Raw genomic sequence first — 112,783 nt, 5'->3', positions numbered from 1 at the left:
ATGAACAGTTCAACTCCTGGATCCTGGGGAGAACCCCCGCGCACCGCTGGGGCACCGTCCGCGACCTCGCCGGACCCGCAGTCTGGCTGGCCTCCAGCGGTTCGGACTTCGTGAACGGACAGACAATCTTCATTGATGGCGGAATGACGGTGGTGGTCTGATGCACGCCGTTCCTGATGCTCCTACAGCCGGCCGGCGCTACCCGTCCGGACTTCCCGCGGCCAGTCCCGCCGTCGTCGCCCACGCGGCAGGCGACCTTCGCATTGACAACATTCCGCTCCCTTCACCCGCTCCGGACCAGGCCGTCGTCGAGATTGCCTACGGCGGCATCTGCGGCTCAGACCTGCACTACTGGCTGCACGGCGCCGCCGGAGAATCCGTCCTGAAGGCACCGATGGTGCTGGGACACGAGATTGTTGGCGTGGTGGTACGCGCGGCAGCGGACGGTTCAGGTCCACCCGAGGGGGCATCTGTGGCCGTGCATCCGGCCACACCTGGCCCGGGAACCGGTCCGGACCCTGCCAGGTATCCCCACGACAGGCCGAACCTGTCCCCCGGCTGCACCTACCTGGGCAGCGCCGCAAGGTACCCGCATACGGACGGTGCCTTCAGCCGCTACGCCACCTTGCCATCGCGGATGCTGCGGGCCCTGCCCCCTGGCCTGGATCTGAAGACAGCGGCGTTGATTGAACCGGCCAGCGTTGCCTGGCACGCCGTGGCCCGCGCCGGTGACGTTAGGGGCAAGACCGCCTTGGTGGTGGGGTGCGGTCCCATCGGAGCGCTGGCCGTCGCCGTGCTTAAGCGCGCTGGTGCAGCCCGCATTGTTGCCACCGACCTGCACCGCAAACCCCTGGAGATAGCACAGGCAGTTGGCGCTGACGAAGTCCTGGAAGCAACAGACAGCGAAGCACTGGCAGAGGTCCAGGCCGATGTGGTGATCGAGTCCTCCGGCTCCCACCATGGACTGGCTACGGCCATCAAGGGAACGGTTCGTGGTGGCAAAGTGGTGATGGTGGGGCTGTTGCCGTCCGGTCCCCAGCCTGTACTTATTTCACTGGCCATCACACGGGAACTCGAACTTCTGGGATCATTCAGGTTCAACGACGAGATCGATGGCGTCATTTCCGCGCTGGGCGATGGGTCACTTTTCGTGGACCCGGTCATCACGCACGTGTTCCCGCTGGAACGCGGGCTCGAGGCCTTTGAGACCGCCAGGAACTCGGCAGGCTCCGGCAAGGTCCTGCTGGACTTCGCTCCGGGCCGCCGCTCCTGACGGGGGGCAGGGGCGAGGAGCTGACGCCGGCTCCAGGCTGTTCCCTCCACGTCAAGGGCCCTGCGCCCAAACACAAGAGGCCCGGACCGGGCGTCCAGCACACTGGAAAGCAACCCGCCAGGCCAACCGGCCGGCGTCCTTGCCTACTCGAAGTGGAGTACACCATGGAAACCTACGATGCGCTTCTGGCGTCCGTTTCAGCCGAACCCGGTACCGGCCGGACCATCCTGGACCCCGCCACGGGAGAGCCCGTAGGCGAAGCCCCCGTCCACAGCCTCGAGTACCTCGAGGCGGCAGTCTCCGCCGCACAGGAAGCGCAGCCGGCCTGGGCGGCGCTGGGCCACAGCGCGAGGTCGGCCGCGCTCCTCAAAGCAGCCGACGCCGTCGAACGTTCCGCCGAGGAACTCGCCCAGCTGCTCTCCCGCGAGCAGGGCAAACCCCTGAACGGCCCCAACGCCCGGTTCGAAGTGGGTGCCTGCGTGGCCTGGCTGCGCGCCACAGCCAACCTGCCGCTTGAGCCCGAAACGATCGTGGACGACGGCCAGATCCGCGCCGAACTCCACTACAAGCCCATCGGGGTCGTCGCGGCCATCGGCCCGTGGAACTGGCCCATGATGATCGCCATCTGGCAGATCGCCCCCGCCCTGCGCATGGGCAACGCCGTGGTGGTCAAGCCCTCCGGCAACACCCCGCTCTCCGTCCTGGCGCTGGCCACCGTCCTGAACGAGGAACTCCCGGAAGGCATCCTCTCAGTGGTCTCCTGCGGCCGGGAAGTAGGAGCCCGGCTCACGGACCACCCCGCCATCGGCAAGATCATGTTCACCGGCTCCACCGCTGCCGGCCGCGCCATCATCAAATCCTCCGCCGACACCGTCAAGCGCCTCACCCTGGAACTTGGCGGGAACGACGCCGGCATCGTCCTGCCCGACGCCGACCCCAAGGCCATCGCCGAAGATGTTTTCTGGGGCGCCTTCCTGAACACCGGCCAGACCTGTGCGGCCCTCAAGCGCCTCTACGTCCACGACGACATCTACGATGCCGTCTGCGAAGAACTCACCGCCGTCGCCGCCGCGATGCCCATGGGCAACGGCCTCGACGAGGACAACGTCCTGGGTCCCCTGCAGAACAAGGCACAGTACGACGTCGTTGCAGGCCTCGTGGAGGCAGCAAAGGCTTCCGGCGCACGCGTCCTGCTGGGCGGAAATCCGGAGCCGGACCAGCCCGGCTACTTCTACCCCACCACCTTGGTCGCGGACATCGACAACGACAACCCGCTCGTAGCGGAGGAACAGTTCGGCCCCGCACTGCCCATCATCCGCTACAGCACCATCGACGAAGCGGTGGAAAAGGCCAACGCCCTGGAGGTCGGACTCGGCGCCTCAGTCTGGTCCTCGGATGTTTCAGCAGCCCGCGGCGTCGCAAGCCGGATCCAGGCCGGCACCGTCTGGATCAACAGGCACGGCGCCGTGGACCCGCGGATCCCCTTTGGCGGCGCGAAGCAGTCCGGGTACGGACTGGAGTTCGGCGTCGAGGGCCTCAAAGCCCTCGGTGTACCGCAGGTCATCAACGGCTGAAACCTGACACGGCAAGAGGGGCACTGCACGCCGACGCGTGCAGTGCCCCTCTTGCGTTTGCCCGCGGTGGCGGGGATCAGCCAGCCTAAAGGCCCGGGCCGGGGCCAGTGTGGTTACGCCAGGGAAAGGAAGAGCTTCTCCAGCTCTTTCCTGTCCATGGTGCTGTCCTCGCGGACAATGCACTGCTCCAGGCCGCTGGCGATGATCGCGAAGCCAGCCCTGTCCAGCGCCTTGGATACGGCGGCGAGCTGCGTGACGATGTCCTTGCAGTCCCTGCCCTCCTCCAGCATCCGCGTCACAGCGGCGAGCTGGCCCTGGGCGCGCTTGAGGCGGTTGACCACTGGGGCCAGTTCAGTCGAGTCGAGTTCCATGAGGTCTCCGTAGGTGGGGTTCGTGCCTCCAACTATATACCCCTCGGGGTGTTTTGACTACCCCCGGGGGTATCTGTAATACTCGGTGGGGTATTCACCTTCCCCCAACGAGAGGCCAGCAATGACTTCCCCTTCCACCGCACCTGCCGTTACCGCACTCGCCCCTGAAACCCTCCAGTCCTGGTTCAAAGAGCACCAGGACCTCGTGGTGATCGACGTGCGTTCGGCTGCGGAGTTCGAGTCCATGCATATCCGCGGCTCTTACAACGTGCCGCTGCCGTTGCTGTCCGAGCACACGGATGAGCTCGCCGCCCGGCTGGGCTCCCGCGTGGTCCTGGTCTGCCAGTCCGGCGTGCGCGCCGAGCAGGCCCGCCAGCGCCTTGCCAAGGCCGGAATCGACACCGCCTACGTCCTGACCGGCGGCGCACCCGGCTTCGCCGCTGCCGGCGGTGACGTGGTCAAGGGCAAGGACCGCTGGGACCTGGAGCGGCAGGTCCGCCTTGTGGCCGGCTCCCTGGTGGTCCTGGGCCTGGCCGGCGGCAAGTTCGTTTCCCCGAAGATCCGGACGCTTGCCGGGGTCATCGGCACGGGCCTGACCTTCTCCGCAGCCACCAACACCTGCGCCATGGGCCAGGCCATCTCGGCCATGCCGTGGAATAAGGCCGCCAAGGAGCCCACCCGCGAAAGCGCCATCCTTGCCCTGCCCGTCAACACCGAGGTGAATGCCGAGGCCAAGGCATCATGACCCTCACCCTCATCCTGGTCCTGGCCCTCTCGGTGGTCATCGGACTCTCGCTCGGTGTCCTGGGCGGCGGCGGATCGATACTGACAGTCCCGATCCTGGTGTACGTAGCCGGGTTCGAGGCCAAGGAAGCCATCGCAGCCTCGCTGTTCGTCGTCGGCGTCACCTCCGCGGTGAGCGTGTTCAGCCACGCCCGCGGCGGCAGGGTGACGTGGCGGACCGGACTGATCTTCGGCGCGGCCGGCATGGCCGGCGCGTTCGTGGGCGGCCTCCTGGGCGGGCACATCCCCGGCCAGATCCTGCTCATCGCCTTCGCGGTGATGATGGTGGCCACCTCCGTGGCCATGCTCCGCGGCCGGAAGAAGAAGTCCGACGACGGCGCGCCGCCGGTCAAGCACGAACTGCCCCTGGGCAGGGTGCTGCTGGACGGCGCCGTGGTCGGGCTCGTCACCGGCCTGGTGGGCGCGGGCGGCGGATTCCTGGTGGTCCCGGCCCTCGCACTCCTGGGCGGCCTGCCGATGTCCGTTGCCGTGGGCACCTCCCTGGTGGTCATCGCCATGAAGTCCTTCGCCGGGCTCGCCGGATACCTCACCACGGTCCAGCTCGATTGGGGCATCACCCTCGGCGTGACCGCGGCTGCCATCGTTGGCACCCTGGCCGGCTCCAAACTTGCCGGCCGCATCCCCGAAGCCGCCCTGCGCAAGGCGTTCGGCTGGTTCGTCCTGGCCATGGGAACCTTCGTCCTCATCCAGCAGGCCCCTGCCGACCTGCGGTGGTTCATCGCCGCCGGAGTCGCAGCCCTGACGGCAGCAACCGCGGGCGTCTGCTGGTTCTTCATCAGCTCGTGCCCCCTGCGCAACCGCACCGGCCGGCGCAGCAACGTCCCCTCACCCGCCTGACCCCGCCAAAGGAGAAACACCATGGCTGAAATCACCATCACCGAAGCAGAACAGCGTCGCTCCACCGCCCGCATCCTCGATGTCCGCGAGGACTTCGAGGTCGAGGAAGGCATGATCCCCGGCGCCCTGCACATCCCCATGGGCCAGCTGCAGGCACGCCTGTCCGAACTGGACCCCTCCGTCCCCGTCATTGCGGTCTGCCGCAGCGGCAACCGTTCAGCCCGCGTGGCCGACGCCCTCAACGGAGCCGGCTTCACCGCGGACACCATGGCCGGCGGAATGATCGCCTGGACCCGCGCCGGCCTCCCCACCGCCTGACCCCTGCAATTTTCTGCAACCTCCCGCCACCACAACGCCCGAAAGGACACGAAAGACGATGGCAACCATCGACGTCACCGAACAGAGCTTCGCCGAGACCCTGGAGAGCAGCGAGATCGTCTTCGTTGACTTCTGGGCAGCCTGGTGCGGCCCCTGCCGCATGTTCGCCCCCACCTACGGGAAGGCCGCCGAACGGCACCCGGACATCACCTTCGCCAAGGTGAACACCGAAGCCGAACAGGCGCTTGCCGCAGCAGCGAAGATCACCTCCATCCCCACGCTGATGGCCTTCAAGGACAAGACACTGGTCTTCTCCCAGCCTGGAGCCCTCAACGCCACCGGCCTGGAAGAAGTCATCCAGGGCGTCAAGAACCTGGACATGGACAAACTCCGGGCTGATGCAGCCCGGCAGCCCGCCTGACCCAGGCACGGATTGCCCGCGCATATCCCTCGTTGCGGTATACCCCCAGGGGTATTACACTTAAATCAACACCTCCCCCAAACACCTACTCCACGAAGGAGAGCACCAGATGCTTATCGAGCGTATTTACGATGAAGACCTCGCCCAGGCCAGCTACCTGATTGGCTGCCAGGCCAAGGGTGAAGCCATTGTGGTGGACGGCCGCCGCGACATCGCGGTGTACCAGGATCTTGCCGCAAAGAACGGCATGAAGATCGTGGCCGTCACCGAAACCCACATCCACGCCGACTACCTTTCCGGCACCCGTGAACTGGCCGCCGCCACCGGCGCGAAGATCTACGTCTCCGGCGAGGGCGGGCCGGACTGGCAGTACGAATTCGACGGCGAACGCCTCTACGACGGCGACGCCATCACCCTGGGCAATATCACCATCAAGGCCCTCCACACCCCCGGCCACACCCCCGAGCACCTGTCCTTCCTGGTGACCGACGGCGCCTTCAGCGACCAGCCTGGCTACCTGCTCTCGGGCGACTTCGTCTTCTCCGGCGACCTGGGCCGGCCGGACCTGCTGGACGAGGCAGCCGGCGGCATCGACACCCGCTTCGAAGGGGCCAAGCAGCTCTTCGCCAGCCTGCGGGACAAGTTCCTCACCCTCCCCGACTACGTCCAGGTCCACCCCGCCCACGGCGCCGGCAGCGCCTGCGGCAAGGCCCTGGGCGCCATCCCCTCCTCCACCGTGGGCTACGAGCGCCTCTACGCCTGGTGGGGCCCATACCTCGCCGCCAACGACGAACAGGGCTTCATCAACGAACTCCTCGACGGCCAGCCCGACGCCCACGCCTACTTCGGCCGGATGAAGCGCGAGAACCGTGAAGGCCCGGCCATCATGGGCGAACGCACCCCGCTGCCCGAGCTCGCGCCCGGCATCGTCGCTGCAGGCCTGGCGGAGGACACCCTGACCTTCATCGACACCCGCTCCAACAGCGAGGTCCACGAAGGCACGGTAGCCCGCTCCCTGAACGTGCCGGCAGGCAAATCCGTGGCCAGCTACGGCGCCTGGGTGGTCAACCCCGAGGCGGACAAGAACCCGCTGGTACTGCTGGCACCGGACCAGGAAGCCGCCATGGACATGTGGGACCACCTGGTCCGCGTCGGCATCGACAACGTGGCCGGCTACCTCACCAGCATCGACGGGCTCCCCACGGCAACCCCCAAGCTCATCCAGCCCGAGGAACTCGACGGCTTTGACGCCGCCATGGTCCTGGACGTCCGCAACAAAACCGAGCACACCGCCGGGCACATCCCCGGCTCCCACCAGCTCAGCGGCGGCCGCGTCATGTGGCACCTGGACGAACTGCCGGCCAACGGCACCATCGTCACCTACTGCCAGTCCGGCGTCCGGAACTCCGTGGCAGCCAGCGCCCTGCGCCGGGCCGGGTACGACGTCGTCGAACTCGACGGCAGCTACGCCGCCTGGAACGCCTGGCAGCAGGCGCGACAGAACGCCGTCTCAGCTAAGTAACCCCTAAGACCGCCCGGGCTGGTCCCCCCTCCGGCCCGGGCAGCCCGGGTGCGCGCCCCCGCGCGCACCCGGGCAACCTTATGTCCCCCCCGAATTCTGTCCCCACGACGAACGGAGCACTCCGCATGGAGGGCAGCATCCTCCCGCGCCATGGCCGGGGATCAGCCGGTACCGTGCTGGGCCTTCGGCAAAACCTGGCCCAGTTCATGCTCCTGGTGGCAGTCAACGCCCTGGTGGGCGGCACGCTGGGCCAAGAGCGCACTGTGCTGCCGCTGCTTGCAGACCAGGTCTTTGGCCTGGGCCAGTACACGGCAGCCCTGACGTACATCGTTGCGTTCGGTGTGGCCAAAGCTGCCACCAACTACTTCGCCGGAACACTCTCGGACCGCTACGGCCGGAAACCTGTGCTTGTGGCGGGCTGGCTCATTGCACTCCCGGTCCCGCTCCTGCTGATCTTTGGTGATTCCTGGGGCCTGATCGTCGCGGCCAACGTGGTGCTGGGCATCAGCCAGGGCCTCACGTGGTCCACCACGGTGATGATGAAGATGGACCTTGTGGGCCCCGAACGCCGGGGACTGGCCATGGGACTCAACGAAGCCGCCGGCTACCTCGGCGTTGCCGGCACTGCGCTGGCCACCGGCTACATCGCCTCAAGCTTCGGCCTGCGGCCCTGGCCGTTCCTGCTTGGCGCAGCCTTCATCGCCATAGGGTTGGGGCTGTCCGTACTGACAGTGCGCGAGACACACCACCACGCCAAGGCCGAGGCCGCGGGCCATGTCTCCATCCATGCGGAAGCAGGGGCCGGCCTGGGCACCCGGGAAGTCTTTACGCTCACCAGCTTCCGGGACAGGTCCTTGTCCTCCATCAGCCAGGCCGGCCTGGTGAACAACCTCAACGACGGCCTGGCCTGGGGGCTGTTTCCTGTCCTTTTCGCCGCGGCGGGACTCGGTATTGAACACATCGGCATCCTCGCCGCGGCCTACCCGGCCGTGTGGGGTGCGGGGCAAATGGTCACGGGCCCCCTCTCGGACCGCATCGGCCGCAAACCGCTCATCGCCGGAGGCATGCTGGTCCAAGCCGCGGCACTGGCCATGGTCGCCGTCGGACAGGATTTCGGAACCTGGCTGGCCGCGCTGGTCCTGCTCGGCGCGGGCACGGCCATGGTCTATCCCACGCTCCTCGCGGCGATTGGCGACGTCGCCCATCCACTCTGGCGGGCACGTTCCGTGGGAATCTACCGGCTGTGGCGCGACGGCGGCTTCGCTGTGGGGGCCCTGCTTTCCGGGGTGCTTGCCGATGCTTACGGCATCCCGGCGGCTGTGCTTGCGGTTGCTGCCATCACCGCAGCATCCGGCCTGCTGGTGGCCGTGCGAATGCGCCGGACGGACCACCACCGGCGCGGCTGAGTTCAGCGCAGTTCATCCGGAGGCGCCGTTACAGCGCTGAAAGAATGCCGGCGATGTCGTCCATCACGCCGGGCACCAGTGAGTAGTAGGCCCAGGTGCCGCGCTTTTCCCGGTGCAGGATCCCGGCTTCCACCAGGATCTTCAGGTGGTGGGAAACGGTGGGCTGCCCCAGGTCCAGGGGCTCCGTCAGATCGCAGACGCAGGACTCCCCCGATTCCTCCGCCCTAACGATGGACAGCAAACGCAGGCGGTTGGGATCGGCCAGGGCCTTGAAGACCAGGGCTTTCCGCTGGGCCTCTTCGCTGCCCAGCACCGGCTTGTCCGAGGGAACGCAGCATGAAGCGTCGACGGCGGGAGCAGCAGTGTGGAGGAGGTTCATGACACCCATTATGCACATAGATTGACATTCATCGATATAGCTGGCAATACTTCCTATATCGACTTTCATCAATCTATTACCGAGCAGCGCAGGAGACCCGTGAGCACCCGGACCGAGATACCGCCCACCCAAGGGGAAGAGGCCGTCGTCGGCAAACTCTCCACCCTCGATCGCTTCCTCCCCGTATGGATCATCGCCGCCATGGCCCTCGGCCTCCTGCTCGGTAACCTGGTCCCCGGCCTCAACACAGCCCTGGAAGCCGTCAAGGTGGGCGAAGTGTCGCTGCCCATCGCCGCAGGCCTGCTGGTCATGATGTACCCGGTCCTGGCGAAGGTCCGCTACGACCAGACCCGCCGCGTGATCGGTGACAGGAAGCTCATGATCTCCTCCCTGGTAATCAACTGGCTCCTGGCACCGGCGTTTATGTTCGTCCTGGCCTGGGTCTTCCTCGCGGACCTTCCCGAGTACCGGACGGGCCTGATCATCGTGGGCCTGGCCCGCTGCATCGCCATGGTGATGATCTGGAACGACCTCGCCTGCGGGGACAGGGAATCCGCCGCGGTCCTGGTGGCCATCAACTCCGTTTTCCAGGTGGTGTCCTTCGGTGCACTCGGCTGGTTCTACCTGCAGCTCCTGCCATCCTGGCTTGGCCTGCCCACCACCAGCGCGGACTTCTCCTTCTGGGCCATCACCCTCTCGGTGCTGATCTTCCTGGGCATCCCGCTGCTCGCCGGGTTCCTCACCCGCACCCTCGGCGAAAAAGCCAAGGGCCGCGACTGGTACGAGGGCACCTTCCTTCCCAAGCTCGGCCCGTGGGCGCTCTACGGACTGCTGTTCACCATCACCCTCCTCTTCGCCCTGCAGGGCGAAACCATCACCGCCCGCCCGCTGGACGTCGCCCGGATCGCCCTTCCGCTGCTGGTCTACTTCGTGGTGGTGTTCGGTGCCGGCATGCTGATCGGCAAATGGCTGGACCTCGGCTACGCCAAAACCACCACGCTCGCCTTCACTGCCGCGGGAAACAACTTCGAGCTGGCCATCGCCGTGGCGATTGGCACCTTCGGCGTGACGTCTGGGCAAGCCCTGGCCGGCGTCGTCGGCCCCTTGATTGAAGTGCCGGCACTTGTTGCACTTGTATACGCCGCACTGTGGGCGCGAAAGCGTTTCTTCACCCCCGCCACCGCTTCCCTCTGACCACCGCCACACCCCGGGAGAACACCATGACCACCGAAACCGCCAAGAAGCCCTCCGTCCTGTTCGTTTGCGTCCACAACGCCGGCCGCTCCCAGATGGCCGCCGCCTTCCTCACCAGCCTCTCCAAGGGCGCCATCGAGGTGCGCTCCGCAGGCTCCCAGCCTGCGGAGCAGATCAACCCCTCCGCCGTCGAGGCGATGGCGGAGGTGGGCATCGACATGTCCGCGGAGGTCCCCAAGGTCCTGACCGCCGAGGCCGTGAAGGAATCCGACGTCGTCATCACCATGGGCTGCGGCGACGAATGCCCGTACTTCCCGGGCAAGCGCTACGAGGACTGGGTCTTGGAGGACCCGGCCGGCAAGGGCGTGGAGTCCGTCCGCCCCATCCGCGACGAGATCAGGGGCCGGATCGAGGACCTGATCGCGTCCCTGACCCCAGCCGCCAAGTAGATCCCCAAGATTCCGGACCCCAGGAGATTCCCGTGAGCGAGACCGCGAACGCAGAGAGCGTCAAGGCAGAGACCGTGACCACAGAACAGCTGATCATCATCGGTTCCGGCCCTGCCGGCTACACCGCCGCCATCTACGCCGCCCGCGCCGGGCTGGAGCCCCTGGTCCTGGCCGGCTCGGTCACCGCCGGCGGGGCACTGATGAACACCACGGAAGTAGAGAACTTCCCCGGCTTCCCGGGCGGTATCCAGGGCCCCGAACTGATGGACGGGCTGCAGCAGCAGGCGGAAAAGTTCGGCGCAAAGGTAGTGTTCGACGACGTCACGGAGGTTGCGCTGTCAGGCCACCTCAAGCGCGTGGTCACCGGCGGCGGCGACGTGCACGAGGCGCCCGCCGTCATCCTCGCCACGGGTTCCGCCTACAAGGAGCTCGGACTGCCGGAGGAGAAGAAGCTCAGCGGCCACGGTGTGTCCTGGTGCGCCACCTGCGACGGGTTCTTCTTCCGCGAGCAGGACATCATTGTGGTGGGCGGCGGGGATTCGGCCATGGAGGAGGCGATGTTCCTGACCCGGTTCGGCAAGTCCGTCACCGTCGTCGTCCGCAAGGGTGAACTGCGCGCCTCCCGCATCATGGCGCAGCGGGCCAAGGACAACCCCAAGATCAGCTTCGCGTGGAACTCGGCCATCACCGCCATCCACGGTGACAGCAAGGTCACCGGCGTCACGCTCACTGACACCCGCACCGGGGAAACGCGGGAACAGGCCGCCACGGGCATTTTCGTCGCGATCGGCCACGTGCCCCGCACCGAACTGGTGGCCGGGCAGGTGGACCTGGACGAGGAGGGGTACATCAAGGTGGACTCCCCCACCACGGTCACCAACCTCTCAGGCGTCTTTGCCTGCGGGGATGCCGTGGACCACCGCTACCGGCAGGCCATCACCGCCGCCGGCACCGGCTGCGCCGCTGCCCTCGACGCGGAACGCTACCTCGCAGCGCTCGAGGATGCGGACAGCATCGCCACCGCCCTGGTGGAAGAACCAACCCACGCCTAGAAGCACTCTCAAGGGAGGGGGTGAGCTGAATGCGTACAGGATGCTGCGGCGACTCCGGTTGCTGCGACAACGATTCCTGCACTGACCAGGACTGCTGCTAAACCCAGCACGCCCCCTCCCCCAACTAGGTAGCAGCAGGTGTCGTTATGAGCCCTCAAAACGACACCTACTGCTACCTAGTTGGGCCGCCCACCGCGCAAACCTACGGATGAAACAGAGGACACCATGGACGCAGCACAGAACCTTCCCGTTACCGTGATCGGCGCCGGACCCGTGGGCCTGGCCGCGGCGGCCCACCTGCTGGAGCGCGGCCTTGAGCCGCTCATCCTTGAGGCAGGCACGACGGCGGGAGCGGCCATTGACCAGTGGCGGCACATCCGCCTGTTCTCGCCTTGGCGGTTCAACCTCGATGCCGCCGCGGTGCGCCTGCTGGAATCCGCCGGATGGGAAGCCCCCCGCCCCACCGCGCTGCCGTACGGCGGGGAACTCGTGGACAACTACCTGGCACCGCTGGCTGGGCTGCCGGAGATTGCATCCCGGCTGCAGACCGGAGCCCGCGTGGTCGCCGTGACCCGGGCGGGGATGGACAAGACCCACACCCGCACCCGGGACACCACACCCTTCACCGTCCGGGTGGAGCACGCGGACGGTGAAACACGTGACCACACCGTTGCCGCCGTCATCGACGCGTCCGGAACCTGGTCCCGCCGCAACCCGTTGGGCACCTCCGGCCTTCCCGCCATCGGCGAAAACACTGCAGCGGACCGGATCTCCGCTCCGCTGCCGGACGTTACAGGCCGGGACCGGGCGGCGTTCGCCGGACGCCGCGTCCTGGTGGTGGGCGCTGGCCACTCCGCCGCCAACACGCTGACCAGCCTCGCCGACCTCACCAGGGAAGAGCCGGAGACCCGGATCCTCTGGACCGTCCGTGGCGCCTCGGCGGCGAAAGTCTACGGCGGCGGCGACGCCGACGGCCTTCCCGCCCGTGGGCAGCTCGGCGGCCGCGTCCGGCGCCTGGTGGAGGCAGGAAAAATCGAACTCCACACCGGCTTCGGCATCAGCTCATTGAAGTCCCTCGACTCCCATGTGACGGTGGAAGCCGCAGATGGCCGGACCCTTGAAGCCGACGTCGTGGTCCCCTGCACCGGTTTCCGCCCCGACCTGGACATCCTCCGCGAAATCCGGCTGGAACTCGATCCCGCGGTCGAGGCTCCCCGTGAGCTCGGCCCCCTGATCGACCCCGAATTCCACTCCTGCGGCACCGTCCCTCCACACGGTGCCAGGCTCCTCGCCCACCCGGACAAGGACTTCTATATCGTGGGCATGAAGTCCTACGGCCGGGCACCCACCTTCCTCCTCGCCACCGGGTACGAGCAGGTCCGCTCGGTGGTGGCCGCGCTGGCCGGGGACCGCGAGGCCGCCGACACCGTCCAGCTGGAGCTTCCCGAGACCGGCGTCTGCTCCACGGACGCGGGTAGCAGCTGCGACGTCCCGGCCGCAGCAACGGCAGCCGGGCCAGATGCCGGCTGCTGCTCAGCCCCCGAGCCCGTCCTGGTGGGCTTTCCCACCGGACTTTCCCACGGCCGCTCCGGCGGCAACTAGATCCCTGACCATCGACCTCCGGAGCAGCGCCATGTCCAACCCGAGCCACCAGGCACCCACGTCCAACAAACCCGCCGTCCTTTTTGTCTGCAGCAAGAACGGCGGCAAATCCCAGCTCGCCGCCGGCCTGATGAACCAGGTGGCCAACGGGAGCGTCACCGTGTACTCGGCCGGCACCACACCGGGAAAGTCCCTGAACCCCCAGGCCGTGGAGTCACTCACCGAGCTGGGCATCGACATCAGCGGCGAACACCCCAAGCCTGTTACCGGGGACGTCCTGGACGCCGTGGACGCGGTGATCGTGCTGGGGACGGAAGCGAAACTGGAGCCCCGCGAGGGTACCCGTTTCGATGTGTGGGAGACCGACGAGCCGTCGGAGCGCGGCATCGAGGGGATGGAGCGCATGCGCCTGGTGCGCGACGACATCAGGACCCGCGTCCTGAAGCTCTATGAAGAGCTGACTGCCGGCTAGCAGCAGAGCCTTCCGGCAGCCAGGGCCCGAGCGGCTGCAGCCTCCCGCGCTACCCCATCGCGGGTGCGGCGGCGGTCCGTCCGGCAAACTGGCGGCGTGCCCAGCGGGCCAGCTTCTTGCCCTTTCCCTTCCACCAGTTGTCCTCGTCCTTGTCGTGGTGCAGGCGGAAGATGATGGCCACCAGCACGAACATGCCCATGACCACGTCGATCCAGGACCACAGCACCAGGGCGATGAGTACCGTCAGGCCGTTGACGATGATGGACGGAATCGCGAGGGTGCGGAAGACAGTGCTGGCCAGGTAGCGCCGGTGGGACCTGGGGACGGACAATGCGCGCACCATGTCGAAGCAGACACACACCACAACTACCATCTGTCCGATGGCCAGCAGCATCTGGCCGGGAATCGAGCCGCTGAACGCTGCCACCGACTCCATCCCCGGGCTCACCGGCGCCCCTCAACGGCAGGGCGGCAAAAAATGAAACCACACATGGAAAAACCCCCAGAAACTTGGACCACTGCTGATGATCCAGCAGTGGTTCCATTGAAGTTTCCGGGGGCTCCGGTGGTCACGAGTAGTGGGTACTCTATTTCCGGCCGGCCCACAGTGTCCGGTACTCAAATAAGCATCGCCTTCCGGACGTCAGCCGCCGATCCGGCACCGCCAGCCCCTGAAGAGGAGACCCTTCCGGCTGAGAGGACGTAGTAGCAGTCCGCGGCCTGCAAGGCAAAGCCGATGTGCTGCTCCACCAGGAGGATACTCATTCCGTTGCGTTGGGACAGCTGGATAATGGTCGCTTCGATCTCGGCCACGATGTTGGGCTGGATGCCCTCGGTGGGTTCGTCAAGGATCAGCAGGCGCGGGTCTGTGATGAGTGCCCGGGCGATGGCAAGTTGCTGCCGCTGACCGCCCGAGAGCAGCCCCGCCCGCCGGGCCAGCAATGGCCGGAGCGCCGGAAACATGTCCAGGGCCTCAGCAACACGCTCGGCGCCGTTCCTGCGCCCGTCTGCTACGAGCTGCAGGTTTTCAATGACGGACAGCTGCCCGAACGACTGCTGGCCCTGCGGCACATAGGCCATTCCACGGTCCACCCGCCGGTGCGGGGGGAGCGCCGAGATGTCCTCGCCGTCAAGGCAGATGCGCCCCGCCATAGGTTTGAGAAGCCCGACGACGGCGCGCAGAAGCGTTGTCTTGCCGGCGCCGTTGTGCCCCAGGACAGAGACAACGGCACCGTCCGGGACGGTCAGGCTGACCCCGGAGATCACCTGGGTGCGGCCGTACCCGGTCTGCAGATTCTCAATCTCAAGCATCGGAGGCCTCCACTCCAGAGGACCCCAGATAGACATCCTGAACCTTCTTGTCAGCCTGCACCTGCGCCACGCTTCCTTCACTGAGAACCTTGCCCGCTGCGAGGACGGTGACCGACGTTGCGTACTCCCTGACGAAGTCCATGTCGTGTTCAACCACTACGGTGATTCGGCTGGCGGCGATCCGGCGCAGCAGCTCCCCGGTTTCCCCGCGCTCATCCTGGCTCATCCCCGCGATCGGCTCGTCCAGCAGGAGGACGTCCGAATTCTGGACCAGAAGCATCCCGATCTCCAGCCATTGCTTTTGTCCGTGGGCGAGGATACCCGCCATTTTCCCGGCCGCACCTTCGAGTCCAATGATCTCCAGCGCTTCTTCCACGGCCGCGTCCACGGTCTTGCGGCGCCGGAGCATTCGAAGCGGCCCGCGGCCGGAACCGGCAGCGATGTCCAGGTTTTGGAGGACGGAAAGGTTCTCGAACACGCTGGCGGTCTGAAACGTGCGCCCTACGCCCAGCCGGGCGACTTGATGCACCTTGCGTCCGAGAATCTCCGTGCCCGTGTGGTTCACTGATCCCGTGGCGGGGACCAGCCCTGTGATCGCATCGATCACGGTGGTCTTCCCGGCGCCGTTCGGACCGATCAGGAACCGCAGGTCGCCCTGGGTTACGTCCAGGCTGACCTTGTCCACGGCGAGGAATCCGTCAAAGTAAACGGACAGATCGCGGACTTCCAGGTACTTCGGCCGGCCATGGCGAAGCCCTCCGGCGCGCGGCTCACCGTCAGGGAGCAGGGTGGGCATGGTCATCTGCGGGCCTCCTCAGGCATGGCGGCTTCCTCTTCGGGTTTAGGTGGTGTTGCCAGGGACGCCGGCACCGGGGCAGCCGGCAGCGCCGGCGTTGATGCTGCCGTGCTGAGCTTGCCCCGCCTGCCGATCAGCGACGGCAACGAGGCCAGCCCGCCCGGCATGAAGCCGATGACCAGGATGAACAGCAGGCCCTGGAAGTACACCCAGAAGGAGGGAAAGGTAGAGGACAGGGCGGACTGGGCGGCGGCGACGCTCACGGCACCAAGCACCGGTCCGAGGAGCGTGGCCCTGCCGCCGATTGCCACGCCGATGAGGAATGCGATGGAAGGAATCACGCCTACATCTGCCGGGGAGATGATGCCGACGAGCGGTACGAACAACGCGCCCGCAATGCCCGCCAGGACAGCGGCAACCACGTAGGTGACCGTTTTGATGGTGGCCGGGTCATAGCCCAAGAAGCGGACACGTTCCTCCTGGTCCCGGACTGCAACGAGCAACTCCCCGAACCTGCTGTGCATAAGTTGCCGTGCAAGGGCAATGGACAGCAGAAGGACAATTGCCGCGATCAGGTACAGCATTACCTTGTTGTTCGGGTCCTTCAGGTCAAAGCCGAAAAACGACCGGAACCCGCTGAGCCCGTTTGAACCACCGGTGGTGGCTTGCTGGCCGATCAGGAACACCGCGAAAGCGGCCGCCAGGGCCTGGCTGAGGATTGCGAAATAGGCGCCTTTGACGCGGCGCTTGAAGACTGCCAGGCCCAGGACGAGGGCTACGAGCCCCGGTACCAGCACCACCGCCATCAGCGTCACAACGGGACTCCGGAACGGTTCCCACCAGCCCGGCACCTCGCCGCTGCCGTACAGGGACATGAAGTCCGGCACTCCGGACCCGCCGAAGAGCGAAGCGTCTGCGAGCTTCATGTGCATGGCCATGATGTAGGCGCCAAGCCCGAAAAACACCCCCTGGCCCAGGGTCAGCATGCCGCCCCGTCCCCACGCCAGGCCTATCCCCACTGCCACGATCGCGAAGCAGAGGAACTTCCCCAGCAGGCCCAGGCTGAACACCGGAAGCACCGCGGGGGCAACTCCCAGCAGCAGGAGCGCGCCGAAAGTGAATCCGGCCGTGGTACCCAACCGTCCGCGCAGCAGGCCCATCATGCCAGGCTCCTCGTCTTGAGGCTGAAGATGCCCTGCGGCCGAAGCTGGAGGAACACCACGATCACTATCAGGATGAGGACCTTGCCAATGCTTGCTGTCGTCGAATACTCGAAGACGGACTGCAGCACTCCCAGGGCGAACGCCGCGATGACAGCCCCCTTGACCTGGCCTATGCCGCCGGCCACTACCACCAGGAAGGCATCCACAATGTAGCTGGTGCCGAGGTAGGGGCTGGTTGAACCTATGAGGGTAACGGCCACGCCGGCTACTCCGGCCAGGCCGGAGCCGATGAAGAACGTCAGCTGGTCGCTTCGCCGGGTTGAGATGCCGCTGGTTTCTGCCAGGTCCCTGTTCAGAACCACAGCCCGGATGCGGCGGCCCAGCGGCGTGCCCCTGAGGAGGAGGACCAGTCCGGCCAGGCACAACAGTGAGAGCGCCAGGATAAAGAGCCGGGTCAGCGGGATCGGCGCGCCCAGCACCTCGATATTTCCCTGCAGCCAGGCTGGTGCGCGCACATCAACGCTGGGTGCGCCGAAGATGTCCCGTGCAGCCTGCTGCAGGACGAGCGCCACCCCGAAGGTGACCAGGAGCGTGTCCAGGGGCCGGTGATACATGCGGCGCAACAGCACCGCTTCCAGAACCAGCCCCAGGACACCGCCCACCAGGAAACCCGCGGGAATGGAAACCAGCAGTGATACGCCGGCATCGGCGATGGCCTGCTGGACCACGAAGGCCGTGTAGGCCCCGGCCATCATGAACTCGCCGTGGGCCATGTTGATGACCCCCATCTGGCCGAACGTCAGCGACAGTCCCAGTGCCGCGAGGAGCAACACGGAACCGAGGCTGAGCCCGGCGAACATCTGCCCTATCAGGAGTTCCATTCCAGCAGGCCTTTCTTCGCTATGTCCCCAGTTGCTACTTGGCCAGGTCCTTGGCCCAGTCGTAGGTGGCCAGGAACGGATCCGGTTCAACGGCCTCGGGCGAGGACCAGACCGTGTCGATGAGGCCCTCAGAATTGATCTTTCCGATCCGGGGGGTCTTGGTGATGTGGTTGTTCTCCCCGTTTACCGTCACAAGGCCTTCGGGTGCTTCGAAGGTGACGCCGTCCGCCGCAGCCTGCACCTGGTCCACCTCAAATGACCCGGCCTTCTCCACCATGGCTTTCCAGAGGTACAGCGAGGTGTAAGCAGCCTCCATGGGGTCACTCGTCACCCGCTCAGCGCCGAACTTCGCTTTGAAGGCGGCGACGAATTTTTTGTTGGCCGGGGTGTCCAGGGTCTGGTAGTAGTCCCAGGCGGTCAGCTGCCCTTCCACATTGTCCAGGCCGACGCCGGGGACTTCCTCCTCGGCAATGGAAACCGAGACGACCGGCATGGTGTCGGCTGTCAGGCCAACGCTCTTGTACTGGCGGAAGAACGCCACATTGCTGTCGCCATTGAGGGTATTGAAGACTGCATCGGCCTTCGAATCCCGGACTTTGTTGACAATGGTGGAAAATTCCGTGGAGCCAAGCGGGGTGTACTCTTCCCCAAGGATTTCGATGCCCTTGGCGGCGGCATAGGCCTGGATGATCTTGTTGGCCGTCCGCGGGAAGACGTAATCGCTGCCTACGAGGAAAAGCGACGTTGTTCCCTGCTCGGCCAGGTAGTCAAGGGCCGGAATGATCTGCTGGTTGGTGGTGGCCCCGGTGTAGAAGATGTTCTTCGATGACTCCAGGCCTTCATACTGCACCGGATAGAACAGCAGTGCGTCGTTGGCTTCGAAGACGGGAAGCATGGCCTTGCGGCTTGACGAGGTCCAGCCGCCGAATACGGCCGCGGTGCAATCCTGCTGGATCAGTTTTCCGGCGCGCTCGGCAAACTTCGTCGGTTCGCTGGCGCCATCCTCACTGACCACTTGGAGCTGTTTGCCCAGGACGCCGCCGGACGCGTTTATTTCCTCGGCAGCCAGGGTCAGGGAGTCGAACACTGTGCTCTCGCTGATGGCCATGGTGCCGGACAAGGAATTGATGAAGCCCACTTTGATGCTGTCGCCCGACGTGTCCACACAGGACGTGCCGGTGCTGGCTGTGGAGCCCGCGGATGCCGGATCCGCAATTTGACTGCCGCAGCCCGCCAAAGCTGTGGCCACGGCGGCCGCCGCAAGGGGAAGGAAAACGCGCTTGTGAACCGAAACCTTCATGTGTACCTGCTTCTCACTCCGCCGCTGCCTGGGGCAGCGGCTCGCCTCCGAGGTCCCGGGAAGAGACCCCTTGCGATGAATGTAGGAGCGGATTGTTTCGGTTTCGCGGCGGTTAGTTTCTGAACCGTTTCGTCCCGGCTCATGGTGGCCGCCAGATGCAGGGTGTCTGCGGGAAAAGCGGCCTGATTGCAGGGAAGGGATGGAATGAAAGTTAACGTGGGGGAAACGTTCCGGGCCGTAATCTTGGCCCGCTGGGCGGACATAAACCAGCGGACCGTTGATGGCCAGGGTCCACCGGCGGTTCCTTCAGGCGCAGTACCTACCTGCCGATGGCACGCGGCCGCCACAGCACCACGGCCTGGGACCGCGGGCGCGGGCGCTGGCCTCGCGCCAGGCTCACCACGTCGCCGGCAGCGCCCGCCGCGAAGATCCGGGCGTCCAGCGGCTGCCGCCGCCGGCCAAGTTCCTCGGTCAGTTCCGAGACCCTGCTCTGCAGGGCGGCCACCTGGTTCTCCAGTTCCAGGATCCGCTTGATTCCTTCCAGCGAGACGCCTTCCTGCGACAACCGCTGCACTTCACGGAGCATGTTGATATCCCGCTGCGAGTAGCGGCGGGACTTGCCGGGCGCACGGCTGGGCGAGACGATGCCCAGCCGGTCGTACTGCCGGAGCGTCTGGGGGTGCATGTCCGCGAGTTCAGCCGCGACCGAAATCACGAAGATAGGCTGGTCAGCACTGACGTCCACAGCACACCTCCCCTGCTACAACCGGGCCTTGGCGGCCAGGCCCTCACGGACATCGGCTCCGGCCGTGGCCTCGGCAAACGCCTTGACCGCGGCTTCGGCTTCCTTGTTCAGGTTCTTGGGAACGGCGACGTCGATGGTCACCAGCAGGTCGCCGGTTCCCTTGGACGTCTTCACGCCTTTGCCCTTGACCCGCAGGGTGCGGCCCGACGGCGTACCGGCCGGCACACGGACCCGCACCTTTTCTCCGTCGATGGTGGGCACCTCGATGTCCGCTCCCAAAGCAGCCTCGGGGAAGGTGACGGGGACGTGGATGCGGAGGTTGTCGCCGTCGCGCGTGTAGAACGCATGCGGCTGGACGGCGACGGACACCACCAGGTCTCCGTAACCGGCGGCGCCAGGCTGGCCTTTCCCCCGGACGCGGACCTTCTGGCCGTCCTTGATGCCGGCGGGCACCCGGACGTCGATCACTTCGCCGCTGGGTTCCCGCAAGCCGATGGTGGTGCCGCGGATGGCTCCGGCGAAGGAAATGCTCGTGGAGGCCGTGCGGTCCGCGCCCTTCTGCGGGGTCCGCTGGAATCCGGTCTGGCCGAAGCCGCCGCCGAAGAGGTCAGCGAACTCCGGCGGGATGCCGCCCGCGGAGGGGTTGAACCCGCCCGCGTGCCGGCCGGTGTTGCCCGTGAACAGGCCACCGAACATGTCCTCGAACCCGGCGCTGCCCGCCCCGGCTCCGCCCGGCGCGAACCGGGCGCCGCCGCCCATGGCCCGGATGGCGTCATACTGCTGGCGCTCATCGGGATCCGAGAGCACGGAATAGGCCTCGGAGATGTCCTTGAACTTCTTCTCCGAAGCAGCGTTCCCCGCATTCGTGTCCGGGTGGTGCTGCCTGGCGAGCTTCCGGTATGCCTTCTTGATGTCGGCGTCGGAAGCGTCCTTGGCGATACCAAGGATCGCGTAAAAGTCCTTGTCCACCCAATCCTGGCTAGCCAATGGCGTTTCCTTTCAAAAGTTATGGGTCGGTGGTTGAGCCAACCGGAAACTGGCCGGCTCAACCACCGAAAGTAATGCTACGCAGGTACTGCGACGATGACCTGTGCTGCCCGGAGGACGCGTTCGCCTGACTTGTAGCCTGAGCGGAGCACCTGGCTGACGGTGTCAACCTCGATGTCCTCGCCGGGCTGCTGGATCAGGGCCTCGTGGATCGTGGGATCGAACTCCACGCCGGTCTCGTCGATGCGGACCAGGCCGTACGTCTTCAGTGCGTTCTCCAGCTTGGTGGCGATCGCGGCAAACGGTCCGTCGGTCAGGTCGCCGTGCTGGCGGGCTGCGTCGACGTCGTCCAGTACCGGAAGCAGGGAGTTCAGGACGCCGATGACGGCCATTTCCCCTGCCACGGCGCGGTCGCGTTCAACGCGCTTGCGGTAGTTGACGTACTCGGCCTGCAGCCGGAGGAGGTCGTTCCGCAGCTCGGCCGCCTCAGCGTTGGCCGAACCCGTTCCAGCGGCACCCTGCGCCACGGATTCTTCCGCCGGCACCTCGACGCCGTTGAGGATCTCCTCAGCCTGGGCCAGGGCGTCGCCGTCGGAATCCGTGCCGGAAGCCGCACCTGCACCGTGGGAGCTGCTGCCCCCTTCAGGGTGCCGGGCCTGCCCGGTCACCGGGTCAACCTTGCGGTTGTCCCGGATGACCGGCTCATGGCTGTCACCCTTCTGGCCCGCGCGGTCGTGGTCGGTGGAAGTGTTGTGTTCTTCCTCGTTACCGTGATGGGGCATGGCTACTTCTTCGCTTCGTCTTCGTCGATGATCTCGGCGTCAACGATGTCCTCGTCGCCAGCTTTGTCACCGGCAGCTGATCCCGCAGCGCCTTCAGCACCTGCAGCGCCGGTGGCACCGTCCGGTGAACCGGCCTGGGCGTAGATGGCCTCGCCCAGCTTGCCCTGGGAAGCCTGGAGCTTCTCGAAGGCGGCCTTCACGGCGGCGTCGTCGGTGCCTTCGAGTGCCTTCTTGAGGTCGTCGACGTCGGCCTGGACCTCGGTCTTGACCTCTTCAGGCAGCTTGTCGGCGTTGTCCGCGATCAGCTTGTCCACGGAATAGGCGAGCTGCTCGGCGGTGTTGCGGGTGTCGGTTGCCTCGCGGCGGGCCTTGTCCTCGGCTGCGTGCTCCTCGGCATCCTTGACCATGCGGTCGATGTCTTCCTTGGAGAGGCTGGAACCGCCGGTGATGGTCATGGACTGTTCCTTGCCCGTGCCCTTGTCCTTCGCGGAGACATGGACGATGCCGTTGGCGTCGATGTCGAAGGTGACCTCAACCTGCGGGACGCCGCGCGGAGCCGGAGCGATACCGGTCAGCTCGAATGTGCCCAGCGGCTTGTTGTCGCGGGTGAATTCGCGCTCGCCCTGGAAGACCTGGATGGCCACGGACGGCTGGTTGTCGTCAGCCGTGGTGAAGGTCTCGGACCGCTTGGTGGGGATGGCCGTGTTGCGCTCGATCAGGTGCGTCATCACACCGCCCTTGGTTTCGATGCCGAGGGACAGCGGGGTGACGTCGATCAGGAGGACGTCCTTGCGCTCGCCCTTCAGGACACCGGCCTGCAGGGCTGCGCCAACAGCCACAACCTCGTCCGGGTTCACGCCCTTGTTCGGCTCCTTGCCGCCTGCCAGTTCCTTGACCAGCTCGGAGACAGCGGGCATGCGGGTGGAACCGCCCACCAGCACGATGTGGTCGATGTCGGAGAGCTTGATGCCGGCTTCCTTGATGACGTCGTGGAACGGCTTCTTGGTGCGCTCCAGCAGGTCCTTGGTGAGGTCCTGGAACTTGGCGCGGGTCAGCTGCTCGTCCAGGTGAACCGGGCCGTCGGGGGTGACGGACAGGTACTGGAGGGAGACGTTGGTGCTGGTGGAGGAAGAGAGTTCCTTCTTGGCCTGCTCGGCGGCTTCGCGGAGGCGCTGGAGGGCGATCTTGTCCTTGGACAGGTCCATGCCCTTGACCCTGAGCTGGTTGAGCAGGTAGTCAACGACGCGCTGGTCCCAGTCGTCGCCGCCCAGGCGGTTGTCACCGGCGGTGGCGCGGACCTGGATGGTGGAGAAGTTGTCTTCGTCCTTGCCGACTTCCAGCAGGGAGACGTCGAAGGTGCCGCCGCCGAGGTCGAAGACCAGGATGAGTTCGTCTTCCTTGCCCTTGTCCAGGCCGTAGGCCAGCGCTGCCGCGGTGGGCTCGTTGACGATGCGCAGGACGTTCAGGCCTGCAATCTCGCCGGCTTCCTTGGTTGCCTGGCGCTCGGCGTCGTTGAAGTACGCCGGAACGGTGATCACAGCGTCGGTGACCTTTTCACCCAGGTAGGACTCGGCGTCGTTCTTCAGCTTCATGAGGATACGCGCGGAGATTTCCTGCGGGGTGTACTTCTTCTCGTCAATGTTGACGGTCCAGTCCGTACCCATGTGGCGCTTGACCGAAGCGATGGTGCGATCGATGTTGTTGACGGCCTGGCGCTTGGCGATTTCACCCACCAGGACTTCGCCGGACTTGGAGAACGCAACGACGGACGGCGTGGTGCGGCCACCCTCGGCGTTGGCAATAACGGTGGGCTCGCCACCTTCGAGAACGGAGACGACGGAGTTGGTGGTTCCGAGGTCGATACCTACTGCACGTGACATGTGTTGCTTCCTTCTTTCCTTGGAAACTGGTTGGCGCCCGCTATTGAGCGTTCTGCACTCAACTTTACTCAGGGCGCCTTTGATGTCAACACGGAGTTGAGCGAGGTACGCTCAACTTTGCGTCCGGGCGGCTCCATGGATCCGCCCGGCTGTCAGCATTGGCGCGGTTAACAGCGCTTAAACGCGGACGACGGCGGCTCTCCGTTTTCGCTGTTGGAGAACCCGCCGCCGTCCTGCTTCGCGTTGCGGTGCTGCTCTTGCCGCCGCGCTACCTGTCGCTGTCCCGGCCGCCGTGCAGGGGACCGCCCTCCTCCGAGGTGGTGTTCACCTGGCCGTCCGTGAGCCCGTCCTGGAGGGCATCGGTTTCGCGGGCTGTACCGGAGGTGCCGGCGTCACCGTAGTCCCCGTCCGGGTACTCGCCGTCCTCAGGGTTCCCGGCGGGCTCTCCCACCGTCCCGGCATCACCGTAGTCACCGTCCACGTACTGCCCGCCCTCGCCTTCCAGCCCGGGGGATGTGCTTCCCTTGCGGGGCTGCTCGGCCGGGGATTCCTGGTTCTCGGTCATGGTGCATCTCTCCTTTGAGTTCCGCGTCCAGGCGGGCGCAAGTGCAGTCTATCCAGCAGGTGTTTTGGCCAACAGGGCTTCATCCCGGTCCGGCCGTTCCTCAACCTCCTGCCGCCCGAGCTTGCTGGGCCACCAGATACGGGGGCCGATGTCGTACGCCAGGGCGGGCACCAGCAGGGACCTCACCAGCACGGTGTCCAGCAATACCCCGAAGGCCACAATGAACGCCAGCTGCACCAGGAACATGATGGGGATGACACCCAGGGCGGCGAAGGTGGCAGCCAGGACCACGCCGGCGGAGGTGATGACGCCGCCGGTGACGCCCAAGCCGCGAAGGATGCCGGGACGGGTGCCGTGCTTCAGCGATTCCTCACGGACCCGGCTCATCAGGAAGATGTTGTAGTCCACCCCGAGGGCCACCAGGAACACGAAACCGAACAGCGGAACGGTGGCATCAGCGCCCGGGAAACCCAGGATGTTGTTGAACACGAAGGCCGAGACCCCCATGGCTGCCGCGTAGGAGAGCACCACCGAGAGCACCAGCAGCACCGGCGCCAGGACGGAGCGCAGCAGCAGCATCAGGATGAAGAGGATGACCACCAGGACCACGGGGATGATGATCACCAGGTCACGCTGGGCGGTGGTGTTGGTATCCAGGGCGGTCGCGGTCACGCCGCCCACCAGGGCGTCCGGGTCCACGGCCTTCACGTCCTCGCGCAGGGCTTTCACCGCTTCCTCGGCCTCCAGGGAGTCCGCTGCGGAGTTCAGGGTGGCGTTGATGAGCACCTTGCCGTCGCGGACGTCGGGGGCGCTGGGAGCGCCGGGGGCTCCGGTGATGGGCACGCTGCCCTGAGCCAGCAGATAGGCGTCCCCTACGCCGTCGGCCGCCTTGACTGTGTCAAGCACCTCCTGCGCCTTGCTCTGGTCCGCAACCACGACGGCGGGGCTGCCGCTGCCGGCGTCGAAGTGGCGCGCCAGGGCGTCCTGGCCGTCTACGGCGTTGGAGGCGGTGAGGATGACGTCTGTCTGCGGAACGCCGTTGGCCTTGAGCTGCAGGACTCCGGCCGAGGCCACCAGCAACAGCAGGACCGAGGCGATCCACACGGCACGCGGACGCCGGGAGACCAGGGATCCGGTGGCGCGCCACAGACCCTTCTGGCCCTCCAGCCCGGTCACCAGTTCGGGTTCGCGGTCTTCCGCCGGGACCAGCTTGGGGCGGAACGGCCAGAAAGCCGCCCGGCCCAGGAGCGCCATCAGGGCCGGCAGCAGTGTGAGGGCCGCGAACAGGGAGCAAAGAATGCCGGCAGCAGCCACAGGGCCAAGGGCCTTGTTGGAGTTCAGGTCGGAGAAAAGCAGGCACAGCAGGGCGATGATCACGGTGGCGCCGGAGGCCAGGATCGGCTCGAAGGATGCCTTCCAGGCGGTGAGCACGGCCGCGGTGCGGTTGGTGGTGTGGGTCAGGGCCTCGCGGAACCGTGCCACGTAGAGGAGTGCATAGTCCGTTGCGGCGCCAATGACCAGGATGGACAGGATGCCCTGGCTTTGGCCGTTCAGCTGGATCCATCCGGCCTTGGCCATGCCGAACACCAGCAGGATGGCCGCGCACAGCGCAAAGACGGAAGTCAGGAGCACCATGATGGGCAGCAGGAGGGAACGGTAGACGATCAGGAGGATCACAAACACGGCGGCCAGGGCCACCAGGAGGAGGATTCCGTCAATCCCGGCGAAGGCGGCCGTGAGGTCCGCCGCTAGCCCGGCCGGGCCGGTCACAAAGGTCTGCATTCCTGCCGGCACGGACTCGGCCACGGTGTCCCGCAGCTCCTGGACGGCCTCCTTGACTTCCGCGGACGAATCGATCGGCACGATGAACTGGACCGCCTTGCCGTCCTCGGAAGGAATCGGGCCCACAACGGCGCTGCCAAGCTGCAGCCCTTCCAGCTCCGTCTTGAGGCCCGCCACTTCGCCGAACTGGGCCGGGGTGAAGGCTTCATTGCTCTCGATCACGATCACGCCGGGCACCTCGTCCGAGTCCCGGAACTTCGCCTGCCAGTCCTGGGCGGCAGTGGCCTCGGCGCTGGCGGGAAGGAAGGAGGCCTGGTCGTTGGACGATACCTCTTCAAGGCGGCCGAAAGTGGGGCCTCCTACGCCGGCGAGCGCCAGCCACGTGAGGACCAGGATGACGGGGAGCAGCCAGCGCAGCCAGAACGGGACGCGTTCCGTTCCTGCGGATTTGTGTTTCATGATGCCTTCCGGACGACGGGCGGGGAGTAACATTGGTTCCATATTAGAGTATCTCCATAATGGAGATAAGCGGCTGGCTAGCTTTTTCTTAATTCCGCCGATACTGAGGGGCCTCAGCCGCTGAAGTAATATCCGTCAGTACGCATTAGGCGGTTGCACTGCAAGCGGCCAAGCATCGGGACGACCAGGAGGTGGACATGGCAGACGGCACCAGCCCGGCACCGCAGGGCGGCCCTCCCGGGCCTGCCGGAGGGCCCCATCCCCTGGTCCGCCTCCTGCAGGAATTCACGCTCGAGGCCAACCGCTACGTGGACACAGCAGGCGGCCGCAAGGACATGCACCGGACAGACCTCAACGCGCTGGCCGTGATCATGCGCCACACGGCCAAGGGAAATGTGGTCACTCCGGGGCTCCTGCGGAAGGAACTGCACCTCAGCTCCCCCGCCACCACCGCCCTGATCGACCGGCTGGACCATTCCGGACACGTGACCCGTGAGCGGCACAGCTCGGACCGCCGGCAGGTCCAGCTCAGGATGACGCCCAAGGCGTTCCAGGAGGGCGGCGCCATTTTCGCTCCGCTCGCCCGCCAGATGGGCAGCGCCATGGCCGGGTTCTCGGCTGACGAGCTCGATACTGTCACCCGGTTCATGACCGCCATGGTGGAGGCCACGGTTGCTGCGCGCGAAGAGTCTTCCGCTGGCCTGCCGGACACACCCGCCCCGGGGTAGCGTTTGGTTATGAGTGCGCAGCAGCCTGAAGACGACGTTTACACGCACGGCCACCACGAATCCGTGGTCCGCGCCCATGCCGCCAGGACCGCCGAGAATTCGGCAGCATTCGTCCTGCCGCACCTCGCACCCGAAGCCAGCGTGCTCGACGTCGGCTGCGGCCCGGGCACCATCACGTGCGACTTCGCCGTCCTGGTGGCGCCGGGGAAGGTGACAGGCCTGGACCGGTCACCGGACATCATCGCCCAGGCCAAGGCGCTCGCCATGGAACGCGAGGTGTCCAACGTGGAGTTCGTGGCCGGGAATATCTACGACCTGGACTTCGAGGATGAGACGTTCGACGTCGTCCACGCCCACCAGGTGCTCCAGCACCTTACGGATCCGGTGGAGGCGCTGCGTGAGATGCGGCGCGTTGCCAAGCCCGGCGGCATCGTTGCCGTGCGCGACGCCGATTTCCACGGCATGAGCTGGTACCCCGCCATTCCGGAACTGGACGAGTGGATGGAGCTTTACCAGCGCATCGCGCGACGCAACGGGGCGGAACCCGACGCCGGCCGGCGGCTGGTCAGCTGGGCGCAGGCGGCCGGATTTACCGATGTGGCACCCTCCAGCAGCAACTGGCTTTATGCCACAAGCCAGCAGCGCCGGTGGCAGGCGCGCGTGTGGGGGGAACGCGTGCTTCATTCCGCCTTCGCGGAGCAGGCGCTGGAATACGGCTTCGCCAATCCCGCGGACCTGGCCCGGATCTCGGCCGGGTGGCACCGCTGGGGCTCCACCGACGACGGGTGGTTCCTGATCCCCAACGGTGAGGTCATTGCCCGGGCGTGAGCCCGCACATGCCCAGGGGCCGCACTCGCAGTACGGCAGTTGTGGCCCGCAAGCAGGCCAAACAGGTGATTAAGTAGCGTCAACGGCCACTAAACTTGGATGGTGCAATTCTCCCTTTGGCTCGCCCTGGTGGGCGCCGGAACCCTCATCAGCTTTACGCCCGGCGCCGGAGCCATCAACACCATGAGCAATTCCCTGAACGCCGGGTTCCGCCGGTCCATCTGGGGCATCCTGGGACAACAGGCAGCACTGGTGATCCACGTGGTGATCGTGGCGCTCGGTGTGGGCGTGCTGGTGGCAAGCTCTCCTGTCGCCTTCAACGTCATCCGCTTTGCCGGCGCCGCCTACCTCGTATACCTGGGCATCAGGCAATTCCTGAGCAAACCGAATCTCGAAGAGCAACAAACCGCTTCCCTCCGGAACGAACCTGCCTGGTCCATCTTCCGCCGGGGACTGTGGGTAAACCTGCTCAACCCCAAGGCCATCATCTTCTTCCTGGCGTTCATGCCCCAGTTCATCAGGCCTGAACATCCGCTCCTCGCCCAGTACGCCGTACTGACGGCCACGATTATTGCCATCGACATCCTGGTGATGTGGTTCTTCTTCGCGGCAGCCGCCCGGTCCTTCCAGCGGTTTACGCATTCAGCTCGTGGACAGATGGTCCTCAGCAAGGTCTTTGGCGTGCTCTTCGTGGGAGTCGGCATCCTCCTGGCCGTCATGCACTAGGCGGCCCACAAACCCACCATCCGTGACTAACGGGAAAACTTCTTTACAAGCCTGTCACGCAATATGAATCACTTCTCTGGCCAATCGGGACGATAGCGCGCATGCTTAGTTTCATGAACTCAGCGTCGAGCCCATACCGCGTCATCGCCGTCTGCACCGGCAACATCTGCCGGTCCCCCATGGCTGAGCTCATGCTCGCTGCGGCCTTGGAACGCGAGGGGCTGGACGACCTCGTGGCGGTGGACTCGGCAGGAACCACGGGCTACGAGGCCGGCCGCCCCATCGATCCCCGGGCCGCCCGCAGGCTCGCCGCCACCCAGCTTCTATCGGAGCAGCACATCGCCCGCGAATGGGAGCCGGACTGGTTTCACTCCAGGGACCTGATCCTTGCGCTGGACATCGACCACTATGCCTGGCTCAGCGAAGCCGCCCCGAATCAGGAGTCACTGGAAAAGATCCGCATGTTCCGCAGCTTCGATCCCTCAGTGGCGGGCCTGGACCTCCTGGACCAGGGCATCGAGGACCCCTGGTACGGCGGACACGCGGACTTTGACGCCGTCTGGCATCAAATCCACGCAGCGCTCCCCGGCATCGTGGACCACATCAAGTCAGCCGTGCTTCGCAGCGCGGAGCTGCAGCGGCAGGACCGCTGACCCGAGGTTCGGCGCACTTAGGTTTGTAGTTGAGAATGATTCTCAACTAGGCTGGGCATATGGAGCTCATCGTTGTCACTTCCCTGGATGCCCTTTGCCGCCAGCAGGCCTGCGAGGACCTGGCCGCCGCCCGCCCCGGAAGCCTCGTGGTCCTTCACGATCTGCTGGAAAACGGGGTGGTGGTCCGGCGGACTTTCACCGGGGCCGGCGAGATTGAACGCGGGGAGTCCTTCCTGGAGCACGGGTGCCTGAGCTGCGCCGTGCGCCTGGACCTGGTGCCCGGTATTGAGCGGCTGATCCAGGACAGCCGGGGAAAGCGAATCCCCGGTCCCATCATCATCGGACTGGCACCGGCCACCCCTGCGCACGCGGCCGTTACCGCGCTGAACGGAAAACTGGCGGACCGCGCCACCGTCTCTTCCGTGATCCTGGCGCTGGCTCCGGATGCGCTGGAGGACCATATCTGGGACTCCCACACACTGTTCGAATCCGGCTTCACTCCGATGGTGGAGGATGAGCGGACGCCCGGCGAATGCCTCATCGGCGAGCTGGCCTTTGCCGACACCGTCCTGGTGACGGAACCGGACATCGTGCCACCGGACCCGGCGGCCCGGGAGCGGGGTCTGCACCTGGCCCGGCAGCTTGCACCCCACGCGGACCTGGCGTCCAGCGCAGGTGAGGTCCGCCCGGGACGCCACCATTACCTGGGGTCGCTGGCCCGGACGGCACCAGGAACAGTGCCCTCCGATAAAGTTCCCTCCGAAACGGTGCATCGGACGGACGCTGAACGGACCGGGGGCGCAGGAACGAGCGATGCTTCACCGTTCATGACTGTGGTCCAGCGCGTTGAACGGCCGCTGCACCCCGGACGTTTCCGCCAAGCCCTGGCAACTTTGGCGGAAGGCTGCTGCGTGGTGCGCGGCCACCTCTGGATTGCCTCGGCGCCCGAATGGCGCATTGCCATCCAGGGCGTCGGACCCCGGATCTGGCTTGAGAATACCGGGGCGTGGGACGACGTTCCTCCAACGGAGGTCCCTGCCGGCCGCGGAATGCCGGCGCCTGCCGCCACGGTTATCACCGCCACCGGCGAGTACCTCGACGCGGCGGAATTCGAGCACCTCCTCACTTCCTGCCAGCTCACCGACGAGGAACTGGCGTCCGGCAAGGGCCTGCACGACCCCTTCGGCCTCGAACAGGCCAGCTGAGCTTCAATCCCGCAACCGGTACCAACCAAACAATCAACCCACAAGGAGCACACCATGAAGGTCCGCAACTCACTTCGCGCATTGAAGAAGATCCCGGGAGCCCAGATTGTCCGGCGCCGCGGCCGGACGTTCGTGATCAACAAGAAGAACCCGCGGATGAAAGCCCGGCAGGGATAAAGGTACGCTCTACTCCATGAGCCCAGCCCCCGTCATCATCGCCATTGACGGACGTTCCGGCGCTGGGAAGACGACGCTCGCCGTCGAACTGGCCGCCAGGCTGCGCGCCCACCACAAGGTGTCGCTGTTCCACCTTGAGGACATATACCCCGGATGGAATGGATTGGCGGCGGGCATCGAGAGGTATGTTTCCACGGTGCTCACCCCCCTGGGCCGCGGGGAGGCTGCCTCCTGGGTCTGCTGGGACTGGGAGAAACATTACGACGGCGAACCCCGGGTGACGCTTCCGGCAGAGATCGTCATCGTGGAAGGCGTGGGGGCGGCGGCAGCAGCGGCCCGCCCCCTGCTGAGCGCGGTGATCTGGGCCGAGGCCCCGGACGACGTGCGCCGGACCCGGGCGCTGGACCGGGACGGCGAGACCTATGAGCCGTTCTGGGACCAGTGGGCGGCGCAGGAAGAGGAGTGGCTCGCGGCGGACAACGTCCCCCTCGATGCCGACATCCGCGTGCGTAACCCCGCCGACGGCTCGGCACCGGCCGACGTGCTGCAGGCCCTCCCCTACCTTCCGGCGCTGGCCCCCGCCTTGGCACCTGAGTTGTCAGCACGCCGGGGACTGCGCCTCCGCGCGGAACGCCTGGACGTCCGTCCGGACGCCGCGGGACTCTTCGGCGCCCTCTACGGACGCTCGCCCAACGCCGTCTGGCTGGACTCCTCGAACGCAGGAGCTGCCCCGGACACGGATGCCGGGGAAGCTGCGGAGCGCAGCCGCTTCAGCATCATGGCGGACGACGGCGGCACGTTCGGCCAGTCGGTAACGCACCGTTCAGGCCACAGCCTGCTCAGCGCGGGGTGCGCCACCGCCACCGTTCAAGGCCCCTTCTTCCGTTGGCTGGACACCGTGTGGGGGCTTTCCGCCGTCGAGATTCCCGATGCGTACCCCGGCGGCTTCGCGCTCGGCTGGCTAGGCTGCCTGGGTTACGAACTCAAGCGCGAGACCGGCGGGACCGATCTCCCCTCCCCCACTCCAGATGCCGCGCTCATCTTCGCCGGAAGGGCCGTGGTCCTGGACCACGCGGAAGGAGCCGCCTGGCTCCTGGCACTCGACGCCCCCGATGCCGATGACTGGCTGGTCCAGGCGCGGGCCGCCGTGGAAACCGCCGGTCCGGCAGCGCAAGCCGGCGGCAGCACCGGCGTCGTCCTCCCGGCAGCGCCGGCCTTCCGCAGCCGGGACACCCGCGCGGAGTACCTGGCCAAAATCTCTGCGGCACAGCACCAGATCGGCGAGGGGAACTCCTACGAGGTCTGCCTGACCACCGCCCTGTCCGCGGACATACCGGCTGATGCCCTGGATCCATGGACCACGTACCTGGCGCTGCGCCGCAGGAATCCCGCGCCCTTTGCCAGTTACCTGCGCCTGGGCAGCCTCACGGTGGCCAGCACCTCGCCCGAGCGGTTCCTGAAGATCGCGGCCGACGGCGGGATGCGCGCCGAGCCCATCAAGGGAACCCGCCGCCGGGCTGCAGACCCCGCAGAGGACGCCCGGCTGCGCACGGACCTTGCCACGGCGCTGAAGGACCGCGCCGAAAACATCATGATCGTGGACCTGCTCCGCAATGACCTCAGCCACTTCGCCGTCCCCGGATCGGTGACCGTCAGCAGGCTCTGCGCCATTGAAAGCTACTCAACCGTCCACCAGATGGTGAGCACCATTGACGCGCAGCTGAAGCCGGGTTCCTCCCGGGCCGAGGCCGTGGCCGCCTGCTTCCCCGCCGGATCCATGACCGGCGCACCCAAGATCAGCACCATGGCCATCCTGGATGATCTGGAAGGGGGCGCCCGCGGGGTCTACTCGGGAGCGATCGGCTACTTTTCGTTGAACGGGGCCACGGACCTTGCCGTCGCGATCCGGACCCTGGTGGTCAACGCCCGGGGCGACGGAACGGCAGAACTGACGCTCGGCGTCGGCGGTGCCATCACCGCGGACTCAGATCCAGAGGACGAATACGAGGAAATCCGCACCAAGGCGTTCGGCGTCCTCTCCACGCTGGGAGCGGACTTCCCGGACGCCTGAACCCCGAAACTCCCAGGTTCTACTGGACGGTGGCGGTCAGCCTCGCCACGTTGTCCACGTAGCGGGCCGCCAGGGGCCGGTTGATCCAGTCCGTCAGCTTGAGCTCGTGGGAAATGTCCCGGTACGTGTCCTCCACGGCCCGCATCTTGGTGACGATGTCCTCGCCCAGCAGCATCACGGACACTTCCATGTTCAGGGAGAAGGAGCGCATGTCCATGTTGCTGGAGCCGAGGACCGCCACCTCGTCGTCGATGGTGAAGTGCTTGGCATGGAGCACAAACGGGGCCTTGTAGAGGTAGATCCGGACGCCAGCCTCCAGCAGGGCCTCGTAGTAGGACCGCTGGGCGTGGTGCACCAGGAACTGGTCGCCCTTCTCGGACACGAACAGCTCCACCTCCACGCCGCGCTGGGCAGCCGTGGTGATGGCATAGAGCAGGGAGTCGTCCGGCACAAAGTAGGGGCTGCAGATGGAAATCCGGTGCTGGGCCGAGTAGATCAGGGTGTTGAACAGGCGCAGGTTGTTCTCGGTGATGAACCCCGGGCCGCTGGGAACCACCTGGGCGGTGACGTTCCCCGGCTCCGTGTTGGCCGGGAGCTGCAGCTGGTGCTCCAGCGATTCGTCGGTCTCACTGAGCCAGTCGGTGGCAAAAACAACGTTCAGCGTGGTGACGATGGGCCCGCGCAGGCAAGCCATCAGCTCCACCCATTCCCGGCCTGCCTTGCGGTGGCGGGGGTTGTTGTAGGAGGGCTCAATCAGGTTTTGTGACCCCGTGAAGGCGATTTCGCCGTCGATCACCATGATCTTCCGGTGGTTGCGGAGGTCCGGCCGGCGCCACTGGCCGTGGATGGGCAGCAGCGGCAGCATCCGCTTCCACTGGATCTTGCCCGCGCGCAGCCGCTTCAGCAGCTTCCGGTAGCCCTGAACCCGGAGCGTGCCGATGTGGTCGAACAGCACGCGGACTTCCACGCCCCGTTCCGCGGCTTCCTCCATGGCTTCCAGGAGCTCGTCGGTGATGTGGTCCGTGCTCATGATGTAGAACTCGGCGTTGACGAACTTCTTCGCCTTGCGGACGGCCTTCGTCATTTCAAGCAGGGAATCCGGGTAGCCGGGGATGAGGTCCACCGAGTTGCCGTCCACCATGGGCAGTGACCCCAGCCTGCGGTTCAATTCCCCGGCAGACTTGACCCACTCCGGTCCCGGGTAGTCGCTTTCGACGTCGGCAAGGGACGAGATCCCGGCCCGCACCCTTTCGTTGACCTGCTGCTGCTGCTCCCGCCGGCGGCTGGACAGTTTGAAGTTGCCGAACAGGAGGAACAGGATGATGCCCACGAACGGGACGAAGAAGATGCCCAGCAGCCAGGCCATGGCCGTGGTGGGCCGCCTGTTGCCCGGAATGATGCCCACAGCCAGCACCCTGATCACCAGGTCGGCGATACCCAGCACCACAACCACCCACCCTGGAGCGGTGCCGGCAAGCGAAAATGGCCACAACACGTGCAATAACCCCCGGAAAAATGAGCTCCGGCGGACGGTTTCCAGCCGGGGCACTCCGCCCAGCTTATCGGTGGGGTGCCGCACTAAGCTGGACCCATGACCTCTCCTGCGCCCGTGGTTCTCGTTTTCCTCGACCCCACCCTCCCTGGCGGCCGGCTGGCCGACGCCTCGCAGCCGCAGCTGATGGTGACGGACCAGGGCGCCACCCGGGGCGACGGCGTCTTCGAGACCATGCTGGCGGTGGGCGGAAACGTCCGCAAGGTCCAGGCCCACCTGGACCGCCTTGCCGGCTCCGCAGACGCGCTTGACCTCGTTATTCCGGGCCAGGACGAGTGGCGCCGCGCCATTGCCACCGCGCTGTCCGAGCACCGGGTCCAGAACCCTCCCGAGGCCGGGGCCGGGGCCGGGGACCGGGACGAACTGGTGGTGAAACTCGTGGTGACCCGCGGCGTCGAGGGCGCAACTGCCCCCAACTGCTGGGTCCAGGTCTCGCCCGTAGGCGTCGGCGCCCGGCGCCAGCGCGAAACCGGGATCGACGTGATCCTCCTGGACCGCGGCTATGACAGCGACGCCGCCGAGCGCGCACCCTGGCTGCTGCTCGGCGCCAAAACACTCTCCTACGCCGTCAACATGGCCGCCCTGCGCCACGCGCACAAACAGGGCGCGGACGACGTCATCTTCATCTCCTCGGACGGCAGGGTCCTGGAGGGTCCCACGTCCACCGTGCTGCTGGCCCACGTGGAAAAGGCCGACGACGGCACGTCCGTGAAGCGCCTGATCACACCGCAGCTGGACAGCGGCATCCTGCCCGGAACATCGCAGGGGGCGCTGTTCACCGCAGCCAAGGCAGCAGGCTGGGAACTGGGCTACGGCCCGCTGGAGCCCCAGGATTTGCTGGACGCCGATGCTGTGTGGCTGATCTCCAGCGTCCGCCTGCTGGCACCGGTCAACCACATCGACGGCAAGCAGGTCGGGACGCCGTCGGTGCAGAAGGAGCTCACGGCGGAACTGAACGAGCTGTTCGCGGGCATCCAGTAGGCCGGCCTGTGATTCGGGCCGTTGCACTCTAGGTTCCGCAGGGACAGTGGCCGTAAGGTGTGGTTCATGGACTCGCAGACGCAGCCGGATGGCACCCTGACCTTTGACGAATGCTGGGAACTCCTGGCCAGTGACACCGTCGGCCGCCTTGCCGTGGTGGTTGATGGCCATCCGGAGATCTTCCCGATCAACTACGTGGTGCACCGCAGGAGCATCGCCTTCAGGACGGCCGGCGTCACCAAGCTGTGGAGCGCCCTGTCCGAACGGCCCGCCGCCCTGGAAATCGACGGCTACGATCCCCACACCGAAGAGGCGTGGAGCGTGGTGCTGCGCGGAGACACCCAGGTCATCGAGGACCAGGCGGACAAAGATGCCGTGGACAGCCTGGGTCTTGAGCCGTGGCAGCCGGGCGAAAAGGCGAACTACATCCGGCTCTCAGCCCGCGCGCTGACGGGCCGCCGCTTCAAGGTGAACCGCCCGGACGTCTGGGCCACCCGGGCGCAGGACAGGCGCCGCGCTTCCTTCGAATAGTGGCCTCCAAGGCTCCCCGGCGGCAGGAAATTTCCGACGCCGGATGGGCAGTTCGGCGGCCGCGGGAATGGATAATCCAGACGCTTGCCTGATTGGTTGTCTACGGGTAAAGTCTACATTGTAGATGCGGCAGTGACACCTTCATCCACACTCCATTGCCCTGTGCACGGCATTGAGGTTAGCTGCTGTAGCCGAACGGCAGTACCACCGCACTTAGCGAAGGGAAGCCGTCTTGGCACATTCGCAGTTCGACCTCTTTCTCAAAGAAGCCACCTATCTCGACCAGGCCTCGGAATCCACGCTGGACCGCGACCGCCTGTACGGCCTGTACACCAGCTGGTGCTTTATCAACCAGCAGAAGCCCGGACCGGAATCCGAGTTCTGGGCCGCCATGAGCCACCGCAGGATTGCTTCCGGCCACAACGGGCTGCGCATGAAGGGCCCCGCTGCCGCCGATTACATCCTGGCAAGCTACCCAGGACTCGTATAGCAAGCCACAGTAGACGGGTAACGGCGTGGACCACGTGCTTTCGGCACGGGGTCCACGCCGTTCCTGCATCCGCGGACTCCTACCTGCCGCCGGAAGCCGGGTAGGCCGCGTCCACCTCCACTTCCACCAGCCAGCCGTTGACCGGCAGGTTCTCGATTTCCAGGGCGAAGCGTGAAGGCCTTGCAGGGTTCACCACAAAGGGTTCTGCGGGTGCCGCGGAGCCCAGCGGAACCTTCACTGCAGAACCGTCGGCGAGGCTGGTGTTCGCAAAGTACTGCCGGTACGCCCGGTTCCAGCCGTCAAAGTCGGCCTTTTCCGTACCCGCAGGGTTCTGGAGGAAAACGCGCATGGTGATGACGTCGTCGTAATCCAATCCGGCCTGGGCCAGGTTCTCGCCGATCCGGCGGAGGGCGTTGATGCCCTGCGCTTCGGTGATGGTGACGCCGGGCGGAAGGACGCCTCCCGGGAAGACGCCCGGGTCCACGTAGCGCTGCTCGCTTCCGGCGGGCGCGGCTGTATCCAAGGCGGACGGCCCCAGTCCACTGCTCTTGTAGATGGCGGTGTTCGCACCGATGGTCACTCCGCTGGCGATCATTGGGTTGTCCTGGCCGGCTGGGAGGTTGGACACTGTGGTTCCGGGTTTTGGTGCGGTGAGGTCCTGGAACACTGCCGGCGCGGCGAAGGCGGCGGTTGCGGTGAGGCTTATGCCGGCGATACCGGCACCGATCAGGGCGAGTCTGCGGCGGAGCATGGGTTTCTTTTCTGTCGAGGTGCGGGGGCTGGCGGGGGTTGCGGCGCTCATCCGGCCACCATCGCCGCTGCCCGGGTGTGCAGGGAGGTGACGGCGGCGCGGGCGGAGGTCATGGCACCGTGCTGCCAGGCGATGGCGTGGCTGAGGTGGTCGCCGGCGAAGTAGATGTTGCCGGACGGCTCCAGCAGCTTGGCGTATCTGGCATCGGTCTGTGAGGGCCAGCCCACCCAGGCGCCCTCGGAGAAGGCGGTGCTGCCCCAGTCCACCGAGAACGACGCCGCAACGTCCTTCCGGTACACGTCACCATGGATCCGTGCACCCTGGTCGAGGGCGCGGCCCAGGCGCTTCTCCGGGCTGAGTTCCTTGTAGACGCGCGCGCTGGCACCTGTGTTGTAGTAGCCCACCATGGTGCCGCGCTGCCCATGGAACCCGGTGGACGGGTACCACATGTTGCCGAGGTCGATGTTGGTGTTGGTGATGCCGCCGTAGATCCGGTGGTCCTCTTCCCACCAGCGGCGGGAGTACTCGATGCCGATCTTGCCGGCGTCGCTGGGGCTGGCGAACTTCAGGGCATCGATGACGTCCGCGGGGAGGTTGCCCGGGACCTTGGCTGCGATATGCGGCGGAAGGGTGCAGACGGCAAAGTCTGCTTCGATCATCTTGGCCTGGCCGCCCGGGTTGGTGTACTCCACCGAAACGCCGGCGGCGGTGTTGTTCATGGAGAGGACCTGGGCGCCGTACACGAATTTGTCTTTGCCGATGGCGGCCTCGAACGCATACGGGATGCGGTCCATGCCGCCCACGGGCTGGAACATCATCATGGCCTGGTCCCAGCCGAATTCGAAGGAGAAGTAGTTGCCCACACCGCTGGCGAAAACATCGGACAGGGCATCCGGTGCCAGGGGCGTGCCGACTTCCAGGCCGGCCCCCGGGGCGACGGAGTACCCCTTACGGCCCGTGCCGGTGTACTTGAAGCTCGCCGCGGCATCTCCGGGCACCTTATTGCCAATGGCGCCGAAGCTCTTCAGGAAGGAAATCAGGTTCTCCTTGTCCGCTGCGCTCATGTAGCTGTCCAGGGCACCCTGGTCAGTGGCTTTGGCCAGCAGCTCGGAGACGTAGCCGTAGACGTCAGCTTTGGCAGCGCGGTGCCGGACGGGCGTGTTGGAGAGCTTGCTGCTGCCTTCGCGGAAAAGGTAGCCGTCCGCGTTCTGGTTGGTGAAGGGCTCGATGGCCACCCCGAGTTCCTTGCAGTAGTCCAGGGTGATGTGGTGCTGCGGGATGCGGCCCGGCCCCGCGTTCATGTACTGGTCCTTCGAGAACGTGGCCCGCTGGGTGATCCCGCGCATGTCCGTCTCTTCGGTCCCGCCGCGCACGGTCCAGTTCCGCCCGCCCGGACGCATCCGTGCCTCGAGGATCGTGACCTTGTAGCCGGCTTTGCCCAGTTCGTACGCCGTCGTCAGGCCTGCGATTCCCCCGCCCAGGATTACCACGCTCTTGCCCTTGCCCTGCAGGTCGTCGGCACGGGGAGCGGCAAACGCAGGAGCTGCTGTATCAGGGGCAAGGCCCATGGCTGCCATCGTCTGGTACATCACCCCGGCTCCCCCCACCATTCCCACATAGCGGAGGAAGTTCCTGCGAGTAGCATCTGTCATGTTGTTCCCTTTCACCGGAGTGTTACATGGTGAGCGTAGGGATGAAATGTTTCGTCAAATGCTGTGACGGTATCGGTGTTGCGGCGTTTGCGTTTCGGTCACGTAAACCCTGCTCCCGCCCATGGAGCGCCCCCCTGAAAGGTGCCTGGTACATGACTGGCAGCAGTGCCTACCTGCGCGAACGGCTCCTCATCCGGTTGCTCGAGGACTCGGATGCGGCCGCCCTTGCCGGGGCCTATCAGCGCAATCGAGAGCACCTGGCTCCTTGGGAGCCGAAACGCACTGACAGGTTCTTCACCAGCGGGCACCAGGCGGACATCATCCGCGCCAAGCTCGCCCAGCACGCGTTGGGCACCGAAGTCCCTTGGGTCCTGGTCGAAGAGGAGGACGACGGCGGAGGCACAGTGTGCGCCGGCCACCGAGCCGGGCGCGTGGTTGGGGCGGTCACGCTGACGGGAATCGTGCACGGCCCCTTCCTCAGCGCCAACCTGGGCTATTGGGTGGATCACGAACTCACCGGGCAGGGGATCGGCACAGCCGCGGTTCGCCACGCAGCCAACTACGCCCGGACGTCGCTTGGGCTGCACCGTATCCAGGCGGCAACCCTGCTCCACAACACAGCATCGCGGCGGATCCTGCAGCGGGCGGGGTTCCGGGAGATCGGGGTTGCGCCGGAATACCTGAAGATCGCAGGGCAGTGGCAGGACCACCTGCTCCACCAGCTGATCCTGCCGCACCCCTGAGCCCCGCGCGTCGGGCTCCAGGCAAGAGCGCATGGGCTCCGCCGGGGCGCGTCCTCAGGTGGGGATGATCTTGAAGAGGAACCGCGTCCGCACCATGAGCCAGAGGAGCCCCAGCACCACGGCGTAGGCCAGGGTGTTAATGAGGATGTTCTCTTGCTGGAGGGCCGGGATGTTGGCGATGACGGCGATGAGGACCACATGCATGATGAACACGTAGAGGGTGGCGCGCCCCAACGGGACCAGGAACCAGCCCAGGGCTCGCTGTACCGGTTTCCAGTAGGCGGTGAGGAAGGCATAGGCCGCCACCACCAGGACCAGGACGTTAAGCAGCCGGCCCGGGGCAAGGTAGGTGCGCCCGAAGAAGAGGTCGTACATAGCCCGGTAGGCGGTGTCCGGAATGATCTCCAGGCGGACGTCAAACCCGTTGGCGAGGTACGGGTTGCCCCAGGATACGAAGGCGAACGCGAAGGCCAGGGCAGTGCAGGCCACCACCACCCCGGTGTGCGATGAAAGCCAGGCCACGATGCTCCGCCGGTGGAACCCGGCCGCCAGGCCGATGACGAACAGCACCTGCCACACCAGCAAGGGGAATGAATCCTCGAACTGCGACGGCAGGATCCTGAAGCGCGTCACCGATCCCACCGCGTACACGGCCAGCGATGCCGCCAGCACCCAGACAGCCTTGCCGCGGTTCAGGGCGGCCAGGATTAGCGGGCTCGCTAGCAGCAGCACCACATAGAGGCCCATCACGTTGAACTGCCAGGGCCCGAACTGGAGCAGCAGGATGGCGGGAAGCACCTGCGCCGGCACAGGGAACTGGAACAGTGTTTCCATGCCCGCGTAAAGATCGTAAGTGCGTCCAGCTCCTTCGTGCCCTGCCCCGCCGGTGCCCTGGTCCACGAAAGTTGTAAGCGCCTCGGACCGGAAGAAAGGCAGCAGAGACAGGAGGAAAACGCCCACCAGCACCACCAGTGCCGTTACGTAGAGTTTGCCTGCCCGGCGCGAGGTGAGGTCCACCACCGTTCCAAAATCGTCCTTCGCCCTGGGCCCGTACACCATGCCCACCACCAGGCCGGAGAACAGAACGAACAGCTCGGCACCCGAAACGAAGCCCACCGCTTCCTGGGTCAGGAGCTGGAACAGCGACACCATGCCCAGGTGGTTCACCACCACGAACACGATGGCCAGGCCACGGAGCAGGTCCACGCGTGAGTCCCTGCTGGCCAGGTCGCTGTAGCCCCACGCCGTGACCGCACTCAACCTGGCGGGGAGCTGCCACAGCGCCGCCAGGAGGATGATGAGCGCGGCCCCAACGGTCCAGGCGGCAGCCCCCGAAAGCGTGTTGGACCTGACGAACCCGGGACCCGAGCTGACATCGGTAACGGGCCCCGTCTGCACAGTCGACTCCTCAAGCCGGGTGTGGGCAGCGTCCGCAATACCGGCGTTTCCGGTGAGCCGCCAGTCGATGCTGGCCACCCCCGTGTCCCGTGTGCTGGTGCGTTCGTCCCAGAGCAATGCCCCGGTCAGTGCGAAGTCGGGTGATGCGGCGACGCCCAGGACCTGGTCCCACCAGCCGTTCTTGATCTCCGCTTCCGCGGCGCCTCCGGAGGACGGGCTGTAGAAGGCTGACGTCTGCAGCATGAAGGGCTTGTCCCGCCCCGCGGCATATGTCCCGTAGAAGTTCTCCCCGCCGGAAGCCGTCAGCATCTCCTGCAGCTCACCGGCTCGGGGCACGGTATTGACGGCGGCGCCCCCTGCGGTGTCATCGTGGTAGGCCGTCAGGCCCACCCAGTCCACGGCGTCGTCTCCCGGGTAGTAGGGTTCGTAGGCTTTGTCGGAGCCATTCCAGGTGCCGTCGCCATTGGTATCCAACGGGGTAAAGCCTTCGCTGCCGGGTCCGGGCGCATTCCGGTTCCGGTCAAAGGGGTAGTCCTTGCCCAGGTACGGTTCCCATACCATGGCATGGCTGCCACTGGCGCCGGCATCCCGAAACGCGGCCGTCACCGCCCGGAATGCCTGCCGGTAGTCGCCCGGCTGCTGGCCCCATTCCACCCAGCTGGCATTCATGTCCGGCGCAAAGCGGATGAGCAGCTGGCCCTTGAAATTCCCCTGCATCCGGCGCACTTCCCCGGCAAAGGCTGCGGCAGCTCCAGCGGTGACCTGGTCCAGCGGGACAGCAGGCCTCACCGTCAGCATCGCATGGGCGCCCTGCCCGGCGGACTGCTCCAGGAACTCCCGGATATCGTTCTCCTCCGAGGCACGGAACGGGAAGGCGATGTCGTGTCCGAAGATTGCGGGGGATGCCCCGAGCCTTTCGGAGAAGCCGCCGGCGGTGTCCTCTCCCCATTCGAGGACTGCGCCCAGCAGCGGTTTGCCTTCCTCCGGGAAGTTTCGGGCGGCCTGCGCTGAGCCGGCGGGTACCACCACCGCCAGGACGGCCATCATCACGGCGGCGAGGAGCGCAGCCACCCTGTGGAGGGGCCGCAGCTGGCGGCTCCGGGCGGGATGTGTGGGCGCGGCGGCGGATGGCGTGCTGATGAAGACCCCCCAGGGACTGATTTCTCCAGTATCGGGGCGGCGGCCCCTGCAGAAACTTTATCGGCCTGACCCGGGCGGCAGGCACCTGGCGCCCGCGCACCCAAGGTGGTGTCGCCGTCGTACGTTAAAGAGCGGTGACGGACGCCTCTTTTGCGCCGCGGCTCCGCCCTGCATCCTTCAGTTACGCAACATGACGACGACGGCGGTGCGGCGCCGGGCGGCAAGTGTTACGTTTTTGGGGAGTAATGAGTACCGGCGCCAAGCCCTGACTGGCCGGTCGGCAACCCTCCTTCCACGGCGGGGTGCCTCAGGTGAATACTCGGCATATCGACCATTCGAGCTGCAAGCGTGAGAGAAGGAGATCCGTCGTGTCTGACGCACCTGCCCCTGAAGAAAAGCTGTCCTACCGCCTCATCAGCGGCCCGGACAACCGTGAATTCTGCGAGCGGATCTCAGCCGCCCTGGCAGAGGGCTATGTGCTGCATGGCAGCCCGGCAGCGACCTTCAACGGCAGCAGCGTCATCGTGGCCCAGGCGGTGGTCCTTCCGGAGGCGATCGCTTCCGCGGATGCCGCAGTGGCGGACGCCGTGGACAGCCTTGAGTCCACGGGCGACGACCTTGAGTTCGACGGCGAGGGCCACGCATGAGCTACGCAGGGGACCTGACGCCGCAGGAGGCCTGGGACAAGCTGGAACAGGGCGCCATCCTGGTGGATGTACGCACCGAGGGCGAGTGGGCCCACATTGGTATTCCCGACACCAAGGCAACCGAGAACGATCCGCTGTTCATCCAGTGGACCTTCCCCGGCGGCATCCCCAACCCTGACTTCATCAACGACCTCAACCAGCAGGCGCCCGAGGACCGTTCAACCGAACTGGTGTTCCTGTGCCGCTCGGGCCAGCGGTCCATCGCGGCAGCCAGAGCGGCCACCCAGGCCGGCTTCACCTCCTACAACGTGCTGGAGGGCTTTGAAGGCGACCCGGACCGCTTCGGCGAACGCACCGTCAACGGCTGGAAGAACCGCGGCCTGCCAACCAACCTGGGAAAGATCTAAGTGACCTTCAACGAGGATGCCGCCGGCTGGAGCCCCGACACCCAGGCCGTGCGTGGCGGGCTGGACCGCACCAACTTCCAGGAAACCAGCGAAGCAATTTTCCTGAACTCGGGCTTTGTCTACGAATCCGCGGCTGCCGCCGAGCGCGCCTTCACGGGCGAGGACGAGCGCTTTGTCTACTCCCGCTACGGCAACCCCTCCGTGGCCACGTTCCAGGAGCGGCTCCGCCTGCTGGAAGGAACCGAGGCGTGCTTTGCGACGGCGTCCGGGATGTCCGCCGTGTTCACCGCCTTGGGTGCCCTGCTGGCAGCCGGCGACCGCGTGGTTGCCGCCCGCTCACTGTTCGGATCCTGCTTTGTGATCCTCAACGAGATCCTGCCGAGGTGGGGCGTGGAAACCGTCTTCGTGGACGGGCCTGACCTGGAGCAGTGGCGCGAGGCCCTGTCCAAGCCCACCACCGCCGTCTTCTTTGAATCGCCGTCCAACCCGATGCAGGAGATCGTGGACATCGCCGCGGTCAGCGAACTGGCGCACGCGGCCGGGGCGACCGTCGTCGTCGACAATGTCTTTGCCACTCCCCTGCTGCAACGCTGCGGGCAGCTTGGCGCGGACGTCATTGTGTACTCCGGCACCAAGCACATCGACGGCCAGGGCAGGGTGCTCGGCGGCGCCATCCTGGGCACCAAGGAGTTCATCGACGGACCGGTGAAGCAGCTGATGCGCCACACCGGACCGGCGTTGTCCGCGTTCAATGCCTGGGTCCTGACCAAGGGCCTTGAGACCATGTCGCTCAGGGTCAACCATTCCTCGGCCACCGCCCTGCGGCTCGCGGAATGGCTGGAGGAGCAGCCCGCCGTCAGCTGGGTGAAGTACCCGCTCCTGAAGTCGCACCCGCAATACGAGCTGGCCGCGAAGCAGATGGGCGCCGGAGGCACCGTCCTCACCCTCGAGCTTGCGCCATCCGGGGGCCGTTCCGGGAAGGAAGCAGCGTTCGCGCTGCTGGACGGGCTGCGGATCATCGACATCTCCAACAACCTGGGCGACGCCAAGTCCCTCATCACCCACCCGGCCACCACCACGCACCGCGCCATGGGGCCGGAGGGCAGGGCGGCGATCGGCCTGAGCGACGGCGTGGTGCGGCTTTCCGTCGGCCTGGAAGACGTGGACGACCTGATCGGCGACCTGGAGCAGGCGCTCAAGCAGATCTAGCACTCCGGACGGTGGTGGGCATGCCTGGAACGGTCGCTGCTCCCGGCTGGCAGCTGCTGCTGTCCAACATCCCCCTGCCTGAGCAGAACCTGCTGGGCATCGCCGCCGGCGCGGCCCTTCAGCGCCTGGTTCCTATCCGGCTTTCGCGGGTAACCGGCCGCCGGCAGAGGCTTCTGCGGATAACGGGCGGCGCATCGCTCGCCGCCGGTGGCATCCTCGTCGCCTGGTCATGGTGGGCAGCCCGCCGCACTTTCCTCGCCCGACCGGCTGAGCTGGTGACGTCCGGCCCGTACTCATTCTCGCGCAACCCTATGTATGTGGGCTGGACGCTGCTGCATCTGGGCACTGGGCTGGTGCGGCACAACGCGTGGACCCTGGCCGCACTTCCGGTGGCGGCCGCTGCCGTCCATCGCCAGGTTTTGCGGGAGGAGGCCAGCCTCGCCGCTTCCTTCGGTGGGGCGTTCGCTGAGTACCGGCGGGTGGTGCCGCGCTATGTGGGAAGAGGCTGTGTGGGCAGGCATTCTGTGGGAAGGGGCTGTGTGGGCAGGAATTCTGTGGGCTTCAGGCGCTGATAACGGAGAGGCGGACTTCCACGGCGTCGCCTTCACTGATCCGGGACTTGGCCCTGACGGCCTTCTTGACCGGCAGGAGGTACGTCCCCTTGTGGGCATCCGGGAACAGTGAAGTCTGCCAGGTGTGACCGGAAATTTCCGCTGTCACCCGGATTGAGCCGAATGCTTTGTTGTGCCCCGCGTTTCGTGCTTGGATATCGTCCGCCACGTCCGGCGGCAGGGTAAGGAAATGCCAGCCGGCCTCGCCCGGGTACAGCCACAGTTCGGCTGTGAAGGAGTACGACGACGTCACGCGCCGAGTATGGCACGCCCGCGGTGGTGCCGCCAGGGATGTGGATATTTAGCAGTCCACTAGTTATCCACAGCCCCTGCTGCACGGCTCTTTTTGTCAGACCCCCGCAGGATGATGTCTGTATGGAAAGCAATCCGGTGGTGGTGGAGGCGGAGGCAGCGGTTGACGCTTCTGTGGCTGCTTTTACGGCCGTGCTCGCGGGCGGCGGTGCGGCTGTTTCCGGCCCGTCCGGTTCTGGCGCTGCTGTTGCCGGTTCGCCTGTTTCTGGAACTGCTGTTCCCGGGTCGCCTGCTTCCGGTCTTGCTGGCGGGGTTGATGATGATCCGTTGCAGCGGGTTGCTGACGGGGCTTTGGATGTCCTTGCCGGGGTGGCCCGGTCGGAGGCGAAGCTGGCGGCGGTGAAGGCGCAGGCGGTTCAGGTGTTGGCTGCCGCCACGAGTGTGCTGAACGGTCCGCCGTCCTCCCCGCAGGAGGCCACGGCCCAGGACCGGAGCCTGGTGGCCGAGGTCAGCTGTGCACTGGCCATCGGTGACCGCGCCGCCGGCGCCTTGTTGGCCGAGTCCCACGCCCTGACCACGGCCCTGCCCCGGACCCTTGCCGCGTTGGGGTCCGGGACGATTTCCTGGGCCCATGCCCGAGAAATGGTGAACCAGACCGTGGGCCTTGACCGGGCCGGGGCCGCCGCTTTGGAGGAGTATTTCCTCGATCCGGATACACCGAGACCTGACGGTGCGGCGACGATCGGGGAGATGCCGGCGTACCGGTTCAAGGCCAAGTCCCGGACCTGGCGGGAACGCCACCATCCCGAATCGCTGGAGAAACGCCACGCCAAGGGGGTGGCGGACCGGCGGGTCGAATACGCACCTGACCAGGACGGGATGGCCTGGCTCTCGGCCTACCTCCCCGCCCACCAGGCCATAGCAGGCTGGAACCGGCTCAACGCCCTCGCCCGCGCCGCACAAGGACCCCACGAGGCCCGCACCCTCACCCAGATCCGGGCCGATACCTTCGCCGAAGCCATCCTCACCAGCGGCACCGGACACACAGATTCCACCCACGGGAGAGCCGACAGTCCCAGCGTTCCTGCAGACACCAGCGCCGGTGCAGGTGCCGGAACGGATCCCGCCGGGCTGTCGCCGCGGATCCGGGCGCAGGTTCTCGTCACCGTGCCGGTCCTCACCCTCATGGGCCAGACCGACGAGCCAGCAATGCTCGACGGGTACGGACCCATCCCGCCCTCCATGGCGAGGGACCTGGTCGCGAACGGGGCGGAAGCGTTCCACCGCGTCCTGGTCGATCCGAGGGACGGGGCCCCGCTGGAGATCGGCCGGACCAGCTACCGGGTCACCAAAGCCATGCGGAACTGGCTGCGGATGCGGGACGGCAAATGCCCCTTCCCCGGCTGCAACAACCCGTCGTTGGATAACGAGGCAGACCACCTCCTCGCCTGGCACCACGGCGGAACCACCGGCATCAGCAACCTCGGACAACCCTGCCCGAAACACCACAAACTCCGGCACACCACCGGCTGGAAACCAACACCAGCCACCAAAAACCAACCACCCGGCTGGACCTCACCCACCGGCCGCCACTACAAAAGCGAACACCAAGACTGGCAACCACCCCACTGGCCAGGCTGGGTTACTGAAACGTGGAGTGCGGCAACGAAACCGGAAGGACAACCGATTTTGGTGCTCGGAGGCATGCCTCTCCAGGGCTTTGTTGAGCACTTTGGGATGCCCCAGGACCTGGACCTGCCCGATGACTTCGATCCGCCAGACGTGGACGTGCCGGAAGACCCCGGACCCACCGAGGATGAACTCCCCAAGGACCCGTTCCCTGAGTGGCACCTACTGCTGGAAGCGTCCCTTTCTGTCCTTTAGGAGAGAGCAAACATCGCCTCTTTAGGACAGAGCAGGATCGCCGGATACCGCGGTCTGCCCAGCGCCACCGAACACCAAAATTGACGAGGTTCCCGAAGCGTATGACTTGCCGTACGCGCAGGATCCTCGTCTACCCAGGACTGCCTATGACTGCCGGACGCGCAGCAGGTCCGGGGCCGCTTCCACTTCCGAGAGGTCCATGGCACCACGCATGGTGATATTCACCGCGTGGTTAACCACGGCGCCCAGGCCGAGGTCCTCGGGCGGGGAACCTTCCATGGCCTTGTCGCGGACCCGGCGCTGCTCAGCTGCCCCGGTGCCGCGGGCGATGATGTCCTCCACCCCCTGCCGCACGATGGCGAGCTCCCCCTGTTCGTCCAAAACCGGCGCCAGGTAGTCCACCAGCGAACGCACCACATCCGCGGCCCGGGCCGGCCGGAAGGTGCCGAAATCCAACAGCTCCCCACTAAGCCCGCTGCTGCTCGCCTGCCATGCAGCCATGCGCAACAGCACAGTGGGCACCGGCGCAGGGTCCACCCCGTCCCGCCACTCCCGGCTGGCCGACTCCACCAGTGCACGCACCAGGAGTGCGATGAGCGCGGCATCCTCGGCACGGAGGCAGACATCGGCCACCCGAACTTCCACAGTAGGATGGTTCCGCGAAAGCCTGGCGTCGAAGTAGAGCATCCCCTCGTCCAGCATCACTCCGCTGTCCAGCAGCCGGGTGACCACCCGCCGGTACGCGGGGTAGGTCCCGTAGATCCCCGCGGGTCCTGAGGTGGGCCAGCGGTTCCAGGCTTGGGTCCGGTAACTCTCAAAGCCGGTCGGCACACCGTTCCAGAACGGGGAGTTCGCGCTCAACGCGGTAAGCACGGCAAGCTTGTCCCGGATCCGGTCCAGGACCGCCACGCCTTCCTCCGGCGATTCGATATAGGTGTGCACATGGAAGCCGCACGTGAGCTGCTCCTGCGCCGTGAGGCCGAAGCGTTCCAGCATCCGGGCATACCGGGGGTCCGGCGTCGTATGGCTGGTGGAGGCCAAGGGCGACGTGGCCAGCGCCGCCACCCTGGCCCCGTTCTTTTGGGCAGCCCGGTCAGCAAGCGTCCGGCCAGCACGGATCTGGTCCAGGAGGACGCTGTACTCCAGGCAGGGCCGCGTCTGGGTCTCGATCTGCTCAAGCTTAAGCTCGGCACTCAAGCCCATCTCGTCGTCGTCGTAAACGGTCTTGTCTTCGGTTTCCAGCGAGCGGGCATCGGGTGCATCATCGGCCGCCATCCTGTGCCCGGACAACAGGGCATCGGCCAGCGCAAGCGGCTCCCCCGTTGTGGGGTCAACAATCAGGAGCTCTTCCTCGACGCCGAATGTACGCATACTGTCATTCTGCGGCAGGCAGGAAGATTTTGGAGGGGCTCCGCCATTCATGACGAACCGTGAATGGTCAGTCCTGGAAGTACTCCACCTTCGCGCCGATGGCGTTCAACCGCTCCGCCAGGTCCTCGTAGCCGCGCTCAATGACGTAGATGTTCCGCAGCTCTGACACTCCCCGTGCGGCAAGCATCGCCAGCAGCAGGCAGGCCGCAGGGCGCAGTGCAGGCGGGCAACCCACCTCCGCGGCACGCCATTTCGTGGGCCCGTTGACATAGATCCGGTGCGGATCCAGCAGTTGCACCTGGGCGCCCAGCCGGTTGAGTTCCGTCAGGTAGATCGCCCGGTTTTCGTAGACCCAGTCGTGGATCATGGTCTGGCCCTGGGCATTCGCGGCAATGACGGCGAAGAAGGGCAGGTTGTCTATATTGAGCCCCGGAAACGGCATGGGATGGATCTTGTCCTCCGGAGCATGCAGCTCCGAAGGCTTGGTGGTGACGTCCACCAGGCGCGTCCGGCCGTTCCGGGCCATGTACTCGCCCGAGATCTCCAGCTGCTGGCCCATCTGGCCCAGCGTTGCCAGCTCAATTTCCATAAACTCGATGGGCACGCGCCGGATGGTCACCTCGGAGTTGGTGACAATGCCCGCGGTGATCAGGCTCATCGCCTCGATGGGGTCCTCCGACGGGAAGTACTCGATGTCGGCGTCGATGGACAGGCGCCCCGTGATCTTCAGGGTGGTGGTGCCTACGCCCTCGATCTCCACGCCCAGCATCTGCAGGTAGAAGCAAAGATCCTGCACCATGTAGTTGGGACTGGCGTTCCGGATCACGGTTGTGCCCTTGCGGTGGGCGGCTGCCATGATGGCGTTCTCGGTGACAGTATCGCCGCGTTCGGTGAGGACGAACGAGCGGTCCCGGGTGTCCGCGGGCGGGGCCTGGACGCTGTAGAAACCTGCGGTGGCCTCCACCGAGAGTCCGAATTGGCGGAGTGCCTGCATATGCGGTTCAACCGTGCGGGTCCCGAGGTCGCAGCCGCCGGCATAGGGGAGCCGGTATTGTGCGGATTCGTCCAGCAGGGGTCCCAGAAGCATGATGACGCTCCGCGTGCGGCGTGCGGCGTCAACGTCCATGGCGTCCAGGTCCAGCACAGCCGGACGCCGAAGCTGCAGATCGGTGTCGTTAAGCCAGATGCACTGCACGCCGATGCTGGTCAGGACCTCAACAATCCGGTTTACCTCTTCGATGCGCGCCAGGCGGCGAAGGATAGTAGTCCCCCGGTTGATCAGGCTGGCACAGAGCAGTGCCACTCCGGCGTTCTTGCTGCTGTTGACGTCCACAGAACCCGAAAGGGTGTGTCCGCCCTCAACCCGCAGGTGCGTCATCTGCGGCTTGCCCACGTTCACGATGCTCCTGCCAAAGATCGCTTCAAGGCGCTGGATCATTCTGAGGCTCAGGTTTTGCTTGCCCTGCTCCATCCGGGCAACGGCGCTTTGGCTCGTACCCAGCTCGGAAGCCAGCTGGCCCTGGGTCCAGCCCTTCTCACTGCGGGCGTCCCTCAACATGGCGGCAACGTGTTCGGCGGTTTCCTGCGTCATAGTCAAATTTATATCACAGATGAGCTATTCGACAGTGGCCGACCTCCCTGGCGGGCCGATATAACGATTCGTTACCCATCCCATGCGATATAGCCGGTAATCGAGGCACCTTGACCTCTTCGTGCCAACGGCGGGACACTGGATGAGGACCTCTTCGTCCAGCGGCAACGGAGGCAGCATGCGCCGCACACCAGCCAGCGAGGCGCCGCCAAGCACCACAAAGCGGGGCAGGGCGCAGTCACACCGGGTACTGCCCGCCGGAAACCCACGGGCCGCGCCGGGAATGTTCGGCCTGCTTCTTGCCGCGCTGCTCCTGGTCACCGGCGCCCCCGCCTACGCCGTTCCCTCACCCGGGGAGGGGCAGCAGTCATTTCTGGGTAACGACATCTCGTGGCCGCAGTGCAACGGAGAATTTCCCTCGGAACAGGCGTTTGCCATTGTGGGCGTCAACAATGGCCTGGCCAACACCACGAATCCCTGCCTGTCCGAGCAGCTCAGGTGGGCGGAAGATTCCGCCGGCCATCCCGGCCAGCCCACAGTCTCCCTGTACGTCAACACCGCCAATCCTGGCGCCGCGGGCTCCTGGTGGCCGGAAAACGACGAGTACCCGCCCGGCAGGGAAGTCCACAACCCTTACGGCCCCTGCAGGGCCGGGGACTACGGCAAGGCCTGCGCTTATATGTACGGCTTCGCCAAGGCGTACGACGACGCGTACTTCCGCGGGATCAGCAACCCCTCCTCGTACTTCTGGTGGCTGGACGTTGAGACGGAGAACAGCTGGTCCCGCACCGACAAGGATGCCAACCGGACCGTCCTCGAAGGCATGACTGATTTCTTCCACAGCATCGGAGCCGAGGTGGGGATCTACTCTACCGGCCAGCAGTGGGACCGGATTGTCGGAAGAGTCAGCAGCTCGAGCAACCTTTATTCGCTTCCCAGCTGGCTGGCCGGGTCCCTCAACGCCTCCGGGGCGGCGAGCTCCTGTTCACAGGAGCCGCTGACGGGCGGCGGCAGGGTGGTGCTGGCCCAGTTCGTGTCCAAGGGTTTCGACTACAACTATGCCTGCCCCTAGGCCGGCCCAGGTATCAGCTTCCCAGCCACACCATGTTCCATGTCCCCAGGGACACTGCTGCAACCACCGCTGTTCCCGCCATCACGACGCCCCCGGCAAGCACCCAGGCATCGAGCGTGCTGAAGGTGGATTCGCGCGCCCACGTCCGGCGTCCGCCGCCGAAACCGCGCGCTTCCATGGTCACTGCCAGCCGTGACGCCCGGCGGATTGCCTGCACCAGGAGCCCGAAGCTCTGCCCCAGCGTCGCTTTCAACCGCTGCACGGCGTTGCCGCGCGAACCCACGCCCCGGGCCCTGCGCGCCATGCCGATGGTCTGCCACTCTTCCGCCATCAGGCCCACCAGCCTCATGGCGGCAAGGGTCCCCAGCACAAAGCGGTGCGGCAGGCGGGCCTTCTGTGCCAGGGCATCGGCCAGGTCCGTGGGGTCGGTGCAGCTCATGAGCAGCACCGCCGGAAGGGCGATGGCCAGCCCGCGCAGCATGAAGCCGATCCCCAGTTCCAGCGAGCCTTCGCTCATGGTCCAGATGCCGACGTCGATCAGCGTCCTTCCGCTGTCCGGAGCCAGGATTGAGGTACTCCACCCCCCCACGGCCGCTGCGAGGATCAGCGGCCAGCCGCGTTGCCACAGCAGCGTCAGCGTCAGGCCTGCGAGCGGGAACAGCAGGAATTCGAAGGCCAGCGCCACCGACGCGGAAACCCAGTCGATCGAAAGCGCCAGCACTGCCGTGATGAGGAAGACGGCGGCGAACTTGCTCAGGGGATTGGCGCGGGTCAGCAGGGCCTGGTTGTCCCGCAGGTTCAGTTCCTGCCTCATGGCGCCACCGGTTCCCCGGCAGCCATCCGCAGCTCGGTTCCACCCAGCGCGGCGGTGAACTCGGCGTCGTGCGTCACGGACACCACGGCGGTGCCGCCATCCAGGAGCTCGGACAGGAACGAGGCCAGCTCCGCCCAGGTGTTGGCGTCCTGGCCGAACGTCGGCTCGTCCAGCACGAGCACGCGGGGATGTGCCGCCAGGACCGTGGCCACGGAGAGGCGCCGCTTCTCGCCGCCGGACAGCGTAAAGGGGTTCGCGTCCACGAGGTGGGTCAGCCGCAACCGCTCCAGCAGCTCGTCCACGCGTTCCTCACCGTGCCCCAGGTGCCGCGGACCGAACAGGAGTTCGTCCAGCACCTTCCCGGTGACGAACTGGTGCTCTGGCTCCTGGAACACGGTGCCAATCCGCTCGATGAGCTGCTCGGCTTTCCACTTATAAGGGTCTATCCCGGCGCCACGGCTGAGGTCCAGGGTGGCGGACACCTTTCCAGCCACGGGCTCCAGGAGTCCTGCAAGGGTCAGCGCAAACGTTGACTTGCCCGCGCCGTTGGGGCCTGTGATGGCCAGCGCCTGCCCTGCCCGGACCTGCGCGGAAATATCGTGCTGGACGGGCGCTGGGGGCACCTTCCGAAAGCCGCTGCGGCGCGGACGTTCCCGGGAAACCGCAAGGTGTTCGGCCGCCAGCAGGAGGCCGCCGGAGCCGGCAGCCGGGTTGCCCGACCTTGCACGCGTCTCAGGAACATACCCGGGCACCCACACACCGGCCGCCGCCAGCATGGTCCGCGCGTCCGCGAGCACCCGGTCCGGAGGACCGTCAAGCAGCACGGCATCATCAGTGGCGCTGCCCGGCTGCAGCACCACGATTCGGTCCACCAGGTCCTTCCACACGGACACCCGGTGCTCCACCACAACCAGCGTGGCACCGGTTTTGTCCAGGCAGCGGCCCACGGCGTCGCGGACTTCCAGCACACCGGCAGGGTCCAGGTTCGCCGTGGGCTCGTCGAGCAGAATCAGGCCAGGCCGCATGGCGAGGATTCCTGCCAGCGCCAAGCGCTGTTTTTGCCCGCCGGACAGGGCCGACGTCGGGTGGTCCAGCGGCAGGTGGGAAAGTCCGACGTCGTCCAGCGCCTCGTGCACGCGGGCCCAGATGGCTTCGCGGGGCACGGCGAGGTTCTCGGCGCCGAAGGCGACGTCGTCGCCAACGCGGGAGAGGACAACCTGCGTCTCCGGGTCCTGCTGCATCAGTCCGGCCCGGCCGCGCTGCTCGCGGGGCACGGCACCGTCAACCAGCAGCGAACCCGTCTCGTCGGACTCGCTGGCGTCGCCGCCGTCGTCTATGTCCCCCAGTACCCCTGCCAGGGCATGCAGGAGCGTGGACTTGCCCGCGCCGGATGGCCCCAGGAGGAGCACGCGCTCCCCCGGGCGGATCTCCAGGTCGAGGCCACGGACGGCCGGCTTGGCGCGCCCCGCATGGCGCCAGCCCCAGCCGCGGGCTGTGACGGCAGCCGGACGCACCGCGACGGATGCCTCGTGCCGCGAAGGGGCGCCCATCAGGAGAAGACGGGCTCCGTTGCCGCCTTGCGTGATGCAAAGGAGCTCAGGACCCCTGTCCTGGCCAGGCCGCGGGTGGCCATCCAGGACAGGGCTCCGGCGATGATGGCGCCGGAGATGGCGGTGAAGATGATGTAGGCCAGCTTGTCGCCGGCGGCGTAGGCGATGTTCCAGCCCCACGGCGCGAAGGAGTCGTTCAGGCCGCAGAAAAGGCCGGCGGCGGCGCCGGCAAGCAGTGCCACGGGCAGGTTGAACTTCCGGTACACGAAGATGGCGAAGATGATCTCGGCACCCAGGCCCTGGACGAATCCTGAGAACAGAACGGACGCCCCGTACTGGGAGCCCATGAACAGTTCACCTGTGGCGGCCACCGTCTCGCAGAAGAGCGCGGCGCCTGGCTTGCGGATGATGAGCATGCCCAGGACGGCCGGGATCATCCAGCCGCCGGCGATGAGGCCGGTCAGGGGCGGGTAGACGGCGTTCATGGGTCCCGAGACTGCGGCCGCCCCCTGGGACCAGGCCCAGAAAATGACGCCGCCGGCAACGGCAATAAGGGCCGCCACCACGATGTCCACGACGCGCCAGGACTTGCCGGCGGGCTTCTTGACTGCTGTTGTTGCCATGTGATCCTCCTGAGGAACAGGAGGGGAAAGTGGACGCGGCTACCGGCACTGCTGCCGCTGCGCGCACTTCGAGAACTCGACTCCCTTGCGCCGGTACTAACCGGATCAGGTTCGAGGGTCTGCGGCTGTCCGCACTCTCAGCGCCCACCTGCGGTCCCTGGCATGGCCAGTGATGCCGACGGCGGCGCTCCCCTGTCGTTGAATGATTCTGTTTGGTGAAATATCCGCCCTGTTGGGCGTGGTCCAGTTTACCGCAGGGAGGGGTAGATTGTGGGCCATGACTGCGAATCCACCAGATGTGACCGAGTACGATCCGGATTCCCGCGATGCCCAGCCGGAGGGATCCCTTGAAGCCTTGATCGCCCGGATCGAGGCGGAGATCCGGGAGCTCCAATTTCCCGGCTTCTCCCTGGACGACTCCCTGAACCTGGGACTGCTCCTGGTGGAGCTGGGCAAGGAGCGCGGGCTCCCCATCGCCATCGACATCACCAAGGGTGAGCAGGTCCTCTTCCACGTGGCCCTGCCGGGGGCAACGCCGGACAACGGGCACTGGATCCGGGCCAAGAAGCGGACCGCCGCCCGGTACGAGGTTCCTTCCCTGCTGGTGGGGCTGCGCGCCCGGCGCGGCGGCGGACGTATTGAAGACAACGCCTGGTTCGACCAGGCCCTCTACGCCGCGCACGGCGGCTCCTTCCCCGTGTACGTCACCGGGGTGGGCGCCGTAGCAACCGTCACCGTGTCCGGATTGCCGCAGGTGCAGGACCATGACCTGGTGGTCGAGGCACTCCGCGACATCCTCCGGTCGGCTGGCGCGGAGTGACGCCCTGAAAGCCTGCACCGCGCGGCGCCCTGCCGGCCAGGGATGACAGGTTTTTCCTGGCATGGACACCCCTGCAAGGCCGGGAGTACATTCGAGCGCAGTGGCGGGTGATCAATCCAGGAGGGCGTCGTGACCGGTCCAGCAACCGAGAACCAGGTCCGGGCGGCGCTGGACAAAGCCTGGGACGAGATGATTTTCATCGGCCCGGACCACCCCTACTATTCCCTGCTGGCGGAACTGGTGTCCGCCGTCGGGAAGTCCTGGCAGCAAGGCTACGACCACGGCCGCCGCGGAGGTCCATACACAAACCCCTACTCATGGGCCGGCCCGGAAGGCTAGTGACCGGCGCCCAAACACCGGCGGAATACAAAGCCTGCTTAGCAATTATTTAGTAATCATGCTTACTATGTTGTCTCCAGGGTTTGAGGAGTACAGCACATGGCAGCCAGCATCCGCCGGGCAGGCGCCCGAACAGGCCTGCAGAAGGCTGCGCTCGCAACGGGCGCCGTGTTCTGCCTGGCCGGCATCCTGGGATTCATTCCCGGCGTCACCTCACACTATGACGCGCTCCACCTGGCCGGGCACGGCTCAGGAGCGCTGCTGCTCGGGATCTTCCAGGTGTCCGTTCTCCACAACGCCGTGCACCTGCTCTTTGGACTTACCGGCGTCCTCATGTCGCGCTCGCACCCGCAGGCACGGAACTTCCTCATCTACGGCGGTGTCATCTACCTGGTCCTCTGGCTGTACGGCCTCCTGGTCGGTGACACCACCCCGGCGAACTTCCTCCCCGCAAACGATGCCGACAACTGGCTCCACCTGGTTCTTGGCCTGGCCATGATTGCCCTGGCCATCATGCTCGCCCGTGGACCAGACCCGGCCGCTGCCGGAGACGGCTCCGGCGCCGGCAGCTCCAGCACCGCCTCGTCTCCAGCGCCCGGCACCCGCGGCCGCTGACCACCATCTTCCGGCCCCCAGTGCAGGGGGCACGGAACCCGGCACACGCCAGACCTGAAGGAGCACCATGAAAATCCCAGCAGCACGGGGTCCCGTCAGCACCGCATTATTCAGCGTCCTCGCGGAGCTGCCGGGCACGGACGGGGGCGCCCTTGAGGCCCTGCACCGGACGGTGGCCGGCAATCTTCCCGAGACCCTGGACATCATAGGCGACGACGACCTCCAGCTGACGCTCTTCTGCCTCTACGAGCTCCACTACTCGGGCCTTGAGGGCGTAGGTGACGAGTGGGAGTGGGCCCCGGAACTGATCCGGGTGCGCCAGCTGCTGGAAAAACCGTTCGAAGCCGCGCTCCGGGAGGCTGCCGCGGCCGCCGCCGGTGACCTGGACCTTCCCGCCGGACCCGGTGTCACCAGCGACGCAGTGGCAGACATCCTGTTCGGCCTGGCTGCACGCGACACCGGCCCCAGCCTCTCCCGGTATGTGGCCCGGAAGGCCAGCCTGGGCCAGCTCAAGGAATTCCTGATCCACAAGTCCATCTACCAGCTGAAGGAAGCCGACCCGCACACCTTCGCCATCCCGCGGCTCTCCGGCAGGCCGAAAGCGGCACTGGTGGAAATCCAGGCGGACGAGTACGGCGGTGGACGGCCCGAGCGGATGCACAGCGCCCTTTTTGCCCGCACCATGCGGGGCCTGGGAATGGAGGACCGGTACGGGGCATACGTGGACGCCGTCCCCGCGGTCTCCCTCGCTGCTGTGAACCTGATGTCCCTGTTCGGCCTGAACCGCCGGTTGCGGGGAGCCATCACGGGGCATCTGGCCATCTATGAGATGACGTCCTCCCAGCCCAACCGCCTGTACGGCAGGGGCTTCCGACGGCATGGATTCGATACGGACGTCACCCACTACTTCGACGAGCACGTGGAGGCCGACGCCGTCCACGAGCAGATTGCCGGCCGGGACCTTGCGGGCGGGCTGGTTGAGGCCGAACCCCACCTGCTGGCGGACGTCCTGTTCGGAGCCACCGCGGTCATGGCCGTGGATGGCAGGCTGTCCGCGCACATCCTGCAGTCCTGGGAAAACGGCGGGACCTCGCTGAGGCAGGCATTGCCTGCTGCGGCCTGAGCATCAGGCCATGAACCCCACTGAAGGCCCTACGCAGGCAGCAACAAAGACTTCCACCAAATTTCCCAGCAATCCGCAGCAGGAGCAAAGATGAACCAGGAACCCACCGAGAGCTCCATTGTGGTTTGCCCCGACGGGCCCCTTATTGTGCGCGGCGACTTTGAGCTCGTCACGCCCTCCGGCGAACCGGTTCCCCGTGACCGCAAAACCGTGGCGCTGTGCCGGTGCAGCGCCTCAGCCATCAAGCCCTATTGCGACGGCACCCACAAGATGATCAAGTTCCGCACCGAACCCCCGTCTGACTGAACAAGTGACGCGGCACGCTGGGCAAGGGACCCGGCAAACGCCAGATAGGCTAGGAACAGCCCGTTTTCCGCCCGCAAGGAGTACTAAGGAATGAACCTTTTCATCAAGCTGCTCGGCACCGGCGTGAGCCTCGGCGCCGGCTTCGTCGGCACCAAGCTGGTCAACACCATCTGGGAAAAGTCCACCGGGCGCAAGCCGCCTACCGGCAAGGACGAGGACGTCCCCACGAGCCTGCAGTCCGCGCTGACGTTCGCGCTGATCTCGGCCTCTGTCAGCACCATCATCCAGGTCCTGGCCAACCGCGGCACCCAGCGGGCCATCACCAGGTTCGCCAAGAGCCAGGACATCGTCTAGCACGCAGTCCAGCCCCAATAGCCCCGGCCAACCGGGCTGTTTCTACCGCTCCCGCTCGCGGGGCCACCCTCACCAGCACTCAGCCGTCGCCGGAACCGTCCTCACGGGCGGCTTTGGCGGCGGCTTTTTGCACCACGGCCTCCAGCTCGTCGGAGGTGAGGAGTTCGCGGTGCAGGTGCTTGGTACGGTAACCCGCACGGCCCACCATGTGCGCAGAGACCGGCACGGTGAGCAGCTGGAAGATCCAGGCCACCAGCAGCACGGGCCACACCCACCAGGTGCGCATCTGCAGTCCGATGGATGCCAGGAGCAGGAACAGCCCCAGTACCTGGGGCTTGGTGGCGGCATGCATGCGGCTCAGGAGGTCGGGGAACCGCAGCAGGCCGATGGCCGCCCCCAGTGACATGGTGGCCCCAACAATCATGAACACCGCGGACAGCACGTCCACCCAGGCATCCAGGCCAGTGGAATCAGGACTCATTGGGCTGCTCCCTCCGGTCTGCCACAAACCTGGCCACCGTCACGGACCCGATGAAGCCGATGATCGAGATGGCCACCACCAGCATCAGGTTGTTCAGGTGCCGGTTGACGGCCATGTCCACGCACAGGGCCCCACCCAGGATGGCCAGCAGGACATCCGTGGCCAGCACCCGGTCCAGCAGCGACGGGCCGCGGGAGATCCTGATGATGGCGCCGACGGCTGCGAGCGAGAAGATCACGGCGGTCACTGCCAGGACTACCTGCATCATGCGGCCGCCTCCGTTCGCAAAATCTCAAGCTCATCCCTGGTACCCATGATCCTGATCAGTCCCGCTTCGATGGACAGCACCTCGTTCTTCAGGTTTTCGACTTCCTGCGGGGAGCTGATGTTCAGCGCGTGCAGGTAGAGGGTGGATGTTGACCGGTCCACCTCAACCACCAGTGATCCGGGTATCAGTGAAATCACGTGGCCCGTGGCTGTGACCAGGAGGTCCTGGTGGCTGCGCAGGGTCACCGCCACAACAGCATTCTTCACCCTGGGACCCCGCCGCACGGCAAGGTACAGGAGCTGCATGCTGGCCATCACCACCTTGGCCAGGAACATCAGCGCAAAGGGAATGGCATACAGGATGTTGAAGCGTCCGCTGAGCTCCACCGGGGGAAGGTAGAACAGCCGTGCCACGGCAACTGACAACAGTGCCCCGAAGAGGAGGTTGCCCGGGCTGAAGTCCTGCCACAGGGCCCCCCAGACAATGACCAGCCACACCAGGAGCGGAAGCTCCTGGCGCAGTGAAATGCGCCGGCGGCTCATTTCCCTCCCCCTGCGGTAAGGACCAGTGGGACGTCGGTGTCCTCGCCCAGGACTGCCTGGATGTAGGAGGACCTGTCCAGCATGTCGTGCGCGGCCTGGTCAGAGACCATGAACAGCGGCCCCGCGAACACAGTCAGTCCGACGCCCAGGACCACCAGCCCGATGGTGGAGCCCACCATGGTGCGCGGCAGCAGGGTGACGGTGTTCGGTTTGGCTCCCGGCCCGGTAACGCGGGCGGCAGGCGTGGCCAGCAGCACAGGATCCGGGTGTTCGGCGTCGGAAGGCCTGCGCCAGAACGCACGGTTCCACACCCTTGCTACGGCCAGCAGGGTCAGCAGGCTGGTCAGCACCCCGCCGATCACCAGCACGTATGCCAGCGGTGTTCCCAGTTCAACGCCGGCCTGCATGAGCCCCACCTTCCCCAGGAATCCGGAGAATGGCGGGATCCCGGCAAGGTTCATGGCGGGCACGAAGAAGAGCAGTGCCAGCAGCGGGGACAGCTTGGCGAGCCCGCCCAGCCGGTCCACGGAGGAGCTGCCGCCCCGGCGTTCGATCAGCCCTGTGACCAGGAAGAGGGAAGTCTGGATGGTGATGTGGTGCACCACGTAGAAGACGGCCGCGCCAAGCCCCGCCACGGAGGACATGGCCAGGCCGAAAACCATGTAGCCGATGTGGCTCACCAGGGTGAACGAGAGCAGACGTTTGATGTCGCTCTGCGCCAGGGCGCCCAAAATTCCCACCACCATGGTCAGTAATGCGGCAACCATCAGCGGGGTGTTCAGTGAGTCCCCGGGGAACAGGAGCGTCTCGGTGCGCACCATGGCGTAGACACCCACTTTGGTGAGCAGGCCCGCGAACACGGCAGTGACCGGCGCCGGCGCCGTGGGGTAGGAGTCCGGCAGCCAGAAGGACAGCGGAAAAACGGCGGCCTTGATGCCGAACGCCACCAGCAGCATCACGTGCAGCAGCGTCCTGGTGCCCTGGTCCAGCTCACCGAGCTTGATGGCCAGGTCCGCCATGGTGATGGTTCCGGTGGCGCCGTAGACCATGGCGATCGAGATGAGGAACAGCACCGAGGACACCACGGACACCACCACATAGGTGACGCCTGCCCGGATGCGGGGTCCGGTGCCGCCCAGCGTCATCAGCACGTAGCTTGCCGTCAGCAGGATCTCGAACCCGACGTAAAGGTTGAAGAGGTCCCCGGAAAGGAACGCATTGGAGACGCCCGCCACCAGGATCAGGTAGGTGGGGTGGAAGATCGAGACGGGCGCATCCTGGTCGCCGTCGGCCATGCCCTGCCCGGTGGCGTACACCAGCACGGCAAGGCTCACCGCCGAGGAGACCACCAGCATCAGCGACGAGAACTGGTCCACCACCAGCACGATGCCCCACGGCGGCAGCCAGCCGCCCAGCGTTACGGCAAACGTGCCGCCGTCCCAGACGGAGGCCAGCAGGAGGCATTCCAGCAGAAGCGTGAGGGAGAGCAGGGCGATGCTCACCGCGCGCTGGGCCCGTGAATGGCGGATCAGCATGAAGGTCAGGGCGGCGCCCAGGATGGGAAGTACGACGGCGAGCGGGGCAAGGCTTGCGAGGTTCACTTTCCGCCTCCTTCCGGGCCAGGGGCCACATTGGTGGAGCCGGGTTTTTCTTCGGAGGCTGCCTGCTCGGCCGCCATCTCGCGGCCGCCGGCCAGCAGCGTTGTCCCGGCAGCGCCGTCGTTGGACGTGGCATGCCCGGCAGCGCCGTCCTGCGAGGTGCCGCCGCTCGAGGAACCCTGGCCGGAGGCGCCGTCGTCGGAGACGCTGTGGTTGGAGACGCTGTGGCCGTCGGTGCCCAGCATGGTGAGCGGGAACTCTGAGGTCTCGGCAGGGACCTCGGCGTCGTCCTCTGCATCGAAGCTCGGAGTCTCGGCAACGCGGAGGTCTTCCACGTCGTCCTGGATCTCGTCACGGCGTGCCAGCACCCACGTGCGGTAAATGATGCCCAGCATAAAAGAGGTGACGGCAAAGGAAATGACGATGGACGTCAGGATCAGGGCCTGCGGAAGGGGATCGTTGTAATCCCCGGCGGCAGTGTCCTTTGAGTACAAGGGCGCGAGCCCTGAGTATCCGCCGGTGGCCAGAATCAGCAGGTTGGTGGAATTGGCCAGGAGCATCAGCCCCAGCAGGACACGCGTGAGGCTGCGTTCAAGCACCAGGTAGATCCCGCAGGCGTACAGGGCCCCCATCACGATCAGGAGGGTCAGGTTTACGCTCATGGTTGGCCCTTTGCGGTGGTCTCGGAGGCGACGCCGTCAGGCCCCTGCTCCCGTGCGGACGGTGAGGCGGAGTCGTCGCCCGCGAATTCCTGCTCCTCGCCGGGAGTTCGGCCACCCACAGCGGAACGCTGTTCAAAGTGTTCATCGATTTCGGCGCCCAGGCTCCGCAGGACGTCCAGCACCAGGCCCACCACCACGATGTATACGCCGATATCGAAAATGGTGGAGGTGACGAATTTGATGTCGCCGAACACCGGAAGCCACAGCTCGATGATGGCGGTCTGGAACACCTGGCCGCCCAGCAGCAGCGGCACTGCGCCGGAGGCTGCAGCCACGGCCAGCCCGATTCCCAGCAGGGCACCGGCGCTCACCGGGGTGGCCTCGCGGAGCTCAAACCGCCCTCCGGCCAGGTACCGGATGGTCAGGGCCAGGCCGGCTGTCAGCCCGCCTGCGAAGCCGCCGCCGGGAAGGTTGTGGCCGGCCAGCAGGAGGTACAGCGAGAACATGATCATGGAGTGGAAGATCAGCCGGGTGACCACCTCGAAAATGATGGACCGGCGTTCGGGGGCCAGGGTCCGGCCGGCCACGATCCACGCATCCCGGGCAGACGCCGCGAACTTCCGGCTGACGGCCAGCGCCGCCGCGTCCCGGCTTCCCGGGTCAACCCCCCGATGGCGGCCCACGGTTCCTTCCGCAACGGTGGCGGAGTTGAGGATCCTGTCGCCGCGGCCGCGGACGAAGATGAGGCTCGCTACGCCGGTGGCTGCCAGCGCCAGAACGGTGATTTCACCGAAGGTGTCCCAGGCGCGGATGTCCACGAGCGTCACGTTGACGATGTTCAATCCGCCGCCGCCCTCGTACGCGAGCCGCGGAAATTCCAGGGACACGGGTGTTGCTATCCGTGCTCCCATGGCGTAAATCGCGGCGAACACCATGGTGACGCCGAAGCCCAGGCCGATGATCACGCGCACCACCCGGTACTTGCCGCCGGTCCGGTCGCGGAGCTCGGGGGGCAGGCTTCGCATCGCCAGCACGAAAGCCACCAGGATGATGGTTTCCACCAGCATCTGCGTCAGTGCCAGGTCCGGGGCACCCTGGAGCGCGAACATCAGGGCGATGCCGTAACCCGTGACGGAAACCATCAGGACAGCCAGGAACCGCTTGTTGGCCTTGACGGCTGCCAGGGCGCCGATCACGATGCCCGCACCCACCACGAGCTGGAGTGGGGAGCCGGGGTCAACCAGGTAGATGCCGTCCGGAAGCGGCTTTCCGGTCACCAGGATCACTGACAGGGGCAGGACGAAGGCGACGCTGAGGATGACGGCCAGGTAGTAGTACAGCGAACCGCGCTGCGTGCGTCCGGTGATCCACACCGCTGCGTCATCCAGCCCGCCGATGGTGTATTGGTACGCCTTGTCCCCGTCCACCCACGGCGGGACCAGGGACTGTGCCCGCGAGACTGCGTCGCGGCCAAAGTACATCGCCAGGCCCAGCGCGAACGTGAGGGCCGTCAGGCCGAGGGCCGGCGTGAAGCCGTGCCACAGCGCAAGGTACCCGGCCTGTTCAGCGGCCGTTCCGGCGTCGGGAGCGGTGGAGGCAAACAGGGCGGCGTACGGCTGGATCCAGGAGTCAACAGGTGCCGGCCACAGCCCGTAGACGATGGTCAAAAGGCTGAGGATGGCCGGCGCGGCGAGGAAAGCGGGCCTGATGGCCTTGAAGGGCGTGGGCTCCACGCCGGGTTTGACGGCAAATGCGCCCCACATGAAGCGAGCGCTGTAGGCGAAGGTAAGGATGGATCCCAGGACCAGGCCGGCCAGGACCACCGTGCCCCAAGGCCCGGCTGCTTCGTCTCCGGCGTGGTGGACGAAGGACTCCAGCACCGATTCCTTGGCCACGAACCCGGCCAGCGGGGGAACTCCGGCCATGGAAGCAGCGCCAATGGCGGCCACCACTCCGAGCGCGCGGGAGGAGCGGAACACGCCGGACAGCTTCCGGACGTCGCGCGTTCCTGACTGGTGGTCGATGATGCCCACCACCAGGAACAGGGTGGCCTTGAACAGCCCGTGGGCCAGGAGCATTGCGAGCCCTGCGAGCGCCGCGTCCGGCGTGCCCAGGCCCACCACCATGGTGAGGAAGCCCAGCTGGCTGACGGTGCCGTAGGCGAGGATGAGCTTGATGTCGGTCTGGCGCAGCGCCCGGTAGCCGCCCACCAGCGTGGTGGCCAGGCCCAGGCCCAGCACCACCGGCTGCCAGTACGCCGTTTCGGAGAACCCGGGCGCAAGCCTGGCAACCAGGTAGATTCCCGCCTTCACCATCGCAGCGGCGTGCAGGTAGGCGCTGACCGGCGTGGGCGCGGCCATGGCGCCGGGGAGCCAGAAGTGGAACGGGACCAGGGCGGACTTGGTAATGGCGCCCACCAGGATCAGTACGACGGCGGCGCTCACCATGGCGCCGGAGGCTCCGCTTGTGAGGGCGGGCGCCTGCTCCAGGATGCTTGAAATGCGGTAGGTGCCGGCCGTGTGGCCCAGCATGATGAGTCCCACCAGCATGGCCAGCCCGCCGGCAGTGGTGACCATGAGTGCCTGCAGGGCGGACCGCCGCGCAGCCAGCCTGGTGCGGGCGAATCCGATCAGGAGGTAGGACAGGATGGTGGTCAGTTCCCAGAAAATGAACAGCAGCAGCAGGTCATCCGCGGCAACCAGGCCGAACATGGCGCCGGCAAAGGCCAGCAGCTGCGCACCGAAGGCACCGAGGTCCTGGTCTTTTTTCTTGAAGTACCTGGCGCAATAAACCAGCACCAGCGACCCGACGCCCAGCACCAGCAGGGACATGACCCAGGCCAGCGCGTCCATGCGGAAGGCGAGTTCGAGTTGGAGCCCGGGAATCCAGGGGACCGTTTCGCTGATGGACCCCGTTCCGGCGTAGACCGGACCGTGCTGCAGCAGCAGCCATATGAAGGCCGCGGCAGGAACAGCTGCCAGTGCATAGAACGCGTTGCGGCCCCAGGCCCTGAAGAGGAACGGAGCCAGCACAGCCACCGAAAAGTGCACGGCAAGGACTGTTATCACTGGTATCTCCGCAACGTCAGGGATTCGATTGTCAAAGTTGGAGCAGGCGGTTCATTCGTTGGGTCCGGGAGGGTCCAGTTTATCAAGGCCCCGGCACCCGCCCCGCCCCGCAAGATGCCCCGCCCGGCGCGGAGCCCGGTATCCCCGGGGGTTCGCTCCGCCTCCTGTTCGCCACGGGCGGATACGATGCATCCTATGAACAGCGCCAGCGCTCCAGGGGCAACGCAGCCGTCCTCGGAACTTGAGTCCGGGAACCAGCGCACCAGCACAGGCCGCATCCTGGCGTGGGCTTCATGGGACTGGGGATCCGCAGCCTTCAACGCCGTGATGACAACGTTCGTCTTCACCGTCTACCTCACCTCCAACGCCTTCGGCGGGGAAGACCAGGCCTCGGCGGTCCTGGGAGGTGCGCTGGCAGTTGCCGGCCTGGCGATTGCCCTGCTTGCTCCTGTCACCGGCCAGCGCTCCGACGCAGGCGGCCGGCGCAAGCTGTGGCTGGGAGTCAACACGGCCGCCGTCGCCATCCTCACTGCCCTGTGCTTCTTCGTCTTCCCGCGGCCGGAATTCCTGCTGCTCGGAGTATCCCTGATAGCCCTGGGCAACGTGTTCTTCGAGTTCGCGGGTGTCAATTACAACGCCATGCTCGCCCAGATCTCCACGCCGCGGAACATCGGCAAGGTCAGCGGATTCGGCTGGGGCGCGGGCTACCTGGGCGGGATCGTTGCCCTGCTGATCGTCCTCCAACTGTTTGTCCAGCCCAGCTTCGACTGGTTCGGCGCGTCCACCGAGGACAGCCTGAACATCCGGCTGGTGGCTGTTTTCTCGGCCCTCTGGTTCTTCGTTTTCGCCCTTCCCGTGCTGTTCGCCGTTCCGGAGCTTCCCCGCGCCGCCCAGGCGAAGCGGCTGGGCCTGCCAGCCAGCTACGGGCTGCTTTTCCGCCGGATCAAGGCCATCTACGCCACCAGCCCCCACACCATCTACTTCCTGCTGGCCAGCGCAGTCTTCCGGGACGGACTGGCCGCCGTCTTTACCTTCGGCGGAATCATCGCTGCGGGAACCTTTGGCTTTGAGCTGTCCGAGGTCATTTTCTTCGCCATCTTCGGCAACGTCGTGGCCGCAGTGGGTGCAGTGCTTGGCGGCCTGCTGGACGACCGGATCGGCCCCAAGCGGGTGATCATCGGCTCGCTGGTGGGCCTCCTGGTTGCGGGCAGCGTCATCCTGGTGCTCGGTAACGGCGACTACACCTTCCTGGGCATGGCCTGGGCCGGCAGCACCACCTTCTGGGTGTTCGGGCTATTCCTGTGCCTGTTCGTGGGGCCCGCCCAGGCGTCATCACGCGCCTACCTGGCCAGGCTGGCCCCGCACGGCGAGTCCGGCGAACTCTTCGGCCTCTATGCCACCACCGGCCGCGCCGTCAGTTTCCTGGCACCAGCGCTCTTCACCCTCAGCATCACCCTGGCGGCTCCGCTGGTGGCGCCGGGCGAGGCGCAGCGCTGGGGCATCCTGGGCATCATGGTGGTGCTGCTCGCCGGACTGCTCGTTCTGCTGCCCGTCAAGTCGCCGGACCAGGCGCCCATCGCCGTCGTGCCTGCCGCCTGACATCCCGCAGGCTCTGCGTGGGGCTCCCCGCTGACCTCTTGACGCCTGATGTTATAGATCACATAATTGTGATCGATAACATGAATCCTTTCAATGACGAGGAGCACCATGACACAGGCCCAACATCGCCCCCGCGTGGGAATCATCGGCACGGGCGGCATTGCCCATGCCCATGCGGAGGCCCTGAAGCTGGCGGGCGCGGAGCTCGTGGTGGCGGTGGATATCGACCCCCATCGGGCAACAGAATTTGCGGAAAAGGTGGGTGTCGGCCAAACCGCCCCCACCCTGGCCGCCGCAGCGGAAACCGGACTGGACCTGGTCGCTGTCTGCACGCCGCCGTCGTCGCACGCCCCCGTGGCCCTGGAAGCCATGGCGCTGGGCATGGACGTGGTGTTGGAGAAGCCGCCCGCCCTGTCGCTCCGGCAGCTGCGGGAGCTCCAGGAAGCGGAACGCGCCACGGGCAGGCGGGTGAGCTGCATCTTCCAGCACCGCTTTGGTACGGGTGCCCGCAAGCTGGCGGACCTGCAGGAGTCCGGATCCCTGGGCAGCCCGCTCACCGGGTTCTGCAACACCCTCTGGTTCCGGGACCAGGCGTACTTTGACGTTCCGTGGCGCGGCCAGTGGGACGTTGAGGGCGGCGGACCCACCATGGGGCACGGCATCCACCAGTTCGATCTCCTTCTCCATCTGTGGGGACCCTGGCAGGAAGTGACGGCATTCGCCGGAAAGCTGGCCCGCCGGACGGAGACAGAGGACGTCTCCACCGCCATCGTGCGGTTCGAATCAGGCGCGCTGACCACCGTCATCAACTCCGTGATCTCGCCCCGGGAAACCTCCCAGCTGCGGTTCGACTACGAGCATGCCACCGTGGAACTCGAACACCTCTATGGCTACGACGACTCGAACTGGCGCTTCACCCCGGCACCCGGCCAGGAGCACCTCACCGCTGCGTGGGCGGACGGCCCGGCCAGCGCACCCAGCGGCCACTCCGCGCAATATGCCCGGATCATCGAAGCCGTCAGCACCGGGACCGTTCCGCCGGTCACGCTCGCTGATGCCTACCCCACCTTGGAGCTCGCCGCCGCAATCTACGCATCCGCGATCACCGGCAAAACCGTCCGCCGCGGCGACATCACTGAAGGAAACCCGTTCTTCGACCGTGCCGACGGCCGGCTGGAACCCTGGAAACTGGAAAAGAGCCACGCATGAGCACCGCCCCCGGAATAACTGCCGCCCCAGCCCCCGCCCACCAGCTCGGCTGGACGGACAATGGCGCCGCCGTCGAAATCTCGCTGGACGGTGTGCCCGTCCTTACCTACACCTACGCCGCCGACGATCCCCAGGCGGAATCGCCCCGGCCGTACTTCCATCCGGTCCGCACCAGGGGAGGCGACCTGGTGAGCGCCTACCGCCCGCACGACCATGTGTGGCACAAAGGCATCGCCTGGTCCCTGCCGCACCTTGGCCCGGACAACTTCTGGGGCGGCCCCAGCTACCGGCGCGGCCAGGACTACCAGTGGCTGCCCAACAACGGCGCCATGCGGCACCTGGAAACCACCAAGGCAGCGGACGACGACGGCACGTTCAGTTTTGCGCACAGGCTTCAGTGGATGACCCAGCAGGACTCGCTCGTGGTCGAGGAGGAGCGTTCCTTCCGGGTAGTGCCGGGGACGGACGCCAGCTACACCCTCATCTTCGACACCGCCATGACCAACGTGTCCGGCGAGGACATCCACATCGGTTCCCCCACCACGGAGGGCCGTGAGAACGCAGGATACGGCGGGCTGTTCTGGCGCGGCCCCCGCTCCTTCGCGGGCGGGACCATCATGGGACCCGGCGGCGCCACCGGCGAGGAGCTCCGCGGCGAGCAGGCCCCCTGGCTTTCCTTCGTGGGGCGGCACGATGAAACCTGCCGCTATTCAACGCTGGTGATGGTTGACGATCCCGGCAGCGTGCATCCGGAGCCTGAGTGGTTCGCCCGGTCAGAGCCGTTTGCCTGCATGGGCCCTGCCCCGTTCTTCAGCAAGGAAGTCCTGTTCCAGGCAGGAGCCACACTGCGTTTCCGGTACGGCGTTGTGGTTGCGGACGGCGCATCGGACCAGGACAGGGCGGAAGCACTGGCAACGGCCGCCCGCGGCATCCTGGTGGCTGCCCCGGCGTCCCCGGCAGGGACATGAACGGCCGGCCGGTGGACAGCCGGATGGACCAGCTCCCCCCGGCGCCGGGCTTTCCCGGCGGCACTGCAGTCACCGGGCTTCGGGTGTACGACTGGGAATCCGCCGACGGCTTGTGCGGCGGCTCCCCGCACCTCCACACGGTGTCTTCCGAGGCGTACGTGGTCACGGCCGGCAGGGGAGAGGTGCACACCATTTCAATGGGAGGCGTCCAGGAACACGGGCTGGCGGCAGGATCGCTGGTGTGGTTCAGCCCCGGCACCATCCACCGGCTGGTGAACAGGGGCGGCCTCACGCTCAACGTGATCATGTCCAACGCGGGCCTGCCTGAGGCCGGAGACGCCGTCCTGACGTTTCCACGCCGCATCCTCCAGGACCCGGACCTGTACGCGGCGCACGCCCTGCTGCCCCGGGATGCGGAGGAAAGCGACGTTGCAGCGGCAGTGCGGAAGCGGCGCGACCTCGCCCTTGAAGGATACGCCGAACTGCATACATCCGTGCTCCGGGAGGGCACTCCGGCGCTCCAGGAGTTCCACCGTGCGGCCGCCCGCCTGGTCCGTCCGCGCGTCGGGCAGTGGAAGGAACTCTGGGCAGCGAACGTCCAAAGCCAGGTCCTGGCAACGGAGCAGGCACTCCGCGAACTGGCAGACGGCTCGGCCGCGTCCCTGGCCGGGGCAGCGGTAGCCAGTTCCGAACAGCGCGCGGGTGAGGGGTTCGGTATGTGCGGGCGCCTCAGCACGTGGGAGGATTCCAGGCTGTGACGCCGTCCCCCGCCGAAACCCGGCCGCCGGCCCGTGCAGCAACGATCTACGAAGTGGCGCGGCTGGCCGGCGTCTCGCACCAGACTGTCTCCCGGTACATGGCTGACCGCTCCAAGCTGAAGGCCTCCACGTCGGAGAAGGTGGAACGGGCCATGGCGGAACTGAACTACTCGCCCAACCTCACCGCCCGATCGCTGCGGACCAAGGCTGCCTACCGGCTCCTGGCACTGGTGGCCGGATCCTCGCCCTACTTTCCGTCCCGGATGCTCAACGGCGCGGCCGCAACCGCCCGGGAAGCCGGATACCACCTGGACGTCGTCGCCCTGGAAGGGGCCGGTCCGGAGCGGACGGAGCGGCTCCGCCGCATCCTGGACGGCGGGCCTTTCGCTGGGGCGCTGTCCTTCGTGCCCATTTCCGGGACGGACCTCCTGCAGGCGCAGGAACGCATTCCCGTGGTGGTGGCCGGCGAGTATGACGACAAGATGCGCGGCCAGGGCCGCATTTCGGACGGCTCTGCGGCGCAGGCCATTGTGGAGCACCTTGCCGGCCTCGGCCACCGGCGGATCGCCCATATCGCGGGCCCGCAGGAATGGCCCGCAGCCCGCAACCGCCTGGCCGTTTACCGCAAGGCGGTGCACGACGCCGGGCTTGAAGACGGCGGGGTGGCCGAAGCGGAGTGGAGCGCCGCCTCCGGATACGCCGCCGCGCAAATCCTCCTGGCCAAACCCGCCTTCACTGCCATCTTCGCCGCGAACGACCACCTGGCCATCGGGGCCATCCGTGCCCTGCACGATCATGGCCTCAGGGTTCCCGCCGATATCAGCGTCGTCGGCTGGGACGACCATCCCGAATCCGCTTTCCTGGTCCCGTCCCTGACCACCGTCCACATGGACCTGGAGGCCCAGGGCAGCCGGGCCATGGAACAGCTGCTCGCAGCGTTGAGCCCGGGAAGCGCGCCCGCTCCGGAGCCCGGTCCTCCGGGCATGCGGCTGGTCCTGCGGGAATCCTCGGGGCCCGCCCCCAACCATGGCCAGGCAGACTAGTCTGGAACCATGAACGTGGACGAAACCAACCTTCCCGGTCTGGGCCGGCGCAAGGATTTCATGACCGCCTCAGGCCGCCGGATCGGCGTGGTGGAGCGGCGCGAGGGCCAGACCGAACTCATTGTTTCGGCCTGGGATGATCCAGACACCTGCCAGGCATCCATACCCCTCACCACCGAGGAAGCAGCCACCCTCGGCAATCTCCTGGGCGGGCAGCACCTGGCCATGAAACTTACAGAGGAGCACAAGGACGTGCCGGGAATCGTCACCCGGCAGTTCTCCATCGCTCCGGACTCCCCCTTCCAGAACCAGCCCATGGGCAAGGCGTGCATCCGCACCCGGTGCGGCGTCTCCATCGTGGCGATCATGCGCGAAGGCGAGGTGCTCCCGTCGCCGGGACCCGACGTCGTCCTCCATACCGGCGACCTGCTGGTGGCAGTGGGTACCCAGGAAGGCCTCGACGCGGCGGCCGATATCCTGCGTCACGGATAGGGCGCCATGGACCCGTTGGCCCTGACCCTCATTGAACTGGGGGCTGTTGTGTTCTGCCTTGGCCTGTTGGCCAGGCTGGCCGGACGGGTCGGAATGTCCCCCATCCCGCTCTACCTCCTGGGCGGACTCGCGTTCGGTGCCGGCGGCATCGTCAAGCTCGACGGCATGAAGGAATTTGCGCACGTCTCCGGTGAGATCGGGGTGATCCTGCTCCTGCTTATGCTCGGGCTGGAATATACCGCGACGGAACTCTTCACCGGACTGCGCCGCTCCTGGCAGGGCGGCGTGCTGGACCTGGTCCTGAATTTCCTGCCCGGTGCTGCCCTGGCCTACGTTCTGGGCTGGGGCGGGGTGGGCGCCATGGTGCTGGGCGGCGTCACCTACATCTCCTCATCGGGGATTGCAGCCAAGGTCATCACCGACCTGGGCCGGATAGGCAACCGGGAAACACCGGTGGTGCTGTCCATCCTGGTGTTCGAGGACCTGGCCATGGCCGTCTACCTTCCCGTGCTGACCACCATCCTGGCCGGCGTCAGTTTCCTCGGCGGACTCACCAGCGTTGGCATCGCCCTGGCAGTGGTGAGTGTGGTGCTGATGGTGGCGCTGCGGCACGGGCACCACGTGTCCAAGGCCGTCCACAGCGAGAACTCGGAAGTATTCCTGCTGAACGTGCTGGGCGCCGCGCTGCTGGTGGCCGGGATAGCCTCGGCCATGCAGGTTTCCGCCGCGGTGGGTGCGTTCCTGCTTGGCATCGCAATTTCAGGCGCGACGGCGCACAACGCGACGCGCATCCTCGAGCCGCTGCGCGACCTGTTTGCCGCCATCTTCTTTGTGGCGTTCGGGCTCAATACGGATCCCGCATCCATCCCGCCGGTCCTTGGCTGGGCCTTGGTGCTGGCCGTCATCACGGCCGCCACCAAAATGGCGACGGGCATCTGGGCGGCCAAGCGCGCCGGCATTGCGCGGCCCGGCCGCCTGCGCGCCGGAGCCACGCTGATCGCACGCGGTGAATTTTCCATCGTCATTGCGGGGCTGGCAGTTGCTTCCGGGGCGGTCCCCGGCGAACTGGCGGCGCTTGCGACCGCGTATGTCCTGCTGATGGCGGTTGTGGGTCCGCTGGCCGCCCGGTTTGTGGGGCCTGTCAGGGCCGCCCAGCCGCCCGCTGGCGTGGCCGCCAACGCCTGAGGCCGCCGTTGCCCCTGCGTGGGCCCGGGGCGAGCGCTTCGCTGCCTGCTAAATCTCCGTGCGGTGGAAGTTCAGGTGGCTGCGGCTCGCGGTAGGGCCGCGCTGGCCCTGGTACCGGTTGCCGTACTCGCCCGAACCATAGGGATGCTCCGCAGAGGACGTCAGCCTGAAGAAGCACAGCTGGCCAATCTTCATGCCCGGCCACAGCTTGATGGGCAGGGTGGCCATGTTGGACAGTTCCAGGGTTACGTGGCCTGAGAAACCGGGGTCGATAAACCCGGCCGTGGAGTGGGTCAGGAGGCCCAGCCGGCCCAGGGAGGACTTGCCTTCCAGGCGCGCCGCGATGTCGTCCGGCAGCGTGACGGTCTCATACGTGGACCCCAGGACGAACTCGCCCGGGTGCAGGATGAAAGGCTCGTTCGGTTCCACCTCCACAAGCCGCGTAAGCTCCGGCTGTTCCTCGGCGGGGTCGATGTGGGCGTACTTGTGGTTATCAAACAAGCGGAAGAACTTGTCGATCCGAACATCCACGGACGACGGCTGGACCATCGCCGGATCGTACGGCTCGAGCACGATCCGCTGGGAGTCTATTTCGGCACGAATATCGCGGTCAGAGATCAGCACCGTCCCAAATTACCGTATGGCCACTCCTGGGCAGTTATCCACAGCAACATTTTTTCGTTGTTGCAGAGCCCTGGTGGGGCTACTGTTACAGCAGTGATTCAGGCGCCGGATGGTCTCCCGGATGGCCCAACAGAGCTGGGGATGTTGTGAATAGATTGGCCGCGCCCTCTTTTATTGGCGTGTTCTTGGCGTTAGCGCTGCTCTCCTCATCGGCGGGCACGCCCCCGGTCCCGGCCGCAGGGCCGCCCGTGAGCGCAACAGGGCCCAGCAGCGTCACCCTGGGCGCTTCGGCCATAAACGACAACGCCGGGTCCTCCTCCGGCGCGGACTCCGGCGGGTCCCTGCTCGCCCCCGCGGTTGAACCGGACATCCGGCCGGCATCACCCACGGACCCCCTGGCGGCGGAACCAGTAGCGGTAGGACCTGTGGCGGCGGAGCCCCTGGCACCCGCTCCGGCAACCAGTCCGTCCGCCGCCACCGTTGAGGATTCCCCCGAGCCCGCAGCACCGGCACCCGTTCCGGCTTCCGAAGAGCCGGCACCCGAGGTCCCGTCCATACCTCCCCTCTGGGCACCGGACGAGGAACTTGCTTCCCCCCCGGTGTCCCGCCAGGCGGCTCCGGAATCCCTTGCGGCCGTTCCCGCGCCGGAAGCCCTCATTCCGGACAGCAACGCCGCCGCCATCCTCACGGTGTTCAACCGGATCAACGAGTACCGGGCTTCCAAGGGCCTGAACCCAGTGAAATACAACGCAACAGTGGCGGCGCTGGCACAGGAATGGTCGGACAGCATCGCAACCCGCGAGGTCATCGAGCACCGCGCCAGTTTCTGGACGGACCAACGCGCCCTAAGTCCCAACAACGGCGCCGGCGAGGTCATCGCCATCCGCACGGACCGGGACGCGGCGCTGCTGGTGGAATGGTGGAAAGGCTCCCCCGGCCACAACGCCATGCTCCTCGACCCGCGCTTCAACGTCATGGGGGCCGGGATCAGCTTTACGGACCGCACGTACAAGATCTGGGGCGTGGTGAACTTCTTTGGCTACACCACCCTTCCCGCCGGTACCACCAATTCCCCCGGCGGAACCGGGTCGAGCACACCCTTCCCGGCGCCGCCGCCCACCGTGTGCGATGCCCCGGTACGGCACATGCCGCCCACGCTTGACCTCTCCGCAGCGGCCATCAAGGGGCCCGGAGACCTGGTGACCGTCGACTCCTCCGGCCAGCTCCTGGCACGCGCAGCCACCGGCGCGCGCACCTTTGCCGCTGCCAAGGTCATCGGCTCAGGTTTTGCCGGCGCCAAGGAAGTATTCACCACGGACTGGGACAGGGACGGCGCCTATGACCTCGTCACGCAGTGGAACAGCGGCACCCTGACCCTCCACCGCGGCATGGCCGCCGGCGGATTCCAGCAGCCCGCCACCCTGGGAAGCGGAGGGTGGGAAACCCTTACCCTCGCCGTCGGCGGATGGTGTGCCAACAACAGGCTCCCCCAGATTCTTGCCCTGGACGGGGCGGGAAACCTCTACCTGTACCCCAACAAGGGCCTGGGCGACCTCTCCGCGCGGGCACTCGTCGGCTCCATCGGCGCCGCACGGAGGCTGTCCATGGTGGATTACGACGCCGACGGGTTCCAGGACATCCTTGCACTCCGGACTGACGGCTCCGTCCAGCTGCACCGCGGCTGGGGCACCACCGCACTGCGCGCGGAAGCCAGGGCTACCGTCGCCACCGGTTGGGGAGACGTCACGGGCCTCAGGCCGCTGCGGGACGTTACCGGGCTGAACTCCACCGGGTTGGCCCTGCGAAGGGCGTCCGACGTCGTGCAGTACTGGGACCTGACTTCCGGAAGCCTCGCGTCGCCGTCGAACATTCCGGGCCCGTGGACCGGGCAACGGCTGGCGCAGTAGGCGCCCCGGCACCGTAGGAGGGCAGCCGCAGTAGGCGGCTTACGCAGGGCAGCCGCTGCTGGGGGACGTCACTCCTAGATGGCCGGCTGGAGCTCCAGGACGTCCTTGAGCCGTTCGAGCTGCGCCACCTCGGTGGAGACGCTCCGCTGAAGCATCCTGTTCAGGAATCCGATCCGGTTGAGCAACCTGAGCCTGTGCAGGATGCCGGCCGTCCCTTCTGCCCGGGCCTCAAGGGCAAACCTGACGCGAGTTCCCGCAGCCTCCGTGCTGAGGTAGTACCCGCCCGAACGGTGGGCCGGCCCGGAAATGGCACGGAACTGGATTTCGGCTCCGGGCCGGGCGTGGGTGATTTCCAGCTCCGCAGGGATGCTCAGCCCGGACCGTCCGGCCACCATCTTCCGGTACACCGCTCCCTTGGAGGCCGACGCGCCCTGCAGCAGCCTGACGCTGCGAACCGAGTCGTTCCACGCGGGCAGGTTGGTCGCATCAAGCAGGTACAGATACACGGCCATGGCGTCCCGCCGGATAAGGAGCTCGTGTTCTGCGAATGCCATGGGGATCTTCCTGTGGTTGAGGTTCAACTGCCGCAGCAGCTGCAATCCCCCCGGCCCCGCAGCTACCCGGTTCAGGTTAGCCAGCGCTCCGCAGGCCCACCTAGCCACGGCAGGCGACGTTATTGAAGAGTTACTGGATGACGTGCCCCTGACCGGGACACGAACGGCGCGCAGCGTGTGTGGGCAGGGCAGGCAAAGTTCTGCGCTAAGCTATGTTCTGCCCCTCCACGGCGGGGCAGCGCGGCTGTAGCTCAATGGTAGAGCGCTAGCTTCCCAAGCTTGATACGCGGGTTCGATTCCCGTCAGCCGCTCCACTGCTTGCAGCGGGACAGAAGACAAACCACCCCGGCGACCATTAGGTGCCGGCGTGTATCGTCAGAAGTCAGGAACCTCTTCGGTTCCGCTACAGGAGCAATTCATGGCTGACAAGTCCCCGCGTCAAACAGCATCCAAAAAATCCGGCAAGTCCATCAAGGAAAAGCGGGCCGACAAGAAGGCCGCTTCCGCCCCGGCCAGCTCCCTGGACATCACCTCCAGCAAGGCCGCCAAAAAGAAGTGACAGGGCAGCAGAAAAGACTGACCCTCGGCGTCCTGGCCTCAACGAAGAAGCCCGATGAGCGCCGGCTCCCCATCCATCCGCTGCATTTCGAGCGCATCGCACCCGACATCCGCGAGCACATCATCCTGGAAACCGGCTACGGCGAGCGGCTGGGCGTCTCGGACGAACACCTCTCGCCTTTGGTGGGCAGGATGGCCGGCAGGGAGGCGCTGCTGGCGGAGGCCGACGTCGTCCTCCTGCCCAAGCCGCAGCCGGAAGACCTCGCCGACATGCGGGACGGCCAGGTCCTCTGGGGCTGGCCGCACTGCGTCCAGGACCGCGCCATCACCCAGCTGGCCATCAACAAGAAGCTCACGCTGATTGCCTTCGAGGCCATGAACCACTGGGCCAGCGATGGCGGCTTCGGACTGCACGTCTTCCATAAGAACAACGAACTCGCGGGGTACTGCTCCGTGCTGCACGCCCTCGCGCTGACCGGGTCCACCGGCGACTACGGCCGGAGGCTCAGCGCCACGGTCATCGGCTTCGGCGCAACAGCCCGCGGTGCCGTCACCGCGCTGAACGCCCACGGGATCCATGACGTCCAGGTGCTGACCAACCGGGGCGTGGCCGCCGTCGGTGCGCCGATCCACTCTGTGAACATCGTCCAGTTCGACCACGACGACAAAGCCCCCTTCCTGAGCCAGGTCATCAGCGAGCGCGGCAGGGTACCGCTGGCACCGTTCCTGGCCGAGAGCGACATCGTGGTCAACTGCACCCTGCAGGACCCCAACAACCCGCTGACGTACCTGCGGACGGAGGACCTGGCGGCGTTCAGTCCCGGGAGCCTCATTGTGGATGTTTCGTGCGACGAGGGCATGGGTTTCAGCTGGGCACGGTCCACCACCTTCGCCGACCCCATGTTTACGGTGGGCGACCACATCAACTACTACGCCGTGGACCACAGCCCGTCCTACCTCTGGAACTCCGCCAGCTGGGAAATCAGCCAGGCCCTGCTGCCATTCCTGGACACCGTCGTCAGCGGTCCCTGGGCGTGGGACGGCAACGAAACCATTGCCCGTGCCATCGAGATCCGCGACGGCGTTATCCGCAATAAGGATGTCCTGGAGTTCCAGAAGCGCGAAGAAGCCTACCCGCACCTGGCGCTGTAGTCCGGACTACGCGGCCGCCCGCCGGACAATCCGCACGGGCTGCCGCCGGTCCTTGAGGTCCACCCTCAGCGACAGCGAGCCCTTGCGCGCCAGGATCACTGCGACCGTCAGGGCCGCGAGGGCAGGCACGCCGCCGGACACCAACAGCGCCACGTGCGGGTCGGCGTGCTCGGCGATCCAGCCCAGCATGGGCCCGCCGATTGCCTGGCCTCCGATCAGGACCATGATGTACAGGCTCATGACCCGGCCCCTGATGCCCATGTTGGAGCTGACCTGGACCAACTGGTTGGACCCGGTGAGGAACATCAGGCACCAGAATCCCGAGAGCACCATGACCGCGCCGAACACCGGCATGGACGGCGCCAGCGCGGCAAGGCACAGCATGACCCCGTACATTCCCGCGCAGAACACCACGGAGCGCAGCCGGAGCCGGCGGCGCCGCGTGGATGCCACCGCGCCGGCCAGCGCGCCCAGCGCCACCAGGGCGTTCAGGAGGCCGTAGCCCGCGGCACCGGCATTGAACACGTTGTCAGCGAAGGCGGCGAGCACCACGGGCAGGCTCATGGCGAACACCGCGATGAAACCTGCCATCAGCCAGGGCCAGTAAATGGTGGGCTTGCCCAGCGCATACCGCAGTCCTTCGCGCAGCATCCCTTTGCTCTTGGGGGCGGGCTCGCTGACGAACAGTTGGTCCTTGCGCAGGAGAAGCAGCATGGCCACGGTGGAACAGCACGCCACGGCGTTGCCGGCGAAGGCCCACCCCGCACCCACGGCAGTGAGCATCCACCCCGCCAGCGCGGGGCCAATCAGGCCGCCCAACTGGAAGGTGGTGGAGTTGACGCTGATGGCGTTGCGCAGGTACGTGGGCCCAACGAGTTCATTGACGAACACCTGGCGGGCCGGCTGGTCAAGGACCGTCACCAGGCCAAGCACCAGCGCGATGACGTAGACGTGCCACACCTCAACGGCCCCGCTCAGGGCGAGGGCCGCGAGCGCGGCCGCCAGGACCGCCGCCATACCCTGGCAGAGAATCAGGATCTTCCGCTTGGCGAACCGGTCGGCGACCATCCCGCCCCATGGTCCCAGGAGCAGGGACGGCAGGAACTGCAGCGCCACCGTGATGCCCACTGCAGTGACGGATCCGGACAGTTCCAGCACCATCCAGTCCTGGGCGATCCGCTGCATCCAGATGGCGACGACGGCGATGAAGTGGCCTACCGCGAAGATGCGGAAGTTGGGGACCCGCAGGGAGATAAAGGTGTGCTTCCAGGGCAGGCGTTCAGTGACGACGGCGAGCGGCTGGGTCTGGTGGTCCGGCGGCGCGGAGCCGGCGGTATCGATGACGGATTGGGTGACGGTTGCCGATGACGGCGGTGGGGGTGCCACAGGTGTGTCCTCAAGTGCGTGCGGTCCGGGATGCCCTTAACGCTAGGCTGGGACCTGGGATTATGGAGACGTATCGTCCCTATAACTCGTATTGCAAACCGCAATGTCCGCGCTGTCCGCACCGATGCCCCACGGAGTCCATTGTGTTTGACCCCGCCCAGCTGCGCTCCTTCCTTGCCGTCGCCGAGACGCTGAGCTTCACCAAGGCCGCGGAACGGCTGGGCCTGGCCCAGCCCACCGTCAGCCAGCATGTCCGCAAGCTCGAGGCGGCTGCCAAGAGGGTCCTGGTCAGCCGGGATACCCGCGATGTGCGGCTGACGGACAACGGGGACGCCATGGCGGGCTTCGCCCGGAACATCCTGGCAGCCCACGATTCCGCCTCCCGCTACTTTTCCGGCTCTGCCATGCGTGGGAGGCTGCGGTTCGGCACGGCCGATGACCTGGCCATCACGGGCCTGCCACGGATCCTGCGGGAGTTCCGGCAAATCTATCCGCAGATCAACCTGGAGCTGACGGTGGGCCAAAGCGACCAGCTGTACCGGAAGCTCAACGCGGGGCAACTGGACCTGGTCTTCGTCAAGTGGGTGGCGGGGGCCAAGGACGGAACAGTGGTCCAGCATGATTCCTTTTCCTGGGTGGGGCTGGAGCAGACCACGCTGGACCCGGCGTCTCCCGTGCCGCTCATCGCCTACCCGTCACCCAGCCTGAGCCGGAAACTCGCCATCGACGCCCTCGAGTCCCATGGCAGGACCTGGCGGATCACCTGCACCACGCGCCAAATCAGCGGAGTGCTGGCGGCCGTCAGGGCAGGAATCGGCGTGGCCGTGATGCCGTCGTCGCTCGTCCCGGAAGACCTCAAAATCATCACCCGGCGGTTCGACCTGCCGGCGGTGGGCGACGTGGACTTCACCCTGATCCGCAACCCGCTGGCCAACGCGGAGGTCATTTACGCGCTGACGCAGTCCATTGTGGGCAGGACAATTAACCGGTAAGCATAACGCCGGCGCCGCCCCGGTGGGCGCAGCCATTCCGCAGTTTCCATTGATTGCTGAAGGCAGCATCCCCTATGCTGACTTTCTAGGGTCAAGCAGCTGGCCGGTTCTCAAGCACGGGGGGCTCCTGCATGCCAGGATTTCCACCCGGGACAGGCAGCCAATGACGACAGCCAGGAACACCCATGCCAGCTCGGCCCATGCGCGCCCGCTCAACACTGCGCGGCCGCCGGCCACCCGCCGCTCCACCCTCGGCGCCGGGATCGCAACAACCGATACCGGCTACGTAGGCAAACCCACCTGCGACACCTGCCGTACCGATGAATTCGTCTATCTGGAGTCCTACATCCCGCCTACGTACCGGCGTGACGGCACGGTCGCTTCCCTGGGCGAGGTGGCATACACGTGCACCCGGTGCGAGGATTTCTCCGCCCACAGCGTGCCGGTGACCTGGACGCCGCCCGGGTGGTACCTCGGCTGACAGGCACACAACACCAGCACACTGCAGAAGGCCGGACGGTCACCTTAAAAGGTGGCCGCCCGGCCTTTTGTATGTGCGGTAATTCTGCAGGGTGCGCGGAATTTCCGCGGGCCAGGGCTGCTAGATCAGGGCATCCGAGAGGTGGTTCGGGGTGCCGAACCGGTGCGCGGTGATACTGACGGCCTGTTCGTGCAGGAAGGGCAGCAGCTCAACGCGGCCCGCTTCGGTCACCGGGTGTGCGTAGATTGCCAGGTCGGGACGTCCCCCGGTGGCCTTCGCCAGGGCCGCCGCTGTGCCGCCGATCAGGCGGACGCGGCCATTGGACAGCTTGCCCGCCGCGGCGAGCCTGCCCGCGGAAGCCAGCCAGTCGGCGTCGGACTCCACTGTCACCTCGATGTCCAAGGCAAGCAGCACCGGGCGCAGCTGGGCGGGAAGCTCGACGGCGGTGGAGACGGTCAGCTCCGAGCCCGCCAGCACGCCGGCCGCCACGGTCCGGACCAGGTGCGCCAGCGGCGCACCCTCGGACAGGCGCACCGTCACGGGAAGGCTGCGGTAGCGGAAGATGTTGCGTTCCGCGCTGAGTCCCGAGACGTCCTTGGCGGTACCGAACTCCTCGGCCCAGGCCTGGGCATCGGAGGCGAGCGCACGGTGGACGGATTCGAGCTCAGCGGGTTCCAGGGCGGAGCCGGCCGCGTTAAGGATGCGGCGCACGCCCGGGTGGGTGATGCCGGCCTCCGCGGTGCTTGTGGCAGGGGCCCAGTCGCCCAGGCCTGCCAGGTAGTTGGGTCCGCCGGCTTTGGTGCCTGCACCTACGGCTGACTTCTTCCAGCCGCCGAACGGCTGCCGCTGCACAATGGCGCCCGTGATGCCGCGGTTCACGTAGAGGTTTCCAGCCTGGATACTGTCCAGCCAGACGCCCAGTTCCTCGGAGTTCAGGGAGTGCAGCCCGGCGGTGAGGCCGTACTCGATCTGGTTCTGGAGGGCGATGGCCTCTTCCAGGGTGTCGGCGGTCATCACGCCCAGGACGGGGCCAAAGAATTCGGTGAGGTGGAAGTAGGAGCCGCGCTTGACGCCGTAGCGCACGCCCGGGCTCCAGAGCCGGCCGGTGCCGTCAAGCTTCCTGGGCTCAACGGCCCAGTTTTCTCCGTCGCCCAGGGTGGTGAGCGCGTTGAGGAGCTTGCCGTGGGCGGGCTCGATGATCGGACCCATCTGGCTGGTGGGGTCCTCCGGGTAGCCCACCTTCAGGGAGGTGACGGCATCGATCAGCTGGTTGTGGAAGCGCCTGGACTTGGCCACCGAACCCACCAGGATCACCAGTGAGGCGGCCGAGCACTTCTGGCCGGCGTGGCCGAACGCGGAGTACGCCACGTCCTTGGCTGCCAGGTCCAGGTCCGCGCTGGGGGTGACGATGATGGCGTTCTTGCCGCTGGTCTCGGCCAGCAGCGGCAAGTCCTGCCGGAAGGACCGGAACAGTTCGGCGGTCTCGTAGCCGCCGGTGAGGATCACCCGGTCGACAGCCGGGTGCGAGATCAGCTGCCTGCCGAGTTCCCGCTCGCCCAGCTGCACCATGGTCAGCACATCGCGCGGAACACCTGCCTCCCACAGTGCTTCGACCATCACGGCGCCGCTGCGGGCGGCCTGCTTGGCAGGCTTGATCACGACGGCGGAGCCGGCGGCGAGTGCTGCGAGGGTGGACCCCGCCGGGATGGCGACCGGGAAGTTCCACGGCGGCGTGACCACGGTGAGCTTGGCTGGGACGAACGTGGCGCCGTCGACCTTGTCCAGCTTCCGCGCGGACTCGGCGTAGTAGTGGGCGAAGTCCACCGCTTCGCTGACTTCGGGATCGCCCTGATCGATGGTCTTGCCGGTCTCGCTGGCCATGACCTCGAGCAGGTCGGCGCGGCGGGCTTCCAGGACGTCGCCGGCGCGGTGCAGGATCTCGGCACGTTCGGCGCCTGAGAGTTGCCCCCAGGCCTTGCCCTTTTCGACGGCGGTGGTGATGGCGTCGTTCAGCGTTGCTTCGTCGTTGATGAAGGCGGCTTCCACGGCAGCGTTGCCGAGCGTGGAGGACGGGACGCGCTCCAGGATGGCGCGGCCCCAGTCGCGGTTGGCCGGCAGTGAGGGATCCGTATCCGGGGTGTCCTTGAACGAGTCATGCGGCAGGGGCTGCGGCGGGAGGTTGCGGTCCTGCTGGCGATTGGCCGGCGGGACACTGTTGTCCAGCGCCTCGAGGGAGGACAGGAAACGCTGCTTTTCGCGCTCGAACAGCGATTCGTTCTCGCTGAGTTCAAACACGGCGGACATGAAGTTGTCCTGGCTGGCGCCCTCTTCGAGGCGTCGGATCAGGTAGGCGATGGCGACGTCGAACTCGGCCGGGTGCACCACCGGGGTGTAGAGCAGAAGCGAGCCGACGTCCTTCTTGACGGCCTCGGCCTGGCCCTGCGCCATGCCGAGCAGCATCTCAAACTCGATACTCTGCGGTGCGGTATCCGCAATGCCGCGCTGCTTGGCAAGGAGCCAGGCGAAGGCAATGTCGAACAGGTTGTGGCCGGCCACGCCGATCCGGATGTTCTTGATCCGCTCCGGGTGCAGCGAGTAGTTGATGACGCTCTTGTAGCTGGTGTCCGAGTCCTGCTTGGTTCCCCACGTTGCCAGCGGCCAGTCGTGCAGCGAGGCTTCCACCTGCTCCATGGGCAGGTTGGCGCCCTTCACCACGCGGACCTTGATGGCCGCGCCGCCGTTGGCGCGGCGCACAGCGGCCCAGTCCTGCAGGCGGATCATGGCGGAAAGTGCGTCCGGAAGGTAGGCCTGGAGCACGATGCCGGCTTCAAGGTTCTTGAACTGGGGCTTGTCCAGGATCCTGGTGAAGACCGCGATGGTCATGTCCAGGTCCTTGTACTCCTCCATGTCCAGGTTGATGAACTTGGCCTTGGGAAATGACGCTGCGCGCTCGAACAGCGGGGTGAGCTTCTCGACGACGTGCTCAACGGCCTCGTCGAAGGCCCACGGCGAGTGCGGGGCCACCGTGGAGGAGACCTTGATGGAGACGTAGTCGACGTCGGGGCGCGCCAGCAGCGTGTGCGTGCCCTCGAGCCGGCGGGAGGCCTCGTGCTCGCCCAGGACGGCTTCACCCAGGAGGTTGACGTTCAGCTTGATGCCGTCCTTGCGGATCTTCGCGATGGCGGGTCCCAGCTTGGCGTCGGTGGCGTCAACGATCAGGTGGCCCACCATCTCGCGCAGGACTTTGCGCGCGACGGGAATGACTACCTGCGGCAGGACCGGGGCCATGGTTCCGCCAAGTGCCACGGCGCTCCGCATGTACCAGGGCAGGAAGGCGGGGACTTTGGGGGCCAGCGCGGCGAGGTTGCGTGCGGCGACGTTCAGGTCCTCGGGGCGGACCACGCCGTCCACGAAGCCAACGGTGAATTCCAGGCCGTTGGGGTCCTTCAAGACGCCGGCGAGCTGTTGGGCGGAAGCGTCCACGGGAACCTTTGACGCCTCCGTCAGCCAGTGGCGGACCAGGGCCACCGCTTCGTTGGCCAATGCCTTGGCCTGGGGCACGTCGACGTCGACAGTCCGGGGCGCAGTTCCGGTGGCGACTGCCGGTTCCATTGCAATGTGGGTCATGGCTTTTTCTCGTTCTTTCCTGGGGTTCAAGGAGGTCTTATCCACCAGTATGAGCTTCCAGTCACATAAGATAAAGCGATCTTTTCTAAGCAATACAGGTTAGAAAAGATGAAGCATCGAGCCCGGCCGGGCTCCCCTTCCCCCACCCGACGCTCTCTCACTTAACGCCGCAAATTTCCGGACGCTCTCCCACCTGATGCGGGAAAAACGGAAACGCTCTATCACCCCCCCACAGGAAGGTGATAGAGCGTCCGTGTTTAAGCGGCATTAAGTGAGAGAGCGTCCCCGGGGCGGGTCAGACGAGGGGGCGGTGCATCTCCACGATCTCCTCATGCCGGGGGCTGTTGGGGTTCATCAGCGAGTGCTTCTTTCCGTAGAAGAAGTAGATCGCCAGGCCAACAAGGAGCCAGACGCCGAACCGCGCCCAGGTTTCCCAGTGCAGCTGGAACATCAGGAATGCCGATGCCAGGACACCGAAGGCCGGGATGAACGGCATGAACGGCAGGCGGAAGGTCCGGGGTGCGTCCGGCTTCTTGTAGCGGAACACGATCACCGAGAAGCAGACGACGACGAACGCGGCCAGGATGCCGATGTTGGTCAGGTCGGCAACAGCCTTGATGGGGAACACGCCTGCCAGCAGGGCGGAGGCGACGCCGGCAATCCACGTGACGCGCTGCGGGGTGCCGTGGCGGTCCGTCTTGGAGAACCAGCCGGGCAGCAGGCCGTCGCGGCTCATGGAGAACCAGACGCGGGTAACGCCCAGGAGGAAGGTCAGCATCACCGTCAGGATGGACAGGACGGCGAACACCGAGATGATGGTGGCGATCACCGGCAGGCCCACACCCGTGAAGGCGGAGGCAAACCCGGCCGTGGGGTCAATGTCCTTGTAGTTCTGCATGCCGGTCAGCACCAGGGTGGCTGCCACGTAGAGCAGCATCGCAATAATCAGGGAAAGGATGATGGCCTTGGGCATGTGCTTCTTGCCGTCCTTGGCCTCTTCCGCCGCGGTGCTCATGGCGTCGTAGCCGAAGACGGCGAAGAAGACCGTGGCCGCGCCGGCCAGGACCGGGCCGAAGCCGCTGGGCATGAACGGGTTGTAGTTGTTGGTGTCGATGTAGAAGACGCCCAGTCCGATGATGAAGAGGATCAGGATGACCTTGATGGCAACGGCCACGAGTTCGAACCGGCCGAAGGCCTTGGTGCCGCGGGACAGGATCCAGGTCACGATCAGGCAGACCACGATGGCCGGAATGTTGACAATGCCGCCCCGGCCCTCGTCAGCGGTGGAGGTCATCCAGATGGGCATGTTGATGCCGATTCCCGAAAGGAAGGCGTCGAAGTAGCCGGAGATACCGATAGCAACCACCGCCACGATGGCGATGTACTCCAGCAAAAGGTCCCAGCCGATGAACCAGCCGATGATCTCGCCAAGCGCGACGTATCCGTAGGTGTAGGCGGAACCGGCGCGGGGAATCATGCCCGCAAATTCCGCGTAGGACAAAGCAGCGGCGGCGGACGCAAGGCCCGCCACCAGGAAGGAGATCAACACCGCGGGCCCCACCCCGGGTGTGCTCTCGCTGCCGGCGGCCACCAGTCCCGCGAGGGAGAAGATGCCGACGCCGATGATGCCGCCTACGCCGATTGCCGTAAGCTGCCAAAGCCCGAGTGACTTAAAGAGGCCACTATGTTTGTTCTCTTCTTCAATGTCGTCAATGGGCTTGCGCCGCATGATCGACTGGGTCATATCTCTAGTGCTCATCAGGAACTCCTGCTTGGGGTGCGACCCCGTCACGGCGCGCGCGAAGAATCGCTTGTGACGGGGGTAACTCGGTCCCAACAGTATGCAAGCGGGATTGCGTTAGATAAAGTGACTACTTCTAACCTATATTCGTTAGTTTCGGTAAGGATTACCCTATGCTTGACGTCCGCCGGCTCCGTCTGCTCCGTGAACTCAGCATCAGGGGGACCCTCGCGGAGGTGGCGGAGGCACTGCAGTACAGCCCGTCGTCGGTCTCCCAGCAGCTTGCCCTGCTGGAAAAGGAAGTGGGCGTCGAGCTGCTCCGCAAGACGGGGCGCCGGGTGCAGCTCACACCCCAGGCCGAAGTCCTCGTGGCGCATACCGCAAGCCTGCTGGAAACCATGGAGCAGGCCGAGGCGGACCTGGCCGCATCGTTGACCACAGTCACCGGCACCGTCCGGATTGCCGTTTTCCAGTCGGCAGCCCTTGCCCTCATGCCGGAAACACTCACGCGCATGTCCCGCACCTACCCCGAGGTCCGGATCGAGATGATCCAGCGCGAGCCCGAGACCGCCCTCCACGAAACCTGGGCCCGCGATTTTGACCTCGTCATTGCCGAGCAGTATCCGGGCCATGCCGCCCCCCGTTATCCCGAGCTGGACAGGGTCAGGCTGACCACCGATGCCATCCGGCTCGCCGTTCCGCCGGCGTCCGACGGCGGCCCCGCCATCTCCTCGATCGAGGACACCGCGGAACTCGCCTGGGTGATGGAGCCGCGGGGTGCAGCGTCGAGGCACTGGGCCGAGCAGGCCTGCCGGAGCGCGGGGTTCGAACCCGACGTGCGCTATGAGACCGCTGACCTCCAGGCCCAGATCCGGCTGATCGAGTCAGGCAACGCCGTGGCGCTGATGCCGGACCTGGTGTGGACCGGCCGGGACACCACGGCCCGGCTCCTGGACCTGCCGGGGAAGCCGCGGCGCACCGTCTTCACGTCGGTCCGCCGCTCCAGCGCAAAGCGCCCGGCCATCCTGGCTGCCCGGGAAACCCTTGCGGCCACGGCAGGAGCAGTGGCGGGGGACGTCGCCGGGTGACCAGCCGCCGTCGAACGTGTCCTTGCAATCCGGAACCCCGGTCCTCCGTGCGCCATGACGCGGGAGGTCACTGCGCCGGGACCGTCCCTGCGCAAGTGTTTCCTGCGTCACTGCGCGGCAGGGCACCCGCCGCTAGACTGAAGCCGTTATGAATCGAACAATGTTCAAGTCCAAAATCCACCGGGCCACCGTCACGCACGCTGACCTGCACTACGTAGGTTCGGTCACCGTTGACCTGGACCTGCTCGAGGCCGCCGACATCCTGCCGGGTGAGCTGGTGTCCATCGTGGACGTGACCAACGGCTCCCGCCTTGAGACCTACACCATTGCCGGCGAGCGCGGCTCCGGCGTCATCGGCATCAACGGGGCTGCGGCCCACCTGATGCAGGAAAACGACATTGTCATCCTGATTACCTACGCGCAGATGACCACCGAGGAAGCGAAGAGCTACGAGCCCAGGGTGGTCCACGTGGACGAAAACAACCGCGTGATCCAGTTGGGGAACGACCCCGCCGAGGGCCTTACCCCGGGCTTGCTGCGCCCCCCTTTCGCACTTAACAACGCCGCACTGTAACCGGAGCGTGAGCCCCGGTCCCCTGCTCCGCCGCGCCCTGCTGGCTGTCCCATGCTAGGCGTGCTGGCGGGTTTCTTTGTGGTGTGGTGCATCATCCTGGTGGGCTGGTTCGTGGGCCGGCAGAAGATCCTGGGTGACAACGCCCGGCAGGTGCTGAGCTCCCTCACGTTTTTCGTGGCCAGCCCGGCACTGCTCTTTGAAACCCTCAGCAAGGCGCGCCTCGCCGAAGTCTTCGCGGCTCCGCTGCTGGTAGCGGCGGTGTCCGCCACCGCCACCGCCATGATCTTCTTTGCCATTGCCAAGTTCTGGCTTAAACGTTCGCTTCCCGAGTCGCTGATGTCCTCCATGGCGGCGTCGCTGGTCAACTCGGCCAACCTGGGCATCCCCATCGCGGTCTACGTGCTGGGCGACGCCAGCTACGTGGCGCCGCTCCTGATCTTCCAGCTCGCCTTCTTCACGCCGCTGTTCCTGATGCTCCTGGACTCGAGCACCAGCAGCCACCGCACCACGCCGCTGAACTTCGCTGTGATGATCCTGCGGAACCCCATGATCGTCGGCTCGGCGCTGGGCCTGCTGGTGGCGGGCACCGGATGGAAGGTGCCTGACCTGGTCATGGAACCGATCCACCTGATCGGCGGCGCAGCGATTCCCGCCATGCTGATTGCGTTCGGCATGAGCCTGAACGGCACCCGCCCGCTGCAGGCCTCCGCGGCCCGCCGCGTAGACACGCTCCTTGCCAGCGCGTTCAAGCTCGGCGTCCAGCCGGCACTTGCCTATCTCTTTGCCCGCTTCCTGCTGGGGCTGGAGGGCCACATCCTGTTCGCCGTCGTCGTGACCGCCGCGCTGCCAACCGCGCAGAATGTCTTTGTGGCCGCCAGCCGCTACAAGACCGGCCTTACCGTGGCCAAGGACACCGTTTTGATAACCACCGTGGTGGCAGTGCCGGCCATGATCGGCGTGGCGCTGCTGCTGACCTGACCCTGGAGGGCTGATGGAAACTGTTGTGGACACCGTGGTGATCGGCGGCGGGGCGATGGGCTCGGCGGCCGCGTGGGCGCTCTCGCGCCGCGGCCGGCAGGTGACGCTGGTGGAGCAGTTCGGGCCCGGTCACCGGATCGGCGCCTCCCACGGCACCACCCGCAACCTGAACCCGGGCTACCACCAACCCGAGTACGTTGCCATGCTGGCCGAGGGGCTTGCCCTCTGGGACGAGCTTGAGGAGGAAAGCGGCGAACAGCTGCTGGCGCGCACGGGGGTGGTCAACCACGGGCCGGAGCCGCTGTTCGCCGACGTTGCCGCCGCCCTGGAGCAGGGCGGGATCCGCGCCGAATTCCTCCACCCCGAAGAGGCGGCGGAACGCTGGCGCGGCATCCGCTTCGACCAGCAGGTACTCCATCTGCCCGACGGCGGCCAGCTCAACCCCGACGCTGCGCTCCCCGCCATGCAGCGGCTCGCCGTGGCCCGCGGCGCCGAGATGCGGCACCACACCAGGGTGGTGGACTTCCAGGTCATGGACGACGGCGTCCGGCTGGTGGTGGAGTCCGTTGCGGGAACGGAGGTGCTCGCCGCGGCGCAGGTGGTGGTGACGGCCGGCGGCTGGACGGAAAAACTCCTGGGCGGAGCGGTCACCAACGGCTCCGGGCTGAGGATTCCTCAGCTGCGCGTCACCCAGGAGCAGCCGGCGCACTTCCGGGTCAAGGACCCGGGAGCAGCGTGGCCTGGTTTCAACCACTACCCGGGCACCGGGTCGGAGTACCGGAACTGGTACTCCCCGGTGTACGGGATGCAGACCCCGGGTGAGGGAATCAAGGCCGGCTGGCACGGAGTAGGCCCCGTGGTGGATCCGGACCGGCGGTCCTTCCTTCCGGAGCCGGTGCAGCTCGCCGCCCTCCAGGAGTACGCCCGGACATGGCTGCCCGGGGTGGACGCCGACTCCTTCGAGGCGGTCAGCTGCACCTACACCACCACCCCGGACGAGGACTTCGTCCTGGACCGGATCGGCCCCGTGGTGATCGGCGCCGGATTCTCGGGCCACGGTTTCAAATTCACCCCCGTCATCGGCCGGGTCCTTGCGGACCTGGCCACCGGCACCCGGCCCGCTCCGGAGATCTTCCGCGCTGGCCGCTGATCGCCGCCGCTGGGTTCCGAAAGTTAGCTTGGGGCAGGCTATCGGGAGCTGTCCTCCGCGTCGGTGAGGACCGGCTCCCCGCTGCCCCCGCCGTCTTCACTGCCGTCCTTTGTGGCCGCCCGCACGGCAGGCATTGCCAGGACTGCTGCCACCGTCAGGACCCCGGCCGCAAGGGCGGCCACGAAGACCGCACCGGAAGCGGCCACCACCGCCGGGCCGTTGCTGCCGCCTCCGGACGTTTGCCCATAGATGGCGTTGGCCACGGCGCCGAAGACGGCCACGCCCAGTGCGCTCCCGATGGACCGGGCGAACATGTTGGTGCTGGTGACCACGCCCCGCTCATTCCAGGAAACGCTGGACTGGGCAGCGATGAGGGTGGGGGTGGCCACCAGCCCCAGGCCGAGTCCGACGATGAAGCAGCTGGCGGCGACCAGCGCCACACTGGGAGCAGCAGCGGTGAGTGCAAGGACCGCGAGGCCGGCCACGGTGATGGAGATGCCGATGAGCGCTGTGGCCTTGAACCCGATCCGCAGGTAGAAGCGTCCGGCCTGCGAGGCGCTGATCGGCCAGCCCAGGGTGAGTGCCGCCAAAGCCAGCCCGGCCACCAGTGGCGAGCTGGCCAGCGCACCTTCCAGGAACGTGGGCACGTAGGACGTCAGCCCGATCATGACGGCGCCGACGCCGAAGGACACGAGGGCTGTGGTGCCAAGAAGCCGGCGGGATACCACCCAGGATGGCAGCACCGGTTCCGCCGCGCGCCGTTCCACCACGAGGAACAGGGCGAGCAGCACCCCGCCCACGGCAAAGATGCCAAGACTCACCGGTGAAGTCCAGGCCCAGCCCTGGCCGCCCTCGAGGGCGCCAAGGATCAACAGGCCAAGCGAAGCCGCCAACAGGCCCGCACCGGCGTAGTCCACGCGGTGTTTGGCTCTTTCCACGTTCTCGTGCAGGGTCCGGACGAGCATCCATCCCGCCAGAAGGCACAGCGGGATGTTGACCAGGAAGATTCCGCGCCAGAAGCCCACTGCGGCAAATATGCCGCCCAGGCTTGGTCCCACCACGGAGGAAACCGCCCACACGCTCGCAAGGTAGCCCTGGACCTTGGCCCGTTCCTCCAGCGAGTAGATGTCCCCTGCGATGGTGATGGAGACAGGCAGCACTGCGCCGGCTCCGAGTCCCTGCAGGGCACGGAAGGCGATCAGCGCGGGCATGCTCCAGGCGATGCCGCAGAGTACGGACCCGAGGAGGAACAGCCCGATGCCCGCAAGGATGATCGGTTTGCGGCCCACCATGTCCGAGAGTTTTCCGTAGATGGGCACGGAGACGGCTTGTGCCAGCAGGTACGCCGAAAAGAGCCAGGGGAACGACTCGAACCCGCCGATGTCCCGGACAATCGACGGAACGGCCGTGGCCACGATGGTGGAATCGATGGCCACCAACCCGGTGGCGAGCATCAGGGCAATGAGGATGGGGCCCCGTTCAGAACGGAAGCCCACTCCCTGGGCGCGGGTGGCGGACATGGGTCTCGTTTCGGTTTCCGGGTGGTGTCACCTCCACTCTAGGTACCCAGGAAGAACGCCGATTATCGTTTGTCCTGGTGTTCGTCCAGGATCCGGGCGCAGCGGATGAAGCCGAGGTGGGAGTAGGCCTGGGGGTGGTTCCCCAGGTGCGTTTCGGTGCCGGGATCGTACTCCTCCGGCAGCAGCCCGGTGGGCCCGAAGAGGTTCACCAGCTGGTCGAAGAGGTCCCAGGCTTCCTCGATCCGGCCCGTGGCAACATACGCCTCGATCAGCCAGGTGGTGCAGATGTGGAAGCCGCCCTCCAGCCCCGGCAGGCCGTCGTCGTACCGGTACCTGAACACGGTGGGACCCACCCGGAGTTCCCGCTCCACGGCGGTGACGGTATCCAGGAACCGCTGGTCCGTGACGTCCAGGAGCCCGGAGAGCCCGATGTGCAGGACGGCGGCATCCAGGTCCGGGCTGTCATAGGCCACCGTGTAGGACTTCGCGGACTCGTCCCAGCCCTCCCGCAGGACTTCGTCCCTGATGGTGGCGGCCACCGGCGCCCAGGCTGCCTCGGGAGCCCGACCGTGGCGGGAGGCCGTGCGGAGTGCGCGGTCAAGGGTCACCCAGCACATCACTTTGGTGTAGATGTGGTGCCGCGGTGCCCGGCGGGCCTCCCAGATGCCATGGTCGGGTTCGTGCCAGCGGGCCAGGACTGCTGACGCCATCTGGACCATCAGTTCCCAGTGTTCGTCGGCGAGTGCCCCCTCCCGTTCACTCAAGGCTAGGATCAGCTCGGCGATGGGGCCAAAGACATCCAGCTGGACCTGGTGGTCAGCTGCGTTGCCGATCCTCACGGGTCGGGACCCGGCGTACCCGGGCAGGCTGTCGATGACGGCTTCCGTGGAAAGGGGTGCGCCCGTTACGGAATAGAGGGGGTGCAACCATTCGGGGCCGGGGGCGTGCTCAAGGATCCGGCCCAGCCAGGACAGGAAGCCCGCGGCCTCCCGGGTGGAGCCCAGGTCCACCAGCGCGTTGACCGTCATGGAACCGTCCCGCAGCCAGCAGTACCGGTAATCCCAGTTCCTCGTCCCGCCGATCCCTTCGGGCAGCGAGGTTGTGGGAGCCGCCAGGACCGCGCCCGTGGGCTCATGCACCAGGGCACGCAGCACCAGGGCCGACCGCCGGACCAGGGATGGTTTGACGCCCGGCAGGACGAGCCCCTGCACCCACTGCCGGGCATGCAGCGCCACCGCGGAGCGCCGGTCCGCCTCACTTTCGGGTACCGCGGGCTGGTGCTCCGTGTCTCCACAGCGCAGATTCAGCACCACCGGACCGTCCTGCAGGTTGACGGCGGCGGTGGCCGTGGCATGGCGCCCGTCCGAAGTTATGCTGAAGGTCACGCCCGGCGCCAGCAGGATGAACGGCTCCGAGGTTCCTACCACGTGCAGTTCCTCGCCGCGGGCCTCCATGCTGAACGGGGCGTTGGCGTAGTCCGGCCGGGGGGCAAAGGTGATCCTGGCGGCGCCATTGCCGGAGAGCACCCGGACCAGACTGGTGATGCCGTCCGGGGCCGGCTCCAGGTAGTCCGTCACCGTGACGTCCGCCCACCGGGTTTCAACAATCATGGTGCTGTCCACGTAGCGCTGCCCCAACACCTGGGAGGCCTTGACCGGCTCCACCGAAAAATGGCCTGCGGCGTCACCGCCCAGGATGTGCGCGAACAGCGATCCGGAGTCAGGCAGGGGGTGGCTCATCCAACAGATTTTCGCGTCCGGTGTCACCAGGGCGGTAGAGGATCCGTTGCCGATCAGGCTGTGCCGTTCCAGGCCCACGGCGTCCTCGCCGAACAGCCAGGCACGCCGCAGCTCGAACAGGATCGCCAGCACCCGGGCGAAGGATTCCGGGTCGCGGAGCCGGAAGGAGGCGGAAGTCTCCCCCGGGCCCACCCGCAATCCCATGTCCGGACCGCGCAGGGTGGCCATAGCCAGCTCATCGCTGTCAGCGTCACCCGCATACATGGCCGCGCTGGCTCCCAGCCGGGACCGCAGGCTTTCCAGGGCCTCCGCCTTGGACGGCTCCACCACGGACAGGTCCAGCACGGAGCCATCCACAATGAAGTGCAGTCCGTGGGAGCGGGCCAGCTCCCGTGCGGTGTCCGTCACGGCAGCCACGATGTCCGGGGCGGCGGGCCGGGTGTGCACCGAAACGGCCACTGGTTTGCGCTCTATCCAGATGCCCTTCTGGAACCCCACGGCCTCGTTGAGCGCGGCGTGGACTTTTTGCAGGACAGACTCGGTGGCGAGGGTCTGCTGGTGCGCGAACCCCATGTCGAATTCGGCGCCGTGCGAGCCCACCAGGTGCACCTCCGCCGGCAGGCGTGATACAGCGGCGAGGTCACGCAGCGACCGCCCGGAGATGACGGCGGCGTGGGTGTTGGGTAGCGCTGCCAGGGCGCGCAGCGCGATGGCGGCACTTCCCAGCGGGAGCGTCTCGGTGGAGATGCCTTCGGCGTCGCACAGGGTTCCACCGTAATTGCAGGCCACAATCAGCCCCGGTACCCGGGCCAGCACCTTCAGTTCGGCCAGCAGCGCAGGCGTGAGCCCTTCGTTGGCGGCGTCGGACTGGACGAATGTCCGGAGCATGCCCAGCGGCAGGGACCTGGTGAGCAGTGCGGAATCCGCGACGCTTTGGTTCAACGGCGTTGGCATCCATGTACCCCTTTGAGGCAGGACCGGGCCGGTACTACAGCCGCTGGATCTCCTGCGGGCTACCGGTTGGTGCCCCTCCCCGGGGTTCCCGGAACTCCGGAGGGGGCACTCCCATCGTCAGCCTCAGCGGTTACCCCCGAAAGTCCCCTGTATTGCGTATGTGTAAAAGTCTGCGGTCCCTGCGGCTGCATGCACGGCGGGCGATAACTGCCCGCTCAAACCCGTGCCAGCCCCGCGGCTTCGGCCAGGAGCTCCACGGACCGCAGCCGGGCGTCCGTGCCGGTGCTCTGGTGCGCCACGATGAGCTCGTCGGCGTCGGCGTGCCGGCCGAAACTGTCCAGGTAGTCCATGACGACGTCGGGCGTTCCCACCGCGGAATACGTCATCATTTGGGAGACGTGCTGCCCCTGCGGCGAATCGAGGATCATGTCCGCCTCGTCGTCCGTGAACTCGCGGCCGCCGCCGAAGAACAGCGACACCCGGGCACGCTTGGTGGCCTGCATCATGGCCTGCGCTTCGGAGGCCGAATCGGCGGCAATGACGTTCACACCGGCGATGACATGCGGGGCATCCAACTGCGCCGAGGGCTTGAACTCCCGGCGGTAGAGGGCCACCGCGTCCTGCAGGGCGTTCGGGGCAAAGTGGGAGGCGAACGCGTACGGCAGCCCCAGCTGGGCGGCGAGGCGCGCGCCGAACAGGGACGAGCCCAGGATGTACAGCGGCACGTTCGTGCCCTTGCCGGGGGTGGCTTCCACGCCCTGGATCCGGGTGGGCCCGGTGAGATAGCCCTGGAGCTCCAGGACGTCCTGCGGAAAGCTGTCGGCGGACATCGGGTCCCGCCGCAGCGCGCGCATGGTGTTCTGGTCACTTCCCGGCGCACGTCCCAGGCCAAGGTCGATGCGGCCCGGATGCAGGGTTTCCAGCGTGCCGAACTGCTCGGCGATGGTCAGTGGTGAGTGGTTGGGCAGCATGACGCCGCCGGCGCCGAGGCGGATGCTTTCGGTGTGAGCGGCGACGTGGGCTATGAGCACGCTGGTGGCGGAGGAGGCGATCGAGGACATGTTGTGGTGCTCGGCGTACCAGACGCGGCGGTACCCCAGCTTTTCCGCGCTCTGTGCCATGGCCACGCTGCCCGCGAAGCTCTCCGCCGCCGTCTGGCCCTTCCCGATGGTTGCCAGGTCAAGGATGGAGAGGGGGAGAGTCACGTCGGGTGCCGGCCTTTCAAAGCTGTTCATTGGGTTCGCGCCCGCCGGATCGCGGCAGGCACTTGATGCATAACGACGGCGGGGGCCGGCTTATTTCAACCCGTCCAGGAATACTCAGCAAACTTATGATGTTGCCGCCCCTATGAGCCTGAATACGTCGAACCAGCTGGAACTGTCCGCAACGATTGACCTGAAGGACCTGGGAACCGTTCACCGGCTTGGCTTTGGTGCCATGCGCATTGTCGGTGACGGTGTGTGGGGTGAGCCCGCTGACCGCAGCACCGCGGTCCGGGTGGTGCGCCGCGCCGTCGAACTCGGGGTGGACTTCATCGACACCGCCGACTCCTACGGCCCCAACATCAGTGAAGAGATCCTGGCTGAGGCGCTGCACCCCTACAAGGACGGACTGAAGATTGCCACGAAGGTGGGCTTCACCCGCACCGGCCCCAACCAGTGGATTCCCGTGGGCCGGCCGGAGTACCTGCGCCAGCAGACGGAACTCAGCCTGCGGAAGCTCAAGGTGGACACTTTGGACCTGCTGCAGCTCCACCGGATTGACCCCAAGGTGGACGCTGAGGAGCAGTTCGGTGTGCTCCGCGAGCTCCAGGACGAGGGCAAGGTCCGGGCGCTGGGCCTCTCGCAGGTCAGCGTTGAGGAACTCGAAGCCGCCGGAAGGCACTTCACCGTGTCCACCGTCCAGAACCGGTACAACCTCACGGACCGCAGCTCCGAGGATGTCCTGCGTTACTCGGAGGAAAACGGCATCGGCTTCATCCCGTGGGCCCCGATTTCAGCGGGCGAGCTTGCCCAGCCGGGCGGGCCGCTGGATGAGGCTGCGAAGCGCCTTGGTGCCACCACCTCGCAGGTGGCGCTGGCGTGGCTGCTGCGCCGCTCCCCCGTGATGATGCCGATCCCCGGCACCGGGTCCGTGAAGCACCTGGAAGAAAACCTGGCCGCGGCCAATGTCACGTTGGACGAGGACACCTACGCTGAACTTGAAGCCGCAGCCGGATAACCGCGGCGGATGGAGAAGCAGCACGGCAAAACAGTCCCCAACGACAGGAGTAACACCATGGCAAACATTCTGATGGTTGTATCCGCAGCCGATTCCCTCACCATGAAGGACGGCAGCGAACACCCCACCGGTTTCTGGGCCGAGGAGCTGGTGGTGGCACACCAGACGCTGCTCGACGCCGGCCACACGGTCCACCTCGCCACCCCCGGCGGGGCTAAACCCACAGTGGACCAGGTCAGCCTGGCCGCGGAATCCGCGGGCGGCGAGGACCGCGCGAAAGGCTTCCGGGACTACCTGGCGTCCATCGACGGCGAGCTCTCGAACCCGCTGGTGCTTGCCGACGTCGACCCTTCCGCCTATGACGCCGTGGTGATGCCGGGCGGGCACGGACCCATGGCCGACCTGTACAAGGACGCCGACCTGGGCCGGCTGCTGGTGTCAGCCAACAAGGACGGCAAGGTCATTGCCCCCTTCTGCCACGGTCCCGCCGGGCTGCTCAGCGCAACGGACGACGACGGCACGTTCGTTTTCGCCGGACGCCGCCTGACCGTTTTCACGAACGAGGAAGAGCTGGGCGGCGGCACGGGCGAGAACACGCCGTGGCTGGTGGAGGACGCGCTGAAGGAGAAGGGTGCGGTGATTGAGAACGGGGCCGCCTGGACCTCCAACGTGGTCCGCGACGGCAACCTCATCACCGGGCAGAACCCGCAGTCCAGCGAGGACGTCGCCAAGGAAGTCATCAAGGCACTGGGCTGATCCTGGCCACACAAAGCTGACATGGAGGGGCCAGGTCATGGTGACCTGGCCCCTCCGTGTACCGCGCTGCCTTAGGCGCCACAGTCCAAGGCTCAGACGGCGCAGCCTCCCAGGGCGATCGTTCCGTCGATGGCTTTGATTTGTGTCTGAACCGCACCAAGCTGGGCCTGCAGGCCAGTGACCACCGCCCGCTGCGCGGTGATCGTGAAGTTATTCTGCTTCTTTTGGGCCTGCAGCGTAAGCAACGTTCCCTGGGCCGCGGTCAACTGTCCATCGAGGGTTGTCAGTTGGGACTGCAGGTCCTTGAGGGCTGCTTCGGTGGTGCTGATTTCATCATTCAGCTGGTTGAGCTGATCCAAGAGCGGCGCCACCCTGGTTTGGAGGGTAACGATTTCAGCCTCCTTGGCCTTGATGTCCGCGTTCAAATCGCCCAGCCGGGCGACCAACCCATCCATGATCAGGTTGAGGGCGACGATCTGGCTGGTCTTTCCCTCAACCGCCTCATTGGCTGCATCGACGTCGGCCTGCAGGGCGGGAAGCTGGCCCTGCAGGGTGGAAAGCTCAGCTTTCTTGTCCTCCACCGCGACGGCCGCCAACACCTCCGCTTCCTGGGCGCTCTCCAGGGTTGACCTCTTCTGAGCCAGGTCTTCGTTCTGGTCCGCAATGGCTTGCTGCGCAGACTCAACGTGCTCGGCAAGCGTTGACAAGGCCTCTTCCAGGCCTGCCACAACCTCCTCCTGCGCAGCGACGGCAGCCGCAGCCCCGGCCGCTGCCTTCTGAGCTGCCGTCAATTCCTGCTGGAGCCCATCCAGGACCGCCTGCTGGCCGGCCACCGCGCTGTTGGCCTTGGTGACGGCATCCCCGAGTGCCGGGAGTTCGGCTTTCAGGGCCGTAATTTCTCCTTCCTTCAAGGCAACCGCTACGTTAGCCGCGGTAAGTGTCGCCTGCAGGGGTGCTGCCTGCTGCTGCAGCGAACTGCTTTCCTGTTGCTTTACCAGCAACTGGGTGGTCAGCGAGGTCACCTGGCTGTTCAGGGTTGCGAGGTCGCCCTGGAAGCTCGAGATCAGCGCTGTCTTGTCGGCAATCTGCGCGTCGACGCCGGCGAGCAGCGCCTGTTTGGCAGTGCGCTGGGTGATGAGGCCATTTGCACTGCCATTCGTTTTTTCAATTTTCGCCGTCAGGTCCGCAATATCTGCTTCATATGTGCTCTTGGCCAGCTGAAGCTGGCCCAGTTCATTTTGCGCCGTGATCAAGTCGCTCTGCGTGGCAACGACGGCAGCGTTTGCGGTATTGACCTGCTCTGTGAGCGTCATAATGTCAGCGGCGACGCTAGTCAGGCTGCCGGCGTTGACCTCTATGGCCTCTGCAGCAGCAGCCGCGGCGGCCTGAAGGCCTTCGAGCTCTTCCTCCGCAGATGTGATCTGGCCGTTCTTCGCGGTAAGTGCAGCGGCAGCTGTGCGTGCCGCCGCCTGAAGATTCTCCAGCTGGCCCTGGGCTGCGGCCACCTGAGTTGCCTTTGCCGTAACCGCAATGCCTGCCTCCGCAGCGACATCCTCAAGGTTGGCCAGGGCAAGTTTTGCAGCATCCACGAGGCCCTGCTGCTTCTGCAGAGCCTCGCCGGCTGTCACTCCCGCCGCTTCGAGGCGGTCGAGCTCCATCTCCCCTGCTTTGACGGCTTCGCGTGCGGCAGCCACGTCGTCTGCCGCTTTCGCGGCCGCAGTTTCGAGGGCGGTGAGCTGGTCTTGAGCAACTGCAATCTGGGCCTTTTTGTCCGCGAGCGCGTCAGCGGCCTCGGTTGCCGCCTGCTCCAGCGCGAGGAGCTCGGCCTTCGCTGCGTCAATATTGTCCTGGGTGCCAGCGATGTCTTTTGCAACGGCGGCGGCCTCGACCCTGAGGTCCTCGGCTGCCGCCTCCGCGGCAGCTTTGTCCTCCTGCAGCGGTGTAAGTTCGGCGACGAGGTTGGCCTTGTCTTCCTGCAGCTTGGCGAGGGTTGCTGTCGTCGAATCTATGGTTGCCTGCACAGCACCCTTATCAACGGTGAGCTGTGCGATATCCGACTCGGCCACCTTCAGGGCACCCTCCAGCACAGCTGCCTCCTCCGCCAACCTGGCAGATTCCCCGTCCAGTGCGGTGATCTCCGCCTTCAGCGTGTCCATTTCCTCCTGGAGCGGTACCCGCTCCGCCTGGAGCCTGGCGATGACATCAGCATTCTTCTTCGCAACTGCCTTCAGCAGGTTCTCCTGGACGGGGCCGCGGTGCGCCAGCTGGTTCACCACCCCATTGCAGATCCCGGCGTTGGCGCTGGTACCTGCGGCGGCCGGCTGGATCAGCACGAGGCTGCTGGTGAGCAGGCCCGGCAGGACGACGGCGGCCGCGAGCCGGCGTGAGAGGACAGACTTGGACGGGGAAGTGCGCATGCGAGCTCCTGTTGAGACCATCGGGCGGCCCACTCTGGCCGCTGCCTGGACTAACGGTAGGCGGCGGCAGGGCGGAGCACACGCGTAATCCCCCACCCGTCTTTCCGCTTAAGTACTCGTTTTCCCACGGCGGCCGACATCGCCACTACTTGGTGTACCTGGACCGCTGGGGAACCCCCGCCCCGCTCCAGCAGGGCGGGATTCTCCTGCGTAAAGTGCGCTCCTCCTGCTTTGGCAATAGTGTGGCCGGATGGGGACAAATACCGTGAACTCCGGCGAACAGGTTGACAGGCAGTCGCGCATTCTCGAAGCGGCCCTGGATCTGCTCTCGCGCCACGGTATCTCGGGCGTCAGCATGCGGGCCGTGGCCCGTGAAGCCGGCGTCGCGCTGGGCCTCGTCAACTACTACTTCGACGACAAGATGAGCCTGATCCGGGCGGCACTGCACAGCGTAGACGAGCACGACCTGAGGCTGGTGGCACCGGACCCGTCGTTGGCCCCGGATGAGCAGCTCCGCAAAGCCCTGCACCGGGTTGCCGGCGCGGATCTGCTGACCACGCGGTACCTGTCCCTCCGCCTGCACCTCTGGGCCCTCGCGCAGGCCCACGAGGATTTTGCCCTGATCAACGCCGCTGCCTTCGACCGGTACCTGGACGGGCTGGCGGCGCTGGTGTCCGCTGCACACCCCGCGCTGCCGCCAGAGGAATGCAGGGATCGTGCGGCGGACATCGTCGTGGTCCAAAACGGTATGTGGCTGACAGCCCTTCTTGGGATTGACAAGGCAGCCATCCAGCGGAGCATCGCCCGCACCGAGCAGATAGCCTTTGCCCCGCCGCGGGACAACTAACTTCCGGCCGGGCCTCCGGCGCCAGGCACCACACGTCAGGCCAGCCGGGCGCATCCCGGCGCTTCACATTGAACACTTGTTCAAGAAATCTATTGAACGTCCGTTCAACCTCGGTTACTCTCCTTCGTATGACATACGCCACACCACGCCACGGCGTCACTCCCAGTCCCTGGGTTTCCCTTCCGCTCGCCGGTCCCCGATAAAGCGTCTGGACAGCGCACGGCCCCCGTGCCGCCCGTTTCCGCGCACGCCAAGCCTTGCCCCGCGCTGCGGGGCCTCAGCACAAACTGCAGCCCAGCGCCCGCGGCGGCCCCCGGCCCCGCCCCAGGGCCGCCACAGTCCTACACCCCAGGAGACAGCATGACCGAAACAGCCTCCACCCTTTTCATCAACGGCGCATGGGAGCCGGCGGCATCCGGCGCCGTACGCCACATCCGCAACCCGGCCGACGGCGAGCTGGCGGCCACAGTGTCCGAGGCCGGCCGTGAAGATGCCGGGCGGGCCATCGCCGCAGCCCGCGCGGCCTTCGACTCCGGCATATGGTCCTCGGTCCCGGCCCCCGAGCGCGGAACCTTCCTGCTCAAGGTCGCAGCGGAACTGCGCGAACGCCGCGAAAAGTTTGCCCGCGCCGAGTCGCTGGACACCGGAAAGCGCATGGTGGAAAGCCGCATCGACATGGACGACGTCGCCGCCTGCTTTGAGTATTTCGGCAGGCTCGCCGGGCAGCAGTCCGGCCGCGTGGTGGACGCCGGGAACCCCGCCGTCGCCAGCAGGATCGTCTATGAACCCGTGGGCGTCTGCGGCCTGATCACGCCCTGGAACTATCCCCTGCTCCAGGCCGCGTGGAAGATCGCACCGGCGCTGGCCGCCGGCTGCACCTTCGTCCTCAAACCGTCCGAGCTGACGCCGTCCACCGCCATCCTGGCCATGCAGCTGCTGCAGGATCTCGGCCTGCCGGCGGGCGTGGCCAACCTGGTGACCGGACCGGGTGCGGAGGCGGGCGCACCGCTCTCGGAACATCCCGCCGTCGACCTCGTCTCCTTCACCGGCGGGCTGGAAACCGGCAAGCGCATTGCCGCGGCCGCCGCAGGCACCGTCAAGAAGGTGGCGCTGGAACTGGGCGGCAAGAACCCCAACGTGGTGTTCGCCGACGCTGACTTCGATGCCGCCGTCGACAATGCCCTCAACGGTGCCTTCGTCCACTCCGGGCAGGTCTGCTCCGCCGGGGCGCGGCTGGTGGTGGAGGAATCGATCGCCGAACGCTTCGTGGACGAGCTGGTCCGCCGTGCGCAGGGCATCCGCTTCGGCGGCCCCTTCGATGACGACGCCGAAACCGGGCCGCTGATTTCCGCGGCCCACCGCGACAAGGTCCACGCCTACGTCCAGCGCGGCATCCAGGAGGGTGCGCGGCTGCGGACCGGCGGTGCGGCACCTTCCGGGGAGAAGTACGACGGCGGGTTCTACTACCAGCCCACCATCCTGGACCGCGTCCAGCGGAGCATGTCCGTGGTGGTGGACGAGGCCTTCGGCCCGGTGGTGACGGTGGAGACGTTCCGCACCGAGGACGAGGCCGTGGCCACGGCCAACGACACCGTCTACGGACTGGCCGGCGCAGTCTGGACCCAGGACGCCGGCAAGGCGCAGCGTGTGGCCGGCCGGCTGCGGCACGGCACAGTCTGGATCAACGACTACCACCCCTACCTCCCCCAGGCTGAATGGGGCGGCTTCGGGCAGTCCGGCGTCGGCCGTGAACTCGGCCCCACCGGCCTGGCGGAGTACCAGGAAGCCAAGCACATCTACCAGAACACCAGCCCGCAGGTAACCGGCTGGTTCGCTGACCACAGCAAGGAGAACTAGATGCACGTCGACAACATCGAGGACCTCACCGGGCGCGCCTTCGACTACATCGTGATCGGCGGCGGATCCGCCGGCGCCGCAGTGGCCGCCCGCCTGAGCGAGGACCCGGACGTGACCGTGGCCCTGGTGGAAGCCGGCCCGGATGACCGGAACCTTCCCAAGATCCTGCAGCTGGACCGCTGGATGGAACTGCTCGAATCCGGCTACGACTGGGACTACCCGGTGGAACCGCAGGAAAACGGCAACTCCTTCATGCGGCACGCCCGGGCCAGGGTCATGGGCGGCTGCTCCAGCCACAACTCCTGCATCGCCTTCTGGGCTCCCCGCGAGGACCTGGACGAGTGGGAGTCCAAGTACGGCGCCACCGGCTGGAACGCCGACGCCGCCTGGCCGCTGTACAAGCGGCTGGAAACCAACGAGGACGCCGGCCCGGACGCACCCCACCACGGGGACTCAGGCCCGGTGCACCTGATGAACGTGCCCCCGGCGGATCCTGCCGGCGTCGCACTCCTGGACGCCTGCGAGCAGGCCGGCATTCCGCGCGCGAAGTTCAACACCGGCAACACCGTGATCAACGGTGCCAACTTTTTCCAGATCAACCGCCGCGCGGACGGCACCCGGTCCTCCAGCTCGGTCTCCTACATCCATCCGATCATCGACCGCGAAAACTTCACCCTGCTGACCGGCCTCCGCGCCCGCCAGCTGGTGTTCGACGCGGACAAGCGCTGCACCGGCGTGGACGTGGTGGACTCGGCCTTCGGCCGGACCCACCGGCTGTCCGCGCACCGCGAGGTGATCCTGTCCACCGGCGCCATCGACTCCCCCAAGCTGCTGATGCTCTCCGGCATCGGCCCGGCGGCGCACCTTGCCGCGCACGGCATCGAGGTGCTGGTGGACTCCCCCGGCGTGGGTGAGAACCTGCAGGACCATCCGGAAGGAGTGGTCCAGTTCGAGGCCAGGCAGCCCATGGTGCAAACGTCCACCCAGTGGTGGGAGATCGGCATCTTCACCCCCACCGTGGACGGCCTGGACCGCCCGGACCTGATGATGCACTACGGCTCCGTCCCTTTCGACATGAACACGCTGCGGCACGGTTACCCCACCACGGAGAACGGCTTCAGCCTCACCCCGAACGTCACGCACGCCCGCTCCCGCGGCACCGTCAGGCTGCGGAGCCGCGACTTCCGCGACAAGCCCATGGTGGATCCGCGCTACTTCACGGACCCGGACGGGCACGACATGCGGGTCATGGTGGCGGGGATCCGCAAGGCCCGCGAAATCGCCGCCCAGCCAGCTCTGGCGGAATGGGCCGGCCGGGAACTCTCGCCCGGGGTCGAGGCGCAGACGGACGAGGAACTGCAGGACTACATCCGCAAGACGCACAACACCGTGTACCACCCCGTGGGCACTGTCCGGATGGGACCGGCCGACGACGACATGTCGCCACTGGATCCCGAGCTGCGGGTCAAGGGCGTCACCGGCCTGCGCGTCGCCGATGCGTCCGTGATGCCGGAACACGTCACGGTCAACCCCAACATCACCGTGATGATGATCGGCGAGCGCTGTGCTGATTTAGTCCGGGCGGACCTCATCCGCGCCGGCGGAAACGGCCAAACCCTGACGGCGGACCTGGAGCTCAGCGCCTCCCTCGCCTGAGTTTCAGGCCATCGACCTTCCGTACGCCGCAGTGCGGACGGTCATCACTATCGTGCTTTTTTGATTGAGGAGTCCACATGGCGGAACCCAGCAAGAGTATTGATTCAAGCGGCATGGACGAGTTTGGCTACGCGCAGACCCTGGACCGGAGCATCGGCAAGTTCGCCAGCTTCGCAGCTGGTGTCAGCTACATCTCCATCCTCACCGGTGTTTTCCAACTGTTCTACTTTGGTTTTTCCATGGCCGGCCCCGCCTACGCGTGGTCCTGGCCCCTTGTCTTCGCCGGCCAGCTGATGGTGGCCCTGTGTTTTGCCGAACTGGCGGGCCGCTACCCGGTGGCGGGATCGGTGTACAACTGGGCCAAACGGCTCGCGTCGGGCACCTCGGCCTGGCTGGCCGGGTGGCTGCTGATGCTCTCCTCCATCGTGGCGCTGGGCTCCGTGGCACTGGCCCTGCAGCTCACCCTGCCCCAGCTCTGGTCCGGCTTCCAGTTCGTCGGTGACGGCACCGGCCCCTACGATTTCGCCATGAACGGCGTGGTGCTGGCCAGCATCATGATCACCATCTCCACCCTCATCAATGCGTTCGGCGTGAAGCTCATGACCCGGATCAACAGCATCGGCGTTTTCGTGGAGCTGAGCGCAGCCGTGCTCCTCATCCTCGCGCTGGGCTGGCACGTGGTGCGCGGGCCCGAGGTCCTCTTTGACACGGCCGGCTTCGGCGAAGGCCACGACCTCGGCTTCTTCGGCGTTTTCCTTATCGGCGCCATGGCATCGGGCTACGTCATGTACGGCTTTGACACCGCCAGCTCGCTCGGGGAGGAAACGAAAGACCCCAAGCGCACGGCACCCAAGGCCATCCTGCGGGCCATCACGGCCTCGTTCGTGCTGGGTGGCCTGATCCTGCTGTTCGGCATCCTGGCCGCACCGGACCTTGCGGACCCCAAGGTGGGCTCGGCCGACGGCGGGCTGCAGTACATCGTGCTGTCCGTCCTGGGCGGACCGTTCGGCAAGGCCTTCCTTGCGTGCATCGTTGTGGCCGTGGTGGTCTGCACCCTGGCCGTCCATGCCGCCGCCATCCGCATGATGTTCGCCATGGCCCGGGACAACAACCTGCCGTTCAGCCGGCAGCTGAGCAAAGTGGACCCGGTCCGCAGGACCCCGACTGTTGCGGCGATCGTGATCGGCATCCTGGCCGTGATGCCACTGCTCATCAACGTCACGCAGCCCGCGATTTTCACGATCATGTCCAGCATCAGCATCGTCCTGATCTACCTCTCCTACCTCCTGGTCACCGTGCCCATGCTGCGCAACCGCCTCCTGAAGAAGTGGCCGCTCGCCGCAGACGGCTCCGAGCCCGGCTTTTCCCTGGGCAAGTGGGGGCTGCCGGTGAACATCCTGGCAGTCCTGTGGGGCGGTGCCATGACGCTGAACCTGGTGTGGCCGCGCCCGGAGATCTACAACTCGGTGCCGCCGTTCGAGTGGTACCTGCAGTGGGGCGGGGTGATCTTCGTTGCCGCCGTCACCGTTGGCGGGGCCCTGCTCTACCGGCTGAAGATCCGCCACCAAACGGGCGTGCTCGCCGAGCATGCCGCGGCCGTCGCGGCCCATCCGTCATCGGGTGCCGCGCTGCAGGCCGCTCCTGCTGAACAGGACGTGGCGGACGCCAAAGTGTCCTAGAACAGCTCCCAGACTGGCAGCTGCACCCTGGCAGTTCCCAATGAAAGGTCGACGGCGGCACCCACCTGAGTGCCGTCGTCGACCTTACTCGCGGGGATGGAACTGACGGCATACCCGCTACGGAAGCGCACGCGCCGCTAAGCTAACGCCATGGCCAACAAAACCACAGCAGAGAAGCTCGCCACCCTCCAGAAGGGCTACACGCTGGAAGGCGCCACCATCGAATTGGGGGCCGCCATCATCGACGGCGAACTCCACAAGGACGCGCCGGTGCGGTTGCCGCTCTCGATGATGAACCGGCACGGACTGGTGGCCGGTGCCACCGGCACGGGCAAGACCGTCACGCTGCACATGATGGCCGAGCAGCTTTCCACCGCCGGGGTGCCGGTCTTCCTGGCCGACATCAAAGGCGACCTGTCCGGCCTGGCCACGGCCGCCACCGGCAGTGAAAAGCTCACCGCACGCACCGAGGGCATCGGGCAGGCCTGGCAGGGCCGGACGTTTCCGGTGGAGTTCCTGGCCCTGGGCGGCGACGGCAACGGCGTCCCGGTACGCGCCACGGTGTCCTCGTTCGGGCCCATCCTGCTCTCACGGATCATGGAGCTGAACGACACGCAGGAATCGAGCCTGCAGCTGGTGTTCTACTTCGCGGACAAGAACGGCCTGGAGCTCATCGACCTGAAGGACCTCCGCGCGGTGATCCAGTTCCTCACCTCGGCTGAAGGCAAGAACCAGCTCGAGGAACTCGGCGGGCTGTCCAAGGCCACTGCCAGCGTTATCCTGCGGGAGCTGGTGAGCCTTGAGGCGCAGGGCCTGGAGAAGTTCTTCGGCGAGCCGGAATTCGACACCGCGGAGCTGCTGCGGACCGCCCCGGACGGACGCGGGGTGATCACCTGCCTGGAGCTGCCCACCCTGCAGACCAAGCCCATGCTGTTCTCTACCTTCCTCATGTGGCTGCTGGCCGATCTTTTCGAGGACCTGCCCGAGGCCGGCGACCTCGACAAGCCCAAGCTGGTGTTCTTCCTCGACGAAGCCCACCTCCTCTTCAACGACGCCTCCAAAGCCTTCCTGGAGGCCATCACCACCACGGTCCGGCTCATCCGGTCCAAGGGCGTGGGGATTTTCTTCGTCACCCAGACCCCCAAGGACGTCCCGGCGGAGGTCCTCGGCCAGCTGGCCAACCGGGTGCAGCACGCCCTCCGCGCGTTTACTCCCGAGGACGCCAAGGCCCTCAAAGCCACGGTGTCCACGTTCCCCATGAGCGACTACGACCTCGAGGAGACGCTCACCTCCGCAGGCATTGGCGAGGCCGTCATCACGGTCATGAACGAGAAGGGCGCCCCGACACCTGTGGCGCTCACCAGGCTCCGCGCCCCCGAGTCCGTGATGGGCCCCAGCGACGAAGCCCTGGTCCGGAGCACCGTGGCAGGGTCGGCCCTGCTGGCAAAGTACGGGACAGCCGTGGACAACCACTCAGCCTTCGAAAAACTGGCAGGGAAGGCCGCCGCGCCCACCGGACCCGCAGCAGCTGGAGCGCCGCCTGTGCCCGGCGGAACCGTTCCGGGCGGGGCACGCCAGGACGACGTTGACGCCGAGGCACGCCGGATCGAGGAAGAGATCCTTGGACGGCCCAGCAGCAGGCCGGCCCCGTCAGCCGAAACAATGCGCCGCAAGCCCGCCGAAACCGCCCCGGCCCCGCGCCCGGGTGCGGGAGACTCGATGGTGGGCGACATCGGCGGGATGCTCGGCGGCGCCCTGGGCGGCGGGCTCAAGAGCATGGCCAGGTCCATCGGCACCCAGCTCGGACGGGAACTGCTGCGCGGCGTGTTCGGCACGTCGTCCCGGCGCCGCCGCCGCTAAAAGGTACCGCATCCAGCTGACTCAACTGCCGCCGTCGGACGCATGGCGGGTAACGTATGGAACGTGCAGATGAGTCAAGCGTTGGTGAGGATCGCGGCCGGATGGCTGCTGGGACTCATGCTTGCCATCGCCGGCGCCGTGGTGGCGGTGAACCTGGTCAACAACACCGTGGCCAGCCCGCAGCAGCCCGTGCGCGAATATCTGGACGCGCTGCAGAGCGGCGACGGCGGGAAGGCGCTGGGGCTGCTCCGCGCCACTGTCCCGCCCAGCAACGCCGCCATGCTCGACGGCACGGCCCTGCAGACCGCGACGTCCCGGTTCACGAATGTGGATATCGGTGACGCCGAGGAACGCCCGGACAACCAGGTCATGGTGCCCCTGGAGTACACCATTGACGGCAGCCGGCTCCGCACCGAATTCCTGCTGCGCAAAACCGGGACCGAGTGGATCTTCTTCAACACCTGGGCTTTCGTTCCGTCCAGGCTGCCCACGGTGGACATCACGGTGGTCAATTCCAGTGAGGCCACCGTCAACGGCGTGCCCGTCAACATGCCCAACGGCCGGAACTCCTTTGCGGTCTTCTACCCCGGCGAGTACGAAGCCTCCGTGAACGGGGAGTACTTTTCGGCAGCCCCCACCCGTGCCACGGTGACGGCACGGGACGCCCCGGTGGCGCCGCTCAACCTCCTCACCCAGGCCACGGACAACCTGAAGAAGGACGTGTCCGCGAAGGTCAGGGAATTCCTGGACGGCTGCGCTGCCGTCGCCGCCAAGGAGCAGAAACTCCAGCCGGACTGCCCGTTCTACTACGCCAGCAACAACACGGTGCAGGACGGCAGCATCAAGTGGACCGTGACGGAATACCCCAACGTGTCCATTGAACCCTTCGACGGGCGCTGGGTGGTGGCTCCCCTCGACGGCAAAGCCAAGGTGGAGGCCCTCCAGCAGAACCTGTTCACCGGCGCCTGGTACCCCCTCAACGAGGAAGTGGACTTCAGCTTCACCACCCGCCTGGACGTGACCGGGGACACGGTCAAGGTCACCCCGGTACTGAGCTTCTAGGCCCTGCTCCCGCCACACTGGCCCAGTTTTGGTGGCCAAACAGCAGGTTTACCAGCCGTTGTGGCGCCGGCTGGGCGAATAACCGGGCCGGTTTGGTTGCGGCCACCGCAGCGAGCCACGGGCAAGAACCTCGCGGACCTGCGCCAGGACAGCTTCGGGTGAATAAACCACGTCGTCGTAGAAGAATCGCAGCACGGGAAGGCCCTGCAGTATTGCGGAGTTGTCCCTGCGGCGGTCCCTCTTGAACTGCCTGGCCTCAAGATGGAAGGCCAGCCCGTCAATCTCCACGATAAGGAACCCCTCCAACAGGAAGTCAACACGGCCGATGCCATCGATCAACACTTGGGTTTCGGTAAGAATGCCTGCATCCCGGAACAGCACCCGGGCCAGGGTCTCCAGCAGGGAATCCGCGCCCCGGTCAACCTTGGACACCACATTCCGCGCCTTGCCGCACCGGGGTCCGTCCAAGTGGCGGAACAGGTACGGCGGATCGATGTCTCCGCGGTTGTACGCACACTCCACCATTACCAGCGACTCGAGTTCCGGCAGGCAGAGCAGGGCATGAAGCAGAACATCAGGTAGGGCTGCAAGCGTCCGATGGCGGGGCGGCTGCGTCAAGTCGGTACGGTGGCTGATACACCGAACTGCTCTTCGGCCGTTGCTCTGCCAGTAGTGGGGCCTGGCAGGGGGCCGGAGCTGCCACAGGCCGTATGCCGGAGCAGCAGAAACACATGTCATCAGACCGCGGGCGCGTCCGGCCGCCACCAGTTCCGCGTCTGCGTCAGCCACGGCCAGGAGTCCCCGGTCCAGCCGAAGCACCTGGCCGGTGCGGACCGCACGGCGAAGCTCCGTATCCGTGGCACCGGCGGCCAGCACATCACGTCGCAGCAACACTCCGCCAGCTGATCTGAGGATTTCTGTTGGGTCCATCAGGCCACAATGTCCGCCATCCTGGCCCGGCGTCAGCCTCGAGCGGTGCTATGTGAACAATGCGGCCCCACGCTGGCCCCCTTTTGGGGGAAGCAGCAACAAAAAGGCCCGGTTCCCACTCCTCAAGGGGTGGAAAACCGGGCCACTTAGGCAGACTCAGGACGACGGCGGGGCGTCAGTCCATGCCGCGCAGGTCAAGCACCAGTTCGGTGTCGCCGTCGCCCTGCAGCACCACGGGAATGCCCCAGTCCTGCTGGTAGAGGTGGCAGGCGGCGTGGTCCGGGATCTCGCCGTCCTCGGTCTCGGGGCCGTCGCAGGCGGCAGCCCGTGCGGTGATGTGCAGGATTCCCTCCGGCACGTCCGGTGAAAGCTCCATGGTGCGGAGCAGCCCCACCGAGGTTCCGCTGCCGGATGCCAGCAGCTCCGGCGGCGTGGAGGAGATCTTCAGCTGGGTGGGATCGCCCCAGCGGTCATCCAGCTTCTGCCCGGTGGGGGCGGTGAAGCGGACCGTCAGTTCCAGGGGGCCCGGCGCCACGGGGCTCTTGGGCCGGTGCGTCTGGACCGCGCCCTCATCCACCTGCTGGGCTTCCTTGGGGATGGGAACGAACACCACCTGGTGCTTGTTCGCCTCCACCACCACCAGCAGCGGCTCCGACCCGGCCGAGTGCGTGTGGTCCACAATCACGTCGGACGGCTCAAGGAGGCCGCGCGCCAGGGTGGACACTGTGCCGGAGGCGGGGTCGTACCGCCGCACGGCGCCGTTGTACGTGTCGGCCACCGCCACGGAGCCGTCCGGCAGGACAGTAACGCCCAAGGGGTGCTGGAGACGCGCCTCGGCGGCCGCGCCGTCCCGGAAGCCGAAGTCGAACAGCCCCTTGCCGATGGCGGACTCCACGGTGACCGTGCCGTCGTCGTCAATTGCCAGCTTGCGGAGGGCGGACGTTTCGGAGTCGGCCACCCAGATGTTGCCCTCGGCGTCCTCGGCCAGGCCGGAGGGCTGGGCGAACCAGGCCTCGTGGGCCGGACCGTCCAGCAGCCCTTCCAGTCCGTTGCCGGCCACGATGGCCACCGCCCCGGTGAGGGGGTCGAAACTGAAGATCTGGTGCACGCCGGCCATGGCGACCACCACGGCGTTGAGCTTCCTGGACCATACGACGTCCCACGGCGAGCTCAGCGCAACGTCCAACGGGTGCCCGCCGAGCTGGCCGGTGAACCCCGCTGCGTCCTCGTCCACGCGTGCCGGTCCGGCCTCCAGCAGCCGCTGGACGCCGCTGCCGGCAAGGGTGGAGGCCTTACCGTCCGCAAGGGACAGTCCACGGAGCCGGTGGTTGACGGAGTCGGCAATCACGACGTCGTACCCGGCCTTGGCTGCCACGTCTTCCGGCAGCAGGACCAGGCCTTGGGGCTCGTTGAACTGTGCCACGGCGGAATCCCCGGCGGCGGGGCCGTCCGCATGGCCCCTCACGCCGGAGCCAAAGGTGCCCAGAACGGTATGGAAGTCCGTGCCGAGCTCCACCAGCCGGTGGTGTCCCGTGTCGGTGACCAGCCACGAACCCTTGCCGGCGGCACCGTTTCCTGCGGCACCCGCCGCTGCGCCGTCGTCGGACGTTCCCTTCACGGCGGTGGAGCCGCGGCCCGGCGGAAGGAAAAGCGCCTTGCCGGGGAAGCGCAGGGTGCCGGAGGTGGGCTCCGGGGCCACGTACGGGCCGGAGCCGCGGTGCAGCGTCCCCTTGGCCTCATGTTCGGCGATGAGCTCGGGAATCAGCACCGCCAGGCCGTCCGCGTGGCCTTCGCCGGAGAGGTGCGCCACGATGTAGCCCTCGGGGTCAATGACCACCAGGGTGGGCCAGGCGCGGGCAGTGTAGGCCTTCCAGGTCTCCAGCTCGGGATCGTCCAGGACCGGGTGGTGGATCTCGTAGCGCTCAACGGCGGCAGCCAGCGCCAACGGATCGGCCTCATGCTCGAACTTGGGCGAGTGGACGCCCACCGTGACCAGGACGTCGGAGTACTGTTCCTCCAGCGGCCGGAGTTCGTCCAGGACATGCAGGCAATTGATGCAGCAGAAGGTCCAGAAATCCAGCAGCACGATCTTGCCGCGCAGGGCCTCAAGGTCCAGGGTCTTCCCGCCAGTGTTCAACCAGTTGCGGCCCACCAGTTCGGAGGCCCGGACCCGGGCATGCGTGCGTACGGTTTCGCTCATCAGCGTCCTTCCAGCTTGTTGCGTTCAGCCAGCCTGGCGTCGCGTTCGGCCAATTTGGCAAACATATCGTTGTAAGCGGTGAGATCGGCGTCGTTATTCCTGTCCGCCGCCCGGTCAACGCGTTTGGTCTCCCTCTGGTCAGACCGGGACCACATGATGGCGACGCCGAGCGCCACCAGCAGAGTGGGGACCTCGCCGATGCCCCAGGCCACGGCGCCGCCCTTCTGCTGGTCCAGGAGGGCCGAGGGGCCCCACTCCCTGCCCAGGTTCCCGAAGTAGTCCGCGGCAAGGAGGTTGGTCCCGCCCATGATGGCGACGCCGAAGAAGGCGTGGAAGCCCATGGTGGCCAGGAGCAGCAGGAGCCGCATGGGGTACGGCGCCCGGCGCGGCAGCGGGTCGGTGCCGATCATGGTCAGCACAAAGATGTACCCGGTGAGCAGGAAGTGGACAATCATCAGCTCGTGGCCAACGTGCTCCCGCATGGCGAAGCCGAACAGGTCCGAGTAGTAGAACAGCACAATGGAGCCGGCAAAGTTGGCTGCCGCGAAGAGCGGGTGGGTGACCAGCTGGGAGAACTTCGAGTGGATGAACACCAGCAGCCATTCCCGGGCGCCCCTGGAGCCGTCACCCCGGGCAGGCAGGGCCCGCAGGGCGAGCGTCACCGGCGCACCCAGTACCAGGAAGATGGGCGCCACCATGGTCAGTGCCATATGGTCCACCATGTGTGCCGAGAACAGTATGCGGCCATAGACCGACGGCGGGCCGGACGTGATGTAGGTCAGGACCAGGAGGCCGATGATCCAGTTCACGGAACGGAACCACTGCCACGTGTCACCACGCCGGTGGACCTTGGCCACGCCCAGGAAATAGGCCACAAGGCCGAACAGCGCCACGGCAATCCAGAGCCAGTCCAGGCGCCACTCGGTGAGCCACCGCTCCGGTGTCAGTTCAGGGGGAAGTTCGTAGCCCGTGAGGATGAAGGCGGGCGAGGCGTCAGGGGCGAAGGTTGTGGGCTCCGGTGGGGCGGAACGGCCCAGGGCGACGGCGACGCCGGAGGTTGCGCCCATCACCAGGAATTCCGCCAGGACCAGCTGCCAGAGCACGCGCCGTGAAGACATTGTGGAGCCCTTGCGGCCCAGCTGCGGGATCACCCACTGCCGGTGCATGAACCCGATTCCGCCCAGGACAAGGGTGGCCGCTGACTTGGCCAGGATCAGCTGGCCGTAAGGAGAACCAAAGAGGTCTGCCCAGTTGGTGATCCTGATGCTCGCGTTGATGATGCCCGAGGCGAGCACCAGCACGAAGGCGAAGCCCGCGAGCGAGGAGAACCGGCGGAGCGTGGGTTCCGTGATGTCGGCGGAGGCTGCGGCTTTGGGGCCCGTCAGGATTCCGGACAGCAGGGCCAGCATGATGATGCCGCCCACCCAGGTGCTGACACCCACCAGGTGCAGGCCCAGCGAGTTGATGGCACCTTCATGGTCGGCGGAGCTCGAGGAGTGGCCAATCAGTGCGGTGGGTACCAGCCCCACCAAGGCCAGGACCAGCGTCAGCGCAAGTCCCCCGAGGGACCTCACCCCGAAGAGCGCCGTCGTCACAATTGCCGCGATGATGGTCACGGCCAGCCAGGCCCGCCCCGTCTCGATGTCCGTCATGAAGAAGACCAGGGCCTGCGTGAACTCCGCGTCCCCGGAGAGTCCCTGCCCCGCAACGTCAGAGTAGGTCAGGACCAGGACGGCGATGGCGGACAGCGTCCACGCGGCACCTGCTGCGGACGCCACGGCCAGGGCGCGGCTGAAGGCGGGATGCTCCAGCGCTTCACTGCCGGCAGCCTCTTTGGCGCGGCTGCGGGGCCCGGCACTGCGGGGAAGGATACCGACGGCGAAGATCAGGCCGCCGATAACAGTCGCCAACGAGGCGTTATGGATGGCCTTGCTGACGGGGAGGCCCCAGCGGACAAACGCTCCAGGGTCAGAGACCGCCCGGGCGCTGGCCGCACCGGAGAAAATCAGCGCCGCTGCAAGGCCCAGGAACAGGGCGGCCAGCCCGGCCAGCTGCCAGCCCCGGAGGATCCCCAGGGCGCTGCTGTCTTGACCCGGCGCACCGTTGCCCCGCGCTCCCTTGACGGAAACGGACTGGGGGTTGGTGGAACGTGGTTTTGCGGCAGAAGACACCATTCCATTGTCCGCTACGCCTGCCCGGCCCGCGAATCGGCCTTAAAAGCAAAAGGAGCGGCAACCGGGTGGTTGCCGCTCCTTTTCCTGCGCCGGCTACGTGCCGGGGAGGAAGAAGCTTACTTCTTGTTGGAGACTGCAGCCTTCAGCTTGGAGCCGGCGGTCAGCTTGACGCTGTGGCCTGCCGCGATCTGGATGGTCTCGCCGGTCTGCGGGTTGCGGCCCGTACGTGCTGCACGGTCGGTGCGCTCGACGGCGAGCCAGCCCGGGATGGTGATCTTCTCGCCCGCGGCGACAGAAGTCTCGAAAACCTCGAACAGTGCGTCGAGGACGGAGTTGACGGCTGCCTGGCTGGTGCCGGCCTTGCCTGCTACCTCTGCAACAAGTTCACTACGGTTCTTAGCCATTTATGTCCTCCTGGACGGTCATGATTCTGGAGCCTGAACGCGGCATGCGCACAAGCCACTGTTCGAAAACTTACCAGCTTGGGCCCCCCGGTTCCGCAAATTCCGCGTGTTTCCGGCACTTTTTGAGGTTAATCACCGCGTTTTCGGGATTTTCGGCCCCGGATTCAGCCACCAGCGGACGCCCTTTGACTCATTTGCCGGCCCTCCCCCTGGGATGCTCTCTCACTTGATGCGGGGTTTCCCGGGACGATCTCTCACCGGGTGCGGGGTTTCCCGGGACGCTC

General features: G+C 66.4%; 104 protein-coding genes, 1 tRNA gene, 1 pseudogene and 2 riboswitches (1 of these 108 cut by a window edge). Of the genes and pseudogenes, 62 read left to right on the top strand and 44 right to left on the bottom strand.

The window, feature by feature from the left end; genetic code table 11:
- The 3 genes from AC6CHP_RS07780 to AC6CHP_RS07770 all read left to right on the top strand — a co-directional run.
- Positions 1-161, top strand: the 3' portion of a protein-coding gene (locus AC6CHP_RS07780; RefSeq protein WP_498228983.1) for an SDR family oxidoreductase. It extends 610 nt beyond the left edge of the window; 161 of the gene's 771 nt are visible here — the last part of the coding sequence; its start codon lies off the left edge, out of view; its stop codon occupies positions 159-161.
- Complete coding sequence (locus AC6CHP_RS07775; protein WP_498228981.1) at positions 161-1,273, top strand: L-idonate 5-dehydrogenase; 1,113 nt, start codon at positions 161-163, stop codon at positions 1,271-1,273. The genes AC6CHP_RS07780 and AC6CHP_RS07775 overlap by 1 nt, the downstream gene beginning before the upstream one ends.
- Before the next feature lie 164 nt (positions 1,274-1,437).
- Positions 1,438-2,847, top strand: coding sequence for an aldehyde dehydrogenase family protein (locus AC6CHP_RS07770; protein WP_498228979.1), 1,410 nt, complete (start codon positions 1,438-1,440; stop codon positions 2,845-2,847).
- A gap of 113 nt (positions 2,848-2,960) precedes the next feature.
- Here the strand turns inward: AC6CHP_RS07770 and AC6CHP_RS07765 are convergent, their stop codons facing one another.
- The gene (locus AC6CHP_RS07765) at positions 2,961-3,218 is read right to left on the bottom strand and encodes a metal-sensitive transcriptional regulator (protein WP_066279770.1); all 258 of its coding nucleotides are present in this window, start codon (positions 3,216-3,218) and stop codon (positions 2,961-2,963) included.
- Positions 3,219-3,339: 121 nt separating this feature from the next.
- Between AC6CHP_RS07765 and AC6CHP_RS07760 the strand changes: the two genes are divergently transcribed.
- The 6 genes from AC6CHP_RS07760 to AC6CHP_RS07735 all read left to right on the top strand — a co-directional run bounded on the left by AC6CHP_RS07760 (position 3,340) and on the right by AC6CHP_RS07735 (position 8,526).
- Positions 3,340-3,963 (top strand): rhodanese-like domain-containing protein, encoded by a 624-nt coding sequence (locus AC6CHP_RS07760; RefSeq protein WP_188731086.1) that lies wholly within the window; start codon positions 3,340-3,342, stop codon positions 3,961-3,963.
- A complete protein-coding gene (locus AC6CHP_RS07755; protein WP_498228976.1) occupies positions 3,960-4,859 on the top strand; it encodes a sulfite exporter TauE/SafE family protein in 900 nt (299 codons plus the stop codon). Before AC6CHP_RS07760 ends, AC6CHP_RS07755 begins: the two co-directional genes overlap by 4 nt.
- Positions 4,860-4,880: 21 nt before the next feature.
- Positions 4,881-5,177, top strand: coding sequence for a rhodanese-like domain-containing protein (locus AC6CHP_RS07750; RefSeq protein WP_498228974.1), 297 nt, complete (start codon positions 4,881-4,883; stop codon positions 5,175-5,177).
- A 58-nt stretch (positions 5,178-5,235) separates the two neighbouring features.
- Positions 5,236-5,598, top strand: a complete 363-nt coding sequence (gene trxA / locus AC6CHP_RS07745; RefSeq protein WP_498228972.1) for a thioredoxin — start codon at positions 5,236-5,238, stop codon at positions 5,596-5,598.
- 109 nt (positions 5,599-5,707) lie between these two features.
- Complete coding sequence (locus tag AC6CHP_RS07740) at positions 5,708-7,120, top strand: MBL fold metallo-hydrolase (protein ID WP_498228970.1); 1,413 nt, start codon at positions 5,708-5,710, stop codon at positions 7,118-7,120.
- 125 nt (positions 7,121-7,245) lie between these two features.
- Positions 7,246-8,526 (top strand): MFS transporter, encoded by a 1,281-nt coding sequence (locus AC6CHP_RS07735; RefSeq protein ID WP_427116127.1) that lies wholly within the window; start codon positions 7,246-7,248, stop codon positions 8,524-8,526.
- A gap of 28 nt (positions 8,527-8,554) precedes the next feature.
- On the opposite strand, the gene AC6CHP_RS07730 is transcribed toward AC6CHP_RS07735, so the two are convergent.
- Positions 8,555-8,905 (bottom strand): ArsR/SmtB family transcription factor, encoded by a 351-nt coding sequence (locus AC6CHP_RS07730; protein ID WP_188731073.1) that lies wholly within the window; start codon positions 8,903-8,905, stop codon positions 8,555-8,557.
- Between the two features lie 99 nt (positions 8,906-9,004).
- On the opposite strand from AC6CHP_RS07730, the gene arsB reads away from it, so the two are divergent.
- The 5 genes from arsB to AC6CHP_RS07705 all read left to right on the top strand — a co-directional run bounded on the left by arsB (position 9,005) and on the right by AC6CHP_RS07705 (position 13,674).
- Positions 9,005-10,099 carry an ACR3 family arsenite efflux transporter gene (gene arsB, locus AC6CHP_RS07725; protein ID WP_498228967.1) on the top strand — a complete coding sequence of 365 codons (1,095 nt, stop codon included), beginning with the start codon at positions 9,005-9,007 and terminating at the stop codon, positions 10,097-10,099.
- A 26-nt stretch (positions 10,100-10,125) separates the two neighbouring features.
- Positions 10,126-10,548 carry an arsenate reductase ArsC gene (locus tag AC6CHP_RS07720; RefSeq protein ID WP_498228965.1) on the top strand — a complete coding sequence of 141 codons (423 nt, stop codon included), beginning with the start codon at positions 10,126-10,128 and terminating at the stop codon, positions 10,546-10,548.
- A gap of 74 nt (positions 10,549-10,622) precedes the next feature.
- Complete coding sequence (gene trxB, locus AC6CHP_RS07715) at positions 10,623-11,600, top strand: thioredoxin-disulfide reductase (protein WP_377193067.1); 978 nt, start codon at positions 10,623-10,625, stop codon at positions 11,598-11,600.
- A gap of 225 nt (positions 11,601-11,825) precedes the next feature.
- Positions 11,826-13,202 (top strand): FAD-dependent oxidoreductase, encoded by a 1,377-nt coding sequence (locus tag AC6CHP_RS07710; RefSeq protein ID WP_498228963.1) that lies wholly within the window; start codon positions 11,826-11,828, stop codon positions 13,200-13,202.
- Positions 13,203-13,233: 31 nt separating this feature from the next.
- Complete coding sequence (locus AC6CHP_RS07705) at positions 13,234-13,674, top strand: arsenate-mycothiol transferase ArsC (protein WP_498228961.1); 441 nt, start codon at positions 13,234-13,236, stop codon at positions 13,672-13,674.
- A gap of 49 nt (positions 13,675-13,723) precedes the next feature.
- Here the strand turns inward: AC6CHP_RS07705 and AC6CHP_RS07700 are convergent, their stop codons facing one another.
- The 12 genes from AC6CHP_RS07700 to AC6CHP_RS07645 all read right to left on the bottom strand — a co-directional run bounded on the left by AC6CHP_RS07700 (position 13,724) and on the right by AC6CHP_RS07645 (position 26,325).
- A complete protein-coding gene (locus tag AC6CHP_RS07700; protein ID WP_427116217.1) occupies positions 13,724-14,110 on the bottom strand; it encodes a hypothetical protein in 387 nt (128 codons plus the stop codon).
- 182 nt (positions 14,111-14,292) lie between these two features.
- Entirely contained in the window at positions 14,293-14,985 is a 693-nt protein-coding gene (gene urtE / locus AC6CHP_RS07695; RefSeq protein WP_498228959.1) for an urea ABC transporter ATP-binding subunit UrtE, read from the bottom strand.
- A complete protein-coding gene (urtD, locus tag AC6CHP_RS07690) occupies positions 14,978-15,787 on the bottom strand; it encodes an urea ABC transporter ATP-binding protein UrtD (RefSeq protein WP_498228957.1) in 810 nt (269 codons plus the stop codon). The genes urtE and urtD overlap by 8 nt, the downstream gene beginning before the upstream one ends.
- Entirely contained in the window at positions 15,784-16,944 is a 1,161-nt protein-coding gene (gene urtC / locus AC6CHP_RS07685; RefSeq protein WP_498228955.1) for an urea ABC transporter permease subunit UrtC, read from the bottom strand. The genes urtD and urtC overlap by 4 nt, the downstream gene beginning before the upstream one ends.
- A complete protein-coding gene (urtB, locus tag AC6CHP_RS07680) occupies positions 16,941-17,825 on the bottom strand; it encodes an urea ABC transporter permease subunit UrtB (protein WP_188731060.1) in 885 nt (294 codons plus the stop codon). The genes urtC and urtB overlap by 4 nt, the downstream gene beginning before the upstream one ends.
- Before the next feature lie 34 nt (positions 17,826-17,859).
- Positions 17,860-19,125, bottom strand: a complete 1,266-nt coding sequence (gene urtA / locus AC6CHP_RS07675) for an urea ABC transporter substrate-binding protein (RefSeq protein WP_377192931.1) — start codon at positions 19,123-19,125, stop codon at positions 17,860-17,862.
- A gap of 319 nt (positions 19,126-19,444) precedes the next feature.
- Entirely contained in the window at positions 19,445-19,870 is a 426-nt protein-coding gene (locus AC6CHP_RS07670) for a heat shock protein transcriptional repressor HspR (protein ID WP_066279799.1), read from the bottom strand.
- A gap of 15 nt (positions 19,871-19,885) precedes the next feature.
- The gene (locus AC6CHP_RS07665; protein WP_188731058.1) at positions 19,886-20,857 is read right to left on the bottom strand and encodes a DnaJ C-terminal domain-containing protein; all 972 of its coding nucleotides are present in this window, start codon (positions 20,855-20,857) and stop codon (positions 19,886-19,888) included.
- 77 nt (positions 20,858-20,934) lie between these two features.
- Positions 20,935-21,639, bottom strand: coding sequence for a nucleotide exchange factor GrpE (locus AC6CHP_RS07660; RefSeq protein ID WP_498228951.1), 705 nt, complete (start codon positions 21,637-21,639; stop codon positions 20,935-20,937).
- A 2-nt stretch (positions 21,640-21,641) separates the two neighbouring features.
- Positions 21,642-23,519: a molecular chaperone DnaK gene (gene dnaK / locus AC6CHP_RS07655; RefSeq protein ID WP_377192933.1), complete on the bottom strand. Its 1,878-nt coding sequence runs from the start codon at positions 23,517-23,519 to the stop codon at positions 21,642-21,644.
- Between the two features lie 268 nt (positions 23,520-23,787).
- Positions 23,788-24,084, bottom strand: coding sequence for a hypothetical protein (locus tag AC6CHP_RS07650; RefSeq protein ID WP_498228949.1), 297 nt, complete (start codon positions 24,082-24,084; stop codon positions 23,788-23,790).
- A gap of 48 nt (positions 24,085-24,132) precedes the next feature.
- Positions 24,133-26,325 (bottom strand): MMPL family transporter, encoded by a 2,193-nt coding sequence (locus AC6CHP_RS07645; protein WP_498228947.1) that lies wholly within the window; start codon positions 26,323-26,325, stop codon positions 24,133-24,135.
- A gap of 197 nt (positions 26,326-26,522) precedes the next feature.
- Here AC6CHP_RS07645 and AC6CHP_RS07640 point away from each other — a divergent pair, with 197 nt between their 5' ends.
- The 7 genes from AC6CHP_RS07640 (at position 26,523) to pabB (ending at position 32,713) form a co-directional block, all read left to right on the top strand.
- Positions 26,523-27,053 carry a MarR family winged helix-turn-helix transcriptional regulator gene (locus AC6CHP_RS07640; protein ID WP_427116143.1) on the top strand — a complete coding sequence of 177 codons (531 nt, stop codon included), beginning with the start codon at positions 26,523-26,525 and terminating at the stop codon, positions 27,051-27,053.
- Positions 27,054-27,062: 9 nt separating this feature from the next.
- The gene (locus AC6CHP_RS07635) at positions 27,063-27,881 is read left to right on the top strand and encodes a methyltransferase domain-containing protein (RefSeq protein WP_498228945.1); all 819 of its coding nucleotides are present in this window, start codon (positions 27,063-27,065) and stop codon (positions 27,879-27,881) included.
- A 102-nt stretch (positions 27,882-27,983) separates the two neighbouring features.
- Complete coding sequence (locus tag AC6CHP_RS07630; protein WP_377192943.1) at positions 27,984-28,607, top strand: LysE family transporter; 624 nt, start codon at positions 27,984-27,986, stop codon at positions 28,605-28,607.
- Between the two features lie 113 nt (positions 28,608-28,720).
- Complete coding sequence (locus AC6CHP_RS07625; RefSeq protein WP_377192945.1) at positions 28,721-29,260, top strand: low molecular weight protein-tyrosine-phosphatase; 540 nt, start codon at positions 28,721-28,723, stop codon at positions 29,258-29,260.
- Between the two features lie 59 nt (positions 29,261-29,319).
- Positions 29,320-30,465: a GTP-binding protein gene (locus AC6CHP_RS07620; protein WP_498228942.1), complete on the top strand. Its 1,146-nt coding sequence runs from the start codon at positions 29,320-29,322 to the stop codon at positions 30,463-30,465.
- Between the two features lie 54 nt (positions 30,466-30,519).
- On the top strand, positions 30,520-30,642 hold the full coding sequence (gene ykgO, locus AC6CHP_RS07615) for a type B 50S ribosomal protein L36 (protein WP_011693081.1): 123 nt from the start codon (positions 30,520-30,522) through the stop codon (positions 30,640-30,642).
- Between the two features lie 16 nt (positions 30,643-30,658).
- Positions 30,659-32,713, top strand: a complete 2,055-nt coding sequence (gene pabB / locus AC6CHP_RS07610) for an aminodeoxychorismate synthase component I (RefSeq protein WP_498228939.1) — start codon at positions 30,659-30,661, stop codon at positions 32,711-32,713.
- A 19-nt stretch (positions 32,714-32,732) separates the two neighbouring features.
- Here the strand turns inward: pabB and cls are convergent, their stop codons facing one another.
- Positions 32,733-34,205 carry a cardiolipin synthase gene (gene cls, locus AC6CHP_RS07605; protein ID WP_377193069.1) on the bottom strand — a complete coding sequence of 491 codons (1,473 nt, stop codon included), beginning with the start codon at positions 34,203-34,205 and terminating at the stop codon, positions 32,733-32,735.
- A 99-nt stretch (positions 34,206-34,304) separates the two neighbouring features.
- Here cls and AC6CHP_RS07600 point away from each other — a divergent pair, with 99 nt between their 5' ends.
- From AC6CHP_RS07600 to AC6CHP_RS07590, 3 genes are all read left to right on the top strand, one after another.
- Positions 34,305-35,246, top strand: a complete 942-nt coding sequence (locus tag AC6CHP_RS07600; protein ID WP_377192950.1) for an aminodeoxychorismate lyase — start codon at positions 34,305-34,307, stop codon at positions 35,244-35,246.
- Positions 35,247-35,312: 66 nt separating this feature from the next.
- On the top strand, positions 35,313-35,777 hold the full coding sequence (locus tag AC6CHP_RS07595) for a pyridoxamine 5'-phosphate oxidase family protein (protein WP_498228937.1): 465 nt from the start codon (positions 35,313-35,315) through the stop codon (positions 35,775-35,777).
- A 232-nt stretch (positions 35,778-36,009) separates the two neighbouring features.
- Positions 36,010-36,267 carry a hypothetical protein gene (locus AC6CHP_RS07590; RefSeq protein ID WP_104188556.1) on the top strand — a complete coding sequence of 86 codons (258 nt, stop codon included), beginning with the start codon at positions 36,010-36,012 and terminating at the stop codon, positions 36,265-36,267.
- 79 nt (positions 36,268-36,346) lie between these two features.
- Here the strand turns inward: AC6CHP_RS07590 and AC6CHP_RS07585 are convergent, their stop codons facing one another.
- A complete protein-coding gene (locus tag AC6CHP_RS07585; protein ID WP_498228934.1) occupies positions 36,347-37,069 on the bottom strand; it encodes a Rid family hydrolase in 723 nt (240 codons plus the stop codon).
- A complete protein-coding gene (locus AC6CHP_RS07580) occupies positions 37,066-38,670 on the bottom strand; it encodes a flavin monoamine oxidase family protein (protein WP_400620570.1) in 1,605 nt (534 codons plus the stop codon). Before AC6CHP_RS07580 ends, AC6CHP_RS07585 begins: the two co-directional genes overlap by 4 nt.
- A 152-nt stretch (positions 38,671-38,822) precedes the next feature.
- Between AC6CHP_RS07580 and AC6CHP_RS07575 the strand changes: the two genes are divergently transcribed.
- Positions 38,823-39,413, top strand: a complete 591-nt coding sequence (locus tag AC6CHP_RS07575) for a GNAT family N-acetyltransferase (protein ID WP_498228932.1) — start codon at positions 38,823-38,825, stop codon at positions 39,411-39,413.
- Between the two features lie 54 nt (positions 39,414-39,467).
- On the opposite strand, the gene opgC is transcribed toward AC6CHP_RS07575, so the two are convergent.
- Entirely contained in the window at positions 39,468-41,858 is a 2,391-nt protein-coding gene (gene opgC / locus AC6CHP_RS07570; protein ID WP_498229291.1) for an OpgC domain-containing protein, read from the bottom strand.
- 334 nt (positions 41,859-42,192) lie between these two features.
- Positions 42,193-42,306, top strand: a riboswitch (SAM riboswitch).
- Between the two features lie 13 nt (positions 42,307-42,319).
- Between opgC and AC6CHP_RS07565 the strand changes: the two genes are divergently transcribed.
- From AC6CHP_RS07565 to AC6CHP_RS07550, 4 genes are read left to right on the top strand one after another with little or no spacing between them, the layout of a single operon-like run.
- Entirely contained in the window at positions 42,320-42,598 is a 279-nt protein-coding gene (locus AC6CHP_RS07565) for a DUF1737 domain-containing protein (RefSeq protein WP_104188547.1), read from the top strand.
- Positions 42,595-43,005 (top strand): rhodanese-like domain-containing protein, encoded by a 411-nt coding sequence (locus tag AC6CHP_RS07560; protein WP_188731033.1) that lies wholly within the window; start codon positions 42,595-42,597, stop codon positions 43,003-43,005. The genes AC6CHP_RS07565 and AC6CHP_RS07560 overlap by 4 nt, the downstream gene beginning before the upstream one ends.
- Positions 43,006-44,214 carry an O-succinylhomoserine sulfhydrylase gene (locus tag AC6CHP_RS07555; RefSeq protein WP_377192959.1) on the top strand — a complete coding sequence of 403 codons (1,209 nt, stop codon included), beginning with the start codon at positions 43,006-43,008 and terminating at the stop codon, positions 44,212-44,214. It begins immediately after the preceding gene.
- Between the two features lie 20 nt (positions 44,215-44,234).
- Positions 44,235-44,786 carry a methyltransferase family protein gene (locus AC6CHP_RS07550; RefSeq protein WP_498228929.1) on the top strand — a complete coding sequence of 184 codons (552 nt, stop codon included), beginning with the start codon at positions 44,235-44,237 and terminating at the stop codon, positions 44,784-44,786.
- Here the strand turns inward: AC6CHP_RS07550 and AC6CHP_RS07545 are convergent.
- Positions 44,776-45,078 carry a DUF1905 domain-containing protein gene (locus AC6CHP_RS07545; protein ID WP_377192963.1) on the bottom strand — a complete coding sequence of 101 codons (303 nt, stop codon included), beginning with the start codon at positions 45,076-45,078 and terminating at the stop codon, positions 44,776-44,778. The genes AC6CHP_RS07550 and AC6CHP_RS07545 overlap by 11 nt on opposite strands.
- Positions 45,079-45,200: 122 nt before the next feature.
- On the opposite strand from AC6CHP_RS07545, the gene AC6CHP_RS07540 reads away from it, so the two are divergent.
- A complete protein-coding gene (locus AC6CHP_RS07540) occupies positions 45,201-46,961 on the top strand; it encodes an HNH endonuclease signature motif containing protein (protein WP_498228927.1) in 1,761 nt (586 codons plus the stop codon).
- 144 nt (positions 46,962-47,105) lie between these two features.
- Here the strand turns inward: AC6CHP_RS07540 and AC6CHP_RS07535 are convergent, their stop codons facing one another.
- The gene (locus AC6CHP_RS07535; protein WP_498228925.1) at positions 47,106-48,332 is read right to left on the bottom strand and encodes a glutamate--cysteine ligase 2; all 1,227 of its coding nucleotides are present in this window, start codon (positions 48,330-48,332) and stop codon (positions 47,106-47,108) included.
- Positions 48,333-48,399: 67 nt separating this feature from the next.
- The gene (locus AC6CHP_RS07530; protein ID WP_498228923.1) at positions 48,400-49,923 is read right to left on the bottom strand and encodes a UDP-N-acetylglucosamine 1-carboxyvinyltransferase; all 1,524 of its coding nucleotides are present in this window, start codon (positions 49,921-49,923) and stop codon (positions 48,400-48,402) included.
- A gap of 283 nt (positions 49,924-50,206) precedes the next feature.
- On the opposite strand from AC6CHP_RS07530, the gene AC6CHP_RS07525 reads away from it, so the two are divergent.
- Positions 50,207-50,995: a glycoside hydrolase family 25 domain-containing protein gene (locus AC6CHP_RS07525; RefSeq protein ID WP_498229289.1), complete on the top strand. Its 789-nt coding sequence runs from the start codon at positions 50,207-50,209 to the stop codon at positions 50,993-50,995.
- Between the two features lie 13 nt (positions 50,996-51,008).
- Here AC6CHP_RS07525 and AC6CHP_RS07520 read toward each other — a convergent pair whose 3' ends face one another.
- From AC6CHP_RS07520 to AC6CHP_RS07510, 3 genes are read right to left on the bottom strand one after another with little or no spacing between them, the layout of a single operon-like run.
- Positions 51,009-51,809 (bottom strand): energy-coupling factor transporter transmembrane component T family protein, encoded by an 801-nt coding sequence (locus AC6CHP_RS07520; RefSeq protein ID WP_427116164.1) that lies wholly within the window; start codon positions 51,807-51,809, stop codon positions 51,009-51,011.
- A complete protein-coding gene (locus AC6CHP_RS07515; RefSeq protein ID WP_498228921.1) occupies positions 51,806-53,359 on the bottom strand; it encodes an ABC transporter ATP-binding protein in 1,554 nt (517 codons plus the stop codon). Before AC6CHP_RS07515 ends, AC6CHP_RS07520 begins: the two co-directional genes overlap by 4 nt.
- The gene (locus AC6CHP_RS07510) at positions 53,359-53,982 is read right to left on the bottom strand and encodes an ECF transporter S component (RefSeq protein WP_427116168.1); all 624 of its coding nucleotides are present in this window, start codon (positions 53,980-53,982) and stop codon (positions 53,359-53,361) included. Before AC6CHP_RS07510 ends, AC6CHP_RS07515 begins: the two co-directional genes overlap by 1 nt.
- Before the next feature lie 64 nt (positions 53,983-54,046).
- Positions 54,047-54,186, bottom strand: a riboswitch (TPP riboswitch).
- A gap of 73 nt (positions 54,187-54,259) precedes the next feature.
- Between AC6CHP_RS07510 and AC6CHP_RS07505 the strand changes: the two genes are divergently transcribed.
- The 6 genes from AC6CHP_RS07505 (at position 54,260) to AC6CHP_RS07480 (ending at position 57,539) form a co-directional block, all read left to right on the top strand.
- Positions 54,260-54,802 (top strand): heme-degrading domain-containing protein, encoded by a 543-nt coding sequence (locus AC6CHP_RS07505; protein ID WP_188731012.1) that lies wholly within the window; start codon positions 54,260-54,262, stop codon positions 54,800-54,802.
- Positions 54,803-54,931: 129 nt separating this feature from the next.
- Complete coding sequence (locus AC6CHP_RS07500) at positions 54,932-55,141, top strand: hypothetical protein (RefSeq protein ID WP_104188520.1); 210 nt, start codon at positions 54,932-54,934, stop codon at positions 55,139-55,141.
- 99 nt (positions 55,142-55,240) lie between these two features.
- Complete coding sequence (locus AC6CHP_RS07495) at positions 55,241-55,756, top strand: DUF4383 domain-containing protein (protein WP_498228918.1); 516 nt, start codon at positions 55,241-55,243, stop codon at positions 55,754-55,756.
- A gap of 67 nt (positions 55,757-55,823) precedes the next feature.
- Positions 55,824-56,879: an iron-containing redox enzyme family protein gene (locus tag AC6CHP_RS07490; RefSeq protein ID WP_498228916.1), complete on the top strand. Its 1,056-nt coding sequence runs from the start codon at positions 55,824-55,826 to the stop codon at positions 56,877-56,879.
- Between the two features lie 90 nt (positions 56,880-56,969).
- Positions 56,970-57,185: a CDGSH iron-sulfur domain-containing protein gene (locus AC6CHP_RS07485; RefSeq protein ID WP_498228914.1), complete on the top strand. Its 216-nt coding sequence runs from the start codon at positions 56,970-56,972 to the stop codon at positions 57,183-57,185.
- A 90-nt stretch (positions 57,186-57,275) separates the two neighbouring features.
- Positions 57,276-57,539: a DUF4235 domain-containing protein gene (locus AC6CHP_RS07480; RefSeq protein ID WP_066279890.1), complete on the top strand. Its 264-nt coding sequence runs from the start codon at positions 57,276-57,278 to the stop codon at positions 57,537-57,539.
- Between the two features lie 79 nt (positions 57,540-57,618).
- Here the strand turns inward: AC6CHP_RS07480 and mnhG are convergent, their stop codons facing one another.
- Genes mnhG through AC6CHP_RS07450 form a run of 6 tightly spaced genes read right to left on the bottom strand, consistent with a single transcriptional unit; the run spans position 57,619 to position 64,158 of the window.
- Entirely contained in the window at positions 57,619-58,020 is a 402-nt protein-coding gene (mnhG, locus tag AC6CHP_RS07475; RefSeq protein ID WP_104188514.1) for a monovalent cation/H(+) antiporter subunit G, read from the bottom strand.
- Positions 58,010-58,288, bottom strand: coding sequence for an MrpF/PhaF family protein (locus tag AC6CHP_RS07470; protein WP_104188512.1), 279 nt, complete (start codon positions 58,286-58,288; stop codon positions 58,010-58,012). The genes mnhG and AC6CHP_RS07470 overlap by 11 nt, the downstream gene beginning before the upstream one ends.
- On the bottom strand, positions 58,285-58,830 hold the full coding sequence (locus tag AC6CHP_RS07465; RefSeq protein ID WP_188731006.1) for a Na+/H+ antiporter subunit E: 546 nt from the start codon (positions 58,828-58,830) through the stop codon (positions 58,285-58,287). The genes AC6CHP_RS07470 and AC6CHP_RS07465 overlap by 4 nt, the downstream gene beginning before the upstream one ends.
- Complete coding sequence (locus AC6CHP_RS07460; RefSeq protein ID WP_104188508.1) at positions 58,827-60,431, bottom strand: Na+/H+ antiporter subunit D; 1,605 nt, start codon at positions 60,429-60,431, stop codon at positions 58,827-58,829. Before AC6CHP_RS07460 ends, AC6CHP_RS07465 begins: the two co-directional genes overlap by 4 nt.
- Positions 60,428-61,090, bottom strand: a complete 663-nt coding sequence (locus tag AC6CHP_RS07455; RefSeq protein ID WP_498228910.1) for a Na(+)/H(+) antiporter subunit C — start codon at positions 61,088-61,090, stop codon at positions 60,428-60,430. The genes AC6CHP_RS07460 and AC6CHP_RS07455 overlap by 4 nt, the downstream gene beginning before the upstream one ends.
- Positions 61,087-64,158, bottom strand: coding sequence for a Na+/H+ antiporter subunit A (locus tag AC6CHP_RS07450; RefSeq protein ID WP_498228908.1), 3,072 nt, complete (start codon positions 64,156-64,158; stop codon positions 61,087-61,089). Before AC6CHP_RS07450 ends, AC6CHP_RS07455 begins: the two co-directional genes overlap by 4 nt.
- 195 nt (positions 64,159-64,353) lie before the next feature.
- Between AC6CHP_RS07450 and AC6CHP_RS07445 the strand changes: the two genes are divergently transcribed.
- From AC6CHP_RS07445 to AC6CHP_RS07415, 7 genes are all read left to right on the top strand, one after another.
- On the top strand, positions 64,354-65,757 hold the full coding sequence (locus AC6CHP_RS07445) for an MFS transporter (RefSeq protein WP_377192983.1): 1,404 nt from the start codon (positions 64,354-64,356) through the stop codon (positions 65,755-65,757).
- 108 nt (positions 65,758-65,865) lie between these two features.
- The gene (locus AC6CHP_RS07440) at positions 65,866-66,966 is read left to right on the top strand and encodes a Gfo/Idh/MocA family protein (protein WP_498228906.1); all 1,101 of its coding nucleotides are present in this window, start codon (positions 65,866-65,868) and stop codon (positions 66,964-66,966) included.
- The gene (locus AC6CHP_RS07435; protein WP_498228904.1) at positions 66,963-67,934 is read left to right on the top strand and encodes a DUF6807 domain-containing protein; all 972 of its coding nucleotides are present in this window, start codon (positions 66,963-66,965) and stop codon (positions 67,932-67,934) included. Before AC6CHP_RS07440 ends, AC6CHP_RS07435 begins: the two co-directional genes overlap by 4 nt.
- Before the next feature lie 23 nt (positions 67,935-67,957).
- A complete protein-coding gene (locus tag AC6CHP_RS07430; RefSeq protein WP_498228902.1) occupies positions 67,958-68,692 on the top strand; it encodes a cupin domain-containing protein in 735 nt (244 codons plus the stop codon).
- Positions 68,689-69,735 carry a LacI family DNA-binding transcriptional regulator gene (locus tag AC6CHP_RS07425; RefSeq protein WP_498228900.1) on the top strand — a complete coding sequence of 349 codons (1,047 nt, stop codon included), beginning with the start codon at positions 68,689-68,691 and terminating at the stop codon, positions 69,733-69,735. The genes AC6CHP_RS07430 and AC6CHP_RS07425 overlap by 4 nt, the downstream gene beginning before the upstream one ends.
- Before the next feature lie 9 nt (positions 69,736-69,744).
- On the top strand, positions 69,745-70,227 hold the full coding sequence (locus AC6CHP_RS07420; RefSeq protein WP_104188492.1) for a cation:proton antiporter regulatory subunit: 483 nt from the start codon (positions 69,745-69,747) through the stop codon (positions 70,225-70,227).
- A gap of 6 nt (positions 70,228-70,233) precedes the next feature.
- Complete coding sequence (locus AC6CHP_RS07415; RefSeq protein ID WP_188730987.1) at positions 70,234-71,412, top strand: cation:proton antiporter; 1,179 nt, start codon at positions 70,234-70,236, stop codon at positions 71,410-71,412.
- 48 nt (positions 71,413-71,460) lie between these two features.
- Here AC6CHP_RS07415 and dcd read toward each other — a convergent pair whose 3' ends face one another.
- Positions 71,461-72,036, bottom strand: a complete 576-nt coding sequence (gene dcd, locus AC6CHP_RS07410) for a dCTP deaminase (RefSeq protein ID WP_104188486.1) — start codon at positions 72,034-72,036, stop codon at positions 71,461-71,463.
- Positions 72,037-72,182: 146 nt separating this feature from the next.
- Between dcd and AC6CHP_RS07405 the strand changes: the two genes are divergently transcribed.
- Positions 72,183-73,943 carry a CAP domain-containing protein gene (locus AC6CHP_RS07405; RefSeq protein ID WP_498228897.1) on the top strand — a complete coding sequence of 587 codons (1,761 nt, stop codon included), beginning with the start codon at positions 72,183-72,185 and terminating at the stop codon, positions 73,941-73,943.
- Positions 73,944-74,017: 74 nt separating this feature from the next.
- On the opposite strand, the gene AC6CHP_RS07400 is transcribed toward AC6CHP_RS07405, so the two are convergent.
- Complete coding sequence (locus AC6CHP_RS07400) at positions 74,018-74,497, bottom strand: SRPBCC family protein (RefSeq protein ID WP_498228895.1); 480 nt, start codon at positions 74,495-74,497, stop codon at positions 74,018-74,020.
- A 240-nt stretch (positions 74,498-74,737) separates the two neighbouring features.
- On the opposite strand from AC6CHP_RS07400, the gene AC6CHP_RS07395 reads away from it, so the two are divergent.
- The 3 genes from AC6CHP_RS07395 to AC6CHP_RS07385 all read left to right on the top strand — a co-directional run bounded on the left by AC6CHP_RS07395 (position 74,738) and on the right by AC6CHP_RS07385 (position 76,207).
- Positions 74,738-74,811: transfer RNA gene (locus AC6CHP_RS07395), tRNA-Gly, on the top strand.
- Positions 74,812-74,915: 104 nt separating this feature from the next.
- Positions 74,916-75,056 (top strand): hypothetical protein, encoded by a 141-nt coding sequence (locus AC6CHP_RS07390; RefSeq protein ID WP_172801468.1) that lies wholly within the window; start codon positions 74,916-74,918, stop codon positions 75,054-75,056.
- A complete protein-coding gene (locus tag AC6CHP_RS07385) occupies positions 75,053-76,207 on the top strand; it encodes a N(5)-(carboxyethyl)ornithine synthase (protein ID WP_498228893.1) in 1,155 nt (384 codons plus the stop codon). Before AC6CHP_RS07390 ends, AC6CHP_RS07385 begins: the two co-directional genes overlap by 4 nt.
- 6 nt (positions 76,208-76,213) lie before the next feature.
- Here AC6CHP_RS07385 and AC6CHP_RS07380 read toward each other — a convergent pair whose 3' ends face one another.
- Positions 76,214-77,593, bottom strand: a complete 1,380-nt coding sequence (locus tag AC6CHP_RS07380; RefSeq protein ID WP_498228891.1) for an MFS transporter — start codon at positions 77,591-77,593, stop codon at positions 76,214-76,216.
- A 143-nt stretch (positions 77,594-77,736) separates the two neighbouring features.
- Here AC6CHP_RS07380 and AC6CHP_RS07375 point away from each other — a divergent pair, with 143 nt between their 5' ends.
- Both AC6CHP_RS07375 and AC6CHP_RS07370 read left to right on the top strand, forming a co-directional pair.
- Positions 77,737-78,585 (top strand): LysR family transcriptional regulator, encoded by an 849-nt coding sequence (locus tag AC6CHP_RS07375; RefSeq protein ID WP_498228889.1) that lies wholly within the window; start codon positions 77,737-77,739, stop codon positions 78,583-78,585.
- Between the two features lie 163 nt (positions 78,586-78,748).
- Positions 78,749-79,066: a hypothetical protein gene (locus tag AC6CHP_RS07370; protein WP_188730978.1), complete on the top strand. Its 318-nt coding sequence runs from the start codon at positions 78,749-78,751 to the stop codon at positions 79,064-79,066.
- A 120-nt stretch (positions 79,067-79,186) separates the two neighbouring features.
- On the opposite strand, the gene AC6CHP_RS07365 is transcribed toward AC6CHP_RS07370, so the two are convergent.
- Both AC6CHP_RS07365 and AC6CHP_RS07360 read right to left on the bottom strand, forming a co-directional pair.
- Positions 79,187-82,693: a bifunctional proline dehydrogenase/L-glutamate gamma-semialdehyde dehydrogenase gene (locus AC6CHP_RS07365; protein ID WP_498228887.1), complete on the bottom strand. Its 3,507-nt coding sequence runs from the start codon at positions 82,691-82,693 to the stop codon at positions 79,187-79,189.
- A gap of 295 nt (positions 82,694-82,988) precedes the next feature.
- Positions 82,989-84,452, bottom strand: a complete 1,464-nt coding sequence (locus AC6CHP_RS07360) for an amino acid permease (RefSeq protein WP_188730975.1) — start codon at positions 84,450-84,452, stop codon at positions 82,989-82,991.
- Between the two features lie 155 nt (positions 84,453-84,607).
- On the opposite strand from AC6CHP_RS07360, the gene AC6CHP_RS07355 reads away from it, so the two are divergent.
- From AC6CHP_RS07355 to AC6CHP_RS07340, 4 genes are all read left to right on the top strand, one after another.
- On the top strand, positions 84,608-85,522 hold the full coding sequence (locus AC6CHP_RS07355; RefSeq protein WP_377193001.1) for a LysR substrate-binding domain-containing protein: 915 nt from the start codon (positions 84,608-84,610) through the stop codon (positions 85,520-85,522).
- A 148-nt stretch (positions 85,523-85,670) separates the two neighbouring features.
- Positions 85,671-86,096 carry an aspartate 1-decarboxylase gene (gene panD / locus AC6CHP_RS07350; RefSeq protein WP_172801470.1) on the top strand — a complete coding sequence of 142 codons (426 nt, stop codon included), beginning with the start codon at positions 85,671-85,673 and terminating at the stop codon, positions 86,094-86,096.
- A gap of 51 nt (positions 86,097-86,147) precedes the next feature.
- A complete protein-coding gene (locus tag AC6CHP_RS07345) occupies positions 86,148-87,074 on the top strand; it encodes an AEC family transporter (RefSeq protein ID WP_188730971.1) in 927 nt (308 codons plus the stop codon).
- A 13-nt stretch (positions 87,075-87,087) separates the two neighbouring features.
- Positions 87,088-88,224, top strand: coding sequence for an FAD-dependent oxidoreductase (locus tag AC6CHP_RS07340; protein ID WP_498228884.1), 1,137 nt, complete (start codon positions 87,088-87,090; stop codon positions 88,222-88,224).
- Between the two features lie 38 nt (positions 88,225-88,262).
- Here the strand turns inward: AC6CHP_RS07340 and AC6CHP_RS07335 are convergent, their stop codons facing one another.
- The 3 genes from AC6CHP_RS07335 to AC6CHP_RS07325 form a co-directional block, all read right to left on the bottom strand.
- Positions 88,263-89,744 (bottom strand): MFS transporter, encoded by a 1,482-nt coding sequence (locus tag AC6CHP_RS07335; protein ID WP_188730966.1) that lies wholly within the window; start codon positions 89,742-89,744, stop codon positions 88,263-88,265.
- Positions 89,745-89,806: 62 nt separating this feature from the next.
- A complete protein-coding gene (locus tag AC6CHP_RS07330) occupies positions 89,807-92,437 on the bottom strand; it encodes a trehalase-like domain-containing protein (RefSeq protein WP_498228882.1) in 2,631 nt (876 codons plus the stop codon).
- 215 nt (positions 92,438-92,652) lie between these two features.
- Positions 92,653-93,642: an LLM class flavin-dependent oxidoreductase gene (locus tag AC6CHP_RS07325; protein WP_066279953.1), complete on the bottom strand. Its 990-nt coding sequence runs from the start codon at positions 93,640-93,642 to the stop codon at positions 92,653-92,655.
- Positions 93,643-93,784: 142 nt separating this feature from the next.
- Between AC6CHP_RS07325 and AC6CHP_RS07320 the strand changes: the two genes are divergently transcribed.
- Positions 93,785-94,657 (top strand): aldo/keto reductase, encoded by an 873-nt coding sequence (locus AC6CHP_RS07320; protein ID WP_191036243.1) that lies wholly within the window; start codon positions 93,785-93,787, stop codon positions 94,655-94,657.
- A 57-nt stretch (positions 94,658-94,714) separates the two neighbouring features.
- Positions 94,715-95,413 (top strand): type 1 glutamine amidotransferase domain-containing protein, encoded by a 699-nt coding sequence (locus tag AC6CHP_RS07315; RefSeq protein ID WP_498228879.1) that lies wholly within the window; start codon positions 94,715-94,717, stop codon positions 95,411-95,413.
- 92 nt (positions 95,414-95,505) lie between these two features.
- Here the strand turns inward: AC6CHP_RS07315 and AC6CHP_RS07310 are convergent, their stop codons facing one another.
- On the bottom strand, positions 95,506-97,830 hold the full coding sequence (locus AC6CHP_RS07310) for a coiled-coil domain-containing protein (RefSeq protein WP_498228877.1): 2,325 nt from the start codon (positions 97,828-97,830) through the stop codon (positions 95,506-95,508).
- 250 nt (positions 97,831-98,080) lie between these two features.
- Here AC6CHP_RS07310 and AC6CHP_RS07305 point away from each other — a divergent pair, with 250 nt between their 5' ends.
- The 6 genes from AC6CHP_RS07305 (at position 98,081) to AC6CHP_RS07280 (ending at position 106,791) form a co-directional block, all read left to right on the top strand.
- On the top strand, positions 98,081-98,677 hold the full coding sequence (locus AC6CHP_RS07305) for a TetR/AcrR family transcriptional regulator (protein WP_498228875.1): 597 nt from the start codon (positions 98,081-98,083) through the stop codon (positions 98,675-98,677).
- Positions 98,678-99,037: 360 nt separating this feature from the next.
- Positions 99,038-100,534 carry an aldehyde dehydrogenase family protein gene (locus AC6CHP_RS07300; protein ID WP_498228873.1) on the top strand — a complete coding sequence of 499 codons (1,497 nt, stop codon included), beginning with the start codon at positions 99,038-99,040 and terminating at the stop codon, positions 100,532-100,534.
- Entirely contained in the window at positions 100,535-102,190 is a 1,656-nt protein-coding gene (locus tag AC6CHP_RS07295) for a GMC family oxidoreductase (protein ID WP_498228871.1), read from the top strand. It begins immediately after the preceding gene.
- A gap of 77 nt (positions 102,191-102,267) precedes the next feature.
- Positions 102,268-103,869 carry an APC family permease gene (locus tag AC6CHP_RS07290; protein WP_498228869.1) on the top strand — a complete coding sequence of 534 codons (1,602 nt, stop codon included), beginning with the start codon at positions 102,268-102,270 and terminating at the stop codon, positions 103,867-103,869.
- 150 nt (positions 103,870-104,019) lie between these two features.
- Positions 104,020-105,729: a helicase HerA-like domain-containing protein gene (locus AC6CHP_RS07285; protein ID WP_498228867.1), complete on the top strand. Its 1,710-nt coding sequence runs from the start codon at positions 104,020-104,022 to the stop codon at positions 105,727-105,729.
- A 69-nt stretch (positions 105,730-105,798) separates the two neighbouring features.
- Positions 105,799-106,791 (top strand): hypothetical protein, encoded by a 993-nt coding sequence (locus AC6CHP_RS07280; RefSeq protein WP_188730945.1) that lies wholly within the window; start codon positions 105,799-105,801, stop codon positions 106,789-106,791.
- 48 nt (positions 106,792-106,839) lie between these two features.
- On the opposite strand, the gene AC6CHP_RS07275 is transcribed toward AC6CHP_RS07280, so the two are convergent.
- The 5 genes and pseudogenes from AC6CHP_RS07275 to AC6CHP_RS07255 form a co-directional block, all read right to left on the bottom strand.
- Entirely contained in the window at positions 106,840-107,409 is a 570-nt protein-coding gene (locus AC6CHP_RS07275) for an endonuclease domain-containing protein (RefSeq protein WP_498229287.1), read from the bottom strand.
- A 180-nt stretch (positions 107,410-107,589) separates the two neighbouring features.
- Positions 107,590-107,721, bottom strand: a pseudogene (locus AC6CHP_RS07270) (type IV toxin-antitoxin system AbiEi family antitoxin domain-containing protein); the annotation flags it as partial.
- Positions 107,722-107,896: 175 nt separating this feature from the next.
- A complete protein-coding gene (locus AC6CHP_RS07265) occupies positions 107,897-109,921 on the bottom strand; it encodes an NHL domain-containing thioredoxin family protein (RefSeq protein ID WP_498228865.1) in 2,025 nt (674 codons plus the stop codon).
- Complete coding sequence (locus tag AC6CHP_RS07260) at positions 109,921-112,095, bottom strand: bifunctional copper resistance protein CopD/cytochrome c oxidase assembly protein (protein ID WP_498228863.1); 2,175 nt, start codon at positions 112,093-112,095, stop codon at positions 109,921-109,923. The genes AC6CHP_RS07265 and AC6CHP_RS07260 overlap by 1 nt, the downstream gene beginning before the upstream one ends.
- Before the next feature lie 116 nt (positions 112,096-112,211).
- Positions 112,212-112,499: an HU family DNA-binding protein gene (locus tag AC6CHP_RS07255; protein WP_009358243.1), complete on the bottom strand. Its 288-nt coding sequence runs from the start codon at positions 112,497-112,499 to the stop codon at positions 112,212-112,214.
- Positions 112,500-112,783: the final 284 nt, after the last annotated feature.

Source organism: Pseudarthrobacter sp. GQ63 (assembly GCF_059758765.1).
The sequence above is the reverse complement of the archived record's forward strand: the minus strand, read 5'-3'. Positions and strand labels throughout refer to the sequence as shown.

Excerpts from the sequence above, each read along its gene's own strand:
- AC6CHP_RS07775 (WP_498228981.1), top strand. The coding sequence starts at position 161 with ATGCACGCCGTTCCTGATGCTCCTACAGCCGGCCGGCGCTACCCGTCC.
- AC6CHP_RS07770 (WP_498228979.1), top strand. The coding sequence starts at position 1,438 with ATGGAAACCTACGATGCGCTTCTGGCGTCCGTTTCAGCCGAACCCGGT.
- AC6CHP_RS07765 (WP_066279770.1), bottom strand. The coding sequence starts at position 3,218 with ATGGAACTCGACTCGACTGAACTGGCCCCAGTGGTCAACCGCCTCAAG.
- AC6CHP_RS07760 (WP_188731086.1), top strand. The coding sequence starts at position 3,340 with ATGACTTCCCCTTCCACCGCACCTGCCGTTACCGCACTCGCCCCTGAA.
- AC6CHP_RS07755 (WP_498228976.1), top strand. The coding sequence starts at position 3,960 with ATGACCCTCACCCTCATCCTGGTCCTGGCCCTCTCGGTGGTCATCGGA.
- AC6CHP_RS07750 (WP_498228974.1), top strand. The coding sequence starts at position 4,881 with ATGGCTGAAATCACCATCACCGAAGCAGAACAGCGTCGCTCCACCGCC.
- trxA (WP_498228972.1), top strand. The coding sequence starts at position 5,236 with ATGGCAACCATCGACGTCACCGAACAGAGCTTCGCCGAGACCCTGGAG.
- AC6CHP_RS07740 (WP_498228970.1), top strand. The coding sequence starts at position 5,708 with ATGCTTATCGAGCGTATTTACGATGAAGACCTCGCCCAGGCCAGCTAC.
- AC6CHP_RS07735 (WP_427116127.1), top strand. The coding sequence starts at position 7,246 with ATGGAGGGCAGCATCCTCCCGCGCCATGGCCGGGGATCAGCCGGTACC.
- AC6CHP_RS07730 (WP_188731073.1), bottom strand. The coding sequence starts at position 8,905 with ATGAACCTCCTCCACACTGCTGCTCCCGCCGTCGACGCTTCATGCTGC.
- AC6CHP_RS07720 (WP_498228965.1), top strand. The coding sequence starts at position 10,126 with ATGACCACCGAAACCGCCAAGAAGCCCTCCGTCCTGTTCGTTTGCGTC.
- AC6CHP_RS07710 (WP_498228963.1), top strand. The coding sequence starts at position 11,826 with ATGGACGCAGCACAGAACCTTCCCGTTACCGTGATCGGCGCCGGACCC.
- AC6CHP_RS07705 (WP_498228961.1), top strand. The coding sequence starts at position 13,234 with ATGTCCAACCCGAGCCACCAGGCACCCACGTCCAACAAACCCGCCGTC.
- AC6CHP_RS07700 (WP_427116217.1), bottom strand. The coding sequence starts at position 14,110 with ATGGAGTCGGTGGCAGCGTTCAGCGGCTCGATTCCCGGCCAGATGCTG.
- urtE (WP_498228959.1), bottom strand. The coding sequence starts at position 14,985 with ATGCTTGAGATTGAGAATCTGCAGACCGGGTACGGCCGCACCCAGGTG.
- urtD (WP_498228957.1), bottom strand. The coding sequence starts at position 15,787 with ATGACCATGCCCACCCTGCTCCCTGACGGTGAGCCGCGCGCCGGAGGG.
- urtC (WP_498228955.1), bottom strand. The coding sequence starts at position 16,944 with ATGATGGGCCTGCTGCGCGGACGGTTGGGTACCACGGCCGGATTCACT.
- urtB (WP_188731060.1), bottom strand. The coding sequence starts at position 17,825 with ATGGAACTCCTGATAGGGCAGATGTTCGCCGGGCTCAGCCTCGGTTCC.
- urtA (WP_377192931.1), bottom strand. The coding sequence starts at position 19,125 with ATGAAGGTTTCGGTTCACAAGCGCGTTTTCCTTCCCCTTGCGGCGGCC.
- AC6CHP_RS07660 (WP_498228951.1), bottom strand. The coding sequence starts at position 21,639 with ATGCCCCATCACGGTAACGAGGAAGAACACAACACTTCCACCGACCAC.
- dnaK (WP_377192933.1), bottom strand. The coding sequence starts at position 23,519 with ATGTCACGTGCAGTAGGTATCGACCTCGGAACCACCAACTCCGTCGTC.
- AC6CHP_RS07650 (WP_498228949.1), bottom strand. The coding sequence starts at position 24,084 with ATGACCGAGAACCAGGAATCCCCGGCCGAGCAGCCCCGCAAGGGAAGC.
- AC6CHP_RS07645 (WP_498228947.1), bottom strand. The coding sequence starts at position 26,325 with ATGAAACACAAATCCGCAGGAACGGAACGCGTCCCGTTCTGGCTGCGC.
- AC6CHP_RS07640 (WP_427116143.1), top strand. The coding sequence starts at position 26,523 with ATGGCAGACGGCACCAGCCCGGCACCGCAGGGCGGCCCTCCCGGGCCT.
- AC6CHP_RS07635 (WP_498228945.1), top strand. The coding sequence starts at position 27,063 with ATGAGTGCGCAGCAGCCTGAAGACGACGTTTACACGCACGGCCACCAC.
- AC6CHP_RS07625 (WP_377192945.1), top strand. The coding sequence starts at position 28,721 with ATGAACTCAGCGTCGAGCCCATACCGCGTCATCGCCGTCTGCACCGGC.
- AC6CHP_RS07620 (WP_498228942.1), top strand. The coding sequence starts at position 29,320 with ATGGAGCTCATCGTTGTCACTTCCCTGGATGCCCTTTGCCGCCAGCAG.
- ykgO (WP_011693081.1), top strand. The coding sequence starts at position 30,520 with ATGAAGGTCCGCAACTCACTTCGCGCATTGAAGAAGATCCCGGGAGCC.
- pabB (WP_498228939.1), top strand. The coding sequence starts at position 30,659 with ATGAGCCCAGCCCCCGTCATCATCGCCATTGACGGACGTTCCGGCGCT.
- AC6CHP_RS07600 (WP_377192950.1), top strand. The coding sequence starts at position 34,305 with ATGACCTCTCCTGCGCCCGTGGTTCTCGTTTTCCTCGACCCCACCCTC.
- AC6CHP_RS07595 (WP_498228937.1), top strand. The coding sequence starts at position 35,313 with ATGGACTCGCAGACGCAGCCGGATGGCACCCTGACCTTTGACGAATGC.
- AC6CHP_RS07585 (WP_498228934.1), bottom strand. The coding sequence starts at position 37,069 with ATGAGCGCCGCAACCCCCGCCAGCCCCCGCACCTCGACAGAAAAGAAA.
- AC6CHP_RS07580 (WP_400620570.1), bottom strand. The coding sequence starts at position 38,670 with ATGACAGATGCTACTCGCAGGAACTTCCTCCGCTATGTGGGAATGGTG.
- AC6CHP_RS07575 (WP_498228932.1), top strand. The coding sequence starts at position 38,823 with ATGACTGGCAGCAGTGCCTACCTGCGCGAACGGCTCCTCATCCGGTTG.
- opgC (WP_498229291.1), bottom strand. The coding sequence starts at position 41,858 with ATGATGGCCGTCCTGGCGGTGGTGGTACCCGCCGGCTCAGCGCAGGCC.
- AC6CHP_RS07560 (WP_188731033.1), top strand. The coding sequence starts at position 42,595 with ATGAGCTACGCAGGGGACCTGACGCCGCAGGAGGCCTGGGACAAGCTG.
- AC6CHP_RS07550 (WP_498228929.1), top strand. The coding sequence starts at position 44,235 with ATGCCTGGAACGGTCGCTGCTCCCGGCTGGCAGCTGCTGCTGTCCAAC.
- AC6CHP_RS07540 (WP_498228927.1), top strand. The coding sequence starts at position 45,201 with ATGGAAAGCAATCCGGTGGTGGTGGAGGCGGAGGCAGCGGTTGACGCT.
- AC6CHP_RS07535 (WP_498228925.1), bottom strand. The coding sequence starts at position 48,332 with ATGCGTACATTCGGCGTCGAGGAAGAGCTCCTGATTGTTGACCCCACA.
- AC6CHP_RS07530 (WP_498228923.1), bottom strand. The coding sequence starts at position 49,923 with ATGACGCAGGAAACCGCCGAACACGTTGCCGCCATGTTGAGGGACGCC.
- AC6CHP_RS07525 (WP_498229289.1), top strand. The coding sequence starts at position 50,207 with ATGTTCGGCCTGCTTCTTGCCGCGCTGCTCCTGGTCACCGGCGCCCCC.
- AC6CHP_RS07520 (WP_427116164.1), bottom strand. The coding sequence starts at position 51,809 with ATGAGGCAGGAACTGAACCTGCGGGACAACCAGGCCCTGCTGACCCGC.
- AC6CHP_RS07515 (WP_498228921.1), bottom strand. The coding sequence starts at position 53,359 with ATGGGCGCCCCTTCGCGGCACGAGGCATCCGTCGCGGTGCGTCCGGCT.
- AC6CHP_RS07510 (WP_427116168.1), bottom strand. The coding sequence starts at position 53,982 with ATGGCAACAACAGCAGTCAAGAAGCCCGCCGGCAAGTCCTGGCGCGTC.
- AC6CHP_RS07505 (WP_188731012.1), top strand. The coding sequence starts at position 54,260 with ATGACTGCGAATCCACCAGATGTGACCGAGTACGATCCGGATTCCCGC.
- AC6CHP_RS07495 (WP_498228918.1), top strand. The coding sequence starts at position 55,241 with ATGGCAGCCAGCATCCGCCGGGCAGGCGCCCGAACAGGCCTGCAGAAG.
- AC6CHP_RS07490 (WP_498228916.1), top strand. The coding sequence starts at position 55,824 with ATGAAAATCCCAGCAGCACGGGGTCCCGTCAGCACCGCATTATTCAGC.
- AC6CHP_RS07485 (WP_498228914.1), top strand. The coding sequence starts at position 56,970 with ATGAACCAGGAACCCACCGAGAGCTCCATTGTGGTTTGCCCCGACGGG.
- AC6CHP_RS07480 (WP_066279890.1), top strand. The coding sequence starts at position 57,276 with ATGAACCTTTTCATCAAGCTGCTCGGCACCGGCGTGAGCCTCGGCGCC.
- mnhG (WP_104188514.1), bottom strand. The coding sequence starts at position 58,020 with ATGAGTCCTGATTCCACTGGCCTGGATGCCTGGGTGGACGTGCTGTCC.
- AC6CHP_RS07470 (WP_104188512.1), bottom strand. The coding sequence starts at position 58,288 with ATGATGCAGGTAGTCCTGGCAGTGACCGCCGTGATCTTCTCGCTCGCA.
- AC6CHP_RS07465 (WP_188731006.1), bottom strand. The coding sequence starts at position 58,830 with ATGAGCCGCCGGCGCATTTCACTGCGCCAGGAGCTTCCGCTCCTGGTG.
- AC6CHP_RS07455 (WP_498228910.1), bottom strand. The coding sequence starts at position 61,090 with ATGAGCGTAAACCTGACCCTCCTGATCGTGATGGGGGCCCTGTACGCC.
- AC6CHP_RS07445 (WP_377192983.1), top strand. The coding sequence starts at position 64,354 with ATGAACAGCGCCAGCGCTCCAGGGGCAACGCAGCCGTCCTCGGAACTT.
- AC6CHP_RS07440 (WP_498228906.1), top strand. The coding sequence starts at position 65,866 with ATGACACAGGCCCAACATCGCCCCCGCGTGGGAATCATCGGCACGGGC.
- AC6CHP_RS07435 (WP_498228904.1), top strand. The coding sequence starts at position 66,963 with ATGAGCACCGCCCCCGGAATAACTGCCGCCCCAGCCCCCGCCCACCAG.
- AC6CHP_RS07430 (WP_498228902.1), top strand. The coding sequence starts at position 67,958 with ATGGACCAGCTCCCCCCGGCGCCGGGCTTTCCCGGCGGCACTGCAGTC.
- AC6CHP_RS07420 (WP_104188492.1), top strand. The coding sequence starts at position 69,745 with ATGAACGTGGACGAAACCAACCTTCCCGGTCTGGGCCGGCGCAAGGAT.
- AC6CHP_RS07415 (WP_188730987.1), top strand. The coding sequence starts at position 70,234 with ATGGACCCGTTGGCCCTGACCCTCATTGAACTGGGGGCTGTTGTGTTC.
- AC6CHP_RS07400 (WP_498228895.1), bottom strand. The coding sequence starts at position 74,497 with ATGGCATTCGCAGAACACGAGCTCCTTATCCGGCGGGACGCCATGGCC.
- AC6CHP_RS07390 (WP_172801468.1), top strand. The coding sequence starts at position 74,916 with ATGGCTGACAAGTCCCCGCGTCAAACAGCATCCAAAAAATCCGGCAAG.
- AC6CHP_RS07370 (WP_188730978.1), top strand. The coding sequence starts at position 78,749 with ATGACGACAGCCAGGAACACCCATGCCAGCTCGGCCCATGCGCGCCCG.
- AC6CHP_RS07365 (WP_498228887.1), bottom strand. The coding sequence starts at position 82,693 with ATGACCCACATTGCAATGGAACCGGCAGTCGCCACCGGAACTGCGCCC.
- AC6CHP_RS07360 (WP_188730975.1), bottom strand. The coding sequence starts at position 84,452 with ATGAGCACTAGAGATATGACCCAGTCGATCATGCGGCGCAAGCCCATT.
- AC6CHP_RS07355 (WP_377193001.1), top strand. The coding sequence starts at position 84,608 with ATGCTTGACGTCCGCCGGCTCCGTCTGCTCCGTGAACTCAGCATCAGG.
- panD (WP_172801470.1), top strand. The coding sequence starts at position 85,671 with ATGAATCGAACAATGTTCAAGTCCAAAATCCACCGGGCCACCGTCACG.
- AC6CHP_RS07345 (WP_188730971.1), top strand. The coding sequence starts at position 86,148 with ATGCTAGGCGTGCTGGCGGGTTTCTTTGTGGTGTGGTGCATCATCCTG.
- AC6CHP_RS07340 (WP_498228884.1), top strand. The coding sequence starts at position 87,088 with ATGGAAACTGTTGTGGACACCGTGGTGATCGGCGGCGGGGCGATGGGC.
- AC6CHP_RS07335 (WP_188730966.1), bottom strand. The coding sequence starts at position 89,744 with ATGTCCGCCACCCGCGCCCAGGGAGTGGGCTTCCGTTCTGAACGGGGC.
- AC6CHP_RS07330 (WP_498228882.1), bottom strand. The coding sequence starts at position 92,437 with ATGCCAACGCCGTTGAACCAAAGCGTCGCGGATTCCGCACTGCTCACC.
- AC6CHP_RS07320 (WP_191036243.1), top strand. The coding sequence starts at position 93,785 with ATGAGCCTGAATACGTCGAACCAGCTGGAACTGTCCGCAACGATTGAC.
- AC6CHP_RS07315 (WP_498228879.1), top strand. The coding sequence starts at position 94,715 with ATGGCAAACATTCTGATGGTTGTATCCGCAGCCGATTCCCTCACCATG.
- AC6CHP_RS07310 (WP_498228877.1), bottom strand. The coding sequence starts at position 97,830 with ATGCGCACTTCCCCGTCCAAGTCTGTCCTCTCACGCCGGCTCGCGGCC.
- AC6CHP_RS07305 (WP_498228875.1), top strand. The coding sequence starts at position 98,081 with ATGGGGACAAATACCGTGAACTCCGGCGAACAGGTTGACAGGCAGTCG.
- AC6CHP_RS07300 (WP_498228873.1), top strand. The coding sequence starts at position 99,038 with ATGACCGAAACAGCCTCCACCCTTTTCATCAACGGCGCATGGGAGCCG.
- AC6CHP_RS07295 (WP_498228871.1), top strand. The coding sequence starts at position 100,535 with ATGCACGTCGACAACATCGAGGACCTCACCGGGCGCGCCTTCGACTAC.
- AC6CHP_RS07290 (WP_498228869.1), top strand. The coding sequence starts at position 102,268 with ATGGCGGAACCCAGCAAGAGTATTGATTCAAGCGGCATGGACGAGTTT.
- AC6CHP_RS07285 (WP_498228867.1), top strand. The coding sequence starts at position 104,020 with ATGGCCAACAAAACCACAGCAGAGAAGCTCGCCACCCTCCAGAAGGGC.
- AC6CHP_RS07280 (WP_188730945.1), top strand. The coding sequence starts at position 105,799 with ATGAGTCAAGCGTTGGTGAGGATCGCGGCCGGATGGCTGCTGGGACTC.
- AC6CHP_RS07265 (WP_498228865.1), bottom strand. The coding sequence starts at position 109,921 with ATGAGCGAAACCGTACGCACGCATGCCCGGGTCCGGGCCTCCGAACTG.
- AC6CHP_RS07260 (WP_498228863.1), bottom strand. The coding sequence starts at position 112,095 with ATGGTGTCTTCTGCCGCAAAACCACGTTCCACCAACCCCCAGTCCGTT.
- AC6CHP_RS07255 (WP_009358243.1), bottom strand. The coding sequence starts at position 112,499 with ATGGCTAAGAACCGTAGTGAACTTGTTGCAGAGGTAGCAGGCAAGGCC.